Below are 112,147 nucleotides of genomic sequence, written 5' to 3'. Positions count from 1 at the left end.
AGACCGAGGTGATCGACACCGCGTTGCGCCGCGTCGGCCATGTCGACGATCCGCACGCGCTGCTCGCCGCACTCGGGTCGGCCGATATCGCGGCGTCCGCCGGCTTCATGGCCGCTGCGGCGGAGTCGGGTGTGCCGGTGGTCGTGGACGGACTCATCGCCGTCGCCGCCGGCCTGCTCGCCGATCGTCTCAGCCCCGGCGCGAGCGCGTGGTTCGTCGCCGGCCACCGGTCGACCGAGCCCGCGCAGTCGCTCGCGCTGGACAAGCTCGGTCTCGTGCCCGTCCTCGACCTCGGGCTGCGGCTCGGCGAGGGCAGTGGCGCGGTGGCAGCCGTGCCGCTGCTGCGCTCGGCGGCCCTGCTGATGAACGAGGTCGCCCGCCTCGATGAGCTCTGACCTTCCCCGCCCCGACGCAAGATGTGACTCCATGGTCGTCCCCGCGACCCTAGAGTCACCTCGTCGGTCCGGTCAGGACGGAGGATGTGACTCGACGGTCGCCATGGCAACCGCGGAGTCACATCCTGCGTCCGCCCCACCCGCCGCCGACGCAAGATGTGACTCCATGGCTGCTCCAGCGACCCTAGAGTCACATTGTCGGTCCGGGCACGACACAGGATGTGACTCGACGGCCGCCATGGCAACCGCGGAGTCACATCCTGCGTCCCCGGCGAGTCAGAGGGTCAGGGTGCGGCCGGAGATCACGAGGGTGACGTCATCGCAGATCGCGGCGAAGCGCTGGTTGGTCCAGCCGAGCGCATCGCGGAAGACCCGACCGGATCGATGCTCGGGCACCACCCCCAGGCCGACCTCGTTGGTCACCAGCACGAGGTCGCCGAGATGACGCTCCGCTGCCGCGACCGCCGCGTCCAGCGCCTCTCCGAAGGGCTGCTGCCAGTCGCGGCGCTCCCACAGCTCGAGATCGTCGAATCTCGCCGTCAGCCAGGTGCCCAGGCAGTCGACGAGCGCGGCGCCGGACACCCCGGCGAGAGCGCGCGGCAGGTCGGTGTCCTCGATCGTGGTCCAGCTCGCAGGCCGGCGGCTCCGATGCTCGGCGATGCGGTCGGCCCAGTCGGCATCGTCGTAACGCGGCCCGGGAGCGATGTAGGCGACCTCCGGCGCATCGACGAGCAGCGATTCGGCGTGCGCCGACTTGCCCGAGCGCACGCCACCGGTCACGAGGGTCCTCATGGATCGTCAGCGTACTGGCGGTGGGTGCGATGATCGCGCGGGCGGCCGGCCTGCTCACCGGCTACGCGCTCGACCGGTTGCTCGGCGACCCACGTCGCTGGCACCCGGTGGCGGGCTTCGGGCGCACGGCAGCCGCTCTCGAACGTCGCCTCTACGCCGACTCCGTGCCCCGGGGCACGGCCCATGTCGCCGTGCTCGTGGGCGGCGCGGCCCTCGTCGGCGCGCTGGGCGAACGCGGCAACCGATTCCTCACCACGACGATCGCGACGTGGGCCGTGCTCGGCGGTCGATCGCTCGATCACGAGGCATCGGTCATCGCCAGACTCCTCGCCGACGACGACCTCCCCGGTGCCCGGCAGCGCCTCACGCACCTCGTCGGGCGCGACCCGTCGACCCTCGACGAGGGGGAGGTGGCGCGCGCCGTGGTCGAGTCGGTCGCCGAGAACACCTCCGATGCTGTCGTCGCACCGTTGTTCTGGGGTGCCGTGGCCGGAGTCCCCGGGCTCCTCGGCTACCGTGCCGCCAACACCCTCGACGCCATGGTGGGGCACCGCAACCCCCGGTACGAGCGCTTCGGCAAGCCCGCGGCGCGGCTGGACGACGCCGCCAACCTGCTTCCCGCGCGGCTCGCGGCAGCGCTCGCGGTGGCCGCCGGACCCGATCGGCGCGGGGCGCGTCGTGCCTGGCGAGACGACGCCGCGGGCCATCCGAGTCCCAACGCGGGGCCGGTCGAGTCGGCCTTCGCCGGTGCGCTGGGGGTTCGGCTCGGCGGCACCAATGTGTATGGAGAACGGGTCGAGAGCCGCCCGGTCATGGGCGACGGACGCCCGGTCACGCCGGCCGACATCGGTCCCGCTCGCCGGCTCGCCGCTCACGTCGGTCTCGGCGCGGCACTCACCGCCGCCGCGGTCGCCCTGCTGCCGCACCGGCACCGGCGATCCTCACCCGTGGGCGGTGCCTAGGCGTCCGTTCGCCATCGGCAGTCGGACGCTGACTCACCGCCCTGTCGGTCGGAACGGACGCCTACTCACCGCTCGGCGGGTCAGTCATCGTCATCGTCATCGTCATCGTCGAATTGGTCCATGACGACGCCGAGGATCACCCCGAAGGCCGGCCCCACGGCGATCCAGAAGGCATCGCCGGTGATGGCGAAGATCGTCGTACCGATTCCGGCACCGATGGCGATCCCCACTCCGAGCATGCCGCGACGATAACAGTCCTCAGCATGGGTCGAAGGCGGAGACGAGACGCTGACCAGCGGGCCCTGGGAGCCGTCCTGCGCCTCGGAACTCGAGGAGGCTCGCTCAGACGAGGTCGTCGATGACGACGGTCCGCCGGAGGTCGTCGCTGCGAACCACGGCATCGAGCACACCTTGCACGCGCAGCCCGTCCGCGAAGGACGGAGACGGGTCACGCCGCTCGGCGATCGCCTGCACGAACTCGGCCGCCTGGATTGTGAAGGTCGTGTCCCAGCCGAGCACGTGCCCCGGAGGCCACCAGGCAAAGAGATAGGGATGATCGGCCTCCGTGACGAGCGTGCGCCGCGGCCCCTTCCCCTCGTCGACCCACAGCTCGTTGAGGCGTTCGAGATCGAAGGACAGCGCGCCCCGGGATCCGTAGATCTCCAGCGACTGTCCGTTCTTGCGACCGAATGCCATCCGGCTGACCTCGATACTCGCCTCGGCGCCATCGCTCAATCCGAGCCACGCCCACGCGACATCGTCGACCGTCACCTCCTCGGGACCGTCCTCGCCGAGTCTCGATGCGACGAAGGTCCGCAATTGGCCGGTCACGCGCTGCACCTCTTGACCCAGGAGGAAACGCAGGAGATCGACGAGGTGGGAGCCGAGATCGCCCAGAACCCCTGACCCGGCCTGCTCCTGGCGCAGACGCCAGGTCATCGGGGCCCGCTCGTCGGCGAGCCAGTCCTGCAGATAGGCCGCGCGAACCTCCCGCACCTCTCCGATGGCCCCCTCGGCGATGAGTTCGCGAGCGAGCGCGAGCGCCGGGACCCGACGGTAGTTGAAGGCGACCATGGAGCGCACGCAGTCACGCTGCGCCGTGGCAGCGGCGGCGGCGAGGCCGCGTGCCTCATCGAGGGTGTTGGCGAGGGGCTTCTCCAGCAGCACATGCTTGCCGGCGGCGAGGGCAGCGAGGGCGATCTCCTCGTGGAGATGGCCGGGCGTGCAGATATCGACGATGTCCACGTCATCGCGTTCGAGGATCGCACGCCAGTCGGTGGCCGACTCCTGCCAGCCGTACTGGCGAGCTGCGGCATCCACCCGCTCGCGATCGCGCCCGACGATCACCCGCTGGGAGACCGCCGGCCCTCCCGGGTAGAAGGCGCCGACATTGCGCCAGCCATTCGAGTGGGCCTTGCCCATGAAGGAGTAGCCGATGACGGCGATGCCGAGTTCAGGTGATGCGGAGTCCATCGAGTCCCCCGATGCGTGAGAGGTGGTGTCGCGCGGGCTCCAATCCGACGTGGAGGTACGCCAGCAACCCTATCGGCGACTCGTGAGGTTGCTCGGCTACCGCCAGTCCTGGGGTGAGGTTGACCAGGTACCGCCGCCTGCGGGGTGTGGTCGATGGTGCACCGTCACTGGGTGATCGAGCTGCCGGGCAGTCGCCGCGCCGCTAGCGTGGGAGCATGACCTCCCCCCAGGCACTGCGTGAGTCCCTCGACGGCAAATGGCGCCATGTGCGTGAGCAGAGCCGCACCGAGCTCGCCGCGATGGACCTCGCCTATGACCACTCGCTCTCCCTGCACGAGGCTCGCGAACGGGTGCTCGGTCAGCTGAAGCAGCTCGTCGACACCGGCACCCCCGCCGCCGGCTTCCGTACCGAGAACGGGGGCACCGGGGACCCCGGCGGAGCAGTCACCGGCATCGAGATGCTCGCGCAGTTCGACCTCTCGCTCATGGTGAAGGCCGGAGTTCAGTGGGGCCTGTTCGGTGGAGCGATCGAGAACCTCGGCACCGAGCGCCACCACGCGATGATCCCGGGCATCATCGACCTCTCCCTGCTCGGCTGCTTCGCCATGACCGAGACCGGCCACGGCAGCGACGTGCAGAGTCTCGAGACCACCGCCACCTACGACCCGTCGACCGACGAGTTCGTGGTCCACTCCCCCACGCCGGGGTCTCGCAAGGACTACATCGGCGGGGCTGCCGAGCACGCGCGGGTCGCGGCGGTCTTCGCCCGCCTCATCACCCTCGGTGAGGATCATGGCGTGCACTGCTTCGTGGTGCCGATCCGCGACCAGAACGGCGACGACCTGACCGGCGTCACCACCTCGGACTGCGGCCACAAGGGCGGTCTCGGCGGGGTCGACAACGGCCGGATCATGTTCGACCAGGTCCGCATCCCGCGGGAGAACCTGCTCGACCGCTACGCCCAGGTCGACGACCAAGGCACGTACTCCTCGCTCATCGAGAGCCAGGGAGCGCGGTTCTTCACGATGATCGGCACGCTCGTGCGCGGCCGGGTCAGCGTCGGCGGCTCGGCGAGCGCGGCGACCGAGGTCGCGCTCAGCATCGCCGGTCGCTACGCGCTGCTGCGCCGGCAGTTCTCCGGGCCGTCCGGCGAAGTCGTCCTGATGGACTACCGCGTGCACCAGCGTCGGCTGCTTCCGCTGATCGCCCGGTCGTACGCCTTCCGCTTCGCGCAGAACCAGCTGGTCGCGCGCATGCACCGTATCCAGACCGAGAGCGATCCCGATCCGATCGCCCAGCGCGAGCTGGAGAGTCGCGCCGCCGGTCTCAAAGCGATGCAGACCGAGCACGCCACGCGCGCGATCCAGGAGGCTCGCGAGGCCTGCGGCGGAGCGGGCTACCTCGCGGAGAACCGGCTCACGACGCTCAAGGCTGACACCGACGTCTTCACGACCTTCGAGGGCGATAACCACGTGCTGCTGCAGCTGGTCGCCAAGGAGATGCTCACCTCCTATGCCAAGGAGGTCGACGGCCTCGATCCCCTCGGCATGGTGCGCTTCGCCGCCGCCTCGATGGCCGACATCGTCAAGGAGCGCACCGCGGCGGGCAATCTCATCCAACGGCTCATCGACGCCCGTCCGGGAGCTGACGAGGAGCACGACCTGCTCGACCGGGGCACCCAGCTCAGCCTGTTCGAGGATCGTGAGCAGCACGTCATCGAGACCGCAGCGCGCCGGCTCCAGAATGCTGACAACGCCGACCCGGCCGAGGCCTTCGAGATGTTCAACAATGCCCAGGACCATGTGCTGAAGATCGGCCGCGTGCACATCGAACGCGTGGTGCTGGAGGCCTTCACCGCCGGCATCGCCCGCTGCGAGGACGAGGAGATCGCCGACCTGCTCCGCGACATGTGCTCGCTCTACGCGCTGAGCGTCATCGAGGACGACAAGGCCTGGTTCATGGAGCACAACCGGCTCAGCGACGATCGCGCCAAGGCCGTGACGGCGGAGATCAACCATCTACTCACCAAACTGCGTCCGCACACCGAGCTGCTCATCGAGGGCTTCGGCGTCCCGGAGGACACGCTCGACGCCGCCATGCTCGACTGACCCGGGGCTCGTCTCCCCGCGGGCACGACGACACCGCTCGCGGGGCGGTCGAACCCGGTGCGAATCACCTCGCCTTCGGGTAATGTCCGCATCCATGAGCCAGGGACCGGATGAGCTCGCTCGCAGGGTGGACCGTCTCGAACGATGGCTGTTACGCCTGATAGCGGCCGGGGCGCTCACCGGACTCGTCGCCGGTTCCTTCCTGCCGTGGTTCCGAGCAGAGCGGAATGGAGAGGAGAGCATCGGTCGCCTGGGGCTCGTGCTCTTCCAAGGGCTGTCGCACCCGGGCGATCTCGCGGCCGAGGGACTGCTGTTCTTCGTCTACTTCCTGGTCTTCGACGTCACGACGATCCTCGCCGCGTGCCTGGTCGTCCACGCGACGACCAGATCGCGAGGACCGACGTGGATCGACACGGGCTGCGTCGTTCTTCTGGGAGGCTGCCTGCTGGGGGCATGGGTGCTGACCATCGGCGCCCAGAGTCAGACGGCCGACCCGGATGCCGATCTGACGGCGATGCACTGGAGCGCTCTGTTCGTGTGGAGCGCCGGGGCCTGCGCGACGACGTGGGTTCTCCGGCGGACGGCAGCTGGGACTCTCCCTCCTCCCGGGCCACCTGGGGAGCGGAGATCCTCCGGCGAGCCCGACTGAGCAAGGGCGCGTCAGGCCGCGTGGGTGGCGCAGGCGAGGTCGAGGTCCGCACAGGTGTCGCAGCGGGCGAACTGCGCGACACAGGCGATATCCGAGCAGTCGCGGGCGGTATTGGTCGGTTGGTCGCAGCGATCGCAGCGGCCGACCAGGGCCGTGTGATCGGAGAAGTCGGTGGCACCCCGCCCGTCAAAGACGTACATCGAGCCCTCCCACAGACCGTCGTCGCCGAAGGTCTCGCCATAGCGGGCGATGCCGCCGTCGAGCTGATAGACCTCGCGGAAACCGCGCTTCCTCATCAAGGGCGTCAGCACCTCACAGCGGATGCCTCCGGTGCAGTAGGTGACGACGGGCTTGTCTTTGAGGTGGTCGTAGGCTCCCGAGTCCAGCAGCCCGAGGAACTCGCGTGTGGTGTCGACCGGCGGGCGCACGGCATCGCGGAACCGCCCGATCTCGGACTCGATCCGGTTGCGACCGTCGAAGAAGACGACCTCCTCGCGTTCCACGAGCTCGTGCAGCTGCTCGGGCGTGAGCTTGGTACCGCCGTCGACCACTCCCTCACCGTCGACCTCGACCTCATCGGGAGCGCCGAAGGCGACGAGCTCGTCGCGGACCTTGACGCTGAGCTTGGGGAACAGGGCCGTGGTGCCGTCGGGCAGCGCCTCCCCCGCGCTCCACTTGATATCGGCATCCTTGAACGGTGCGTAGGAGCGCAGGCCGCGCGCATACTTCTTGAGCTCCACGACGTCTCCGCCGAGCGTCCCGTTGATGCCGTGCGACGAGACGATGACCCGCCCACGCAGACCGAGCGACTCCGCGAGCGTGTGCTGCCACAGGCGCACGGCCTCGGGATCGGCGAGCGGCGCGAAGGCGTAGTAGAGGATCACTTTCGGGGTGGCCACCGCACGATTGTAGGACGCGCGCCCTCGGCGGAGTCTCTCGCGGATCCGAGCATGCGAGCATGGAGTGATGTCCGAGGAGCAGGCGGCGTCCGTCGCACCCGAGCGCATCCCCTGGAGCATCCTCGTCGCCGTGGTCCTGGCGTGGTTCGGACTCTGGTACCTGACTCCCGGTCTACTCAGCGACGGCGCAGGCCGTCTCGTCACCGATGACGCGGCCCTCTCGACGCTGTTCGAGACAGTACTCGCGCTGATGCTCGCCATCGGCCTGGTCTTGGCCCACCGCGGCTATAGCCGCGAGCTCTTCGCTCGCTCGCGGACGTGTTGGTTCTACGCCCTCCCGATCGCGACGGCGATCGCACTGCCGTTCCACTATGGACTGGAGCTTCCGGTCGCGCTGTACCTGTTCTGGATGACCGTCTCGGTGTTCTGGCAGGACTATCTCACCTTCGGTCTGCTGCAGAAGTACCTCGCGGAGAGGCTCACGACCTCGATGGTGCTGATCGCCAGCGCGGTGATCTTCTGGGCAGGACATGCGATCTTCCTGCCCGACGCCTTCGCCCCGACACGAGGTCTCCCGAGCCTGGCGATCCTCGCGCTCGGACTGGTGCTGGCCTCGCTCCGCATCTGGCTCACGACCCTGCACGTCATCCTGGCCCTGCACCTCACGTTCTACTTCGTCTTCGCCTGAGGTGGCCGCGGCAGGGCCGGCTACTGCCTACCCTGGGAGCATGACGGAGCTGCACGACCTGGACGCCCACGAGCAAGCGGCCCTGCTGCGCGACCGGGAGATCACGAGCGCCGAACTCGTGCGACATCACCTCGACCGCATCGACGCGCAGAACGACGAGCTCGGCGCGTTCATCACCGTGACGGCGGACCAGGCGATCGAGGCCGCGGGCCGCGCCGACACGCTTCTGGCGGCCGGCGACGCCCCGCCCTTCTGCGGAGTTCCGACGGCGATCAAGGACCTCACCGCCACCGCCGGCATCCGCACGACGCTAGGGTCCCGGCTTCTCGCCGAGCAGATCCCCGAGACCGATGCCCACGTCGTCACCCGCGCGCGCGACGCCGGGTTCATCAGCCTCGGCAAGACCAACACCCCCGAGTTCGGGTTGTCGTCCTTCACCGACAACGATCTGATCGGTCCTGCCCTCACGCCCTGGGACACCACCCGGAACGCCGGCGGCTCGAGCGGGGGCGCGGCCGCGGCGGTCAGCGCCCGGATGGTGCCGCTGGCCCTCGGCAGCGACGGCGGCGGCTCGATCCGCATTCCCGCCAGCAGTTGCGGCATCTTCGGCTTCAAGCCGAGCCGCGGCGTGGTCGGTGTGGGGCCCGACGGGGTGCAGTGGAACGGACTGGCCATCGACGGTGCCCTCAGCCGCACGGTCCGCGACGCCGCGGCGCTGCTCGACATCATCGCGGGACCGATGCCGGGCGACTCGCGCGTCGCTCCCCCACCGGCCGAGCCGTATCGCGAACAGGCTCGGCGTGATCCGGGTCGTCTGCGCATCGCGCGGTGGAGCTCGCCGTACCTGGACTTCGCCGGGTCGTCGCCCGAGGCGATCGCCGCATGGGAGCGGGCCGGCGCGCTGCTCTCGGCGGCGGGGCACGAGATCGTCGATATCGACAACCCCTGGACGCCGGAGCTCGAGCCGCAGTTCAACATCGTGTGGTCTGCCGGCATGGCCGCTGCTCCGATCCCCGCGGAGGCCGACCCGCTCCTACGTCCGACGACCCGCTACTGGCGCGAACGCGGGGGCCGGGCGAGTGCTCCCGAGTTGGCGGCCGCGCTCGGCTTCCTGGAGCTCACCACCCGGGCCACGCTGGCATCGTTGGAGCAGTTCGATCTCTTCCTCACCCCGACGCTCGCGCTGCCGCCGCAACCGACCGAGTGGTTCACCGGACCCGAGGATCCCGTGGAGATCCATCGCCGCGAGCTGCTCTACACGCCGTTCACCGCGCTCATGAACATGAGCGGGCAGCCCGCGGCGAGCCTTCCGGTCCATGTCTCGGACGAAGGACTGCCGATCGGCGCGATGCTCGCGGCGCACCCCGGACGCGACGGCCTCCTGCTCGCGGTCTGCGCTCAGCTCGAGCAGGCCTTCCGCACCGACCCGGGGCGGTAGACCATCAACCTCGTCCCCGCGTGGGCGGTAGACCATCAACCTCATCCCCGCGTGAGCGGTAGACCATCAACCTCATCGAGTGGGCATAACGTTCGTGACGTACCGCCAGGTGAGGCCGGGGCCGCGAAGGGTTGATGGCGTACCGCTCGTGGTGGGGTGTGGCGGCGGTACGTCAGCAACGTTATCGAGCGGACATCAGGTTGAAGGCCTACCGCCACCGGACGCGAGAGGTTGAAGGCCTACCGCCACCGCGGCGAGGGATCAGTCGCGGGCGGTCATGATGATGGGGTCGCCATCGGTGATGGCGATGGTGTGCTCCGAATGCGCGCCGCGCGAGCCGTCGGCACTGCGGATCGTCCAGCCGTCCGGATCCATGACGATCTCATCGGTGCTCGTCAGCAGCCAGGGCTCGATCGCGATGACGAGGCCGGGCTTGAGCGGGAAGCCACGCCCGGGCCGAGCGTCATTGGGCACGTGAGGGTCGCCGTGCATCGTGCGTCCGACGCCGTGCCCACCGAACTGCGTGTTGACGGTGTACCCCGCCTCTCGGGCGATCTGGCCGATAGCGTGCCCGATATCACCGATCTTCTTACCCGGACGCGCGATCTCGATCGCAGCGGCGAGCGCTCGCTGCGTGGTGTCGATGAGCCGCAGATCGTCATCGGTGGGCGTGCCGACGACGACGCTGACGGCCGAGTCGCTCACCCAGCCGTCGACGCTCACGGCGAAGTCGAGGCTGAGGAGGTCGCCGTCCTTGAGCTTGTACGGGTGGGGCAGCCCGTGCAGGACGGCATCGTTCACCGAGGTGCAGAGCACCTTGCCGAAGGGGCCCCGGCCGAAGGACGGGGCGTAGTCGATGTAGCAGGACTCCGCGCCGCGATCCTTGATCATCTGATGCGCGAGGTCGTTCAGGTCGAGCAGGTCGACCCCGACATCCGCGGCCTCGGTGAGCGCGGTCAGCACCTCGCCGACGAAGCGACCGGCGGGCCGCATCTCGTCCAGCTGGGCAGGGGTCAACAACTCGATCGCCATGACCCCACCCTAGTACCGCCCCAGAACCCGTTGAGTGTGACGTTCGGACAGCAGTTTCGATGATTCTGCCGTCCGAACGTCACACTCAACGGGTATCCGCCCCGGGTTGGAGGTCAGGACTCGAGGGAGGTGCGATACCGCTGCATGCCGGCGAGCCAGCGGTCGGGGTCGGCCGCCTTCCGCGCGTACATCGTGGCGACATCGGCGTGCGGCAGCGCCAGGAAGCGCTTGGCATCGATCGCATCGAGCAGCACCTGCGCGACATCATCGGCCTCCATCACCTCGCCCGCCGTCGCGACGGCCTTGTGCCCCAGGCGGGCATCGCCGTCGTCGTGGGTCTGTCCACCCTCGACCATCGGCGTACGCACCCCCATCGGGCACAGGCAGCACACCTGAACGCCCCGATCGCCGTACGTGGCAGCGAGCCATTCGGCGAAGCCGACCGCAGCGTGCTTGCTCACCGAATAGGTCGGCGAGCCGAGCTGCGTCAACAGGCCCGCCGCCGACGCGGTCACCGCGAAGATCCCACCGTCGCCATCGACCCATCGCGGCACGAGGGCTCGCGCGGCGCGCACGTGCGCCATGGTGTTGACCTGCAGGGACGTCGCCCAGTCGTCCTCGGAGGACTCGAGGCCGAAGCCGCGGAAGACACCCGCATTGGCGACGTACATGTCGACCCCGCCCATCTCGAGATCGGCGAGTGCCACGAGGGCCTCGATGCCGTCATCCGTGGCCACATCCGCGGCCAGGTGCGGCTGACCGAGGTCGGCGGCCGCCTCGGCGAGCCGCCGCTCGTCGCGGTCGGCGAGCACGACCCGGTCGCCGCGAGCCACGAGGGCCCGAGCGACGGCCAGTCCGATCCCGCCGGCAGCGCCCGTGACGATCGCCCTGCGCGCCCCGCTCATGCCGGCACCTGCCGGAAGAACGCACGATAGGCCGATGCCGACATGAGATGCTCCTTCGTTCGCTCGCTCCGCTCGCTCATCGGTACTTCTTCAGCTCGGCGCGGGCGAGGGAGTTCTTGTGCACCTCGTCGGGTCCGTCGGCGAAGCGCAGCGTGCGGATGCCGGCGAACATCTCCGCGAGCGGGAAGTCCTGGCTGAGACCGCCGGCTCCGTGCACCTGGATCGCCTTGTCGAGGATCCACTCGACGGTCTGCGGCGTGGCGATCTTGATCGCCTGGATCTCGGTGTGCGCGCCCTTGTTGCCCACGGTGTCCATGAGCCACGCGGTCTTGAGCGTCAGCAGACGCAGCTGCTCCAGCTTGACCCGCGACTCGGCGATCCAGTCACGCACCACGCCCTGGTCGGCGATCGGCTTGCCGAAGGCGACCCGCTCGCTGGCGCGCTCGCACATCATCTGCACGGCGCGTTCGGCCACGCCGATCGAACGCATGCAGTGATGGATGCGACCCGGTCCGAGGCGGGCCTGCGCGACGGCGAAGCCCTCGCCCTCGTTGCCGATGAGGTTGCTCGCCGGCACCCGGACATCGGTGAAGCGCAGCTCGGCGTGACCACCGTGGTCGCGGTCGTGGAAGCCCATGACGTGCATGCCGCGCACGACCTCGAGCCCGGGGGTGTCACGAGGCACGAGGATCATCGACTGCTGGCGGTGGCGCTCGGCGGTCGGGTCCGTCTTGCCCATGACGATGAAGACCTTGCAGTTCGGGTTCATCGCCCCGGTGATCCACCACTTGCGGCCGTTGATGACGTACTCGTCACCGTCACGGACGATCGACAGCTCGATATTGGTGGCGTCCGACGAGGCGACATCGGGCTCGGTCATCGCGAAGGCCGAGCGGATCTCACCCGCGAGCAGCGGCTCGAGCCACTGCTTCTTCTGCTCGTCGGTGCCGAACATGCTCAGCACCTCCATGTTGCCGGTGTCCGGCGCGGCGCAGTTGATCGCCGGGGGCGCGAGCTGGATGCTGCGTCCGGAGATCTCGGCGAGCGGGGCGTACTGCAGGTTGGTCAGGCCGCCCTGCTCGGGATGTCCGGCGAGGAAGAAGTTCCAGAGGCCGCGCTTCTTCGCCTCGGCCTTGAGGTCCTCGATGACCGGCGGGATCTCCCAGCTGTCCTCGGCATAGTTGCGCTGGATCTGCTCGTGCGCGGTGGGCTCGGCCGGGTAGACGACCTCGTCCATGAACGCGTTCATGCGCTCCATGAGGTCGCGGGTGGTGGCGTCGAAGGCGAATTCCATGGTCTTAGTTCCCTTCCGCGGCCATGACGTAGACGACCTCGGCGATACAGGCCGGCTTGTCGACGCCCTCGATCTCGATGACGAAGGTGATGACGGCCTGGGTGCCGATCGCGATATCGGAGGTCTCCTTGAGCGTTCCGGTCGCCCGCACGCGCGAGTCGACCGGGACGGGGTGCGGGAAGCGCACCTTGTTGGTGCCGTAGTTGACGCCCATCGCCAGGCCCTTGACGTCGTAGATCTGGCTGGCGAGAGCGGGCAGCAGCGAGAGGGTGAGGTAGCCGTGCGCGATCGGGGTGCCGAACGGGCCCTTCGCGGCACGCTCGGGGTCGACGTGGATCCACTGGTGATCGCCTGTTGCGTCGGCGAAGGTGTTGATCTGCTGCTGGCTCACGGTGAGCCAGTCGCTGGTGCCGAGCTCCTCGCCGGCAACCGCCTTGAACTCGTCGAGACTCTCGAACACGCGGGGCATGGTGACTCCTTCGCCACGGATTAACTAAGCGCTTGCTTAGGACGAACGCTAGCCGATCCCCGGTGTCGCTGGCTACCCCGCGCCGCCCTACCGCCTCGTGGACGGCGGTCGGCACCGGCGCGGTGTCAGGGCCGGTGCCGGTGAGTAGGCGTCCTTTCCGGACGACGTTCGGGCGCTCACGCACCGACACGTCTGGAAAAGGGGCGCCTACTCACCGCCCACGGAGCGGAGGGGTGGGTCAGGGGGCGAAGGGGCCGACGGCGGTGACGGCGAGCACGGCCTCCCCGGCCTCATCGCTGGCCGCGAGATCGACCTCGGCCGAGAAGCCCCAGTCGTGATCGCCCTCGGGATCATCGAAGGTCTGACGCACGAGCCATCGCCCCGGCTCGGTCTGCACCCGGAAGTACACCGGTCCGCGGGCGCCGGGTCCGGTGCCGAGGTCGTCGTACTCGGCGAAGTAGTCCCCCATCGCGTCCTCCCAGCCCACGTCCGGGTCGAGGTCGGCGAGCGCGTCCCAGCGGCGCAGCGCCGCGAGCTCCACCCGGCGGAAGGCCGCATTGCGGACGAGCACCCGGAAGGCGCGCTCGTTGCGGGTGACCGGTCTGGGCATCTCCGCGCCCTCGGCCTGCGATCGCACGGCCTCGGGATCCTCCCCGCCGGCCACCAGTGCCTCCCACTCGTCGAGCAGGCTGGAGTCGGTCTGTCGCACCAGCTCACCGAGCCAGGCCACGAGATCGGCGAGCTCCTCGTCGACGACACCGGGGGGCACCGTGCGCACGAGCGCGCGATAGGCATCCGACAGGTAACGCAGAACGACCCCCTCCGAACGCGCGAGACCGTAGTCGGCGATCAGCTCGGCGAAGGTCATGGCGCGCTCGGCCATCTCGCGCACGACCGACTTGGGACGCAGCTCGTGCTCGCCCACCCACGGATGCCCGCCGCGGTAGGTCTCATAGGCGGGGTCCAGCAGATCGCGCAGCGGCTGCGGGTGCTCGACCTCCTCCAGCAGCTCCATCCGCTCCTCGTACTCGACCCCGTCGGCCTTGAGCTCGGCCACCGCCTCACCGCGAGCACGAAATCGCTGCGCCGAGATGATCGGCCGCGGATCCTCGAGCGTTGCCTCGATGATCGAGACGACATCGAGCGCATAGGTGGGCGACGTGCGGTCCAGCAGCTCGAAGCAGGCGACGGCGAAGGGCGAGAGCGGCTGGTTGAGCGCGAAGTTGTCCGGCAGCTCGACGGTCAGCGCGAGCCCGCCCTCGACGCGTTCCACGACGCCCCCGGCGAGCAGCGCCTCGATGATGCCGGCGGCCTCGCGGCGCAGCTTCTCCTTGCCGTCCTCGGACTCGTCGCTCTCGGCGATCAGGCTCTCGACGGCCTCCTCGGTGTCGCCGGGCCGGGCCAGCAGATCCAGCACCATCGAGTGCGTCATGCGCATCCGGGAGACCAGCGGCTCGGGGGTGCCGTGCACGAGCCGCTCGAACGTGCTGTCGTTCCAGGAGACGAAGCCCTCGGGGGCCTTCTTGCGCTGCACCTTGCGGCGCTTCTTGGGATCGTCGCCCGCCTTGGCGAGGGCCTTGAGGTTCTCGATCTCGTGCTCGGGGGCCTCGACGACGACATAGCCGACGGTGTCGTATCCCGCCCGGCCCGCGCGCCCGGCGATCTGCTGGAACTCGCGCACCTGCAAGGTGCGCTGGCGGACGCCGTCGAACTTGCTCAGCCCGCTGAACAGGACGGTGCGGATCGGCACGTTGATGCCCACGCCGAGGGTGTCGGTGCCGCAGACGACCTTGAGCAGACCGCGCTGCGCGAGTGTCTCCACGAGACGTCGATAGCGAGGCAGCATGCCCGCGTGGTGCACGCCGATGCCCATGCGCACGAGACGCGACAGGGTCTTGCCGAAGCCGGAGCGGAAGCGGAAGTCGCCGATCGCCTCGGCGATCTCGTCGCGTTCCTCGCGCGATGCGACCTTGACGCTCGTCAGCGCCTGGGCGCGTTCGAGTGCCGCCGCCTGGGTGAAGTGCACGACGTAGACGGGCGCCTGGCCCGAGGACACGAGCTCTTCGATGGTCTCCTGGATCGGCGTCGTCACGTACTCGCTGACCAACGGCACCGGACGTTCGGCCGCCGAGACGACGGCGGTCGCGCGGCCGGTGCGGCGGGCGAGCTCGGCCTCCAGCCGAGTCGTGTCGCCGAGCGTGGCCGACATGAGCAGGAACTGCGCGCGCGGCAGCTCCAGCAGCGGCACCTGCCACGCCCAACCGCGGTCGGGGTCGGCGTAGTAGTGGAACTCGTCCATGATGACGACGCCGATATCGGCATCGGCGCCGTCGCGCAGCGCCATATTGGCGAGCACCTCGGCAGTGGCGCAGATGATCGGCGCGTCGGCGTTGACCGCGGCGTCGCCGGTGACCATGCCGACATCGTCGGCGCCGAAGATCTCGCACAGATCGAAGAACTTCTCGCTGACGAGCGCCTTGATCGGCGCGGTGTAGACGGCGCACTCGTCGCGCGCGAGGGCCGCGGCCATCGCGGCGGTGGCGACGAGGCTCTTACCCGATCCGGTCGGGGTGGTGAGGACGACATTCGAGCCGCTGACCAGTTCCAGGATCGCCTCGTCCTGCGCCGGATAGAGCGCGATGCCGCGACTCTCGACCCAGGTGCCGAAGGCCTCGTAGACGGCGTCCTCGTCGAAGGTGCGGGGCAGGACGTCGGACAGGCGCATGCACCCAGTCTTCCAGGCGTCGTTCAGGCCACGTCGCGGTGGCGCAGGGCCGCGGCGCCCGTGCCGAGCAGCACGGCGGCGATCGCGGCGAGGACGACGACCGGGGTCCACGCGAAGGGCTCGGCTGGCAGCAGCGGAATGTGCTGATAGGGCGAGACCCCCAGGAGCCAGCCGGGCAGCTGGAGGGTACGGCCGACGATCATCGCGAACACGCAGAAACCGAGCGCGGCCCAGCCCAGCGGCGCCCAGCGGCGGCCGAGACCGTACAGGGTCCATGTCACAGCGAGCAGCACCAGCACCGGCAGCGCGTAGATGCCGACCGCGCCGGTGAACCGCGGGATCTGAGACGCGTCGCCGGTCACCAGCAGGTAGCCCAGCCCCATACCGAACCCACCGATGAGGGCACCGGCCACCCCTGCTGCCATCGCGATGGCCAGATGCCCCAGCGCCCAGCGCCCACGCGGCAGCGCCGTCGAGAGCACGAGCTCGGCTCGGCCGGCGTCTTCCTCGGCTCTAGCGTGGAGGGCCGCGGCGATCGCCGGACCGGCCGCGCCGAGCCCGACCATGAGCGCGACGGTGCCGTAGAGCTGATCGGTGAAGGCACCCGATCCGCCGGCCACGAGCAGGTCGCGCGCGAGCCCCTCGTCACCCACGAGTCCCTCGACATCGTCGCCGATGGTTCCCATCGCGAGGCCGACGAGCGCGAGGGCACCGAGCCAGCCGAGGACACCGGGGCGCTGGAGCCGCCAGGCAAGCCCCCAGCCACCGGCGCCGAGCGACCGCGAGGCACTCGACGGCCCGGGCCTGGCAGCACGAAGACCCGAACCGATGTCGCGGCGGCCGAGGAGAGCGAATGCGACGACCCCCAGCGCAGCGGCCGACCCGACGAGGAGCGCCGCAGGCCACCAGCGCTCGCCGGAGAACGCGCGCATCGCCTGGCCCCAGCCGAGCGGCGACGCCCACGACAGTCCGTTGCCGGCGACATCGCCGATCGCCCGCAGCACATAGGAGCCGCCCAGCGCGATCCCGACCGCGCCGTAGACCGCCCGTGTCGACGAGGTGATCTGAGCGGCCACCAGGGTGAGCGCGCCGAAGAACAGCCCGGCACCGGCCGCGCCCACGCCGAGGGCGACCGACCCCTTCCACGGCAGCATCGTCGACAGTGTCGCCGCGACGACCGCACCTGCCGCCACGCAGGCGAGGACCGCGACGAGACCGGCGGCGAGCAGCGGTGTCCGCCGGCCGATCGCACTCGCCCGGATGAGCTCGTCCCGGCCGCTCTCCTCCTCCGCGCGCGTGTGGCGACCGATGAGGAACATCGCCATGAGACCGGTCAGGATCATGCCGAAGGCGCCCGCCTGCCACGCCGTCTGACCACCGATCGTGTCGAGGGCGCGCGCCGGTCCCGCCATCGCGATGAAGGCGGCGTTCCCCTGCATCGCGGCGGCGGCCTCGTCCAGCTCGCCTTGCGTGGGATAGCTCGCCTCCGTCCCCCAGGCCTGCGACCAGTAGAAGACGGCGATGCCCGCGACCCACCACAGCAGCATCCACCGGTCACGACGCAGATGCAGCCGCAGCAGCGCTCCTCCACCGGTCATCTCGCGACCTCGGGATCGTCGCCATAGTGCCGCAGGAACAGTTCTTCGAGGGTCGGCGGCGTGCTCGTGAGCGTGCGGATACCGCCGCGGCCGAGCACCTCGACGACCGCGCCGATGCGGTCGCTGTCGGCCTGCAGACGCACCCGGTCTCCCTCGATGTCGAGATCGTGGACGCCGGGCAGCCCTCGCAGGTCGTCGGGGACGCGATCGAGCTCGGCGTGGATCGAGGTCCGGGTCAGGTGCCGCAGCTCGGCGAGCGTGCCCGACTCGACCGTCCGTCCCGCTCGCACGATGCTGACCCGGTCGCACAGGCGCTCGACCTCGGCGAGGATGTGACTGCTCAGCAGCACGGCTCCGCCGCCGGCACGGAACTCCTCGACGAGGTCGCCGAAGTGCGCCTCCATGAGCGGGTCGAGACCGGAGGTCGGCTCGTCGAGCAGCAGGAGCTCCACCGGACTCGCGAAGGCCGCGACGAGGGCGACCTTCTGCCGATTGCCCTTGGAATAGGTGCGCGCCTTCTTGGCCGGGTCGAGCTCGAGCCTCTCGATGAGCTCGGCGCGGCGGCCCGCGGCGAGGCCGCCGCGCAGCCGGCCGAGCTGATCGATGATCTCCCCGCCCGTGAGATTGGGCCACAGCGAGACATCGCCGGGCACGTAGGCGAGCCGGCGGTGCAGTCGTGCCGCGTCCTTCCAGGGGTCACCGTCCAACAGGCGCACCGTCCCGGTGTCCGCACGCAACAGTCCGAGGAGGACACGCAGCGTGGTGGACTTGCCGGCTCCGTTGGGGCCGAGGAAACCGTGCACCTCACCCCTCGCCACCTGCAGATCGAGGCCGTCGAGCGCGCGGACGGAGCCGAAGGTCTTGACGAGACCGTCGATCTGCACCGCCGGGGAGGTATCGGTCATGGTGGGAGCTCCTGTCACTCAGCGGGAGACCGGTCGGGGACCGTGAGCAGGTAGTCGTCGAGCAACCGGCTCGTCGTGAACACCCCTTGGGTGTAGAGCTCGAGCATGGGCAGGTAACTGGTGCTCATGAACTCGCGCACGAGCGCGGAGAGGTCGGCGGGATCGGCCGGTGGGCGCAGCTGGATCTCCAGGAGCAGCGCGCCCATCGCGGACAGGGTCAGGTAGCGAGCCCGCGCCGGCTCGTCGCGGCTCGGGTGCAGCAGGCCGGCCCGGACACCGTCGGCGCAGTAGGCGACGGCATCGGCGACCAGGTGCTCGATGAACGTGGCCGCGACGGGCCCGCCGTCCTGCAGCGAACGCACGATATAGCCGAGCAATGGCCCCTGTTCGTCAGCCGCGGCGAACCGATGCAGCAGGCTCTTTCCCGCGGTCACCTCGCGAATCGACTGCTGCTTGGTCTCCCGGATGATCGCCAGGACCTGGCTGTCGCAGGCCTCGCGCAGCGCCTGTTTGGAGCCGAAGTGATGGATGATCAGTCCAGCGCTCACGCCCGCCTCGGTCGCGATGGACCGCACCGAGGCGCCGAACCCGTCGCGAGCGAAGCACAGGATCGCGGCATCGCGCAGACGGGCGCGACTCGTCTTGTCGGCATCCTCCACGGGCCCTGTTGAACGCATGGTCAATAGACTAAACACACGTTCAGTCGATGGCAAGGGAGTCCGGCGGGCCTGGATGCCAGACTCCCCTGCCGATCGGAATCGTCAGCGTCTGCGGTGCTTGTGATGCGAATCCGGCGGCGCCTCGTGATCCTCGAGCTCGTCATCGGATCCGGACTCGATGCCCTCGACGACGAGCGCGAACTCGCCGTCATGACGCTCCTCGCCGGCGATGACCGCGGACTCCATCACCTCCTGCGCGGTACGGCGACGACGGATGAGCGTGTCCCGTTGCAGGTCCTTCACGAGGGAGAAGCACAACAGCACCATCACCAGCACGAACGGCACCGAGGCGACGATCGTGATGTTCTGCAAGCCGGTCAGGGCATCGTCGCCGCCGATCACCAGCATGATCGCCGCGACCGCCCCGGTGAGCGCGCCCCAGAAGATGACCGTCCGCCGGCTCGGCTCGATGTCGCCACGCTCGCTCAGCGTGCCCATGACGAGCGAGGCGGCGTCGGCGCCGGAGACGAAGAAGATGGCCACCAGGACCATGACCAGCACCGCCATGACCGAGGCCAGCGGGTAGTGGTGCAGCAGGTCGAAGAGCGCCTCGTCGGAGTTCACGATGCCGCTGCCCGGCACCATGTCGCCGTCGACGCGCTGCCGGTCGATCGCCGCCCCGCCGAAGATCGCGAACCACACGAGACTGACGAGCGATGGCACCAGCAGCACACCGGTGACGAACTGGCGGATCGTGCGGCCCCGGCTGATTCGGGCGATGAACATGCCGACGAACGGCGTCCAGGAGATCCACCAGGCCCAATAGAAGATGGTCCACGCCGACAGCCACTCCTGCATGGCCTCATCGCCGCTCGCGTCGGTCCGGGCGGCCATGTCGACGAACTGCGAGAGGTAGTCGCCGAGGGAGGTCGGCAGCAGGTTCAGGATGAAGAGCGTCGGGCCGACCACGAAGATGAAGACCGCCAGGATGACGGCGAGGACCATGTTGGTGTTCGCCAGCCACTGGATACCGCGCGCGACACCCGACACTGCGGAGATGATGAAGCAGATCGTCAGGACGACGATGATGAGCACGAGGGTGACCTTGCCGACCGAGTCGACCCAGCCGTTGAAGCGCAGGCCGGCCCCGATCTGCAGGGCGCCGAGTCCCAGCGACGCCGCCGAGCCGAAGAGGGTCGCGAAGATCGCGAGGATGTCGATGACGCGCCCCGCCGGCCCCGCGGCCGCCCGCTTGCCGAACAGCGGAATGAACGCCGCGCTCACGAGCTGTCGACGTTTACGACGGAAGGTGCCATAGGCGATGGCCAGCCCGACGACCGCGTAGATCGCCCAGGGATGGAGCGCCCAGTGGAACATGGTGGTGGCCATCGCGACCTGCAGGGCTTCGGCCGACTCGGCCTCCGCGGTGCCCGGGGGCGGATCGGCGTAGTGCGAGAGCGGTTCGGCGACCGCGAAGAACATCAGTCCGATGCCCATGCCGGCGCTGAACATCATCGCGATCCACGAGATGGTGCGGAACTCCGGCTCCTCGTCGTCGTCACCGAGCGGGATCTTGCCGAACTTGCCGGCCGCGAGCCAGAGCACGAAGACGACGAAGAAGCTCGCCGCCAGCACGAAGAACCATCCGCCGTGGGAGATGACCCAGGCCTCGGCGCTGCCTGATGCCGATGCCAGGCCGGGCGTACTGACGAGGCCCCAGATCACGAAACCCAACGCGAAGGCGCCGGTGACCGTGAAGACCACGGGATCGATGCGTTGCCGCCACGTACGCGGCTTTTCAGTTTTCACGAAGACAAGGTAGACCCGTTCGGCGTCCTCCGCCCGCCGACTTCACGGCTGCACCAGGGAACCGATGGTGATGCGTCATGGCTGTTCACGCCGCCGCAATGCATCATCATCGGGGCGAACCCGCTCGAAACACGATGCATTCAGGTCGCCATGGCAACCCCTACGCATCATCATCCGTCCGCCCCTGCCGCGCGTTGCCGTCACTAGACTGCCCCGCATGAGCGCCTGGGATGAGATCGTCGAGCGGGTGGAGCGGCACATCGCGGGCGAACCGACCCCGCACGAGCACTGGGTCGGCCTCTGTGAGGCAGGTATCGCCGAGCGATCGATCGACCCGGAGCTGCGTCCGGCCGACACCGCCCGGTGGATCGCGGGCCTGCTCGCTGCGTATCAATCGATCCGTGTCGCCAGCGATGCCCCGCGCGACACCGATATCGCCGACCTGCTCATGATCCTCACGCGCTGGCTGCATCCAGCGAGACCCCGCGGTATCGCGACACACTAGTGTTCGATTGACGATAGTGTGCAGCACACACTATCGTGTGGGGCATGGGCACCGATGAGACCGCTGTCGCGGGACACCTCCAGGAGCTGCGGCGCGGGACCGTCGTCCTCGCGTCACTCGCCGCGCTCCGCACGCCCGGTTACGGCTACGCACTGCTCGAGAGCCTCAACACCGCCGGGATCCACGTGGACGCCAATACCCTCTACCCGCTGCTGCGCCGCCTCGAGAAGCAGGGGCTGCTGACGAGCGAATGGAACACCGACGAGCCACGACCACGGAAGTTCTACCGCACGAGCGCCGACGGCGAGCAGCTCGCCGCGACCCTGACGGCCGAATGGCACCGGCTCGACGCGAGCCTGCGCGATCTCACCGAGGAGAGCTGACATGACCGAACTGACCGACCGTTACGTCTTCGCCGCGACCCGATTCGTGGCGGACCAGGACGAGCGCGAGCAGCTCGATCGCGAGTTGCGCGAACGTATCGCCGACACCGTCGACGATCATCGCTCCGCGGGCCTGGGCCCCGACGAGGCCGAGGTCCGCGCCCTCACCGAGCTGGGCGATCCGCTACGACTCTCCGCCGCCTATCGCGAACGCCCGATGTACCTGATCGGTCCGCGCTACTACTTCGCGTGGCAGCGGGTCATGGTGATCGTGCTGGCGACGGCACCGTGGGTCGTCGGCGTCATCGACCTCATCGTCGCGCTCAGCGAAGGCGAGCCCATCGGGACCGTCATCGCCGGCACGATCAGCACCATCGTGATCGTCGCCCTACACGTCGCCTTCTGGACCACCCTCGGTTTCGCGATAGCGGAGCGGGCGACGTCGCCCGACGACAGCCCCCACCTCTGGACCCCGGATCGCCTGCCACAGCTTCCCGAGAGCAACGGCCGCGGCAAGCTCGGCGATCTGATCGCGAGCCTCGTCTTCCTGGTGATCGTCGCGGGGCTGCTGGTCTGGCAGCAGTTCGGCTCGCTGGTGGTCGTCGATGGCGAGCGGATTCCGGTACTGGAACCCGCACTGTGGCGCTCGTGGATCCCGGTGATGTTCCTGCTGCTCGCCCTCGAAGCGGTTCATGCGGTCTGGGTCTACCGCACCGGATGGACCTGGCCCGCCGCGATCGTGAATCTTCCGATCTCCCTCGTCTGGGGTGCGTTGCTCGGCTGGCTCTTCGCCTCCGGTCGGCTACTCAATCCCGACTTCCTCGACCGCGTCGGCCTGACCCCGGATATCGTCGACCACTCGAAGCCCTATGTGCTGGCCGTCCTGGCGATCGTCATCGCCTGGGAGATCGGGGACGGGCTCTACAAGGCGTATCGACAGAGGCCGGGCGCACCGGATCAGCGGCGGACCGACCGCAGCTGAGCCAGATACACCAGCGCGGCGACCGTGCCGGCGAGGTTGAGGAGGCCGAGCGGCGACCCGGAGAAGAACACGAACTGGGCCACGACGGCGAGGGCGAGGATGATCAGCCAGGCGTTCTTCTGCAGGCTCCCGGCGATCTCGAAGTCGACCTGGGGACGCCGCAGGCAGTCGATCAGCGCGAAGACCTTCACCGCGAACAGCACGACGGCCAGGGCGAGCTGGACATAGCCGAAGGCATCGAGCATGCGGCCCAGCGTACCGACCGGACCGAGAACGACGACGCCGGCACGATCCCCTGGAGGATCGTGCCGGCGTCGTCGTGACGGCTCAGGAGAGCTGCGAGTCCTGGGCCTCCGCCGGGGACGACGGGGTCGCCGGAGTCGACGCGGGCGTGGTCGTGCTCGCCGAGGTCTTCTTGGCCGGAGCCGGAGTCGCCTTGCGTGGGGTGGTGTTCTGTCCGGCGGTCGTGGTCGACAAGGTCGACGAGGCCGCCTTCTTCGCGGTCGTCTTCTTCGCCGGAGCCTTCTTGGCGGTCGCCTTCTTGGCCGCCGGGGCGCTCTTCTTAGCCGGAGCGGACGTCTTCTTGGCGGCCGAGCCGGTGTTCGACGTCTTCGCCGGAGCCTTCTTGGCGGTCTTCTTCGCCGCCGTCGACGTGCTCGTGGACGAGGCCTTCTTCGCGGCGGTCTTCTTGGTCGCCGACGTCGTGGACGAGGCCTTCTTGGCCGTCGACTTCTTGGGGGCGGTCGCCGCACGGGTCGCCGCGCTCGCGGACGTGGCGGCGGCAGGAGCCTCCTCCTTGACCTCCTCGACGACCTCGGCAGCCTTGCCGGTCAGGGCATCGGCCTTCTCCTGCAGCTCCTCGATGAGATCCTCGGCGCGGTCCTTGAGATCCTCGACGAGGTCCTCCGCACGGTCGCGGAAGTCGTCGACCGCTCCGCGCAGGTCCTCGACCGTCACATCGTCGACCTTGCCGCGCACGGCGGTCACCAGATCGTCGGCGCGCTCGCTCAGGTCGTCGACAGCGGCCTTGAGGTCGTCGACGGTCAGCCCCTTGGCCTTCGTGGCGAGGTCATCGCTCTTCTTGACCAGGTCCGCGTAGACGGCCGTGGCCGAGCCGACCGCGGCCTGAGCGAGACCCTCGGCCTTCTTCTGCAGGTCGGCGACGTCGAATCCCTTGAGGGTGGTGGGCAGGTTCTTGATGTCCTCGACGAGGGACTTCAACTGGGCGTTCAGGGCGTCAGCGATACTCATACGTCCTCCTTGGCGTGGGTGAGCTTCTCGGTCAGTTCGTCGCTCGTCGTGTCGGCGACCCCGACGAACGAACGGTAGATGTCCAGCAGGGCGGACCTCTGCCGCTCGGTCAGACGAGGGTCGAGGGCGATCGCGTCCTCGACCATCCGCGGCCCGATGTCCTCGGTATCGAGGATCCCGGCCCGTACGTAGAGCGACTCGGCCGAGATGCGCAGCGCCTTCGCGATCTGCTGCAGCACATCCGCCGATGGCTTGCGCAGGCCCCGCTCGATCTGGCTGAGATACGGGTTCGAGACGTCCGCCAGCTCGGCGAGCTGACGCAAGGACATCTGGGCCTGCTGGCGCTGGGCACGCACGTAGTCGCCGAGAGAGTTCACGGCATCGGACATGCTCAGCTTCGCCATGTCTCCATGGTGCTAACAAAAGTTAGCGTTTGCAAGCTGACAGCTAAGTGACCTCGGCCACGCCTCCCGGATGTGGCCGGTTGCGGCCCGTTTCGCCGTCCCGGAACGGGCCACAGGTGGCCACAACCGGGACCGCGGAGGTCAGTGCTCGGGGGACTCGGTCGACGGGGCCTTCTTAGGCGCCTTCTTGGCGGCCTTCTTCACCGCCTTCTTCGTGGCACCCTGCGGCGTGGCCTCGATGACCCGCGGCTCGTGCGAGATCACATACGGGGTCTCGCCGACGATCGCATTGTGACTGCGCCACAGCAGGTACTTCAGGCTCAGATTGGTCATCGTGGCGAAACGGTTGCGGTTGCCGAGCAGCTGCTGCACGTGGATGGCCACCCAGATCAGCCACGCGATCCAGCCCTTGAGCCGGGGCAGCCCCTTGACCTGCGCGATCGCCGAGGCGCGGCCGATGGTGGCCATCGTGCCCTTGTCGAAATAGGAGAAGGGCTTCGGATCGTCCTTGCCGTCCACCTCGCGGCGGATCAGCTTGGCGACGTACTTGCCCTCCTGCAGGGCCGGCTGGGCCAGCTGCGGCAGCGGCTCATCGGGGTTGACCGCGATATCGCCGACCGCGAAGACATGGTGGAAGCCGCGCACCCGCTGTCGGTCGTCGACCTCGATGCGGCCACCACGCCCCTGCGGAACCCCCCACTCTCCGATCATCGAATGGGCCGTGATGCCCGATGCCCACACCACGATGCCGGCCTCGATGAACTCCTCGGTGCCATTGGTCTCCACCAGGACGCCGTCGGTGCGCACCTCCTTGACCGCGGTGCCGAGGCGCAGGTCGACCCCGCGCTTCTCCAGTGACTTCTTGGCATAGTCGCGCAGATTCGGGTGGAACGGCCCGAGGACGTGCGGCGCCATCTCCACCAGCGTGATGTGGATACGACTCTGATCCAGTTCCGGATAGGTCGTCGGCATGTCCTGATTGCGCATCTCGGCGAGAGCGCCGGCCGTCTCCACGCCCGTGGCGCCGCCGCCGACCACCACGACCCGCAGATCGCGGTCCTGGCCGTTGATCGCGGCATCCTCGAGATTGGCGAAGATCCGGTCGCGTAGGGCGAGCGCCTGCGACCGGCGGTACAGCGGCATCGAGAACTCCTCGGCCCCCGGAATGCCGAAGAAATTAGCTGTGACACCGACCGCGATGATCAGATAGTCGTACTTGACCGTGATGTTGCCGTCGAGCAGCATCGACTGCGCATCGTGATCCATCGCCACGACGGTGCCCTTCACGAAACGCACATTGTCCTGCTTGGCGCGCACAGCGCGCAGGAACCAGGTAATGTCGCCGGGATTCAGCGAGGCCGTGGCGACCTGGTACAGCAGCGGCTGGAAGGTGTTGTAGGTGTGCCGGTCGATGAGCGTGATGTCGACATCGGCGTCCTTGAGCTTCCGCACCGCCGCCAGGCCTCCGAATCCACCGCCGACGATGACGACATGAGGACGCTTCGAGGACGAAACCGGAGCCGAGGAGGACATGAGCCCAGACTAGTCCGGGACGGTAGGTGTCCGCCGGTCAGCGTGGGGGCCTGTGAGCCGCGCTACACGCCTCGGTACCAGGCTCGGGCCTCCTGGCGATGGGCCAGGACGATGACGACCACCGCGGCGGCCGTCCACGGCAGGCCGACGGGGAAGAACACGATGGACGCGGCGATCGTCAGCACGCAGACGACGACGAGCGCGATCCGCGCCACCGGCGAACGGTGCGCGAACGCCCACGCGGTGACGGCCATGCCCACCAGCGAGAGCAGCAGCCACCCGGCGGCACTCACCAGCATCAGCCGCATCAGGTCGTCGACCGTGAAACCGCTCTCGGCGATCATGTCGCTGAGCATCCCCTGGTCCTGCCAGGCGCGCTCCACCTCCGCGCGGCCGCCGACGAAGACGGTCAGGAGCAGCAGGGCGGCCACACCGGCGACCATCGCCGAGCCGATGCCGGTCACCAGCAGGGCCGCCGTCACCGGCTTCGGACGAGCCGCCCGCGCGGACGGCGCGGGTGCCACGGATTGCGCGTAGCCCTGCTGCGCGGAAGGGCGCTGCTCCTGGACCGGCGGCGGAGTCTGGGACTGGGGTGCGGTCACGCTCGGGGCAGCGCCCAGCTCGACGGGAGGCTCCTCCCCGGCGAAGTACCGCCGGGACTCGCGCTGCCAGAGCATCCCGACGCACATCGCGGCCAGGAGCGCCGGGAGGATGCCCACCAGCCCCATGGTCACGAAGAGCAGAGCCGCCAGGCTGCACAGCACCGTCAGCCCGATCCGTGAGCCACGATCGCCCCGGAACGCGAAGATGGCGAACACCATGGTCGCGATGGTGCCGACGACCCCGACGAGCACCATCCAGCGCAGCCATTCCATCGTCGTGTCGACGCTCAGCGAGGTGGCCGACAGCGGCGGCTCCGCGAGCAACTGCTCGATCTGCTCCTGCATCTGGATCGAGCCCCAGCTGCCGAGCTGGCTGACCAGGATGATGAAGGCGAAGGCCGCGCCGCACCCCGCATACAGACAGGCGAGGGTCACGGAACGGGGACGAGGCGCGGCCATGCCCTCTATCGAACCAGATCACCCCAGGGCAGCCCGCGTCCCCCGGTGAGCGGTGCCTCACGCACCCCTCACCGTCGCGGGCGGTGAGCGACGCACCCCTCAGCGGTGTCGAGAGGTGCGTAGGTCACCGCCCCGGGCGAGGATAGGTGCGTAGGTCACCGCCCCCGGTGCGATCGACTCAGCCCCGGACCGGGGCGACGCGGAGCTCGTCGGCGTCCTCGTCGCGGTCGACGGTGACCGTGTCGCCGTCGCGCACCTCGCCCGAGAGCAGCTCGCGCGCGAGCCGGTCGCCGATCGCCTGCTGCACCAGCCGCCGCAACGGGCGGGCACCGTACGCCGGATCCCAGCCAGTGAGCGCCAGCCACTCCTTGGCGGCATCGGACACCTCGAGGCTGATGCGGCGCGACTCCAGCCGCCGGGCCAGCGAATCCAACTGCAGATCGACGATCCGCGTGAGCTCCTCGGTGCCGAGCGCCTCGAACATGACCACTTCGTCGAGCCGGTTGAGGAACTCGGGCTTGAAGGACGCGCGCACGACGTTCATCACCGCATCGTTCTTGGCCTGATCGTCCAGCGACGGGTCCACGAGGAACTGCGAACCCAGATTCGACGTCAGGATCAGGATCACGTTGCGGAAGTCGACCGTGCGGCCCTGGCCATCGGTCAGACGGCCGTCGTCGAGCACCTGCAGGAGGATGTCGAAGACCTCCGGATGCGCCTTCTCGACCTCGTCGAGCAGCACGACCGAGTAGGGGCGCCGGCGTACGGCCTCGGTGAGCTGGCCGCCCTCGTCGTACCCGACATAGCCCGGAGGGGCGCCGACGAGCCGCGAGACGCTGTGCTTCTCGCCGTACTCGCTCATGTCGATGCGGATGATGGCGCGCTCGTCGTCGAACAGGAAGTCCGCGAGGCTCTTGGCGAGCTCGGTCTTGCCGACACCCGTGGGGCCGAGGAACAGGAACGATCCGGTCGGCCGGTCCGGATCGGAGATCCCGGCCCGGGCTCGCCGCACCGCATCGGACACGGCGCGGACGGCAGCCTTCTGGCCGATGAGCCGCTTGCCGAGCTCGTCCTCCATGTGCAGGAGCTTCTCGGTCTCACCCTCCAGCAGGCGCCCGGTGGGGATGCCCGTCCAGGACGCCACCACCTCGGCAATGTCGTCCGGCCCGACCTCCTCGTGCACCATCCGGTCGGCGGAAGCCGATGCCTCGGCCTGCTGGGCCGCGGCGAGCTGCTCCTCCATCTTGGGGAGCTCGCCGTAGGCCAGCCGCGCCGCGGTCTCGAAGTCGCCCTCGCGCTGGGCGCGGTCGGCGGCCGTGCGGACCTCGTCGATGCGCTCCTTGATCTCGCCGACGGCATTGAGGCTCTGCTTCTCGGACTCCCAGCGCTGCTCCAGGGCGCGCAGCTGCTCGGACTTGTCGGCCTTCTCGGCACGCAGCTTCGCGAGGCGCTCGACGCTGGCCTCGTCGGTCTCGTGCTCGAGGTGCAGCTCTTCCATCGTGAGCCGGTCGACGGCACGACGCAGCTCATCGATCTCGACCGGGCTGGAGTCGATCTCCATCCGCAGCCGGCTCGATGCCTCGTCAATGAGGTCGATGGCCTTGTCCGGCAGCTGACGGCCCGGAATGTAGCGATGCGAGAGGGTCGCGGCGGCTACGAGCGCAGCATCGGAGATCTCGACCTTGTGGTGCGCCTCGTACTTCTCCTTCAGGCCACGCAGGATCGCGATCGTGTCCTCGACGCTCGGCTCGCCGACGAAGACCTGCTGGAAGCGACGCTCGAGAGCCGGGTCCTTCTCGATCGACTCGCGGTACTCGTCGAGGGTCGTGGCACCGATCATGCGCAGCTCGCCGCGGGCCAGCATCGGCTTGAGCATGTTGCCGGCGTCCATCGCGCCCTCGCCGGTCGCGCCGGCGCCGACGACGGTGTGCAGCTCGTCGATGAACGTGACGATCTGCCCGTTCGACTCCTTGATCTCGTTCAGGACGCCCTTCAGGCGCTCCTCGAACTCACCGCGGTACTTCGCTCCGGCGACCATCGCGCCGAGGTCGAGGCTGACGAGCGTACGGCCACGCAGCGACTCGGGCACGTCGCCGTCGATGATGCGCTGGGCGAGACCCTCGACGACGGCCGTCTTGCCGACGCCGGGCTCGCCGATGAGGACGGGGTTGTTCTTGGTGCGGCGGCTGAGCACCTGCACGACACGACGGATCTCGGCATCGCGGCCGATGACGGGATCGAGCTTGCCGTCACGGGCCAGCGCCGTCAGATCGATGCCGTACTTCTCCAGCGCCTGGTAGGCGTCCTCGGCATCCTGACTGGTGACTTTCGCGCTGCCGCGGACCGCGGAGAAGGCGTCCTTCAACGCCTCGGGGGTGACACCGTGGCGTGCGAGAACGGCCTGCGCCGGAGACTGCACGGTGGCGATGCCCACGACGATCGGCTCGGTCGAGATGAACTCGTCCCCGAGTGCATCGGCCTCGTCGATGGCGCGCTGCAGCACCTCATGGGTGGAGCGCGCGAGATTCGGATTCTGGACACTCGAACCGCTGGCCGAAGGCAGTAGCTCGATGCTCTGCTTCGTCTCAGCGAGAACGGTGCGCGGGTCGGCCCCCGCGGCCGCGACGAGCGGCCCGGCGGTGCCACCTTCCTGCTCGAGCAGCGCCGCGAGCAGATGTGCCGGTTCCACCGCGGGATTGCCCGCAGCGGCTGCCGACGACATGGCCGCAGCGAGCGCCTGCTGGCTGCGGGTCGTGAGTTTCGAAAGGTCCATCGACGACTCCCCTGGTGATAACGATGTCTACACCTAGAACAACCTTGCCAAAGTTGAGTCCATTCCGCTCAACTTTAACCGGCGACGTGGCATTCGTCACGCGTCCCGCCAGTCGCCACTTGACGCAAACGACTTTGCCATGCAAACTGACTTTGCACGACAAACTAGTTGGCGATATCGGAGGTAGCCATGGGTGAGGACGAGAAGTCACCGACCCCGGCGGAGAGCTGGGCCATCATCGACGCGCAACGCCGTCAGGTGCGCGAGAGTCTCAGCTCCGACGACCGGATGCTCTACGGCATCTGGGGCCTCGCCTGGGGAATCGGCTATGTCGCGATGTTCTTCACCGTCGGCCCCGAGGGCGAGCCCCATCTCCTCGGCGGCAGCATCTTCGGCGGCCTGATCGTCGCCGCCCTGGTCTTCACCGTGGTGCACTCCGAGCGCCGGGCCAGCGGGCTCGGCGGCGCCGGCGGCCGGATGAACGCCCGCCTCGGCACCGCCTGGGGTGCCTCCTTCGGCGCCTCCTTCTTCATCTACGGCGGGATGTTCTCCGCCGGCCTCGAGGGCGAAGGTGTCGGCGTGGTCGCCAACGGCCTGCCCTGCCTCGTCGTCGCCTGCCTGTTCATGGCCAGCGGTGCCGCCTGGAACGACACGCGTCAGTACCGGCTCGGCATCTGGATCGCGGTCGTCGTGGCCATCGCCTCGGTGACCGGGGTCCCCTATCTGTACCTGGTGATGGCCGGCCTGGGCGGTGGCGGATTCCTCGTCGCGGCCCTCGCCGACTACCTCGACCGGCGGCGAGCATGAGCACCTCGACCGGGACCGAGATGTGCTCCCCATTCGTCAACCGGGAGCACATCTCGGTCCAGGGCGGGGGTCGCCATGAGTGAGCTGGATCCGGTCATCCATGCCCAGGCTCGGCTGCGGGTGGTGGCCTCCCTCGCCGCGATGCCGAACAACGCCAGCATCACCTTCCCGCGGCTGCAGAAGCTGCTCGAGATGACCGCGGGCAATCTCTCGACCCATCTGCGCAAGCTCGAGGACGCCGGCTACGTGCGGCAGTCCAAGACCATCGAGGGCCGAACCCCGGTGACCTATGTCGAGATCACCCCCACCGGGCTCGCCGCCTTCGAGCGCTACACCGCACAGATCCGATCCCTCATCGACCCGACAGGAGAGAGCTCATGACCGTCACACCCCTCGTCGTCGCCGAGGACGTGAGCCGCTCATTCGGCGACGTGCTCGCCGTCGACCATGTCTCTGTGACCATCCGGCCCGGAGAGCTGGTCGGACTGCTCGGCCCGAACGGTGCCGGCAAGTCGGTGCTGATCTCCCTGCTGACCGGCCTGCGCAAGCCATCGAGCGGCACTGTGCGGATCGCCGGCGGCGATCCCCGGCAGCCCGCCACACGCGTCGCGATCGGGGCGACCCCGCAGGAGACCGGTCTCCCCGCGACGATCAAGGTCAAGGAGGTGATCGAGTTCGTGTCGCGGCACTACCCCGACCCCCTCCCGGCCGAGAAGCTGCTGGATCGCTTCGGTCTCACCGACCTCGCCGGACGTCAGTGCGGTGCGCTGTCCGGGGGCCAGCAGCGCCGTCTCGCCGTGGCGCTCGCCATGGTGGGTCGGCCCGCGCTCGTCCTGCTGGACGAGCCCACCACCGGTCTCGACATCGAGGCCCGGCACAGCCTGTGGAATGCCATCGAGGACTACCAGGCCGATGGCGGCACCGTGGTGATCACCAGCCACTACCTCGAGGAGATCCAGCGCCTCGCCCGACGGGTCATCGTGATCGACCACGGCCGCGTCCTCGTCGATGACACGACCCAGTCGGTCATCGACCGCGTCGATGTCGATCGGGTGAGCCTCCACAGCACCGATACCCGCCTCGACGATCTGCCCGGCGTCGTCAGCCTGGAACGCGACGGCGACCAGGTCACATTGCTGACGCGCGATGCCGACGCCCTGGTGCACCGGCTGTGCGCCGACGACGTCGACTTCTCGCGACTCCGCGTCGCCGGCGCCTCACTGGAGGACGCCTTCGCCCAACTCACCCGTTCCGACGCCAGGAGGACAGCATGAGCACGCCGTCGTCGTTGAGCATCACCCGCGCGCACGCGAAACTGAACCTGCTGGAGGTCCTCCGCGAGCCGATCGCGATCATCGGCACCACGGTGTTCCCCTCGCTGGCACTCCTGTTCTTCGTCGTGCCGCAACGAGAGATCGCCGACGAACGCATCGCCGCGACCGGTGCCGCCGCCCAGCTCGCCGCGCTCGGGGTGATGTCGGTCTGCCTGTTCACCTTCGGCGCCGGCATCGCCGAGGACCGCGCGCGCCCCTTCGACACCTACGTGCGCACGCTGGCCGCCGGGCCCTTCCCGCAGGTGATCGGCCGGCTGCGCACCGGCATCATCCTGTCGGTGCTCGGTCTCATCCCGATCTGCGTCATCGCGTTCTTCCTCACCGAGGCCCGGCTTGCCCCGGACCGGCTGCTGCTCACCCTCGGAGCGCTGCTCGCCGGAGCGGTGCCGATGCTCCTGATCGGCTTCGCCATCGGCTACTGGCTACGACAGAAGTCCGCGATCGCCGTCGCCCAGCTGCTGTTCTTCGGGCTCGCCTTCGGCGGAGGCATGTTCATCCCACCCGATGTCTTCCCGTCCTGGCTGGACACCATCTCCGGGCTGCTGCCGAGTCGCGCCGAGCGCGATCTCGTCGTCTGGGCGGTCGGCAGCGGCGATGTGGCGGTCCGCACGGTGCTCGTGCTCATCGGCTGGAGCGTCCTCGGCGCCGCCTTCACCCTGTGGGGCTTCCGCCGCGACGAGGGCCGGCGCTTCCGCTGACCCTCAGGGTCCGACTTTTGCCGGGTTCTGGCCCTCGACACGCCGACGAGAAGGGCCAGAACCCGGCAAAAGTCGCGCGGGACTACTCGGGTGGGGGCGGGGGCGCGGGGGCTCCTGCCGGTGGGGCGATCTTGGGGTACTCCCCCGCCGTGCCCGTCGCTCCGGCAGCTGCCTCCTCGTCTCCCTTACCCGGTCCTTCCCTGCCCGCGGCCGGGTCCCAGCCGGTCTCGACCAGCTTCTTCTGCATGAGGATCGCGCCGCCGAGGATCAGCAAGCCGATCACCGCGATGACGACGACACCACCGACCGAGCCGAGCTTGGCGCCGTAGCCGATCAGGATGCCGAACCAGCCGAAGTCCGTATCGCCGAAGGTCGTGTTCGCGGTACCGAAGGTGCCGAGCACCTGCAACAGCAGCGCGGGAAGGAAGGTGATGAGCAGGCCGTTGACGAAGCCGCCCGCCACTGCCCCGCGGCGTCCGCCCGTCGCATTGCCGTACACGCCCGCGGCACCGCCGGTGAAGAAGTGCGGCACCAGGCCCGGCAGGATGAGCGCCAGCCCGAAGGCGGGGTTGAGCCAGACCGAGAGCACCGCCAGACCGAGCAGGCCGCCGACGAAGCTCGACAGGAAGCCGACGAGCACGGCGTTCTGCGCATAGGGGAAGACGATCGGCGCATCGAGCGCGGGGATCGCGCCAGGCACCACCTTGGCGGCGATGCCCTGGAAAGCCGGTACCAGCTCACCGAGGATCGTGCGGACGCCGAAGAGGATGACCGCCACCGCCACGCCGAACTGCAGCCCCTGCGTGACACCGAGCATGAGGAAATTGCCGATATCGCTCGCGCCGCCGAAGGCATCGAAGGCCTCTTCCTGGCCGACGCGCGCCAGGGCGAGGAGCGAGACGACGACGTACATGAGCACCATCGACAGCGCGGTCGCGACCATCGAGTCGCGCAGGAAGCGCAGCGACTCGGGGAGCTTCATGTCCTCGGTGGACTTGCTGCTCTTGCCGACGAGCCGTCCCGTCGCCCCCGCCGCGATGTAGCCGGCGGTGCCGAAGTGACCGATCGCGATGCTGTCGTCGCCGGTGATGCGTCGAGTCCACGGATGCGCGAAAGCCGGCAGCGACACCATCAGGATGCCGAGCAGGGCGCCTCCGAGGATCACCACGAGCGGCCCGGTGTAGTCGGCCGATGCCAGCACGATGGTGATGAGCGTGGCCATGAAGAGGATGTGATGGCCGGTCAGGAAGACATAGCTGAGCGGCGTGAACCGCGCCAGCAGGAGACTCACCGCGAAGCCGAGGATCATCAGCCAGGCCACCTGCGCCCCGTATTCGGCCTGGGCGATGCCGGCGATGGCCTCATTGGTGGGGATGACGCCCTGCGCACCCGCGGCGCTCTGAATGAGCGCGCCGAGCGGATCGAGGGACGCCACCACGAGCGTGGCGCCGGCGCCGATCAGCAGGAAGCCGAGCGTCGCCTTCATCGCCCCGCCGACCACCTGACCGGTGGACTTGCGCAACGCGACGAGGCCGACGGCGGTGATGATGCCGATGAGGAATGCGGGAACGCTGAGGATCTCGTTGACGAGGAACTCCGCGATGGCGACCAGCCAGTCCATGGGTCTCTCCTGATCAGACGTCGTACAGCTCGCGCATCGCCGCGTCGAGCTCGGTGGTGCTGGTGAAGTTGTCGATGACCTTGACCGGGATGCCGACATCGCCGAGGGTCCGGGCGATCTCCCCGGAGGTGAGGATGAGGTCGGCGTCCTTGGCCTTGCCGCGCGCCGAGATCGTGTCAGTGGCCTCGACCGTCAGGTACGGCGACCAGCCCCAGCGGTCCAAGACCTGCTCGAGGGTGTTCTTGAGGAACAGGCTCGTACCGAGGCCGTTGCCGCAGACCGTCAGGATGAGATTGCGCGACGATGCCGCGTCCGAGTGCTCGGCGTGGGCCGGCGCCTCCTCGGTGTCGCCGGCGATCGCCGCCTTCACCTCGGCGGGCGTGGCCGCGGCATCGAGGGCGGCCTTGGTGGACGGATCGCCGATGACCTTGGCGAGCTGCGCCATCGCCTGGGTGTGGGCATCGTCGTCCTTGGCGGCGAGCGCCACGACGAGGGTGACGGGATCGTTGCTGGGATGGCCGAACTCGACGGGCTCGGCGAGCCGCACCCACGACAGACCCGTGCGGTGCACCGCCTCGGACGGACGCGCGTGGGCGAAGGCGAAGCCCGGAGCGATGACGATGTACGGTCCGTTCTCCGTGACATTGTCGATCATCGACTGTGTATAGGGAGCATCGGCGACGCCCGTGTGTTCCAGCAGTCGTCCGGCGGCCGTGACGGCCTCCTGCCAGTCGGCGGCGCGGACGTCGAGGCCGATGGCCTCGTCACTCAGCAGTTCGACGAGAGCGGACATGCTCCGACGGTACCCCGCCACGAACCGGAGCGTCTCGGCGCGAGAGCCGGAATCGGCTCGGTCTCACTGACGGGTGAGGACGCGCAGGCTGCCGGTGACCGAGGACTCGACGAAGCCGTCCTCGAGCGCCCGCAGGTAGATGCGGTAGGGAGCCTGGCCGCCGTCGGCGGGATCGGGGAAGACGTCGTGGATCACGAGGGCACCGCCCGGACGCACCTGCGGCGCCCAGCCCGCGTAGTCGGCCTGAGCGGCCTCATCGGTGTGGCCACCATCGATGAATACGACGTCGACGGGAGTTCGCCAGAAGGCGCTCACTGTCGACGAGCGACCCACGATCGGCACGACCACGTCCTCCAATCCCGCCTCGAACAGCGCCCGGCGCAGGCTCGGCAGGGTGTCGAAGGCCCCGGTGGCGGGGTCGACGAGATCGGTGTCGTGGTACTCCCACCCGACCTGGTGCTCCTCGGAACCTCGGTGGTGGTCGACGGTGACGAGGGTTGCCCCCGCCTCACGAGCGACGTGCCCGAGATGGATCGTGGACTTGCCGCAGTAGGTGCCGATCTCGACGAGCACGCCGCCGGGAGTGGCGTGCTCGGAAGCGGCCCGACGCAGGGCCGCGGCTTCGTCATCGGGCAGGAATCCCTTGACCTCGGCGGCGATCCTGGCCAGCTCGACGGGGAGATCGGTCATCGGACGGACTCCTGACAGGAACACGAGACCAGCCAGTCGGTGCGCACATGACGCAGCGGATGGAACAGGTCGTGGGCGGGGGTGACGGCCGACAGCGCATCGGCGGCCAGGATGACGGTGGCACTCGTCCAGGTGGTGCGCTCGACGGGCCAGCGCACGCCATCGGAGTAGACCAGGCCCGTCCAGTAGGAGCCGTCGTCATCGCGCAGATGCTGCATCTCGCTGAAGACCCGCAGAGCGGCATCGCGCCGGCCCATCGCCTCCAGCGCGAGCACCAGCTCACACGACTCGCCGCCGGTCACCCAGGGATTGACGGTGACGCAACGGGCACCGAGGCCCGGCACCACGAACTCGTCCCACCGCTCGTCGATCCGCTCCTGGGCGGCCTCGTGCATGAGCGAGCCGCCGAGCACCGGGTAGTACCAGTCCATCGAGTGCCGGGGCTTGGGGGTGAACCAGTCGGGGTGGACCCGCAGCGCGTGGTCGATGCGAGCGACCGCGAGCTCCCAGTCCGGGCGCTGATGACCCCATACGCGCGCGAGGTCGAGGGCGCACCGCAGGCTGAAGGCGATCGAGGCGTTGCCCGTCACCAGGGCTTGGTCGGACAGATCGCCGTCCTCACCGCGGGACCAGGCCACGAGGCCCGACGGCAGGCGCATCGACAGGACGCACTCCATCGCCCGGTCGATCACGGCCCAGAACCGCTCCAGGTCGCCGGTCGGATCCATCGCCCAGAGATGCCTGACCCCCGCCGCGATATAGGCGCAGAAGTTGGCATCGGTGGCGGCGTCCTCGATGGTGTCGTCGACATATCGCGTCGCCCACGAGCCATCGGGACGCTGGGCGCCTGCCAGCCAGTCGAAGGCCGCGACGGCCTCACGGCGACGTCCCGCCGCGGACAGCCCCATCGCCGCCTGGACGTGATCCCATGGATCGGTATGGCCGCCGGGGTACCAGGCGATCTGGCCCGAGGCGTGTTGCGCCTCGATGATCGTGCCCGCCGTCTGCCGGACCTGCTCGGCCGACAGCACGCCGGGGACGTGCGGCAGCGGCATCGTCACAGCGGCTTGGTGAAGTAGAGGGCGACGCTCTTGCCGATGAGCGGGTTCAGCGCCTTCTCCGCGATCCGAGTGGCGGCCGGAGCCTTCATCATGTCCCACACCAGCAGCTGGTGGTACCCGCGTACGAGGGGGTGCTGATCGCGCTGAACCCCGACGGCGCACTTGATCCACCAGAACGGCGAGTGCAGGGCGTGCGCGTGGTGCTGGTGGGTGAAGACGAGACCCGCGGCCTCGAGCTTGGCACGCAGCTCGTCGGCCTTGTAGATCCGGATGTGGCCGCCCTCGTTGGCGTGATACTCGTCCGACAGCGCCCAGCAGACCCGCTCGGGCAGCCACCGCGGGACGGTGACCGCGAGCGTGCCGCCGGGGGCGAGGATGCGGACGAGCTCGCTGATCGCCTGGACGTCCTCCGGGACATGCTCGAGGATCTCCGAGGCGAGGACGGTGTCGAACGAGGCATCGTCGTACGGCAGGTCCAGGATGGAGGCCACGACGGTCTCGCCGGTGCCGCCCGCGGGGACCTCGCCCTCGGCGGCCATCGCCTCGAACATGTCCTGCACGCCCTTGAGCTCGACCTCGTCGAGGTCGAGGGCCGTGACCCGCGCACCCCGGCGCAGCGCCTCGAAGGAGTGCCGACCGGCACCGGCACCCGCATCGATGAAACGGGTGCCGCGCCCGACGCGCAGGCGATCGAAGTCAACGGTCAGCATCGGTCTCCACCTCTGTATCGGACAGTCTCTCGACTCGCGCGATCTCGCGCTCGTAGGCCTCTACGGTGGCACGGGCCACCGACACCCAGCTGAAACGCTCCACAGCCCGCTCGCGCCCGGCGCGCGAGTAGTGCTCGCGGCGCTCGGGAGAGTCGAACAGGGCGCCGATCTGCTCGACGAGCGCCTCGACATCGCCGAGCTCGACGAGCACGCCGGCGTCGCCGACCACCTCGGGCAGCGCGCCAGCTCGGCTGGCGACCACCGGAGTGCCGCAGGACATCGCCTCGACCGTCGGCAGGGAGAACCCCTCGTACAACGACGGCACCGCCATGACCTCGGCCGAGGCCATGAGCTCGGCGAGCTGCTCGTCGGAGATGCCGCTGTGGATGGTCACGGCGTGCTCGATCCCCAACTCACGCAGCCGCGCGACGGTGGAGCGCTCGACCGGGGAGACCAGATGCAGGGTCACGTGCTCGTGCTCGGTGCGCAGCTTGGCGATCGCGTCGAGCAGGTGCGGCACGCCCTTGAGCGGCTTGTCCGCGCTCGCGACCGCGACGACACGGCCGGGGATGCGGGCTCCGCGCGGCGCGAAGAGATCGGTGTCGACGCCCAGCGGGATGACCGTCATGCGATCCGGGTCGATGCCGAAGTCGTGGGCGGTGTCCGCGGCGGAGATGCTCGAGACGCCGAGGATCGACGGCAGGCGGCGGGCCACACGCGCCTGCATCCGCACGAAGCGGTACCAGCGACGGGTCGTGATCTGCTTGCGCAGGGGCGCGGCCGCGATGTCCAGTCGTCGATCCTTGCTGATGGGGTGATGGATCGTGGTGACCAGCGGGACCCCGCGGCGCACCAGCGACAGCAGCCCGTAGCCGAGGCTCTGGTTGTCGTGGACGATGTCGAAGTCGGCGGCACGGGGGCCGAAGAGGCGGCGGATCCGCAGGCTGAACGTCAGGGGCTCGGGGAAGGCCGCGGTGATCATCTGCGCGTATTCGAGCCCGTCGATCCAGTCGCGGAACTCCCGGGGGTGGGGTGTGCGGAAGGGGTCGTCCTCGCGGTAGAGGTCGAGGCTCGGCACCTTCTCGAGCCGGACCCGCGGATCGAGCTGTTCGGGATAGGGCTGCCCGGAGAAGACCGTGACCTCGTGGCCGAGCTCGGCGAGCCCCCAGCTGAGGTGGCGGACGTAGACGCCTTGGCCGCCGCTGTGGGTCTTGGTGCGGTAGGACAGCAGAGCGATCCGCATGTGGTCCCTCCTCACACCTCGCGTACCGAACGGTAACCCATAGTGACAGGTCCACTGTCACGGTCGAGCCGCACCTCCCCGGCCGGGGCGGTGCGTGAGCGTCCATCGGCGGCGTGGGGCGGTGGATCAGCGTCCATCCATAGAGGAGCGATGGACGCCTACTCACCGGGCCGCCCTCACGAATGGACGCCTACTCACCGCCCCAATCGGCGGGATCAGTAACCGAGGAAGCGGTCGGTGCGGATACGGCGTACCCGTCCGCGCAGCTCCCGACGCACCGCGTCGACAGAGGCCGGAGATCCCGAGACATAGACGACCCGCTCCGCGAGATCGGGCACCAGGGCGACCAACTCGTCCCATCCCGGCAGGTCCCCGCTGACCACGTGCGACTCCAGACCCAGCGCGGCGATCTCCTCGGCATAGGGCTGCACCTCCCCCGCACGCACGTGATGGACCAGCCGCACATCGCGGTCCGATCCATCGGCCCGCAACTGACTCATGAACGGCGTGACCCCGATGCCACTGGCGATCAGCAGCACTCCCTCGCCCGGATCGCGAGGCAGCAGGAAGTCGCCGCTCACCCCGGTGGCGGCGAGGCGCGTCCCCGCCGGCAGCGCCGCCAAGGTCTTCTTGAAACTCGAGGCGTCCTCCGGTTCTCGTATCGCGACACAGACCTCGGGCCCTGGGGGCGACGCGATGCTCAACGCCCTCCGCGCTCCGCGCGAGTCCGCGCGACCGTGCGGCACATGCAGCTCCAGGTACTGGCCGGGGGTGAAACGCACGGGCCGGTCGGCATCGAAGCGATACTCGTAGACGCCGCTGCCGAGGGGGCGGCGCTCACGCAAGGTGAGGCCGACGCGGCCGCGTTGACCGAGCGCGAAGGCCGCCAGCCCGGTCACCACGAGGGTCAGCTCGTAGGTGCTCTCGAAGGGGCCGACGGAGATGGTCGACCCGAAGGCGGCGAAGGACCACATCGGATAGGAGAAGACGACACCGGCCGCCGCTGCCACCGCCCACTGCTGCGCGCGACGAGGCGGCAGTGTCAGCGGCTCGCTCAGCATGAAACCGGCGAAGAAGACCAGCGGGTAGGCCGAGAACGCCTGCCGTACCGCGGTACCGAGATCCGTGCCGAAGGCCGTCAGGCCCCACACCGTCAGCGGCGCGGCCACGAGCACGAAGATCAGACCGATGTCCAGCCGGCCGGTGCGATAGAGCACCAGCAGCGCGCCGACGACGGCGACGGGCAGCAGGGTCTCGCTCGCGGCCCACCACGTCGTATAGGGGATGGTGCCGATCCCGGTCGCCCAGGCCAGCAGCATCGCCAGCACCACGCCCGCGGCGGCCGGGTTGACGAGGTGTCGGCGACGCACCGCGATGAGGTACTTCGAGGCCTGTGCCAGTACCGCGATCAGCGCGAGCCACCCGAGCGTGGCCGGCTCAGTGCTGGGCCAGTACAGGAACCACAGCAGCAAGGCCGTGATGATCGCGGAGTCGGCGTGCGGCGCGGCGCCGGCCAGGCGGCCGATCGCCTCATTGGCGACCACCGAGGACGCGACGAGCACGACGAGGGTCAGCAGCATCGCCGACAGGCCGAAGATCCCCGGGTCGAGCCAGCCGGCGGCCGCCGCGACCAGAGCCCAGGCGGCGAGGATGCCCAGGACGCCGATCATCAATCGGTACATCGTGAAGCGGCCGAGCAGGCCTTCGAGTGCGGTCATCGAAAGATCTCCCCGGGCAGTCGGACGGCACGGATGCGCTGGGATCGGTCGATCACCGCGCACCCCACGCCCGGGAACTCCTCGACGACGCGTTCGGGAGCCGCGAAGAAGAGGGCGGTCGCGAGGCCGTCGGCCAGCGCTGCGGAGGGCGCGACCGCCCAGGTGGCGATGATCCCGGACTCGGGCCGGCCGGTGCGGGCATCGAGGACATGGTGCAGATCCTCGCCCCAGGCCCGACGGTTGGTGGCCGAGGCGGCGACCCCGTGCCCCGGCGGCAGCTCGATGATGCCGACGGCTCGGGACGGGTCGGCCGGGTGCTCCATCGCTACGCGCAACGGACCCGGGCCGCGGTGCACGATGTCGCCGCTCGCGTCGACCGTCACGGGCGCTCCGATGAGATCGGCGACGAGATCGGCCAGATACCCCTTGCCGACGGCGCCGATGTCGAGGACGACCGGCTGTCTGGTCTCCACCGTCGATCCGTCGCGGCTCGCCTCCGACCAGCGGAACGCGGGAATCGCCTCACCGCTCGCTGTCAGCGTGTAGTCGGCGTCGTAGCCGAGCCGCTCCAGGCTCGCGCCGACCGCGGGACTGACCGCCCCCTCGGTGAGCGCGTAGAGCTGGTCGTAGAGGTCGAGGATGGCGGGCGCGTGCTCCCCCAGGTCGGCGCGGCCGTCCGAACGGAGCCGGGCCACCTGGGAGTCCTCGCGAAATCGCGACCAGGTGCGGTCGAAGTCGTCGACGAGGGCCGATACCGCGGCTCGATCGATATCGGCAGCCGCGTCGACCCGCCACCGGGTGCCGATCGCGTCGAAGGCCCAGGTGTGCACCGGTCAGGCCCGGGCGTCGTCGGTGATCTGCGCGATCGCGTCGTTGAAGCCGCCGCTGGTGAGCGATGACCCGGAGACCTTGGAGACGTCGAGCTCGGTGATCTTCTTGCCGACGACCTCGGCGTCGATGCCGCTCTCGAACTTGCCCTGGAACTGCTCGGAGTTGCCGCCCTCGGCGTTGCCCTCGACATCGAGGTCCGTGATGGTGCCATCGGCCTCGAGGGTCAGGTCCACGTCGACCGACTGCGTACCACCCGGGGTCTGATAGCTGCCGGTGGCCTCATAGTCGCCCGGGGTGAAGCTGCCGGACTCGGCGCCATCGGCGCTGTCGGCGGGTGACGAGGGGGCCGTGGTGGGCTCAACGCGCTCCGCTTCGGAGCCGCAGGCGGCGGTGAAGAGGGCAGCGGATGCCGCCGCGGTGAGGACGGCTGTTCGGGCGGTGCGGCGCATGGTGACTCCTCGTGAGACTGATTGCGTCGTCAATCAGAACGGTAGGCAGGCCCCTCAAGACGCCGCTGGTGATCTGCTGAGCTTTCGCTGTGAGGACCGACGGCCGCGGCAGCGTCGGAGGGGCGGTGACCTACGCACCCCTCGAGGTCGGCGAGAGGTGCGTATCCCACCGGCGACGTCCCTCGGGCCCGCTGCTCACGGAGGATGTGCTGTCGAGGTTGCTATAGCGACCTCGACAGCACATCCTCCGTCTAGGCTTTCGGCATGAGCGCGACGCACCCGGGCGAGCCCCACGACTCCGGCCGACGCGCACAGCGACTCAACTGGCTGAGGGCGGGAGTCCTCGGCGCCAACGACGGCATCGTCTCCGTGGCTGCCGTGGTGGTCGGCGTGGCGAGCGCCACCACCGGCACGGGGGCGATCGTCACGGCGGGAACCGCGGCCGTCGTCGGCGGTGCCCTGTCGATGGCCCTCGGCGAGTACGTCTCCGTCAGCAGTCAGCGCGACAGCGAGCGCGCCATGATCGTCAAGGAGACATCGGAGCTGGCCGACTTCCCCGACGAGGAGCTCGACGAGCTGACCGAGCTCCTGTCCCGCCGAGGCTTGCAGCCCCAGACCGCCGCGCAGGTCGCCCGCGAGCTGACGGAGCACGATGCGCTCGAGGCGCATCTGGCCGTGGAGCTCGGCATCGACGCCGACGACCTGGTCAACCCCTGGCACGCGGCGATCTCCTCGGCGATCGCCTTCACCCTCGGCGCGGCGCTGCCGATGGCGGCCATCGTGCTGCCGCCCGAGCCCTGGCGCGTCCCGGCGACCTTCATCGCCGTGCTGATCGCCCTCGCGCTGACGGGAGTCACCAGCGCGACGATCGGCGGGGCACCGCGTGCGCGAGCCGCGCTGCGACTGGTCATCGGCGGTGCGCTCGCGCTGACGGCCACGTCGCTGATCGGCAACCTCCTGGGCACCACCGTCGGCTGAGCTCCCGGAAACCCGTTGAGCGTGGGGGCACCTCCCACACTCAACGAGGACGGGGAGGCGGTCACTCGGTGGGGAACGGCGAACGGCGGCGACGGATTTCACATCGCGGACAGGTTCTGGAGGTTGTGGTCACCGCGTTAGGCTGGCCTAAGGCCCACTGGGCAGTTTTGTCGTGTATTCCAGGAGTGACATGAGCAGGAAGTTGCGGGTCGCCGTCGTCGGCGCCGGTCCGGCCGGCGTCTACGCCGCCGACATCCTCACCAAGAACGAGGACGTCGACGCGACGGTGGACCTCATCGACCGCGATCCCACCCCCTTCGGCCTGATCCGCTACGGCGTCGCGCCGGACCACCCGCGGATCAAGGAGATCGTCAAGGCGCTCAAGCGCGTCATGGCCAATCCCGATATCCGCTTCTTCGGCAATGTGGCCTTCGGCGATGACATCAAGCTGGAGGATCTGCGTCAGTTCTACGACGCCGTCGTCTTCGCGACCGGCGCCCGCCGCGACCGCGAGCTCGACATCCCCGGCATCGACCTCGACGGCTCCTACGGCGCCGCGGACTTCGTCTACTGGTACGACGGGCACCCCGATGTGGCGCGCGACTGGGACTTCCAGCCGCACGCCAAGGAGGTCGCGGTGCTCGGCGTCGGCAATGTCGGCCTCGACGTCAGCCGCATCCTGGCCAAGACGGCCGAGGAGCTGCTCGTCACCGAGATCCCCGAGAACGTCTACGAGGGCCTGAAGAAGAACGCCACCACCGATGTCCACGTGTTCGCGCGGCGCGGCCCGGCGCAGGTCAAGTTCACGCCGATGGAGCTGCGCGAGCTGAGCCACAGCCCGAATATCGATGTCATCGTGCACCCGGAGGGCTTCGAGTTCGACGAGGGCTCGATGGAGGCGCTCAAGGCCGCCAAGAGCCAGAAGCTCGTCGTCGACGTGCTGACCAAGTACCTGGCCACCGAGCCCAGCGGGGCGCCGCACCGCATCCACATCCACTTCTGCCAGAGCCCCGTCGAGGTACTCGGCGAGGACGGCAGGGTCGTGGGTCTGCGCACCGAGATCACCGAGCTCGACGGCACCGGCAATGTCCGCGGCACGGGCGAGTTCAAGGACTGGCCGATCCAGGCGGTCTACCGGGCGATCGGGTACTACTCCGATGTGCTCGCGGGCCTGCCCTTCGACGCGGCGGCCGGCGTGGTGCCCAATGACGGCGGCCACGCCATCGACCTCGACGGCTCCCCGATCCCCGGGGTCTACGTCACCGGGTGGATCAAGCGCGGGCCGGTGGGCCTCATCGGACACACCAAGTCCGATGCGGCGCAGACCATCGGCATGCTGGTCGACGATATCGACGCCCTCGAGGCTCCCGAGCACGCCGAGCCCGAGGCCTTCGACCGCTACCTCGACTCGCGCGGCCTGGAGTACACGACGTGGGAGGGCTGGGAGAAGCTCGACGCCCACGAGCTCGGACTCGGCGACGCCCACGAGACCGAGCGCGAGCGCGTCAAGGTCGTGCCTCGCGAGGACATGGTCCGCATCGCCCGCGCCTGACCGTCGCGCACACGCAACGGCCCGCCTCCCCTCCGGGAGGCGGGCCGTTCTGTGTCTTGTCCCTGCGCCGTCGGCGGTAGACCATCAACGTTATCGAGGCCCGATTCGGTTGATGACCTACCGCCGACGAATGGGAAGAGTTGATGGCCTACCGCCACCGAGGTGAGCGCCGGGACCGGGGCGGGGACGCGTCAGCCGCGGAGGGCAGCGACCACGTTCTCGACGGTCAGCCCGACCTCGGCCTGCACGTCCTCGGCATCGCCGGAGGCGCCGAAGCGGTCCACCGTGACGAATCCGGCGCCGCGGCCCACCACCTCGGCCCAGCCGAAGGACGACGCCGCCTCCACGACCACCGCGCGGATGCCCGGAGGGAGAAGGGCATCGCGCTCGGCGGCCGGACGCGCCAGGAACCACTCCCGGCACGGCATCGACACCACGCGCACGGCGATCTCGTCCGAGATCGAGCGGGCCGCCTCCACCGCGAGCGCCACCTCGCTGCCGGTCGCCACGACGACCACCTCGGGCTCGGCCTCCGGCTCGAGGACGGCGTAGGCACCGGCGCGGACCCCGGCCTCCACCACGACATCGTCGGCGTCCAGCACCGGCACGTTCTGACGCGCCAGGACCAGGCCCATCGGCCTCGTCCGGCGCTCGGCGGCCAGGCGCCAGGCGACCGCGGTCTCCTTGGCATCGGCCGGGCGCACGACATCGAGCCCCGGCATCGCCCGCAAGGACGCGAGGTGCTCGATCGGCTGATGGGTCGGCCCGTCAGCCCCGAGGGCGACGGAGTCGTGGGTCCAGACATAGGTCACCGGCAACCCCATGAGCGCCGCCAGGCGGATCGCGCCGCGCATGTAGTCGCTGAACACCAGGAAGGTGCCGACATAGGGCAGCGAGCCGCCCGCGAGGGCGATGCCGTTGGCGATCGCGGCCATCGCGTGCTCGCGGACGCCGAAGTGCACGATGCGGCCGTCACGGCTCTCGGGGAGGAACGACACCTCGCCGGGGATCGTGGTCTTGTTGCTGTCGCCGAGGTCGGCCGAGCCACCCCACAGCTGCGGCAGTTGCGGGGCCAGGGCGGCGAGGCAGGCACCGGACGCGGAACGCGTCGCCACGGACGTCCCGGCCTCGAAGGCCGGCACCTCGACGGTCCCCGGGTCGCCGATGACGGCATCCCACCGACTCGCGCGCTCGGGCTCACGCTCGCGCCAGCGCGCGTCGAGCTCGTCCCAGGCGCGATGTATCCGCGCGCCCTCCTCGCGGCGGTCGGCCCGCGCGCGGACCTCGTCGCTGACCACGAAGGTGGCCGCGGGATCGAGGCCGAGGGCGATCTTGGTGGCGGCCGCCTCGTCGCCGCCGAGGGGTGAGCCATGGGCGCCGGGGGTGTTGATGGCATTCGGCGCCGGCCAGGCGATCTGCGATCGCAGCACGATGATGGAGGGTCGCGCCGTCTCATCGCGCGCCGCGGTCATGGCCGCGTCCAGTGCGGCGACGTCGATATCGCCGTCCTCGGCGAGGCCGACGTGCTGGACGTGCCAGCCCTGGGCCTCGAAGCGCGCAGCGATGTCCTCACCGGTGGTCAGCGAGGTCTCGCCCTCGATCTGGATGCGATTGTCGTCGAAGACGACGTTCAGCGCGCCCAGCTCATGGCGTCCGGCGAGCGCTCCGGCCTCATAGGAGATGCCCTCCTGCAGATCGCCGTCACTGCACAGCACCCAGACGGCACGGTCGAAGGGAGACTCTCCCGCCGGCGCCTCCGGATCGAAGAGCGCCCGCTGTCGGGCGAATCCCATGGCCATCCCCACGGAGGAGGCGAGACCCTGTCCGAGCGGTCCGGTGGTCATCTCGACGCCCACCGTGTGCCCGTACTCGGGGTGCCCGGCCGTCCGGCTGCCGATCCTGCGGAAGCTGCGCAGGTCGTCGAGGGTCAGGTCGTAGCCGCTCAGGTACAGCTGCACGTACTGCAGGATGCTGGCGTGTCCACAGGACAGCACGAAGCGGTCCCGTCCGGCCCACTGCGGGTCGGCCGGGTCGTGGCGCAGGTGCCGCCCGTACAGCAGCTGCGCCACCGGGGTGAGCGCCAGCGCGGTGCCCGGGTGGCCGGAGCCGGCCCGTTCGACGGCGTCGATGCTCAGGCCGCGCGCGGTCGTGACGACCTCCGTGTCGAGCACCGGCGAGGTCGTGGACGTGATGGTCATCGAGCAGTTCCTCCAACGGATGGTGTGGACAGCCACGCGTCGATCCGCGCGGCGACGGCGTCGGGCGTCAAGCCGAAGGCCTCACGCATCTCATCGCCGGTGGCGGACATGCCGAACACATCGGGGGTGCCGATGCGTTCGACGCGAGCACCCTGGGGGCCGACGACACCGCAGACGGCGTCCCCGAGCCCCCCGATGACGCTGTGGTTCTCAACGGTGACGACGAGCTCGCAGCCGGACGCCGCCGCACGGATCCCGTCTGCGTCGAGCGGCTTGAGCGACGGGAGGTGGACGACGCGCGCGCCGATCCCACGGTCGGCCAGGGCATCGGCGGCATCGCGACCGAGCGATGCGGTCGATCCCTCCGTCACGATCAGCGCCCGGCCGCCATGGTCGGCGATCACCTCGTGCCCGCCCGGAGCGAACTCGGCGTCGGGGTCGTAGAGCTGAGCGACAGGGTGCCGGCCCACCCGGATGTAGACCGGGTGCTCGCGCTGACGCACCGCCCAGGCGATCGCGTTCGCGGTCTGGGCCGAGTCGGCCGGGGTCAGGACGACGAGCTCGGGGATCGCGCGCGCCAGCGCGAGATCCTCCAGGCACTGGTGGGTGCCGCCGTCCGGCCCCATGTCGACGCCCGGGTGCGTGCCGATCACGACCACCGGCGCACCGGCATAGGCCGCTTGCCGCAACTGGGTCCACGGCAGTGCGAGCGCGAACATCGCCATCGACACGAACACCGGCCGGACGCCCGTGTACGAGAGTCCGGTGGCGACCCCCATCGCGTTCTGTTCAGCCACGCCGAGCTGCACCAGGCGGTCCGGATGCGCGTCCTCGACGGGACCCAAACGGGTCGACAGGCCGAGATCGCCATCGAGGACGACGACGTCCTCACCCGCCTCGATGAGCTCGACCAGGGTCGATCCGATCATCTCGCGTGGAGCCCGCAGGTCTCCGTATACATCGGTCTTCGCCGCCATGTCGCCTACCCTTCGCCGATCTCGTCGAGTGCCCGGCGCAGTTCGTCGTCGTCGAGGCCGCGCGAGTGCCATTCGCGGACGTTCTCCATGAAGGAGACGCCGTGTCCCTTGACCGTGCGCGCGACGACCGCGCCGGGTCGCGAGTCGGCGCGCACCTCGTCAAGCGCCGCGCCGAAGGCGATCGGATCGTGGCCTTCGGCCTCGACCGTCGCCCAGCCGAAGCTCTCGAGCTTCGCGGCCAGCGGCTCCAGCCCCATGATCCGGCCGACCGGGCCGTGCTGGGTGAGGCCGTTGGCGTCGACCACCACGGTCAGATCGCCGATGCCGTGGTGCGCGGCGGCCATGAGCGCCTCCCACGACTGGCCCTCGTGCAGATCGCCTTCGCCGGCCACGGCCCAGACGTGACGTCCCGAGTCGCGTCGGCGCTCACCCATGGCGATGCCGAGCGCGACGGAGAGGCCCTGCCCCAGGTGCCCGGTCGAGACCTGCACACCGGGGGTCTTACGACGATCCGGGTGTCCCTGCAGGCTCGAGCCCAGGTGCCGATAGCTGGCGAGCTCGGACTCGTCCAGATCGCCCAGCTCGACGAGCATCGCGTAGAGCGCCGGGACCGCGTGGCCCTTGGCGAGCACCAGCCAGTCGCGGAGGTCGGCGTCGCCGGTGAAGCGACCCTTGTCGAGCATGATCACGGCCAGCAGGTCGATGACCGAGAGCGAGCCCCCCGGGTGTCCGGCCTGCGCGTCGTGGATCATTCGCAGGATGCGGCCACGCAGCGCAGGTAGTCGCGCGGAGGCCTCGCTGCTCAGTACTGTCACTGCTCGGCCCCCTCGGTGGCCACCGCGCGACGCGACTTCTCACGACGGTCGATGCCGAAGACGACCGCCGCGATCGCGGCGACGACCGCGAACGTGATGGCGATGCCGACGCCGGTGCCGAGCTGCAGGACCTGGTAGAGCGGCCAGCCCACGGCGGTGAAGTCGGTCTCGGGGAAGGACGAGCCCTGCAGGCCGACGCTGTCCATGATCGGGTAGATCAGCTGGGGGCCGAGCGAGATGAGCACGCCGACGATCGCCGAGCCCGTCACGGCACCCTTCCAGCCGCCGGTCGCGTTGCCGAAGACCGCTGCCGTGCCACCGATGAAGAAGTACGGGATGGCGACGGGGATGATGACGGTCCAGCCGAGGCCGATGTAGAGGCCCATCATGACCAGGCCGGCCGCGTACGAGGTGAGGAAGCCGACGATGACGGCGGTCGGGGCGTAGGGGAAGACTGCCGGGCAGTCGAGTGCCGGGCGCACCCCGGGGACGACCTTCTCGGAGATGCCGAGGAAGGCCGGGACGATCTCGCCGAGGAACATCCGCACACCGGTGATGATGATGTAGACGGCGGCCGCGAAGGTGAGCGCCTGGATGAGCGGGAAGACCAGCCAGTTGGTGCCGCCGGCCAGCTCATCGGTCACGCCCTTGCCGGCCGCGACGGTCGCGATGTAGAAGAACACCACCATGGTCAGCGCGATCGAGGCCACGTAGTCGCGGAAGAAGCCGAGGCTCTTCGGCAGCTTGATGTTCTCGGTGCTCTTGGCCGGGTCGCCGACCTTGCCGCCGAGCCAGGAGCTGAAGGCGTAGCCGATCGTGACGTAGTGGCCGATGCCGATGTCGTCGGTCCCGGTCACCTTCGGCATCGCATTGCGGCAGAGCCACGGGAAGAAGGCGGCGAAGAAGCCGAGCAGCAGACCGCCCACGACGACGGTGACCAGATCGGATGCGCCCGAGGCGGACAGCACGATCGCCAGGATCGCGGAGAAGAAGAGATTGTGCTGACCCGTGAGGAAGACGTACTTCATCGGGGTGAGACGGGCGACCAGCAGGTTGGCCAGCAGGCCGATCACCATGATGATCGCGGTCTGCGTGCCGAAGCTGGTCAGCGCGAGGGCGGTGACGCCCTCGGAGATCGGCAGCACGCCGTCGATGCCGAAGCCCTCGGAGAAGAGGGTCTGGAAGTTGCCGAGCGTGGCCACCGCGGCCGCCGCACCGACACCGAAGATCAAGAACCCGACGATGGTCTTGACCGTGCCTGCGAAGACGTCGGGGAACGCCTTCTTCTGCAATACCAGGCCGACCAGCGCGAACAGGCCGACCAGGAACGCCGCGTCACCGAGGATATCGGTGACGATCACCTTGAGGATGTCCATCCTTCTGCCTTTCTACGACTCCCGCAGCGGTGGGAGTGCTCAGTCCTCGCCGTCGCTCTTGGACGCGAGGTAGTCCTCGAGGGCGGAGGCGATCTCGGCCTTGTCGAGGATGTTCTTGATGCCGATGACGGTCGCCGGCACATTGGTGAGGGTGGGGGCCAGATCGAGGCCGGCCACGATGACGTCGGCGCCGGAGGAGCGCGCGCTCGAGGCGAGGTCCGAGCTGACGTCGAAGGGAAGCTTCTGCGCGCCGACCACCTGGTCGACCATCATCTTGAGGATCATCGAGCTCCCCATGCCCGTGCCGCAGACGACCAGCAGTTTCTCGTTCATGTCAGTTCTCCTCGGTGAGATGGGCGACGACGTCACGCAGCTCGGCGCTGGTGCGCGCGGCGGCGATCCGATCGACGGCGTCGGGGTGGGTGAAGATGGCGCCGATGGCGCCGAGCAGGTCGAGATGGCCGGTCGCGTCGACCGCGGTCAGGCCGAGGGCGACCCGGACGGGGTCATTGGTGGAGTGGCCGAACTCGATCGGTGTCCGTGGGGTGACCAGGACGAGGCCGGGGGCGCGAGCCCCCTCCTCGGGGCGCGCGTGGAGCAACGCCAGTCCGGGGGCGATGACGAGGTAGGGGCCGTTGGTCTCGACATTGCGGATCATCGCGCCGGTGTAGGACGGTTCGGCGACATCGGCGTCGACCAGAAGCTCGCCGACGGTCTCGGTGAGCTCTCGCCAGTCCTTCGCGGCGGCGCCCAGGACGATGCCGTCCTCGGGGAGGAGATCGAGCAACTCAGTCATGACGGCACCCGCCAGAGAACAACCACACGATACGCGGGCGCCGCCATGACGCCCCCGTCGTTCCCTCGCTCCGCTCGGTCATGACAGCTCCTTGCCGCTCTGGGAGACCACTTCGAACTCCACCTGGTTGACATCGGGACGAAGACGCGAGAAACCGAACAGCAGCGGATCACCGCCCGGATCGAAGACGGTCGACTCGACGACCAGCAGCGGCGAGTCGGCGGGCACGTCGAGCCGCTCGGCCTCGTCGGCGTCCGCCTCCCCGATCGAGACCGCGAGCCGGGCCCGGGCGAGCTCGATGCCGAGCTCGCGGCGCAGGAACTCATAGAGCGAGCCCGTGTTGAAGTCGTTATCGGCGACCGCCGCGAAGCGCTCGGCCGGCAGGAAGGTGTGCACGATGTGGTTCGGGGCGCCGTCGACAGTGCGGAGCCGCACGAGCTCGACGAGGGACGATGCGGGAGGCAGGTCCAGCAACTCGGCGATGCGGGGCGGGGCCGCGATGACGCGCTGGGTCAGGACCTCGCTGCCGACCTCGTGCCCCCGCTCGGCCATCTCGCTGTAGAAGCCGCCGATGCGGTGGTTGAAGCTCTCGCTGTAGCGGTGCGGATGCATCGGCTGCGAGACGAAGGTGCCGCGTCCCTGCTCGCGTACCAGCAGGTCCTGGTCGACCAGGCCGTCGATCGCCTTGCGCAGGGTGATGCGGCTGGCACCGTATTCCTCGCACAGGACGTGCTCGGGGGGCAGCGGATCACCGACGCTCATGGACTCGATGCGCCGGCGCAAGTGGTCCCGGATCTCCAGGTACTTGATGGCCAATGTAATACCAATCTAAGACATCATAACGACATGACATCTGGAGGGTAGCATCAGCGTGTCCCCCGTCACAAGGGTGAGTCGGGGTGACCTTCGATCAGCGATGCAACTCGCGATGAGGGCAGCGGTGACCGTAGCGCAGCCGAAGGGGGCTCCCCCGAGCTCCTGCTCCTCGACGAGACCGCGGATCCGGAAACCGTGCTGCCCTTCAGCAACGGCGGATCCGTACCCTTGTCCTGCACCGTGACCGTCGACAGCCTCAGCCCGACGGATGACGCGGCGGTCGTGGTGGCCGTCGGCCTCGACGGCGACGCCGATGACAACGCCCAGGAACGCGAGACGCCGCGGCCCCGCTCAGCCCAGATGCCGCGCGAAGAAGCGCGCCGCGTCGTCTCCCGCGAACCGGGGGACGCCCGTATGTCCGCCCAGATTGGCGTACAGCGTCTTCTCCCTGGAGCCGAAGGCATCGAACAGGTCCAGCGCGGCCTGTCGGTCGTTCCCCTCGTCGTCCCACTGCAGCAGGACATGCAGGGGGATGGTGACCCGACGAGCCTCCTCGATGATGGAACGGGGCACGAAGCTCCCGGCGAACAGGCCCGCGGCCGCGATACGCGGCTCGACGACCGCCAGACGAGTGGCGATGGCGATCACCCCGCCGGAGAATCCGACGGGTCCCCTGAGCTCGGGCAGGTTCAACAGGTCGTCCAAGGCGGACCGCCATTCCGGGACCGCCTGTTCGACCAACGGGAGGATCAGGCGATCGACGACCTCCTCGCTCGGCCGCTCGCCTTCAGCGAGGGCCTCCCGCAGATCGGCGCGTGCCTGGGTCGTCGACGCCGAGGCAGGGCGCTCACCGCTGCCGGGAAGCTCGATCGTCGCGGCGGCGAACCCCTCCGCGACCGAGCCTCGAGCCCGGTCCACCAGTCGTGGGTACAGCTGCCTCAGCCCACCGGGATGGCCCACCAGGATGAGCGGGACCGGCTCCGAGACCGAAGCCCCCGGAGGCGTCCAGAGGATTCCCGGGATCTCACCCAGGGAGAAGGTCCGTTCGATGATGCCGGCGTCGAGGCGCCGTTCGGAGGTGATGCGCATGGTCGTGCCTTTCGGGAGTGCGTCTGAGCGGCGCTCCCGGACGACCTATCGTCCGACCGTGACCTCCACGAGGAGCGCCCACGTCGATCCGTGCATGGGTATCCCTCCTCGTGGTGTGGTTCGGAGTTGAAAGTCTACCGGCGGCCGCGGCGGCGGACCATCGTGATCAGCTCGCCCCGGTCGCGATCCGGATGACGGTGACCCGGCAGGTCGGTTCCTCGCCGTTCGGCGGTATCTCCGCGATCTCGAAGGTCGCCGACTCCCCCGGCTGCACCTGGTCGAGCAGCGTCGACTTCGCGTTGCCGGCGTCGCTGTCCGCGACGAGCACCGTGACCTGGTAGCTCTCCGACGTCTCCTCGCCGTTGGCGATCACACCGGTCGCCGACCACTGACCCTCCTCGTCGGCCTGGCAGGTGAAGCTGGTCAGCGCTCCCATGTCGGGCTCGCCCTCGGCGAGCCCGGACTCGGCACTCTCGGTGGGCTCACTGGGCTGGGGTTGCGGGTCCTCGCCGCTGCATCCGGCGAGCACGACCGCCACCATCAGACCAGCCGTCATCGCCCTCACACGTCGCACCGTCCCATCCCATCACGAGGCCCTCTGCCGGCCGGTCATCCCGCGCCGTAGAATCGAACATGAGGATTCCCTCATCTAAGGAGTGGCATGACGATCGAACGTATGGGTGTCATCGGCGGCGGGCTGATGGGCTCGGGCATCGCCGAGGTGAACGCGCGAGCAGGACTCGATGTCGTGCTCGTGGAGATCTCCGACGAGGCGGCCAACGCTGCCCGTGGACGCATCGAGGGCTCGCTGCGCAAGGCCGAGCAGCGGGGCAAGATCACCGCCGACGACCTCGCCGCGACCCTGGACCGTATCCATCCGACGTCCGACCTGGGAGCTCTCGCGGACCGTCAGCTCGTCGTCGAGGCCGCCAGCGAGAACGAGCAGGTCAAGCTCGACCTCTTCACCAAGGTCGGCTCGATCCTCGACGACGACGATGCGATCCTCGCGTCCAACACCTCGTCGATCCCGATCGTCAAGCTTGGAGCCGTCTCCGGCCGCGCCAACCACGTCATGGGCGTGCACTTCTTCAACCCCGCGCCGGTCATGAAGCTCGTCGAGCTGATCCCCTCGCTCACCACGGCGCCCGCGACGCTGGACCGGATGCGCTCCTACGTCACCGACAGCCTCGGCAAGCGCCCGATCGACGCGACCGACCGCGCGGGCTTCATCGTCAACTCGCTGCTCGTGCCCTATCTGCTCTCGGCGATCCGCATGTACGAGGCGGGATACGCCTCGGCCGAGGACATCGACCAGGGCATGGTGCTGGGCTGCGGTCACCCGATGGGGCCCCTGGCGCTGAGCGATCTCATCGGCCTCGACACGATCCAGGCGATCGGCGAGTCGATGTACGAGGAGTTCAAGGAGCCCCTCTACTCCCCGCCGCCGCTGCTGGACCGGATGGTCGACGCCGGCCTGCTGGGCAAGAAGTCGGGCCAGGGCTTCTACCCCTACGACTCGTGACGGTGACCGGCCTGGCCGGTCCGCACAGCGCGACGGGTGGTTCACCACCCACCGCCATCTGCCACCACACGATCGCGGTGACCCATCAACCAGCGCGGTCACAGCCGTGGTTGGCTACTCACCGACTCCGGTCGAGGTCCCATCGCGGTGAGTGGTCAACCACCGCCCGCGGCCGAGGTTGACCACTCACCGCCCCGACGCGAACCGCGCCAGGAGCCGGCGCAGGCCACGGACCAGCGGTGTCCAGCGGACCGGCGCCGCTCCGCCGCCGACCTCGGCGAGCGCCTTGGCGAGACTGTCCTCGATGAGCGCATCGTGGAGCGGACGGAACAACAGCGGCCAGGACACCCGGGCCATCGCGTGGGTGCGCATCGCCAGCGTGTGCCGCAGGACGCTGCCGCCGGTGTCGCCCCGGACGGTGAACTCATGGAAGCCCTCGAAACCGGCCGGCGCGGTGAAGACGAACCGGACCCACTGACCGGGAACATGGTGCGCCACCTCGTACCGGATCGGACCGTGGCCGCCGGCCGCCCCCGGGGCGAGACCGCGATCGAGACGCATCGCCGGCCAACTCTCATCGGGCCACAGCCGATCGTCCTCGCTCGCGAGGGTGTCGAGAAGGGCACCGACGACCGACGGAGGCACGGGCAGCCGACGCTCATGGACATTGAGCACGGCCATCGTCAGCTCCTCGTCCTCGACATCGGCGAGATCGCGGTCACGCTATCACCGAGGGCAGGACACGGAACGGAACCCGACTGCGGATGTGGTGCTACCGCACGAGTGCTTCAATGCAGTGAGACCCGTCACACGACCCGTCGTCGCCAAAGGAGCACTCATGAAGGTCCCGTTCAGTGTCCGCGACTTCCTCGATCGCGCGTACACGGTCTACCCCGACCGGGTCGCGGTCGTCGACGAGCCGAACCAGACCGCACCCTCGTGGGGCGAGCTGACGTATCGCGATGTGATGCGGCTGGCGCGCTCGCAGGCCGCGACCCTCGACGAGCTCGGCATCGAGCGGGGCGCCCGGGTCGCCTGTGTGTCCCACAACGCGGCCCGCCTGCTCGTCTCGTTCTTCGGCGTCTCGGCGTGGGGCCGCATCCTCGTGCCGGTCAACTTCCGCCTCGCCCCCGCGGAGGTCCAGTACATCGTCGAGCACAGCGGTGCCGAGGTCGTGATGCTCGACCCCGACCTCGCGCACCTGGCCGAGGCGATCGACGCACCGCACATCTTCGTGCTGGGCGAGGACGACGAGAAGATCTGGTCGAGCACCGCCGAACCCGAGCCGTGGGCGCCCGACGAGGACGCGACGGCCACGATCAACTACACCTCGGGCACCACGGCCCGGCCCAAGGGCGTGCAGTTGACCCATCGCGCGCTGTGGACGAATGCCACCGTCTTCGGGTGGCAGTCCTCCGTGAACGATCGCGATGTCTACCTGCACACGCTGCCGATGTTCCACTGCAACGGCTGGGGCCAGGTCTACGCGGTCACCGGCATGGGCGGGCGTCACATCGTGCTCCGCCAGATCGACGGTGCGGAGATCCTGAGGCGGATCGAGCAGCACGGCGTGACCTTCCTGTGCTGCGCGCCGGCGGTGCTCTCGGCGGTCCTCGATGCGCTGAAGGACTGGGACGGCCCGACCGGACGAGACCGTGTCCGCTGCGTCGTGGCCGGCGCGCCGCCGCCCACCCGCACGATCGAGCGGGTCCGCGAGGAGCTCGGGTGGGAGTTCATCCAGATCTACGGGCTCACCGAGACCGCTCCCCTGCTGACCATGAGCCGGATGCGCGAGGAATGGGAGGACGAAGAGCCCACCGAACAAGCTCGCCTCCTCGGGCGTGCCGGGGCCCCCGCCCTCTCCACGCAGATCATGGTGAACGACTCCGGCGAGATCCTCGCCCGCTCCAATACCGTGCTCGAGGGGTACTGGGACAACCCCGAGGCGAGTGCCGAGTCGCTCGCGGACGGCTGGTTCCATACGGGCGACGGTGGCACCTATGAGGACGGCCAGGTGACGATCCTCGACCGCAAGAAGGACGTCATCGTCTCCGGTGGCGAGAACGTATCGTCGATCGAGGTCGAGGATGCTCTCGCCTCGCACCCGGCCGTCCGCGAGGTCGCCGTCATCGGCATCCCCGATGACAAGTGGGGTGAGCTCGTCACCGCGCTCGTGGTGATCGAGGGCGAGGTCACCGATGATGAGCTGAAGGCCCATGCCCGCGAGCGGCTGGCCGGCTACAAGGTGCCGAAACGCGTCGAGTTCCGCGAGGAGCTGGCCCGCACAGCGACCGGCAAGCTGCAGAAGTTCAAGCTGCGCCAGGAGTTCTGGTCCGGTCGCGACCGCACCGTCAACTGATCTGGCACACTGCCGGTGATGAGCACTGACGGCGTTCGCCACCTGATCGAGCGAACGAGGACCGAGCAGACGCTGCCCGGTGCGGTGTGGGTGACGATCCGCGACGGCCGCGCGACCGTGGACTCCGTCGGCCACGAGCCCGACAGCGTCTTCCGCATCGCCTCGCTCACCAAGCCGCTCGTCGCGATGCTGACACTGTGCCTGGCCGATCGAGGCGTTCTCGCGCTGGACGACCGGATCGATCGCTGGTTGCCCGAGCTGTCCGGACGACGGGTGCTGCGGGCCCTGGGCTCCGACCTAGACGACACGGTGCCCGTCCGCCGGGCTCTCACGGTGCACGACCTGCTGACGATGGGGATGGGCTTCGGCTGGCATCCGGCCTTCGACGGCAGCCAGCCGCTCCAGCGGGCGATCACCGATCATGGCCTCGGGCCGAGCGCCTTCGCCCCGGCGATGGACCCCGCCACCTGGCTCGAGCAGGTCGGAGCACTGCCGATGATCCATCAGCCCGGCGAGGGGTGGCTCTACGACTCGTCCCACACGGCGCTCGGCATCTTGCTGGAGCGTACCGGTGGCGCCGACCTCGATGCGCTGCTCGCCGAGCACGTCACGGGGCCGCTAGGCATGGGCGAGACGACCTACACCCTGGACGAGCGGACGCTGCCGCGACTCCCGGCGCTCCTCACCGGCGACCCGCCCACGATCGAGCGTCCGGCCGGCGACCCGGAGGCGAACATCACGCCGGCGATCCGCGGCGGAGCGACCGGCCTCTTCTCGACCGCCGCTGATCTGACCCGACTGGCCCTCGCGTTCCTCGGAGAGGACACCGGACTGCCCGGAGGGGTGATCGACGCGATGCGCCAGGACCACCGCGCACCGGGTCAACGCGCGATGAGCGAGCTCTTCCTCGAGCCCGGCACCGGATGGGGCTATGGCGTGAGCGTCGACGTGCGGCCGCGGTACGGATCGACCGATCGCTTCGGCTGGTCCGGCGGCACGGGCACGACCCTGTTCGCCGATCCGCGCCGCCGCACGGCGGGCATCCTGCTCACCCAGGTGGGCTTCGACGCCGAGTTCATGTCGCCGCTCCTCAAACGCTTCTGGCAGCTCACCGCCTGAGAACGGGTCCTCAGGGGTGACGGGTCGCGGCGGCGTCGCTCGCGGCGAGATACGACAGACCGAAGGCCGAGAGCAGGCCATTGCCGGCGAGATAGCCGCCCGCTCCGTGGCCGGAGATCCCCACAGCCGCACCCCCGGCGGCGTAGAGGCCGGGGATCGACGTGCCATCGGCCTTCGTCACCCGCGCCTGCTCGTCCACCCGCAAGCCTCCCTGCGTGTGGAAGAGCGCCGGCTTCACGAACACCGCCCCGAAGGGCGGGGTGAGAGGCGTGGACCAGGTCCGTCGACCGAAGGGATCCTCCGCGCCGTCCGCGCCGGCCCGCGCCTCCTCCACGGTCTCGCCCAGACCCAGCCGGTCGACGCCGATCGCGTCCGCGAGCTCGTCGACGGTCGAGGCCCAGCGCACGCCGCCCGATGACACCACATCGCGGTAATCCTGGAACTCCAGGCACGCCTCATGGATGCGCTCGTCCAGCACGATCCACGCCTCGCCGTCCTGCGCATTCTCCAGCACCTGCGCGGCATACTCCGAATACCCCGTGGTCTCGTCGCCGAAGCGGCGGCCGGTGCGGTCGACGAGGAAGCCTCCGTGCATGACAGTGGCCCAGCCCGCGAGGGTCGCGGCGGGCATCGCCAAGGCGGCGTGGCCTTGATACGCGTCCAGGAATCCCGTCGCGGCGCCCAGCCGCTCGCCGATCCGCAGCGCATCACCCGTGGAGCCTTCGCTGCCGTGGTAGATCGCCTCGCTGATCTCGGGAATGTGGCGGCCGACGAGACCGGCATCCGCCCCGAATCCATTCGTCGCCAGCAGCACGGCCCGCGTCGGGATCCGCTCGGAACCGCCGGGACCCTCGATCGTGACCGCCTCGACTCCGTCGGGGCCGACCGCGACATCGGTCAGCCGCGCCGGGACCAGCAGGTCGATCAGCTCGGACTCGCGCACCCGCCGCAGCAGGTGCTGCAACAAGGCCCGTCCCGCACGTCCCTCGATGGAATGACAGCGCTGCACCGAGTGACCCGGGTAGTGGAAATCGGTCACCAGGGTCAGCGGCACCCGCAGGCTGTCGGCCATCCACTCCACCAGCGGTGCGCTCACCTCCGCCAACGCCCGGGTGACGACCGGATCGGCCTCGCCGCGAGTCTTGGCCTGCACATCGCCGATGAACGTGTCGACAGAGTCCTCGATGCCCTCCTCACGCTGCCAGCGGCTCCCAGCTCCCGGGATCATGGCCGTCGACATCGACGTGTTGTTGCCCGCGGCGAAGTGCTCGTTGCGCTCGACGACGAGGACCGACAGTCCCAGCTCCGCCGCACGGAGCGCTGCCACCAGACCGCCGCCGGCCCCCGCGACGACGAGGTCAGGGCCTTCGGCCTCCATGGTCATGCGGCGACCTCCGGCAGCATCGCGATCATGCGCAGCGCCACCGCGGTCGGGTCGACCAGCACGGCCGACTGGCCGGTGGTCGTCACATCGACCGCCGAGCACGCGTTGATGACCGCCTGGACTCCCAGGGAGCCCATCGTCTTCTCGACCGCCGCCGCCCAGATCTCGTCCTTCGCGATGTCCTCGACCGACAGGTGCATCACCGCGGTCGGCGTCGCCGGGACGCCGTAGACCCCGAGGCGGCGATCCAGTTCCGTGGCGATCGCGGCGGTGCGCGCCACCGCGCCCACGGTCAGCCCCAGCCCGCGCAGGTAGTGCGCGGTCGCCCGGCCGATGCCGTAGACCGGCAGCGGCAGGGCATCGGCGTGGTCGATCACCGGATCCAGGACGCAGTCGGGAAGGAATCCGTCGAATCCGGCCGGATCGACCGCGGCGAAGTAGCGGACCATCGCCTCCTCGGATGCCGTGATCGCCGCAGCGTCCTCCAAAGCCGTCGGCGCCGCGGCACCGACATTCCGCAGCTCGATCGACAGACCCGGCGGACACAGCCGGTCGTAGCGCGCCTGTCGGCGACCTACTTCCTCGTCACTCACATCGATAGGTGTGACCGCCAGCAGGCGCATCATCGTGCTCCTCTCACGTGTCCCGGCCCTAAAGGCCGAGATAGGCGTCGCGGACCCGAGAGTCCTCCAGCAGATCCCCTCCGGTGCCCTCCAGGACGATCGACCCGTTCTCGATCACATACGCGCGATCGGAGATGCCGAGGGCCTGCTTGGCGTTCTGCTCCACCACGAGCACCGACACCCCGGTCTCCCGGATCGCGCTGATCGCGGCAAGCACCTGATTGGCCAGATTCGGGGCAAGACCCACCGAGGGCTCGTCCAGCGTCAGGCAACGCGGCCGGGCCATCATGGCGCGGCCGATCGCCAGCATCTGCTGCTGACCGCCGGACATCGTGTCCGCCCGCTGGGCTCGGCGCTCGGCCAGGATCGGGAACAGGTCGAAGACCTCGTCCAAGGAGCCCTTGATCGACGCGTGCGGTTGCGTGTACGCGCCCATCTCGAGGTTCTCGGCGACGTTGAGGTTGCCGAAGAGCGCACGGTCCTGCGGCACGTGAACCAGCCCGGCCTTGACGATCTGGTCGGCACGCAGCGACCCCATGTCGCGGCCCTCGAACTGGACCGATCCCTTGGACGGCGACAGGATGCCGGCGAGAGCCCGCAGGGTGGTGGTCTTGCCCGCACCGTTGGCGCCGATCAGCGAGACGATCTCCCCCTCGCCGACGTGCAGGTTCAGGCCGTGGAGGATCTCCAGCTTCCGATAGCCGGCGTGCAGATCGTTGACTGTCAGAATCACGCGTAGTCCTCTCCCAGGTAGGCCTCGACCACGACTGGATCCTCGGTGACCTCGCGCGGATCCCCGAGCGCCAGTTGGGCGCCCTCGTGCATCACCAGCAGCCGTTCGGAGAGGGCCAGGACCGCCGCCATGATGTGCTCGATGAACATCACGGTCAGTCCCTCGCCGTGCAGTGTCCGCAGCAGTTCGATCATCGGGGCACGCTCGGCCGGCACCAGCCCGGCCAGCACCTCGTCGAGCAGGATCACCTGCGGGTCGAGGGCGAGCGCTCGGGCCAGCTCGAGTCGCTTCAAGGCTGCGGTCGGCAGGCTCGCCGGCATGGCGGTGGCATAGCGTCCGAGCTGCACGCGCTCGATCACGTCGAGGGCCTTGTGCCGGGCGGCATGCGGGGCGGGCGTGTGCTGGTGGGTCGCGATCATGACGTTCTCGAGCACGTTCATGCTCTCGAAGGGGCGCATGAGCTGGAAGGTTCTGACCAGCCCGGCCTTCGCCACCCGGTCCGCCGGCCACCCGGTGATGTCGGTGCCGTCGAAGACGATCCGGCCCTCCGTCGGCCGCTGCTCCCCCGCGATGAGCGAAAAGAGCGTCGTCTTGCCGGCCCCGTTCGGCCCCACGATCCCCAGGAACTCGTGTTCGGCGACCTCGATGCCGATGTCGTCCACCGCGGTCAGTCCGGCGAATCGCTTGGTCAGGCCCTCGATCGACAACAGGCTCGCGCCTCGCTCGCTCACTGGTTCTTCCTCTCGGTGATCTTGTCCTTGAGAGTCCCGTAGATGCCCTTGCGCATGAAGAGCACGATGACGATGAGCAGGACGGCGTAGACCGCGACATCCAGTCCCGAGACTCCCTGGAGGAACTCCAGATAGGACGGCGGGTCGCGCAGCAGCTCCTTGATGTACTCCGCGAGCGGGCCCACGATCAGCGCACCGACGAGCGGACCCCAGATGGTGCCGATGCCGCCGAGCACCGCGGGGACGATCGCCTGCACCGAGACGTGGGTGCCGAAGGCCTGCTCGGGACCCACGAAGAAGTAGTACTGCGCGTAGTAGGCGCCGGCGATGGCGGTCACGGCACAGCTGAGCATCACGGCCACCAGGCGCGTGCGCATGACATTGATGCCCAGCGAGGCGGCCGCCACCTCGTCATCACGTGCCGCCTGGACGTACCGCCCCGGCCGCGAGCGGGCATAGAGAATGGTGATGCCCAGGGCGATCACCAGGAGGGCACTCGGGATCCAGACGTACCAGTCGTTGCCCTGCCGGAACTGCATGTGCCAGAAGGACTCCTCACCCAGGATGGGCAGGCTCAGTCCGTCGGTCTTGTTGAGGAACTCCAGGTTCTGCGCCAGGAGCAGGAACATCTGCGCGAAGGCGAAGGTGGCCAGCGCGAAGTAGGCTCCCGCCAGCTTGTACCGCAGGCAGAGGAAGGCGATGAAGGTGCCGATCGCCGCCGCGAACACCGCGCCGATGATCATCGCGATCCACGGGGACAGCTCGTACTCGATCACCAGATAGGCATTGGTGTAGGCACCGACGCCGAAGAAGGCGGCGTGGCCGAAGCTGAACAGCCCGCCGAATCCGCTCATCAGGTTCCAGCCGACGCCCATGATCGCGAAGATCAGGGTGAGCACGAGGATGGACTCGATCCGCTCGTTGACGACCAGCGGGAGCACGGCGAGCACGACCGTCAGGACGCCCAGCGTGATGAGCGAGTTGCGCAGGTCCGTGTCCCGCAGCCGGGGATCGTCGGCCGCCACGCGGGACGGCTCGGTCTCTGTCTGCTTCATGGACGCACTCCGAACAATCCTTGAGGACGGAACAACAGCACCAGCACGAAGACCACGAAGACGAGCAGCAGCGCCCCGGTCCCCGGGAGGTACAGCGCGCCGATGGTCTGCACCAGCCCGATGATCAGACCGCCGGTGATCGCCCCCACCACCGAGCCGAGGCCGCCGAGCACGACGATGACGAAGGCGAGCACGGTGAAGCTCTCCCCGACCGTCGGGGTCAGGCTCGTGAACGGAGCAGTCAGACCGCCCGCGACGGCGACACAGGCAGCACCGATGCCGAAGGTCATGGCGTACACCCGACCCACGTTGACGCCGACCAGCGCGGCGCCCTGAGCGTTGGAGGCGACGGAGCGGATCGACATGCCGAAGGAGGTCCGTCGCAGTAGTAGCGTCAGGAGGACGGCGACGAGGAGCGCCCCGAAGAACGCGATCAGCCGCTCATAGGTCGCTACCGCGCCGAACACGCGCAGCGATCCGTCGACCGATCCGGGGACCGACACCGGGCGTCCGCCGAAGACCATCAGCAGCGTGTTGACGATCAGCAGCTGCAGCCCGAGCGTGATCAGCAACGGTCCCTCATGGCTGCCCTCCGTGGTGAGCTTGTTCAGCAGCAGCCGTTGGACGAGGAAGCCGAAGCCGAACATGAGCGGCACCGCGATGAGCGTGGAGAGGTACACCGGGATGCCGGCGCTCGTCGTCAGCGCGTACACGAAGTACAGGGCCAGCGTCAGCATCGCGCCGTGGGCGAAGTTCACCACGCCCAGGACGCCGAAGATCAGCGTCAGGCCGATCGAGACGAGCGCGTACACACCTCCCAGCAGCAGTCCGCTGACGATCGACTGCGTCACGAGGCCGGAGTCTCGGTTGCCGAAGAGATAGATCGCGGCCAGCGCGAGGATCACGATCCCCGCTGCCAGGAGCGGCGATCGAGCCTGCTGTCGCCAGGGACTCGCGGCCGAGGTCGATTCGGCCGCGTTCGCGTGCTGCGGCATGGGTGGTGGCCCTTTCGAAGTGGTGGGGGACGGACGGCGGATCAGCGCGTCGGGAAGGTCAGATCGGCCGTCTTGAACTCCTCGGGGAAGACCTGCTGGATCTGGCCGTCGGCGATCTGGGTGACGATGACGGTGGCGTTCTCGTTCTCCCCGTTCTCACCGAAGGTGATCGGTCCGTCGAAGGCGAGCAGCGGATCGTCGACCTCGATATCGGCGATCGCGTCGCGGACGGCGCCCGGGTCGGTGTCGCAGCTCTCCTGCAAGGCCTCGGCGATGACCTCGACGGCCTGGTAGGACAGCACGGCGGCCGTCTCCATGGGCTCGCCGGCCTCTTCCTCGAAGCGCGACCGGATGTCCTCGACCCGCTCGTTCTGCATGTTGTAGTGGTAGTTCGCGCTGAGGATGCCGTCGCCCGCGGTGCCCGCGTCACCCGGGAACGAGGTGTTGTCGAAGGCGCCGTTGGCGATGCCGTAGACATCGACCTCCGAGCCCAGCTGCTGGAGCGCCGAGGCGATCAGGAGGCTGTCGGGGTAGTACCCGGTGACCACGACGATGTCGGGATCGCTGGACAGCGCACGCGAGACGACCTGGGTGGCGTCGGAGAAGTTGGCGGCGGCGTAGGTGACCTCGTTGACGTCGATGCCGTCCGCGGCCGCCTTCTCCTCGAAGGCGCTGAACACGCTTTCGCCGAAGGCCCCCTCGATGTGGATGTAGGAGACCGTCGACAGTTCCTCGCCGGCCTCCTCGAAGATGCCCTCGAGGGCCGTGGCGCCGTCCTCGCCCATGCTCGAGGCATTGGGCTGGATGCGGAAGGAGTTCTGGTAGCCCTGTTCGAGGATCGCGTCGTCGACGGCGACATCGATCACCAGCGGCACACCGGCGCGCTCGGCGACCGAGGCGACATTCTGGGTCACATCGCTCTGGTAGGTGCCGATGAGGGCGACGGCTCCGCTGTCGACGAGGCGCTGCGCCTCGGTCTGACCCGTCGCGGCCGTGCCCTGGCTGTCACCGGTCGAGAGGGAGAGCTGCGCTCCGTCGAGGCATTCGATGCCACCGGCCTCGTTGATGTCCTCGACGGCCAGCTTGGCTCCCGCGCTCATCAAGGCACCTTCGCCGGCGAGGGCACCCGTCAGCGGGTGGACGGCGCCGATGACGATCTCCTCGTCTCCGCCACCGCCACCGCCGCCCGAGCAGGCGGCGAGGACGACGCAACTGGCCACCGCGGCTGATGCGAGGCTGAGCTTCTTCTGCATGGTTGTGCCTTTCCAGCCCGGGGAGACCGGGTTTCTCCTAGCGAAACAACGATTGCGCTTGGCTGACGGCTCTGGCGTGTTGACGATCACACCCGACGTCACGCGAGACAGTATTACACGTTCTTCGTGGAGCTATCCAGAGCCCTTGCGAACCTTTTACACGTTCGATACAGTTTCTCTCAGCGGAACACACCGACGAAGGAGCTCGCATGTCAGCACGTTCGAGGACCTCATCAGGTACCTCAGGGGGTACCGAATCGGCCGACCGCGTCGCCGACGTGCTTCTGCTCTTCGCCCAGCGCGATCGACCCCTCGGCGTCACCGAGATCGCCCAGAACCTCGATCTGAGCAAGGCCGTGGTCCACCGCATCCTGCAATCGCTGACCTCGCGCTCCCTCACCTGGGTGGTCCCCGGCGAGTCGACCTATGTACTGGGCCCCGCCGCGACCACACTCAGCACCCGCGCGTGGAGTCAGATCGACCTGCGATCCCTGGCCGCGCCCATGTTGCGACGCCTGCGCGACGACACCCAGGAGACCACCACCCTGTCGGTGCTCATCGGCATGCAGAGGCTCTACCTCGACCAATATGAGAGCCCTCGGGAGATCAAGATGGTCGTGCAGCTGGGGTCCCAGCACGCGCTGCATTCGGGGGCGTCGAGCCGTGCGATCCTCGCCTTCCTCCCCGATGCCGTCATCGACCGCGTCATCGCCCAGCTGGTCGAGGCGCGCCCCGAAGTCGACGAGCAGGAGTTCCGGAAGAACCTCGCCCAGGTACGCGAGCAGGGATTCGCCGCATCGGTCAACGAGCGCGGCACCGGGTCGGCCTCCATCGCCGCTCCCTTCTTCGACATGAGCGGCCATGTGCTCGGCTCCATCAGCGCCTCGGGGCCCGCGACCCATTACGGCGTCGAGTCGCACCCCGAGGACGTGCCCCGCGTGCTCGCGGCGGCCCGCGCGATCAGCTCCAAACTCGCCGGACGGGGTCGCTGACCGGTGTCCGATCCCCTTCGCTCTTCCCCGCTCGCCCGGTCCTTCCTCTACGTCCCGGCGGACCAGCCCGCACTCTTCGACAAAGCCAGCCGCGGTCCCGCCGATGCGATCATCCTCGACCTCGAGGATGCCGTGCCCCTTCCCGCCAAGGACGAGGCTCGCACCGCGCTCAGCGCCTGGCTGTCCGAACCGTCCGCCCCGTCGGCGGCCGAGACCTGGGTCCGGGTCGATCCGGAGAACGCGTCGGCCGACCTGGAAGCAGCCGTGCACCCGGGCCTCAGCGGGATCTTCGTGGCCAAGTGCACCGCCGAGACCGTGCGGGAGATCGGCGACCAGCTCAGCGAACGGGAACGTCGGCTGGGACTCGCCGCCGGGCGGATCCGCATGATCGGTCTCATCGAGAGTGCCGCGGCCCTGCGCGATCTGACCACGATCGCGCAATCGCCCCGCGTGACCACGTTCGCCGTCGGGGAGGTCGACCTGCTGGCGGACCTGCGCATCGAGCGACGCCCCGACACGGCACCAGTGATCGACGGACTGCGGACCAGCATCGTCGTGGCCTGCGCAGCCGCCGGACTCACCGCGCCCGTAGCCCCCACCTCGACGGACTATCGCGATCTGGACACCTTCCGGGCCACCACCCACGCGCTCTCGGGAATCGGCTTCCGCTCCAGGACCGCCATCCACCCCGCCCAGGTGCCGGTCATCCACGACGTCCTGACCCCGTCGCCGGAGGCCGTGGAGAGCGCCCGGGCCGTCGTGGACCGCTTCGAGCGGGCCAGCGGCGGAGTCACCACCGACGACCGGGGTCGGCTGATCGACGCCGCAGTGGTGCGCGGAGCCCGCGAGATCCTGGCTCGATCGGCCCGCGCAACCTCGCACTGACGCCATGGAAACGTCGGCGGGGAACCGGACCACCGGTCCCCGCCGACGTCTTCGTTCAGGACGAGGCCGCGGTCCGGCGCACGTACTGCCCCTGCGGCTCGCCGACGATGTGCTCGTCGCGCAGCACCGCCTGCCCGCGCAGGAAGGTGTCGGTCACCTTGGCGGTGAGACCGAATCCCTCGAAGGGCGTGTACTCCTGCGTGGACAGCGAGTCGTCCGCGCGCACCGTGTACTCGACATCGTCGTCGACCAGCACGAAGTCGGCGTCCAGTCCGACCTGCAGGTCTCCCTTGCCGGTCAGGCCGAAACGCTCGGCCGGGACCTGGGCGGTGAGCTCGGCGATCCGGTTGTAGCTGAGACCTCGCTTGCGTCCCTCGCTGATCAGCCCGGGCAGCAGGTACTCCGCGCCGCCGAAACCGGACTTGGCCACGAAGACATCGTCGCGGGGCTCGCCGAACTTGGCCTCCTCGCGGCAGCAGGCGTGGTCCGAGCAGACCCAGGACACATGGCCGGCCAGCAGGTGCTCCCAGAGCGCCTCGACATCATCGGCCGACCGCAGCGGCGGATTGACCTTGCCGCCGAGGTTCGCCGTCTCATAGGTCGCCAGCAGGTGGCCGATCGTGACCTCACGGCGGAAGTTGATGTGCGGGAAGGTCTGCTGCATCATCATCGCCGCCTCGATGGCCTTGCGCGAGGTGAGATGGAGCAGATTGATATTCGGCAGCTCGGTCTCGTGCGCCAGGTACGAGGCGATCGTGATCGCCAGACCCTCCGAGTGCGGCGGCCGCGACGCGCTGTACGCCTCGAGACCGCTCAGCTTGCCCTCCTGCTCGACCAGCTTGGTGTAGGCCGACATGATCTCGGGCGTCTCGCAGTGCAGGGACAGCGACAGCCGATCCTTGTCCTGCGGGAACTGCTCACGCGCCTTCTGCAGCCCGCGCATGATGAACTCGAAGTGGGCGATGTTGTAGGTCTGATCCTCCGGGATCATCAGGAAGTCACGCTGGCTCGATGAGCGCCCGTGCAGCCCGTGACTGCCGTAGAACATGAAGATCTTGAACGAGGCGACACCGTGCTCCTCGATCAGCTCGGGGATCTCGTCGATGTGCTCGGCCAGGATCGGCGCCAGGTGGAAGGCGTAGTCGATGTACGCCCGCCCCTCGGTCTTCTCCAGCACCTCAGGGAAGACCTCGCGATAGGGGCCGGTGCGGTTCAGGTAATAGGCGCCGGTGCGGATGTAGCTCAGGCTGGTGGTCACGCCGCCCTGGGCCGAGGCACGGCTCTCGCTCCCGGCGTCCTCGCCGAGCTCGTTGTAGATGCCCCAGTGCTGGTGCGCGTCGACGACACCCGGGAAGACGTACCTGCCGGAGCCGTCGACGGTCTCCGCGGCGCGCTCGGGCGCGATGTTCTCCTCGAAGGCGGCGAACACACCGTCCTTCACCGCGATGTCGAGACGTTCGGGAGCCGGCTGTCCGGCACGCACGACGAGGGCATTCTTGACGACCACATCAAACTCGGTCATGGAGGGGGTTCCTTTCGCAGATCTGTCGGTTGGCGATTCGGGTCATGTCGCATCCACGCGCGTGAGCGGCTCGAGGAGGACGCCGAGATCGGCATGGGTATCGAGGGTCTGTGCCGCGGCGGCGAGCGCATCGACCGCCGCCTCGTCCAGGCCACGGGACGCGTTGTCGCGAAACTTGCGGGTGAGCTCCTCGAAACTGAGCGGACGCTGCGGCCCGCCTCGGGTGGTCAGCACCTCCTCGACCACGCTGCCACCATCCCGCAGACGGGCGGTGAGGACAGCCGGGAACTGACGCGGGAAGATCTCCGTGCAACGCGCATCGGCGACGACCTTCACCTTGGCCATGATCGCCCGGCGCGCGTCGTCGCGGGCCAGCTCATCGGTGTAGTCGTCGAGTCCGGCGCCCAGGCCTCCGCCGCCGAGCAGACCGACCGCGACCGCGTACGGCCCGCTGAACTGCGCCATATAGCCGGTCTCGGGATTCTGCTTGACCTCCAGCGGCTCGCCGATCGTGCGCAGGTTCGGCGCGGGGACGCCGAGCTCGAAGGAGGCGACATCGTCGGGGACGATGCCCCGGTTCCGCAGGGCCATCGCGGCGTCGACGGCCGCGTGCGTGAAGTGATTGGCGGGATAGGGCTTGAAGAAGATGCCGGGCACCGCCCACTCGCTGCCCAGGCCCGCGACGACGGCCTTCTCGTCGACCGAGCCATGTAGCCACGCCTGGAAGAAGCCGAAGCGTCCCTCCAGCACCGTCGGGGGCCCGGTGAGCCCGTGCCGGACGAGATCGGCCGCCGAGACCGCCGCATGCGCCGCCCACCCGCAGTGGATGCGCTTGACGGTTCCGCCGGTGCGATTCGCCTCGATGATCCCGGAGGACATCGACGCCGCGACTCCGAGGGCATTGCGCACGGCACCGGCATCGCCGTCGAGCAGGGCCGCGGCGACCGCACCGCCCATGGCGCCGCAGATCGAGGTCGCGTGCTGACCGTGCTCGAAGAAGATCGAGTTGCCCGCCTCCTCGTCGTAGCCCGCCATGCCGAGGCGTACGCACACCTCCAGCCCGACGGCGATCGCGCGGATCACCTCGGCCCCGGTGGCGCCGACGCGCTCGCCCGCGGCGAGCGCTGCGGGCACCACCGCCGCACTCGGATGGAGCACGGAAGGCAGGTGGGTGTCGTCATAGTCGAGCGAGTGCGCGAGCACGCCGTTGACGAAGGCCGCCAGCGGCGCCGGCAGACGGGTGGGCACGCCCACCGCTGCCGCCACGGGCGAACCTCCCTGCTCGATCGCCCAGGCGCGCGAGGCCCGGCTGGTGTCCAAGGGGGCCGCGGCGACGGCGATGCCGAGTGTGTCGAGGATGCGCATCTTGACGCTCTCCACGACCTCGGCCGGGAGATCCTCGAAGCGTGTCCCGTGGGCGAACTCGGCCAGCTCCTCAGCCAGGGTCAGCTCGCTCATGTCGCCACCGCCTGAAAGAAAAGCACGATAGGCCGACGGCGACATGAGATGAACCCGATCGTTCGCTCGCTACGCTCGCTCATGTCGCCACCGCCTGAAAGAAAAGCACGATAGGCCGACGGCGACATGAGATGAACCCGATCGTTCGCTCGCTACGCTCGCTCATGTCGCCACCGACGTCAGCGCGAGCGGACGCACGGGCGAACCCGTCGCCCCGAAGATGTTGAGCGGCGCCAGCACGAAGGTGAAGACATACGCGGAGGCGTCCCGCAGCGGCTCCAGGTCCATGGCCTCGATGATGTAGATCCCCGACTCGACCAACAGGACCCGATGAGCGGGGAGCAGCGCGTGGCCGCCCTGGGGCGCGAGCCGCTCGAAGGCGATGGTGTCGGCGCCGACGGCATGCGGAGCCCGGTCGGCCAGCCACCGTCCACCCGCCTCGCCGACACCGGGGACTCCCGTCTCCTTGCCGACATAGGCCGCGCCCTCGCTGAAGCGACGCCCCCAGCCGCTGCGGACCAGGATCACGTCGCCGGGCTCGGGGCTCACGCCCTGCCGCGCCGCTGTCGCCTCGAGATCCTCGACGGTGATCTCGTAGCCACCGTCGAGGATGTCGACCCCGTGATACGAGGCCACGTCCAGCATCAGCCCCCGGCGCACCATCGGCGCGATCGTGTGGACACCGTGCTCGACGTACTTGCCGTCGACCAGGGCATCCTCGACGGCGAGCCCGCCGTGCAGCTTGCCCTCATGGGACACGTGCGCCAGCGCGTCGATGTGCGTGCCGACATGCGTGCCCATGCTCAACATGTCGTTGGCGGCGCTTCCGCCGTCGCTGCGCCGCATATCGCCATGGCGACGCGGGAACGAGTGCCAGAAGTGGGGATGGTTGGGTGATTGCGGCATGCCCACCGTGAGCTGGCGTCCGAGATCGAGGACCTCGACTCCTTCACGGACGGCGGCGAGCAATGCGTCGGTCATCGAATGGCCCTTTCCTCGCGGAGCGCGTTGATCTCATCGTTGCTGTAGCCGAGCTCGGCCAGGACGGCGTCGGTATCGTGGCCGATCTCGCGGCCGGTGAAGCGGATGCCACCGGGGGTCTCGCTCATGCGCCACAGCAGGTTGTGCTGCAGCACCGTGCCGAGGTCCTCGTCGGGGACCTCGGTCAACATCTGGGTCTCGCGGACATGGGGGTCCTCGACCAGGTCCCGCGCGTCGTAGACCGCCGCGATGGCCGCGCCGGCCTCGGTGAAGGCCTCGATCACGTCGTCGCGACTGCGCTGCGCGATCCACGATCCGACATAGTCGTCGAGCAGGTCGACATGGCGGGCGCGACCGTCGCCGCTGGCGAACCAGGGCTCGTCGATGACCTCGGGATGGCCGACGAGCGTGAGTACCCGCTCGGCGATCTTCTGCGCACTGGTCGAGATGGCCACCCAGTCGCCGTCGGCGGTCTGGTAGGTGTTGCGCGGGGCGTTATTGGTCGACCGGTTGCCGTGACGCTGCTCGATGATCCCGAGCTGCTCGTAGACGGTGGGAGCGGGGCCGACGGCCGTCATGATCGGTTCGAGGATGTTGATGTCGATGACCTGGCCGCGGCCGGTGCGCTCGCGATGCCACAGGGCCATCATCGCCGCCGAGGACGCGCTGATCCCGCAGATGCTGTCCGCCAGCCCGAAGGCCGGAAGGGTCGGCGGGCCGTCGGCCGCGCCCGTCAGGTGCGCGAAGCCGCTCATCGCCTCGGCCAAGGTGCCGAACCCCGCGCGTCGCGAGTACGGCCCGGTCTGGCCGAAGCCGGTGATCCGCACGATGACGAGCCGCGGGTTGATCTCATGGAGCTCCTCCGGTCCGATGCCCCACTTCTCCAGCGTGCCCGGACGGAAGTTCTCGATCAGCACGTCCGCGGTGGCGGCGAGCTCGCGGAAGACATCGCCTCGACGCGAGAGGTCGAGAGTGATCGTGCGCTTGTTGCGGCTGATCTCCTTCCACCACAGCGGGATGCCGTCCTTGCTCTTCCCGTGCCCGCGCATGCTGTCCCCGCGTTCGGGATGCTCGACCTTGACGACCTCCGCACCGTGATCACCCAGGATCTGCGCACAGAGAGGACCCGCGAGAATCGTCGCGGCGTCGATCACTCGCAGCCCCTCAAGAGCACCTGACGTTTCTCTCAACGAAACACTACTCACTCGGGCGACCTTACCGTGACCTGCGTCGCAACGGAAGAGGCGGTTCGCCGTAGTCCCTTATTTGCTCACTAAGCACAGAGATATCCGCGACAGAGATGTTGACCACCGAGAATCAGAGTGCGACCATCAGGGCCATGGACGCCTCTCAATCGTTTCTCTCAGCGGAACACACGAAGAGCGCCGTGAGTGCCGTGGCGGAGATGGCCGTCGCCCTGCGCCGCACCGGACCAGAGCCGGCCCTCACCGACCGTGTTCGGCTCCTGCTGACCGATCTCGTCGGCGTCACAGTGGCCGGACTGCGGACCCGGGAGATCACCGCGCTGCGAGAGACCGCCACCTCCACTCACCGCGATATCGGCGACGACCTGCTCGTGTCGGCGATCGCCGCCTGCATGCTCGAGCTCGACGAAGGCAACAAGTACGCCACCGGACACCCTGCGGCGCACGTCGTCTTCGCGGCACTCGCCTCGTGCGGCCCGGAGACGACCGGAGACGAGCTCGTCACCGCGATCATCGCCGGATACGAGATCGCCGCGCGCTTCGGCTACGCGACCCGGCGCGATCCGCGCTGGCACACCCACGGCCACTGGGGGGCCACCGGAGCCGCCGCGGCAGCGACACTGCTGCGCGGCGGCGACGCATCCCAGGTGGCAGCGGCCATCGATGCGGTCGGAGGACTTCTGCAGGTAACCCCGTGGTCCACCGTGCTGGCGGGAGACTTCACGCGCAATCTGTGGATCGCGCGGGCCAACAGCGCGGGCCTCGACGCGGCGCGGCTGGCCATGGCGGGACTGGTCGAGAACCAGGGGTCCATCCGCCACTCCCTGGGGGAGATCGTCGGCGAGCTCCATCCCGCCTTCCTGACCGAGGATCTCGGACGCCGCTGGCTGGTTCACGAGGGCTATCTCAAGCTGCATTCCTGTTGTTCCTATACCCACGCCGCCGTCGACCTCGCCCTCGCCCTCCGCGAGCACTGGGAGGACCCCGCCGACATCGCCGAGGTACACGTCGCCATCCACTCGCTCGCCGCACCGCTCTTCCAGCGGCACCCGCACAATCGACTGTCGGCGATGTTCTCACTGCCCTTCGTCGTCAGCACCGCGGTGGTCAGCGGGCGGGTCACCCCCGATGTCATGGACCCGGCGTCGCCGGCCTTCGCCAGTGCCGAGGCCTTCAGCGAGCGCGTCACGGTCGAGGCCCGCAGCGACCTCGACGCCGAGTTGCCGCATCGACGCATCGCGGAGGTCGAGCTGATCGGCGTCGACGGGACCGTCGTGTCGGCCGCGCAGTCCAATCCCGTCGGGGACACGGCCCACCTGCCGCTCGATACCGATGCCGTCCTCGAGAAGCTGGGCGGCCTCATCGGCCCGACGGACGCGCAGCTCGTGCGCCGTGTCATCGATCAGCTGCCCGGCGCCACGCCGGCATGCGCGACCCTGGAGCAGCTGCGACCGGTGTGGGGCTGCCTGCCGATCGGCTGATCTCAGCTCACCCCTCTGAAGCGAGGTTCAGGACAGGCCGGTGCCTGCGGCGAGTACCTCCATCTGCGCCTCGAACAAGGCTGAGGGCGCCGCGAAGGTGTCGGTGCCGTACTGGCCGAAGACCTCGAAGCTGACGGCGCCGAAGATGCCCGTCCAGGCGATCGTCGCCGCCACGAGCTGAGCGTCCTCCAGCGGCGAGCCGTACTCCTCTCGGATGCGCGAGAGATCGGCGCCGAGATCCGGGTCGATCGTGAGCGCGGCGGCCGCGAACCGGCCCGTGCGCGCCGCGTCGTCGAAGAGCCTCAACAACGCGACGATCACCCGCGTGCCCGGCCCGGTGGTGCGCTCCCCGGGTGCCTCGTAGCCGGGGACGGGCGTGCCGAAGACGAGCGCATAACGGGACGGCTCGGCGATGGCCCAGGACCGCACGGCGCGTGCCGCGGCCATGAATCTCTCGCGTGGGTCCTCGCCGGACGCCGCGACCCCCGCCTCGACCGCATCGCCCAGCTCGTCGTAGGCGTCGACGATCAACAGCGTCAACAGCTCGTCGCGACTCGCGACGTAGCGGTAGACCGCCGACGACACGACCCCGAGGTCGCGGGCGATCGCCCGTAGCGAGAGTGCGGTGGGACCCGCCGCCGCGAGGTGCTCGCGGCCGATGCGGACGATATCGCGCATCGTCTGCTCACGGGCCCGCTGCCGTGGTGTGCTCATGGCCTCATCGTAGGGCACCAGACGTTTTTGTGAGCAGTGCTCTTGATTTCCCCGAAGCTATTCGCGATGATCAAACAGAGAGCACTGCTCACAGTTTGGAGATCATGATGACCACCCACCTCGTCGTCGGCGCCGGACCCATCGGCTCGACCCTCGCCCTCTATCTCGCCGAACGCGGCGATCACGTCCGCCTCCTCACACGCTCGGGATCGGGTCCCGCGCATCCCGGCATCGAACGGCGGGCCGGTGACGCGAGCGCCGCGGCCGAGCTGCGGTCCGCGATCGACGGCGCGGCGGCCGTCCACTGGTGCCTGCACGCCTCGCGTTATCGCGCGGACACCTGGAGGGCCGAGCTGCCGGCGCTGGAGTCGGGCGTACTCCGCGCGGCGTCATCCGCGGACATCCCGGTGATCTTCGCTGAGAGCCTCTACGCACTCGACGCCGGAGAGCAGCCGTTCACCTCCGCCTCGCCCTTCGTGCCGGGCTCGGCCAAGGGCGAGGTGCGCGTCGAGTTGTTGCGCGCCCGCGAGCACGCGATGGCCAGGACGGTCAGCGTCGCCGCCTCGGACTACTTCGGGCCGTTCGCTCGTGCCAATGCCCACGCCGGAGAGCGGATGATCGTGCCGATCCTGCGCGGCCGGACAGTGCGTCCCCTCGGAGCCGTCGACCAGCCGCATTCCTTCACCTACCTGCCCGATCTCGCCACGGCGATGGCACGCGCGGCGGACGACACCGCGGTCGACGGGCTGGTCATGGCCCCCACCGCTCCCCCGATCACGCAGCGCGACCTGATCGCGGAGTACGCGCGGGCCGCGGACGTGCATGCGCCGAGAGTCCGCCCGATTCCCGGAGGACTGTTGCGATGGGCCGGTCGGGTCCATCGCGACAGTGCCGAACTCGCCGAGATGCTGCACCAGTGGGAGCAGCCCTATGTCATGGACAGCCGCTCCGACGGGACGCGGCTGGGCGTCACACCGACCCCGCTGGAGGAAGCCGCCGCCGCGACCATCGCCTGGTGGCGCGCGGCGGCCGACACCCCGTCGCGGTAGCGGTACCTGGTCAACCTCATCGGCCGCTCACCCCGGGACGAGCGGTACTCCATCAACCTCACCGGACACCCATAACGTTGACCAGCTACCGCCACTCGGGAGGTGAGGTTGACCAGCTACCGCCGCCCACCGAGCCGGCGTGAGGGTCAGCCGGTGTTGCGGAGGCCGCCGGCGATGCCGTTGATGGTCTGCAGGAGGGCCAGACGCATGTCGTCGTCGAGGGAGTCGGGGTCTTCCCGGACGCGGGCGAGCAGACCCACCTGGGCGAAGGAGATCGGCTGCAGGTAGGCGTCGCGCACGTCGAGGGTGCGCCGCAGCTCCGGCTGGTGTTCGAGCAGCGCGTCCTCGCCGGTCACCCGCAACACCTCTGCCAGCGTGCTCTCGTGCTCGGCGCGGACGAGGTCGAAGACATGCGTGAGCTCGTCGGGCACCAGCGCCTCGACATAGCGCTCGGCGATCCGCAGGTCCGTCTTGGTCAGCGTCATCTCGACATTGGAGATGAAGGTGCGGAAGAACTGCCACTCGCGGTACATCTCGTCGAGCACCTCGCCGCGCCCGGCCTCGCGAGCCGCGCGCAATCCACTGCCGACACCGAACCAGCCCGGCACAATCTGGCGGGTCTGCGTCCAGCCGAAGACCCAGGGGATCGCCCGCAGACCCGAGATGTCGCCACCGGAGTCCGGCCGACGCGCGGGACGCGAGCCGATGTTCAGCTCGCCGAGCTGGTCGACCGGTGTCGCGGCGAGGAAATAGTCGAACAGCCCCGGATCCTCGACGAGGCCGCGGTAGGACGTGTACGCCGCGTCGCTGACGAGGGTCATCACCTCGTCCCACGCCTCCAGCTGGCCGGGACGATGCCGCGACTCCAGGTGCAGGGTCGAGGCCTCGAGGACCGCCGCGAGGGAGAGCTCCAGGTTCTCGTGCGCGAGCTTGGGCAGCGCGTACTTGTCGCTGATGACCTCGCCCTGCTCCGTGAACTTGATGTCGCCGGTGAGCACGCCCCACGGCTGGGCGAGGATCGCGTCGTACGTAGGGCCTCCACCTCGACCGACCGTGCCCCCGCGTCCGTGGAAGAGCCGCAGCCGCACCCCGTGCTTCTGCGCGACATCGCGCAGACTGCGCTGCGCCCGGTGCAGTTCCCACTGCGAGGTGGTGACACCGCCCTCCTTGTTGGAGTCCGAGTAGCCGAGCATGACCTCCTGGACATCGCCACGCAGGCGCACGATCTCGCGGTAGGCCTCGTCGCTGAGGAGATCGTCGAGCACATCGCCCGCCCGCCGGATCTCCTCGATGGTCTCCAGCAGCGGCACGAAGTCCAGCCGCGAGAACGGCTCGACACCCGGGCCGCCGACGAGGTCGACGAGTCCGGCCTGCCGGGCGAGCACCGCAGGAGCGAGCACGTCATCGGCGCCGCGGGCCATCGAGACGATGTACGACTCGACGACCTCCTCGCCGAAGGTCGCCTTGAGGTCGCGGACCGCGTCGAAGACGCCGAAGGTCCGTGCTCCCCACTCGTCGAGCGCCGGCGGTGTCGGGCTGAGGGGCCGGCGCGCGAGCAGCTCGGTGGACAGCAGAGCCGTGCGCTCGGGACGGTCGAGGTCCTCGTAGTCCCGGTCCTGCTCCCCCAGCCGGTCGACCATGAGGCCGATCGCGTGATGATGCGCGTCGGCGTGCTCGCGGATATCGAGCGTGGCCAGGTGCAGGCCGACCAGCGAGATCTGGCGGATCGCATCGGCGAGCATCCGATCGGCGATGAGCTCGCCGCCATGGGCGCGCAGCGACCGGTCCACGATGAACAGGTCGTCGAGCAGCTCGTCGCGATTCGCGTAGTCCCAGCCGGGCCGGCGGTGTTGCGCCTGCGCGATCCGCGACGCCGTGTTCTGCATCTTGAGGCGCATACACGACAGTTTCAGGCGGTACGGCTCGGCCGCGTTGACCACCAGCAGCCGCGGGTCGAGATCGGGCAGGTGCTCGCGGTCGGCCTCCAGCGATTCCAGCAGCTCGTCGCTGACGCCGGCGAGCTCGTCGGACGGGGAGAGCTCGCGGATCAGCACGTCCAGCTGTTCGATGACGATGCGCGAGGCGATGCGGTGATGCAGGTCGAGCACGTCGCGGGTCACCTGCGGCGTGACATTCGGATTGCCGTCACGGTCGCCGCCGATCCACGAGCCGAAGCTGAACGGGGCTCGCGTGGGTGCGAGCTCGACCCCGTGCTCACGCAGCATGTCGTCGAGCTCGCGGCTGAGGGCGGGCATCGCCTCGTCGAGGATCTGCTGCAGATAGAAGACCATGTGCCGGGCCTCGTCGAGCGGCGTCGGGCGGGTCCGGCGCACGGCATCGGTCTGCCAGACGAGGTCGATGAGCTGCGCGAGGTCGGCGTCCTGACGCCTCCGCTTGCGGCTCTCCGGGTCGGAGGGGTCGGACAGGATGTCGGCGATGCGGCGCAGCTTGGTCAGCACGGTGCGACGGCTGACCTCGGTCGGGTGCGCGGTGAAGACCGTGCGCGCGTGCAGTCGGTCGATGCCGTCGCGCAGCCCCTCGGGCCCTTGCTCGTCGACGATGTCGGTGATCGCGCGGGCCAGCCAGCCGTCGTCCTCGGGCCGCGAGGCGAAGCCACGGACGCGCGCCACCTGCTCGGCGACATTGGCGAGACTGAAGTAGACGCTGAACGCCCGCACGAGCTGGCCGAGCGTCGCCGGCGGGGCATCTCGCAGCAGTTCGCGGATGGTCTGTGCCGATGCGTCACGCTCGGTGTCGTCCTCGCTCTCCTCGACCACCTTCGCATGGGCCCGCACCTGCTCGACCAGGTCGAAGAGCTCCTCGCCCTCGAGGCGTTTGAGCGTCTCACCGAGCAGGTCGACGACCCGCCGGACATCGTGGCGCATCGCATCGTCGATGGAACTGGCGATCGCGTCGAACTCACTGGCGGTCATGTCATCGAGCCTAGGACGCGGCACGTGGGTGCGCGCCCTCGGAGCGCCCGGTCCGCGGTGAAGTGCCCCACACACCCCGAAACGGCACACATGGTCCAGATCCATGGCATGGTGGAGGCTCGACCCGAGGAGAGCACATGCGACGACGTCTTCACGCCGTGGCCGTCGGCCTGCTCGCGATCACCGTTCTCGGCGCGTGCGGGGGCGAGTCGTCATCCTGCGCGCTGCCGGAGGTCGCCGAGCGAGAGACCGATGTCCTGGCCGAGCTTCCTGAGAGCGCCCAGGGCTCGATGCGGGACGCCTATCTGCTGCACGAGCAGGACGGCTACGCGTTCTACCTCGGCAGACCGGTGGAGGACGACCGCACGGAGGTGTGTCTCACGATCATCCAGGGTGACGAGCTCCTGAGTGCGGCCTGCAGCGTCTCCTGGGTCGACTCGATGGTGGATACCCAGGTGAGAGCGGCCTACGACACCTCCGGCGATGTCGCCGCCGTCGTCGAAGGACTCGACACCGTCGACGGGTGCCTCGCCGTCCGCACCTCGTGACCTGACCGGGTCATGCGAACCCTCCCGCCCTGGGCGGTGAGTAGGCGGCCGTTCTCGATCGTGGGCGGTGGCTCAGCGGCCATTCGCCACCGCACGACGGACGCTTACCCACCGCCCTACCGCAAGGATGGGCAGTCGGCGGTTCCGAGCACCTCGTGCGAGAGTCGGAGCATGAGCAGTGTCCTCGGCTTGAAGGTCGCGTTGTTCGCCACGTGCTTCAACGATCTGATGTGGCCCGAGACGCCCAAGGCCGTGGTGCGGCTGCTGCGCCGGCTGGGCGTCGAGGTCGAGTTCCCCGTAGAGCAGACCTGCTGCGGGCAGATGTTCACCAACACGGGCTATCTCGACGAGGCGGAGCCGGCCGTGCGGACCTTCGTGCGGGCTTTCGGCTCCTACGACGCGATCATCGCTCCGTCGGGCTCGTGCGTCGGGTCGGTCCGGCATCAGCATCGGGACATCGCCCGGCGCGCGGGCGATGATCGGCTCGTGGACCGCGTCGAGGCGCTCGCCCCGCGCACCTACGAGCTGAGCGAGTTCATCGTCGACGTGCTCGGCATCACCGATGTGGGCGCGTACTTCCCGCACCGGGTCACCTACCACCCGACCTGCCACTCGCTGCGCATGCTGCGGGTCGGCGACAAGCCGCTGTCGCTGCTGCGAGCCGTCAAGGGCATCGACCTCGTGGAGCTGCCCGCGGCCGACCAGTGCTGCGGCTTCGGCGGCACCTTCGCGATGAAGAATGCCGACACGTCCATCGCGATGGGTGCCGACAAGTCACGGCACGTCCGCGACACCGGTGCCGAGGTGCTCGCGGCGGGCGACAACTCGTGCCTCGCCCACATCGGCGGCCTGCTCTCACGGGAGCGGTCGGGCGTCCGGGTCATGCACCTCGCGGAGATCCTGGCATCGACCGAGGAGGACCCGTCATGAGTGAGCGAACCATGGGCACTACCTCACGTCCTCATGTCGGCGTCACCGACACGTTCCTGGGCATGCCGACCTTCCCGCAGGCGGCCAGGGAGTCCCTCGACGATCCCGTGCAGCGCCGCAACCTCGCCCACGCGACCGGCGTGATCCGGGCGAAGCGGGCGTCCGTCGTCGGCGAGCTCGACAACTGGGAGCAACTGCGCGAGGCGGCCGAGGCGATCAAGAACCGCGCCTTGTTCTCACTCGACGAGTACCTGGTGGAGTTCGAGGAGCGGGCGACCGCCGCCGGCGCCACGGTGCATTGGGCCCGTGACGCGGCCGAGGCGAATCGCATCGTCGTCGACCTCGCGCGGGCGAAGCAGGCGCGCGAGGTCGTCAAGGTCAAATCGATGGCCACGCAGGAGATCGAGCTCAACGAGGCGCTGGAGGCCGCGGGCATCGACGCGTGGGAGACCGATCTGGCCGAGCTCATCGTGCAGCTCGGCGACGACTGGCCGAGCCACATCCTGGTGCCGGCGATCCACCGCAACCGCTCCGAGGTGCGCGAGATCTTCCTGCGCGAGATGAAGAAGGTGGGCCGGCCCGCCCCCGAGGACCTCACCGACGACCCGCCGCGGCTCGCGGAAGCGGCCCGGCTGCACCTGCGTGAGAAGTTCCTGCGCGCGGACTTCGCGGTCTCGGGCGCCAATTTCGCGATCGCCGAGACCGGCAGCCTCGTGGTGGTGGAGTCCGAGGGCAACGGCCGGATGTGCCTGTCGCTGCCGAGGACGCTGGTCTCGGTCGTCGGCATCGAGAAGATCGTGCCGTCCTGGCGCGACCTGGAGGTGCTGCTGCAGGTTCTGCCCCGCAGCAGCACCGGGGAGCGGGAGAATCCCTACACCTCGATCTGGACCGGCGGCGCGGAGGGCGACGGCCCCCAGGACGTGCATATCGTGCTGCTCGACAACGGCCGCACGAATGTCCTCGCCGACCAGGTCGGCCGCGCGGCACTGCGCTGCATCCGCTGCTCGGCATGCCTCAACGTGTGCCCGGTCTACGAGCGCGCGGGCGGGCACGCCTACGGCTCGATCTATCCCGGCCCGATCGGGGCCGTCCTCACCCCGCAGCTGCGCGGCACCTCCAGCGAGATCGACCAGTCGCTGCCGTATGCGTCCAGCCTGTGCGGGGCGTGCTTCGACGCGTGCCCGGTGCGCATCGACATCCCGGCGCTGCTCGTACACCTGCGCACCCGCGTCGTCGACGAGCACCGCGGCGGGGTGCCGAAGCCGGAGGCCCTGGCCATGAAGGCGGCCGGCTGGATGTTCGCGGACCACCGACGCTACGAGGCGGCCGAGAAGATCGCGTCGACGGGCGGGAAGGCACTGCGCAGCCCACTGCTCGGGCGCAAGGAGGTGCTGCGCCAGCTTCCGCCGCCGTTGAATGCCTGGAGCGGCGCCCGCGACGCCCCCGTCCCGCCGTCCGAGTCCTTCCGGTCCTGGTGGAAGCGCACCGATGGCGGCCGGCCTGGGCCGAGCGAGGAGAGAGAATGAGCGCGCGCGACGAGATCCTGGGCCGGGTCCGCTCGGCGCTGGCCGATCGGCCCGAGCTAGCCGAGGTGCCGTGGGAGTACGGCCGGCCCGTGAGCACCGGCGGCCTCGACCTCGTCGACCGCTTCGTCGAGCGGGTCACCGACTACCGGGCTCGTGTCGATGTCGTCGATCGCGACGAGGCTGGTGACGCGATCGCCACCGCCCTCGGCGACGCGCGGCATGTCGTCGGCGACCGGACGCTGCGCGAATCGTGGCCCAGCGACGCTGAGGTCGAGTGGCTCGACGCCGCGGACCTCACCTCCACCGAGCTGGACCAGGTCGATGCCGTCGTCACCACCGCGACGATCGGCATCGCGAACACCGGCACGCTCGTGCTCGACCACGGGCGCGGACAGGGACGCCGCGCGGCCTCCCTCGTTCCGGACGTCCACGTGTGCCTCGTCTCCGCCGACCAGATCGTCAGCGACGTGCCCGAGGCGGTCGCCAGGATCACCGAGCTCGGCGCTCAGACCCACCCGCTCACCTGGATCAGCGGCCCGAGCGCCACGAGCGATATCGAGCTGAGCCGTGTCGAGGGCGTCCACGGGCCCCGCACCCTCCGCGTCATCGTCGTGCGTTGAGCCGACCCGCTGCCTGAACCGAGGGCGGAGTATCCCCCCTCGAAGGTCGGTCCGGGACCAGTCTCGGTCAGTGAGCAGAGCCCGCGGACCGCGATCGCAGACGCACCCTGAGGGGAGGCAACGATCGGAGGCAGCATGACCATCACGGCACCGACCCGAGGGGTCACCTACCGGCATCTGGACGTGCGCCGCGTCGGCGAGCACATCGGGGCCGTCGTCGAGGGCGTCGACCTGACCAGTCCCCTGCCGGCGACGATCGCCGCCGAGTTCCGGCGGGCCGTGCTCGAGCACAAGGTCGTCTTCGTGCGCGGTCAACCCGGACTCGACGATCTCGCGCACTACGAGTTCGCGGCCGGCCTCGGGACCCCGACCGCCCCTCACCCGACCGTCCGCGGTGACGCGAACGCCGTGTTGCCGATCGACTCCTCCCACGGCAAGGCGAACGCGTGGCACACCGACGTCACCTTCGTGGATCGGGTGCCGGCCATCAGCGTGCTCCGGGCCGTGACCCTCCCCTCGTTCGGTGGCACCACGGCCTGGGCCAACACCGCGCACGCCTACGTGACATTGCATCCGGCGGTGCAGGCGATGGCCGAACGGCTGTGGGCGGTGCACACCAATCTCTACGACTATGCCGCCGACCACGACGAGCGGCGTATCGGCGGCATCGACGTCAAAGAGCAGGCGTATCGCGACGAGTTCGGCTCCGATGTGTTCGAGACCGAGCACCCCGTCGTCCGCGTCCATCCCGAGACCGGCGAGCGCGCGCTACTGCTCGGTCAGTTCGTCAAGCGGATCGTGGGTCTGAGCACCCGCGACTCCAGTGCCCTGTTCGAGCTGCTGCAACGCCAGGTCACCACGCTCGAGAACACGGTGCGGTGGGATTGGCGACCCGGCGATGTCGCCGTCTGGGACAACCGGGCGACGCAGCACTACGCGGTCGCCGACTATGCCGGGGAGCGCCGCGTCATGCACCGCATCACGGTCGCCGGCGATGTGCCGGTGAGCGTGGACGGGGTGACGTCCACGGTGCGGCGAGGTGACGCGACGGGGTATTCCCCGGCCGCCTGAACCGGGCCTCAGCCGCGGCGCGGGCGAGACAGCCTGGGACGTCGAGACCGAGCATCCTCCTCGTGGTCGTCGACCACCTCGTCGACGAGCCAGAGCGTCTGCGGGCCGGCGAAGCCCTTGAGCGTAGCCTCCCGGGGTTCGGAGAAGACGAACTCGGTCGAGTCGAGCAGAGCCTCACGCAGCTCATCGGAGACCAAGGTCTCGCCGCCACCGGCCTGAGCGGCCACCCGCGCCGCCAGGGCGACGTTGCGGCCGAAGAAGTCGCCGTCTCGGGCGACCACCACACCACGGTGCACCCCGATGCGCACGGAGATCGGGGTCGATCGCAGCCGGCCCCGCGCGGAGGCCAGCCCGCGATGGATCTCCCAGCCGGCCCGCAGGGCATCCGCCGGATGGCGGAAGACGACCATGAAGCCGTCGCCCTGACTCTTGACCACGCGGCCGCGGCGCCGGGCAATGACGGCCCGTGCCAGCTTGTCGTGCTCGGCGAGCAGACCGACCCAGGCGCGGTCCCCGAGCCGCACGTTGAGCTCGGTCGATCCTTCGATATCGGAGAAGAGGACGGTGACGGTGCCATCGGGCGCGGTGACCTCGGCGATCGCAGCACGGCTCTCGGCCGCCCATCGGGTCAGATCCTCGATCGAGCTGGTGACCAGCGACGTCACACCGTGCTCGCGCACATGAGCCGCCGACTGCGCCACGACCCGCGCGGCCCGGCCCGCGACGCGGAGGGCCTTCGGTGATCGCGGCGCGGTCCGCTGCTGCGTTGCCTCCAGGCGAACCACCTGCGCACGTGAGCGGCGAAGCGCGAGCAGGCACCCACCGAGGGCGGCCGTCAGGAGGACGACGGTCGTCGCCAGCACCATCTCCAGAACGCTCACGGAGGCATCGTCGCACGAGAACCCGCCAGCGCGGGTGCCGATGTCGATACACGTGCGCCCATCCGATCGTCCCTGTGGACAACCGTCCGCATCTCGTCTCGGACGACTACGGTGCGGCTATGTGCCACGGGAGGTCTGAAAACAGCTAGACCCCCTGCTCCACAATGCTGTGGGGGGTCTGCATGGCAAGTATCGCACCACGCGCCCACTCTCACAAACGGCCTGTCCCCAGTGGTGCACGGACGACCACCATGGCGGCGTTCAGCGGCCGAGGCGCTGGCGTGCGGTGGCGGTACCGGGTCCGACCGGCACGTGGTCGGTGGCGCCGGCGAGCCCGAAGCGGGGCATGCCGTTGTAGACGACCTCGAGGCTCGACGTCGGGACCTGATAGGTCTCGTGCCAGACACCGATATCGCCGGTCCCGCTCACCCGGCGCATGAAGTCCCGCCAGGGTCCGAGGTGCGGCGCTCCGGTGTCCGCGGCGAAGCGCTGGAGGTGCTCGGGGCTCTCCCAATAGCTCAGCAGCATCGTCGTACGCCCGAACCATTGGTGGTAGCCGAGCAGGCCAGCCTCGGGGTGTCGTTCGAGGTGGATGAGCATGCGCGGCATCGCCACGGCAGTGCGCATCACCGCGGGGAGCTTCCACCACCGGTTGGCCCGCATGCCGATGAGGAAGACCGTGACCGTCTCGGTCTGGGGAGCTGCCGTGTAGCGCCCGGGGAATACCTGGTTCATGGAGGGACTCACCTTTCGTAACGTCGTTATAAAACGACGTTACGGCTAACCTGTCCCCATGGCAAGACCTGTGCTCCATGATGACGCCTTACGAGGACGACTCCTGGAAGTGACCGCGGAGGTGGTCGACCGAGTCGGACCGGCGGCGCTCTCGCTGAGATCCGTCGCTCGCGAGGCGGACACCTCGACCACCGCGATCTACGCACTGTTCGGCAGCAAGGCACAGCTCCTGGCTGCCCTGCTCAATGAATCCTTCGCCTCGTTCGGCGCCGCCCAGGCCGAGGCCGCCGAGGAGGGGCTCACTGCCCTCGGCGTGGCCTATCGTCGGTGGGCCCTCGACCACCCGGCACGTTATCGCCTCATGTTCGGCGGCGCGCTGATGATGAGCGAGGAGTGCACCCCCGATCCGGAGTTGGCTCCCGCCTCGATGGCGCCGCTGCGCGAGGCCGTCGAACGCCTCCAGCGAGAGGGCACCTTCCGCCCGGAGGATCCGGCGATCGTCGCGGCGGTGATCTGGGCGCAGGTGCACGGCATGGTGAGCATCGAGCTCGCCGGCGCGCTCCCCCACACCGCCGATGCTGACGCGCTCTACGCCGCGACCCTCGACGCCGCCAAACGCGCCTGGTCCACCTGACAGAGAGAAGCCAGAACCCGTTGAGTGTGGGGGCACCGCCCTGCACTCAACGGGTTCTCAGCGACGGCGTTGCCAGAGAGCGATCTGGTGGTGCGCGACCACGGCCGGGAGGTTCTGGGGCTGTTGGGCCGTCGCCAGCTCGGCCTGCAGCTCGGCCACCCGCTCTTGTAGCGCCGCGACCTGATTCTCCAGCTCGATCACGCGCTTGACGCCCTCGAGCCCGAGGCCCTCGGCGGTGAGCCGCGCGACCTCGCGCAGCTGCTCGACATCGCGCAGCGAGTACCGACGACCGCCACCGGTGGTGCGGCCCGCGGCCACGATCCCGAGCCGGTCGTAGGTGCGCAGGGTCTGCGGATGCAGGCCCGAGAGCTCGGCTGCGACCGAGATGACGAAGACCTTGGCCTCAGGCCCCGGCGGTACGAACTCGTTCATCGCCGATCATCCCTTCACCGCGTCGAACAGCTTCGCACGCGGATCCTCGCTGCCACGAGCCGCGCGATAGGACTCGACCGCGGCCCGCTGCTCCTCGCTGAGCTCACGCGGCACCTGGACCTCGATGGTCACCAGCAGGTCACCGCGTTCACCAGACTTCGTGGTGCCGCCCTTGCCGCGGGCCCGGAAGGTACGTCCGGTGGGAGTGCCCGCCGGCACCTTGATCTTGACCGGCGGACCGTCCAAGGTCGGCACGCTGATCTGCGCCCCCAAGGCCGCTTCGTCGAAGGCGACCGGGACGGTGATCGTGAGGTCGCTGCCCTTGCGCCCGAACAGCGGGTGCTGCTCGACATGCACGACGAGGAACAGATCGCCATTGGGTGCTCCGGCGTCGCCCTTGCCGCCCTTGCCCTTGAGCTTGATCCGCTGGCCGTCCTTGACCCCGGCCGGGACCTTGACCTGGATCGTTCGACTCGACGGGGCCCGTCCGCTGCCGCTGCAGGTCGCGCACGGATGCTCGACGATCAGCCCGCGGCCACGGCACTGCGAACAGGGCTCCGTCATCGCGAAGACGCCGCCGGACGTCCCCGTCTGCATGCCGCTGCCCTGGCACTTCGGGCAGACCTTGGGCACCGTGCCCGGCTCGGCACCGGTGCCGTGACACGTCGGGCAGGCCTCGTCGCTCGTGAGCCGCAGCGGCAGGGTGGCTCCGTCGACCGACTGCTGGAACGTGATCGTGGCCTCGGACTCCAGGTCCTCACCGCGGCGCGGCTGCGGCTGGCGACGACGTCCGCCGCGACCTCCGCCGCCCCCGAAGATACCGCCGAGCAGATCGGACAGGTCGAAGTCGTTCATGGTGGTGCCGCCACCACCACCGCCCGGGAAACCACCTCCCCCGCCGGGGAATCCGCCCTTGAACTGGCCGAACAACGAGCGCTGCTCGTCGTACTCCTTGCGCTTCTCGGCCGACCCCAGGACGCTGTACGCCTCGGAGACCTCCTTGAAGCGCTCCTCGGCGGCGGTGTCACCCGGGTGGGAGTCGGGGTGATTGTCGCGCGCCAGCTTGCGGTAGGCCTTCTTGATATCAGCTGCCGAGGCATCCTTCTTGACGCCCAGCGTCTTGTAGTAATCCTTGGTCGCCCAGTCACTGGGGTTGCTCACGACTCACCCCTCCTCTCCATCCGTATCGATTACTGCTCGTCGTTCTCGTCGTTCTCGTCGTCGTCGGCCTCGGCGGGCTGGTCGCCGGCCGGATCGACGACTCCGACGGTGGCCGCACGCACGACCCGGTCACCGACCTTGTAGCCGATGCGCATGACCTGCGCGACGCTCGTGGTGTCCACATCGGCCGATTCGCCGGCATGGAACACCGCCTCGTGCAGGGCCGGGTCGAAGGGCTCGCCCGGGGCGCCGAAGGCCTCGAGCTCGTACTTGGCCACGGCGGCCTGCAGCGCGTCCGCGACGGCCTTGAAGCCACCGGTCAGCTCGCCGTGCTCCTCGGCTCGCCCGATATCGTCGAGCACCGTCAACAGCGCGGTGAGGACGTCCTCGCGGCCCTGCTTGCGCATGAGCTCGCGATCACGGTCCACCCGGCGCTTGTAGTTGACGTACTCGGCCTGCAGTCGCTGGAGGTCGAGCGTCCGCTCGGCGAGCTGACGCTCGACCGAGTCGTCCGCCCCGGCGGCCGGGGCCTCCCCCTCGGGAGAGGCCTCCGGCTCACCGGCCGCCGCGACCTCGGGCTCGTCGACCGAGGGGTCGGACTGTCCGTGGTCGGGCTGTTCGGTCACTTCTGCTCACCCTCGTCTTCGTCGACAATCTCGGCCTCGACGACATCGTCGTCATCGCCCTCGGCGGTCGGGGCGTCGCCCGCGGCCTGCTGCTCGGCGGCAGCGGCAGCGTACATCGCCTCGCCCATCTTGGAGCTGGAGGTGCCGAGCTTGGTCACCGCCGCCGAGATGGCGTCGTTGTCCTCACCCTTCAGCGCCTCCTTGAGCGCCTCCAGGTCGGCGTTGACCTCGGTCTTGACGTCGTCGCCGACCTTGTCGCCGTTCTCCTCGAGGAACTTCTCGGTGGAGTGGACGAGGGCCTCGGCCTGGTTGCGGGTCTCGACGGCCTCGCGGCGCTGACGATCCTCCTCGGCGTACTGCTCGGCGTCCTTGACCATCTTGTCGATGTCGTCCTTGGACAGCGCCGAGCCGCCCGTGATGGTCATCGACTGCTCCTTGCCGGTGCCGCGGTCCTTGGCCGACACGTTGACGATGCCGTTGGCGTCGATATCGAAGGTGACCTCGATCTGCGGGACACCGCGCGGCGCCGGGGGCAGCCCGGTGAGCTCGAAGGTGGCCAGCAGCTGGTTGCCGGCGGCCATCTCGCGCTCGCCCTGGTAGACCTGGATCGCCACTGACGGCTGATTGTCGTCGGCCGTGGTGAAGACCTCGCTGCGCTTGGTCGGGATCGTGGTGTTGCGCTCGATGAGCTTGGTCATCACGCCGCCCTTGGTCTCGATACCGAGGCTCAGCGGGGTGACGTCGAGCAGCAGCACGTCCTTGACCTCGCCCTTGAGGACGCCGGCCTGCAGGCTCGCGCCGATGGCGACGACCTCGTCGGGGTTGACGCCCTTGTTGGGCTCCTTGCCGTTGGTCATCTTCTTGACGAGCTCGCTGACGGCGGGCATACGGGTCGAGCCGCCGACGAGCACGACGCTGTCGATGTCGTCGACCTTGATCCCGGCATCGCGGATGACGTTGTTGAACGGCGCCTTGGTGCGCTCGAGCAGATCGGACGTGATCTTCTCGAACTCCGCCCGGGTCAGCGTCTCGTCGAGGAACAGCGGGTTCTTGTCCGCGTCGACCGTGATGTACGGCAGGTTGATCGAGCTGCTCGACGAGCTCGAGAGCTCGATCTTGGCGCGCTCGGCGGCCTCGCGGATACGCGGCATGGCCATCTTGTCCTTGGACAGGTCGATGCCATTGCTGTTCTTGAACTTGGTGACGATCCAGTCGACGACCGCGTTGTCCCAGTCGTCGCCACCGAGGTGGTTGTCGCCGCTGGTGGCCTTGACCTCGATGACGCCGTCGCCGATCTCCAGCAGCGAGACGTCGAAGGTGCCGCCGCCGAGGTCGAAGACGAGGATCGTCTGGTCGTCGGCCTTGTCCAGGCCGTAGGCGAGGGCCGCCGCGGTGGGCTCGTTGATGATGCGCGAGACGTTGAGGCCCGCGATCTCACCGGCTTCCTTGGTGGCCTGGCGCTGGTGGTCGTTGAAGTAGGCGGGCACCGTGATGACGGCGTCCGTGACGGGTTCTCCGAGGTAGGCCTCGGCATCCCTCTTGAGCTTCTGCAGCACGAAGGCGCTGATCTGCTGGGCGTTGAAGGTCTTGTCATCGATCTTCGTCGACCAGTCCGTGCCCATGTGGCGCTTGACCGACCGGATGGTGCGGTCGACATTGGTCACACCCTGACGCTTGGCGACCTCGCCGACCAGGACCTCGCCGTCCTTGGCGAAGGCGACGACCGACGGGGTGGTGCGGGCGCCCTCGGCGTTCGCGATGACGGTGGGTTCGCCACCTTCCAGCACGGCGACGACGGAGTTCGTCGTGCCGAGGTCGATACCGACTGCGCGAGCCATGTGATCTCCTCCTGAATGAGTCGTGGAATGCTTGAAAAACTGTGGGTCAACCGACTTGAGTCTAATCTTATCAACTTTGCTCAAGCGACCGTTGTTCCCCCTGGCACCCGGGGCTGCGCGTGACTCCGCTCACAGGTCACCACCGCCTCGAGGGGCGGTGACTTACGCACCTCTCAAGACCGCCGAGACGTGCGTAAGCCACCGCCCACGCGAGTGAGACGTGCGTAGGTCACCGCCCACTCGGGTGGGCGCAGGCAGGGCCGGGCTCAGCCGTCCTCGTGATCGCGCAGCTCCAGACCGATCTGTTCGGCATCGAGGCGGTTCAGCTGCTCCTCGATGACCTGGGAGCTGAAGGTGCCCAGCTCGCTCAATCGCAGCAGCTCGGCCCGATCGGAGTCGATGAGCGCGAGCCGCATCCGACGGACCTGGGCGATGTCGAAGGCGGGCTCAGCGCTCTCCTGCGCCTCCATCATCCGGCGCAGGCGCTCGATCATCGCATCATCGAGGACGCTGTCGTCGAGTCTCTCCTGTTCGTCCAGCCATGCGCGAGACGTGGTGCGCAGATGCGCTCGGAGCTCATCACGCTCGCGCTCGGTCGCACCGGGATCGCCGCCGCTCAGGCCCAGCCTGCCGACGAGCCACGGCAACGTACCACCCTGGATGATCAGCGTCCCGACGGCTACGACGAAGGCGATGAGGACCAGCAGCGAGCGCTGCGGGGTATCGGCCGGGAGGGTCTGCGCGGCAGCCAGGGTCACCGCACCGCGCATGCCGGCCCAGACGAGCACGACGGCCGCGCGACGACCGAACTGCGCCTCGGTGAAGTAGTCGATATCCGCGAGCTTCTGGTTCAGCACCCATCCCATCCGCTTCGAGCGCGGGTGGTCCGGTGCAGCGGCGACCCGACCCTGGGCCTCGTTGATCCGCTCGCGCAGCTCGGGGAAACGTCGCTGGCGGCGACTCATCCACCAGATCAGCGGGCCGACGAAGCCCGACCGGAGCACCAGGACCAGGGCCACCACGACCGAGGCGTAGACGAGCGCCTGCCAGGGATTGCCGTGGTGGTCTTGCACGTCGCGCACGATCGCCTCGAGCTCGAGGCCGATCAACAGGAACACGGCGCTCTCCAGCACGAACTCGAGCGTGCCCCAGACCGCCCGTTCGGTCGCTCGGTCCTGTGCGGTGAGCCGGCGCGGCGTCCCGTGCCCGGCCACCAGGCCGGCGACCACCGCGGCGACGAGCCCCGAGGCGTGCAGATGCTCGGCCGGGAGATAGGCCGCGAAGGGCGCCACGATGGTGATCGCGACACCGGCCGTGGGGTCACCGAGCTTGGCACGCACGGCGAGGTTGAGGTGGCCGACGACGAAGCCGATGACGACGGCGACCGCCACGGCGTAGAGGAAGTCGCCCACGACGCCCCAGAGCGACACGCTGGCTCCCGTCGCGGCGATGGCCGACCGCAGCAGGACCAGCGCCGAGGCGTCGTTCAGCATGCTCTCGCCCTCGAGCACGGTCACGATGCGCGGCGAGACTCGGGCCTTGCGGACGATCGAGGTCGCCACCGCATCGGTGGGGCTGACGATGGCGCCGAGGGCGATGCCGGTCGCCAGGCCGATACCGGGAATCAGCATCGAGATCACCCAGCCGATGACCACCGAGGAGATCACCACCAGCACCACGGAGAGGCCGGAGATCACCTTGAAGTCGCGGCGGAAGTCCATCGTGGGCACCCGCACTGCCGCCGCGTAGAGCAGCGGCGGGAGCACCACTCCGAGGATCCACTCCGGCTCGATCTCGATATCGGGCACTGCCGGGAGGAGGCTCACACCGATGCCGACCAACACCAGCACCAGGGGGGCCGCGACCCCGACACGTCCGGCGACCGCATGGACGGCCACGATCACCAGCAGCGCGACGACGACGATCAGCGTGAGTTCCACACCCCGACGCTACTCGCACCGCCTCTCTCCCGTCCGCTTTTCGCCACCCCTTGGCGGTGAGCTATCACGCACCCGAGGCCTGAAAGTGCGGGACAGCTCACCGCCCAGGCGAGCCGATCGTGGAAGTGCGGGACAGCTCACCGCCCAGGGGGTCGCGAGGGAGCGGGCCCAGAGCTATTCTTAGAACGTGCATTCCATGAAAGCGCGTACGCTCTGGCCGATCCTCGGCCTGCTCGTGCTCGCACCGATCTCGGCGGAGTACCTGAGCGGCTACCTCGGTCAGCGACTCGCCGATCTCCCGGGCATCGTGGTCAGCCTGGTGATCCTCGCGCCGCTCTACGGCGTGCCCGCACTGCTGATCCGCGAGTTCGCCCGGCGGACGGGTCGCGGCTGGCCGAGCATGATCGCCCTGGCGGCCGCCTTCGGCGTGGTCCAGGCAGCTGTGATCGATCGCTCCCTGTTCGACCCGGGCTACTTCGACGACTCGGACTTCTGGCAGGAACTGCCGACACCGTTCCTCGGCATCGACATCAGCCAGCTGCTCGCCTTCGTCGTCGGACACGTCATCTGGAGCTTCTGCGCTCCGATCGCCATCGTCGAGTCCGCCAGCCCCCGCACCCGTGACCGTCCGTGGCTGACCTGGTGGGGAGCGGCGCTCGGCATCGTCGCCTACCTGCTGGCAGCCGCCGCTATCGCCACCGAGAGCTCCTATCTCCCGACACCCCTGGAGGCCGGCGCCGTCGCCATCGCGCTGATCGCCTGCGTCGCACTCGCCTGGCTCGCGCCTCGTCCCGGGCGGGAGCGATCCGGGGCTTCTCCGAGTCTCACCGTCACGGCGCTGACGGCACTGGCGCTCCTCTCTGTCTACTCCACCGCGTCGGCGCCCGAGCCAGGACCGTGGGCATGGCCGAGTGTCGGCGTCGCCGTGATCGTGCTCCTGCTGATCGCCTGGCTGGCCAGCCGGTGGTCGTCACGGGCCGGATGGGATCAGCGCCATGTGGCCGTCGTCGCCAGCGCGCCGCTCATCGTCTACTCGCTACAGGCCTTCCTCCTGCCGCCCGCGGACGACCCGACCGCCAAGTACGCCACCAATGCCGTCCAGCTGATCGCCGTGATCGCACTCGCGGCATGGGGTATCCGTCGCGCCGAGCGCGGGGTGGCGGTATGAGCATCTGGACCCTGCGCGATCGCCGTCGTGACCTCGGTGCTGAGGACCTCGGGGGCGGTACCGTGCGCGTGACCTGTGACGGCGAGCTCGTCGAGGAGCGCAGCGCCGGAGCCTTCGATGACATCAAGGTCGGGCTCGGCACGGTCGACGACGAGATCGAACAGACCGTGCTCGTCGGCTTGAACGCACGTCGCGGCATCCGGCGGGTACGCCTCGTCGAACGCGCCGAGGGCACCCGTCCGGTGCGGACCGACTTCGTCCCGCCGGCGGGCACTCGCGCGCGGCGTCGCTACGACTGGCGTGAGACCCATCCGCGCCTCTTCGCCGCCCGCCATGTCGTGACGACCGGTCTCGGCATGCTCATCGGCCTACTGGGGATCGGTGCCGTCGTGAGCGCCTTCTTCCGTGGTCTTCTGCCGCGTATCGACTGGTCGTGGTTGCCCGATCTGCCCGATATCTCGCCGCCGGACTGGCTGCGCTACGTCGATCCGGTCTACTGGGTCTCGCGGCTACTGCCGGACTGGGACTGGTTCGGCTGGCTGCCCGACCTGGATCTGTCCTGGTTGCAGTACGTCGTGCCCTTCGTCGTCGCGGTGGTCGTCGGCCTGAGCGAGCTGGAGCGACGACGGAAGCGCAAGGACCGCGAGCGAGAGGACGAGGATGGCCCGTCGAGCTGACCCCGCCCTGCATGCACGACGGCGCGAGCAGATCGTCGCCGGCGCGGCACACGCCTTCGCCGAGAAGGGCTACGACGGGGCGACGGTCAAGGACATCTGCCGGGCCAGCGGACTCGGGTCCGGCACGATCTTCCACTACTTCGCCGACAAGCGCGCGATCCTCCACGGCATGCTGGAGATCGACCGCGACCAGACCATCGCCGACCTCCGGGCCATCGAGGACGATGATGCCCTGGCCGCCTTCTGGCGGGTGATCGACCGCGTCACCGAGGACCTGCGCGATCCTTTCGCCGGCCCGTTGGCGGTCGCTCTGCTCGGCCAGCTCTTGGTGGACCCCGTCGTCGGACAGCTGCTCGGTGCCATCGACACCGTGGCGCATACCCTGCTGTCCGATCTGATCGCGCGCCTGCAGGCCGAGGGTCGCGCCGACCCGGGCTGGGCGCCCGCCCACGCGGCCACGTGGATGCAGTCGATCAGCGACAGTCTCTACCTGCGCTGCGGCGACGACGGGTTCGACGCGGACGCGGAACTCGATCGACTGCGGATCGTCCTGGCACGCGCACTCGCCCTCTCCGACACCGGGACCTGAGCGTCGACAGCCGGCTGGTGCCGCCCTGTGAGAGGCTACGGCGATGACGACCCTCTACTCCGCCACGATGTCCCTCGACGGCTTCATCGCGGGACCCGACGGCGACATGGGATGGCTGACCCCCTATCTCGATGAGGACCTGAGCCCGGAAGCCGACACGCTCGTGACCGAGGTCGGCTGCCTGCTGGTGGGCGGCCGGACACATCGAGGCGACGACCCGAATGCCGGCACGGACAGCGAAGGCGCGTTCGGCGGATCCTACGGCGGCCCCGCCGTCGTGCTGAGCCGGACGCTCGTCGATCCCGAGCCCGGCGTCGACCTCGTCACCGATGACGTGCGGACAGCGGTCGAACGGGCGACGGAGCTCGCCTCGGGTCGCTATGTGAACATCCTCGGCGCGGAGGCGGCGCGTAGCTGCCACGAGGCCGGCCTGCTCGACGAGATCCTCGTCTTCATCGCGCCGGTCCTCCTCGGCGACGGCACCCGCCTCTTCGAGCATCCCGGCGGGCGGGAGGTGCGTCTCGAGCGCAAGCCGGGCACCGCGGCGCACTGGTACCGCGTGCTGCACTGAACCTCGTCATCGCGGGCGTGAGCCGGGCGGTGAGACAGCGTCCGTTCCCTAACGCCGAACGGACGCTGTCGCACCGCCCACTCCCGGGAACGGACGCCTACTCACCGATCGTCACCTCGAGACCGTCAGCCGAGGCCGATGATGATCATCCAGTGCCAGCGCGCCCAGGGAAGACGGTCCATGCGGGCCGGGACCGTGGTCTCGATGCGCCCGAGTTCGACATCAGAACGAGCCATGACCTCCGGTCTACGCCTGTCCGGTCAGCTGCGCATGCCGAGGCGGCGAGTCAGGTCCAGTCCGTCGAGCGCAGCACCCGGAGCACGTCATAGGCCTGATGCTGCTGACCCGACGTCAGCCCGTCGACGCCGAAGTCGATGGCGACGAGCGCCTCGGTGGCGTCGCGGAGCACAGCACGCCCCTCCGGCGTCAAGGCGGCGAGCACCCGCCGGCGGTCGCTCTCGTCGACGGCCCGCGTCACGAGACCTTGTGCCACCAGCCGATCGATGGCATTGGTCACCGAGGTGGGATGCACCATGAGCCGTTCGCCGATCTTGTTCAGCGGCAGCGAGCCTGCGCGGCTGAAGGAGAGGAGCCGGAGCACCTCGTAGCGCGCGAAGGTGATGCCGAGCGGCTTCAGAACGGCCTCGAGCCGCGCGAGCACCAGCTGCTGGGCCCGCATGAGCGAGGTGACCAGGCGCATGGCCGTCGCATCGCCGACATGCTCCTCCCAGAGCTCACCGGCTCGCTCGATCGGGTCGAACTCCAGCGGCGCCATGCGCAGAAGCCTAACCGACCCGCCCCCTGACTTTCATTTAGTAGGAAGTCCGACTATTTTATGACCTAGGAACTAGCCAGCGAGGTCAGCATGCACGTCCCCACCCATCCGGTTCGCTTCGTCACCGCCTCCGCCCTGTTCGACGGGCACGACGCGAGCATCAACATCATGCGCCGCATCCTGCAGAGCCAGGGCGCCGAAGTGATCCACCTCGGGCACAACCGCTCGGTCGCCGAGATCGTCGACGCGGCCGTCGAGGAGGACGTACAGGGCGTGGCCGTCAGCTCGTATCAGGGCGGACATGTCGAGTTCTTCGAGTATCTCGTGGAATCGCTGGCCGAACGAGGCGCGAGCGATGTGAGGGTCTACGGCGGGGGCGGGGGCGTCATCGTGCCCGAGGAGATCACCCGGCTGCGAGACGCCGGTGTGCACATCTTCTCCCCCGAGGACGGTCAGCGGCTCGGCCTCGCCGGCATGATCAACGAGCTCATCGCCGAATGCGATGTCGACCTGTGGGACCGCCACCGACCGGACCCCGCCGCCGTCATGGCGGGCGAACGGTCCGCCGTCGCGCGGGCCGTCTCCGGTGCCGAGGCCGGTCGCCTCGAGGGCGACCTCGGCACCCGACTCCGGACCGCCGCGGCCGCCTCCTCGGCACCCGTCCTGGGCATCACGGGCACCGGCGGGTCCGGCAAGAGCTCGCTCACCGACGAGCTGGTCCGCCGGTTCCGCGTCGACCAGCAGGACAAGCTGCGGATCGGCGTCATCGCGGTCGACCCGACGCGGCGCAAGGGCGGCGGCGCTCTGCTGGGCGATCGCATCCGGATGAACGCGCTCGACGGTGACCGCGTCTACTTCCGCTCGCTCGCCACCCGCGGGGCACACGAGATCCCCGAAGGACTCGCCGACGCGATCGCGGTGCTGAAGGCCGCCGGGAACGACCTGGTCATCGTCGAGACTCCCGGTATCGGTCAAGGCGATGCGGGCATCCTGCCCTTCGTCGACCACTCGCTGTACGTCATGACTCCGGAGTTCGGGGCGGCCTCGCAGCTGGAGAAGATCGACATGCTCGACTTCACCGACGTGGTCGCGATCAACAAGTTCGAGCGTCGTGGCGCCAAGGATGCGCTGCGCGACGTCGGTCGTCAGCTCGTGCGCAACCGCGAGGCCTTCGGGTCCAGGCCCGAGGACATGCCGGTGTTCGGCACCTCGGCGGCGACCTTCAACGACGACGGCGTCACCGCGCTCTATCAGGCCGTGCGCGATCTCGTCGGCATCGAGCCCGGGGTACTGCCCCCTGTCTCGGTGCGTCATTCCGGCGACGAGGACCACGTCATGCCGCCCGACCGCGTGCGGTATCTGGCCGAGATCGCCGAGACCGTGCGCGGCTACCACGCGCGGACCGCGGAGCTCGCCCGGCAGGCCGCCCGCGCCCAGCGCTTCCGCGAGGTCGCCGACGAGCTGGGTGAGACCTCGGTCGCCGCCGCAGCCGATCGCGCGGAGACCGAGCTCCCGGTCGAGGTCCGGGACCAGATCGCCACGTGGCCCGCCGTCGTCGAGTCGTACTCCGGCGACGAGCAGGTCGTGGTGGTCCGGGACAAGGAGATCCATACCCAGCTCACCCGTGAGTCGCTGTCGGGTTCGAGCATCCCGCGGGTCGCGCTCCCCCGCTTCACCGATCACGGGGAGCTGGTGCGGTTCTGGCGGGGTGAGAACCTGCCCGGCTTCTTCCCGTTCACCGCGGGGGTCTTCAAGTTCAAGCGCGACAACGAGGACCCCGCGCGCATGTTCGCCGGCGAGGGCGATCCGTTCCGCACCAACCGGCGCTTCAAGCTGTTGAGCGAGGGCCAGCCCGCCACCCGCCTGTCGACCGCCTTCGACTCGGTCACCTTGTACGGCCGGGACCCCGATCTGCGCCCGGACATCTACGGCAAGGTGGGCACCTCCGGCGTCTCGGTGGCCACCCTCGAGGACATGAAGGTGCTCTACGACGGCTTCGATCTGACGGCTCCGACCACCAGCGTCTCGATGACCATCAACGGCCCCGCTCCCACGGTCCTCGCGTTCTTCCTCAACACCGTCATCGACCAGCAGATCGACGCCTTCCGCGAGCGCGAGGGCCGTGATCCCGACAGCGTCGAGCGTGAGGAGCTGCGCCGGGGTGCGTTGCAGACCGTCCGCGGCACCGTGCAGGCCGACATCCTCAAGGAGGACCAGGGCCAGAACACCTGCCTGTTCTCCACGGAGTTCAGCCTCAAGATGATGGGCGACATCCAGCAGTGGTTCATCGACGAGGGAGTGCGGAACTTCTACTCGGTGTCGATCTCCGGCTATCACATCGCCGAGGCCGGAGCGAACCCCATCAGCCAGCTCGCGTTCACCCTCGCCAACGGCTTCACCTATGTCGAGTCCTATCTCGCGCGGGGTATGGACATCGACGACTTCGCCCCCAATCTGTCGTTCTTCTTCAGCAACGGCATGGATCCCGAGTACTCGGTGCTCGGACGCGTCGCACGGCGCATCTGGGCGGTGACGATGCGCGACAAGTACGGTGCCGCCGAGCGCAGCCAGAAGCTCAAGTACCACGTGCAGACCTCGGGCCGCTCGCTGCACGCGCAGGAGATGCACTTCAACGACATCCGCACCACGCTCCAGGCGCTCACCGCGATCTACGACAACGCCAACAGCCTGCACACCAATGCTTACGACGAGGCCGTCACGACCCCGAGTGCCGAATCGGTGCGCCGCGCCCTGGCGATCCAGCTCATCATCAACCGCGAATGGGGGTTGGCGATGAACGAGAACCCGTTGCAAGGATCGTTCATCATCGACGAGCTCACCGACCTGGTCGAGGAGGCGGTGCTGCGCGAGTTCGACGCGATCAGCGAACGCGGCGGCGTGCTCGGGGCGATGGAGACCGGCTACCAGCGCGGCCGCATCCAGGACGAGTCGATGCTGTACGAGCAGCGCAAACACGACGGCAGCCTGCCGATCATCGGCGTCAACACGTTCCGTCCGCAGGTCACCGACGAGGAGCCGCCCACCGTGGAGCTCGCCCGCGCGACCGAGACCGAGAAGCAGTCCCAGCTCGAACGCCTCGAGAGCTTCCACCACGCCCACCGCACCGACGCCGAGGCGGCGCTGGTCCGGCTGAAGGAGGCGGCGACGGGCGGGGAGAACGTGTTCGCGGCGCTGATGGATGCGGCACGCGCATGTTCCCTACAGCAGATCACCGATGCCTTCTTCGAGGTCGGCGGACAGTACCGGCGCAACGCCTGACCCGTCTTTCTCACCGAGCGGAGCGGCCACGAGTGCGGTACGAAGGTGCGGAGGGTGAGAGCGGATCCACCCGTTGAAGGGAGCACCGCATGAACACCATGATCTGGGTCGCGATCGCGATCGTCGCCGTCCTCGTCATCATCGCGATCGTCGCCTTCGTGCTGCGCAACAGCACCCAGGCGAAGCAGCGTCGCGAGCAGGAGCAGCGTGAGCAGCGCCGCGTGCAGGCCGCCGACCTGCGCGAGAACGCACGCGAGGGCCATGTCGAGGCGCACCGTGCGGAGGCGGAGGCCACGACGGCGCAGGCGGATGCCGAGCAGGCGCAGTTGGAGGCCGACCGCCTCGCCGCGCAGGCCGAGACCCTCGAGGCGGAGGCGTCGTCGACGCGCACGGCCGCCGACGACCAGCTGCGACAGGCCGACGAGCTCGACCCCGACGGCCCGGTGGGCCCCGACCACGAGACTCAGCGGGCGCAGGATCGGGGCATGGGCGACCCGCGGCATGCTCGTCGCGACACCCCGCCCCCTGCCTAGAGACCGCATCGAGGCGGGTGGGTGAGTCCGTCGTGGCCACCCATCCGTCGCCTCGCCCCAGCGGGCCGCACGAGGACACCGCGAGCTCGGGTTTCACCTCTGGGTGGCGCATGAGCCGGTAGGGTCTTGCCGTGCCCTCCGCCACCTATGAGCAGATCTCTCTCCTGCCGTTGACCGCCGAGCACGTGGTCGGCCCGGAGCATCTCGATGTCAACGGGCATATGAACATCGGCCACTACTTCGCCTTCGGCGGACACGCGATGTGGGATCGCAACCGCCAGGACCTCGGGATGCCCGACTCCTACATCGCCGAGCGCGGACTCAGCACGTTCACTGCCGAGCAGCATCTGCGCTATCTGGCCGAGGCAGTCGAGGGAGACGAGATCGGCGTGCACGCGGTCGCCGTCGACGCCGGTGCCAAGGCCATCCACATGGCCGCTCTCATCACCAACCGAACACGCGGCCAGCTCGCCTGCGTCATGGAGAGCATCGCCGTCCACGTCGATTTCGGCACCCGGCGTCCCGTGCCCTTCCCCGACGATGTCGCCGCCCTCATCGCGGCAGCGATCGAAGGCGACTGTGTCGACATCGAGCTGCCGTTGAGCGGCGCGATCGCCATCCGCCGCTGAGCCGTCTAGCACAGATCCGGGACCGGCGGGCCACCTGACCACAGGGTGAGCAGCGCTCCGGCGAGGAGTCGAGCGGAGCACTGTTGCAGGCATGGCAACGACCGCTCCCCTCAACGGCGCCGTCCCCGCGAGCATCTCCGCCCTCCTCGGCTACGAAGGGGGTGTGGGGTCGTGACCGTGACCCGCACCGACCCCGCCTTGCAGACCGCCCTGCGGCGCGCCATGGCGAACATGACGACCGGCCTGTGCGTCGTGACGACCTCCTCGGGCGGAGGTCGCCCGCACGGCACGACGCTGAGCGGAGTGATGTCGCTGTCCATGGACCCACCGATGGTGCTGCTGTCCTTGTCGCGCACCTCGAGCCTGCTGGCCCGGTTGAGTCGGGGCGGACAGTTCGGGGTCAATGTGCTGGCAGCCCATCACGATCAGATCGCACTGCGTTTCAGCAAGGACGTGCACGATCGGTTCGCCGATATCGCATGGGAGGACGCCGGAGCCCCGCGACTGCACGATGTCCACGCCTGGGTACTCGCGGACGTGGCGAGCCTCGTGCCCGCGGGCGACCACACGCTGGTGCTCGGCGATGTCGTGGAGGCCGAGGCCGCCGGCGGTCGGCCGCTCGCCTACTGGCAACGGACCTTCGGCACCCACCAGGCCTTCTGAGACCCTCCGGGTCCAGCTTTTGCCGGGTTGTTGCCCTCGGGAGGCTCCCCGAAGGGCCACAACCCGGCGAAAGTCGGGCGGCAGCCGGGCTCAGCTCACGCAGGCAGGTGACGGGCGAGGAACTCGCGCGTCCGGGCTTCCCGGGGCGCGGTGAAGATCTGCTCGGGTGTGCCCTCCTCGACGATGCGGCCATCGGCCAGGAAGACGATCCGGTCGGCCGACTCACGCGCGAAGGACATCTCGTGCGTCGCCATGACGATGGTGTGCCCGTCGGCGGCGAGGTCCTTCACGACATCGAGCACGTCGCCCACGAGCATCGGATCGAGCGCGGCGGTGACCTCGTCCAACAACAGCAGCTTCGGCTGCATCGCGACCGCGCGGATCAACGCGACCCGCTGCTGCTGACCGCCCGACAGCGCATCGGGATAGGCCTTCGCCTTGCCGTCCAGACCGATGCGGTCCAGCAACTCGTGCGCGCGTCGCTCGGCCTCCGCCCGCTTCTGGCCCAGGACACGGCGTGGCCCGAGGGTCACATTGTCGAGCACCGACAGATGCGGGAAGAGGTTGTAGGACTGGAAGACGATGCCGATCGAGCGCCGGATCTCGTCGGGATCGATCGAGGGATCGGTGATCTCCCGGTCCTCCAGCCAGATATCGCCGTCATCGGTGATCTCCAGCAGGTCCAGGCACCGCAACAGCGTCGACTTGCCCGATCCCGAGGCCCCGATGAGGCACACGACCTCGCCGCGCGCGACGGACAGATCGATCCCGTCGAGTACGACGTGCTCGCCGTAGGCCTTGGTCACGTCCTGGATGCGCAGCATGTCAGATCCCGTTCTCGCGTCGCAGCGATCGGATGGTCAGCCAGTCGGTGAACCGCGCGAGCGGGATCGTCACGACGATGAAGAAGACCGCCGCGACGCACAGCGACGTGAAGTTGAAGGTCGATGCCGAGTACACCTGAGCCGCGCGCAACGCCTCGACCAGTCCGATCGTCGACAGCAGCGCCGTGTCCTTCTGCAAGGAGACGAAGTCGTTGATGAGGGGAGGCGACACCCGGCGTACCGCCTGCGGCAGCACGATGTGCCGCAGCGTCTGGCGATAGCTCATGCCGAGCGCCCGGCCGCTGGCCCACTGCGTCGGGTGGATCGACAGCAGGCCGGCCCGCAGCACCTCGGCCACGTACGCCCCATAGCTCAGGGTCAGGGCGATGACGCCGAGCCAGAACAGGCTGGTCGGCATGCCGTTGAGATTCAGCGCCGGGACGCCGAATCCGACCAGCAGCACGATCAACAGCGTCGGGATGCCGCGGAAGATGTCCGTGTAGAGCGCCGCGATGATCTTCAGCGGCATGAGCGCCGGCGAGGGGATGATCCGGATGACGGCCACCAACAGCGCGACGGCGAGCACGAGAAGCTCGATCGTCAGGAAGAGCCGGATGTTGAGCCAGAAGGCGTCCAGGATCTTGGGGAACGACTCTTTGGCGTGCCCCCAGTCGAAGTAGGTGACGCGCACCCGCTCCCACCCCGGGGCGTTGACCACGACCAGCGCCAACAGGCCGAGCACCACGATCGTCGACACCGCGGCGATCGTCGCCCTCCGGCGCGACTGGCGCGTGCGGTAGGCATTGCGTTCGAGCTGGCGGGCGCTGAGGACGCGGTCCGCCCCGGGTGGGGGCGAGGTCACTGCAGTTCAGGGACGTCGGCGGACTCCGAAAGCCACTGCGTCTCGATGTCGTCGAGGGTGCCGTTGTCCTTGAGCTCGGAGACGGCCGCGTCGAGGCACGGCTTCAGCTCGCTGTCCTTCTCCATCAGCAGGCCGAACTCCTCGGAGTCGCCGGTCTCGGGCTGGAACTGGCCGGCGATGGTCGAGCCCTCGATCTCCGCGGCGGTCAGGTAGAAGGCGCTCGGCAGGTCGGCCACGATGGCGTCGACCTGACCATTCTCGAGAGCCTGCGCCGCCTTGACGGTGTCGTCGTAGACGAGCGGGTCGGTGGACGGATCGATCTGGTCGATCGCGGTGAGCGAGGTGGTGCCGATCTGGGCGCCGAGCCGGGCGTCGGCGAACTCCTCGAGGCTGGTGGCACCGGCGAAGTCGGAGTCCTCGAGCGTGAGGATCGCCTGGGCGGCGGAATAGTAGGGCTCGGAGAAGTCGACGGCCTGCTCGCGGTCCTCGCTGATCGAGATCTGGTTGATGTCGAAGTCGAAGTCCTTGGCGCCGGGCTGGTACGAGGAGTTGAAGGGGACGACGATCCACTCGACGTCCTCGGCCGCGAAGCCGAGCTCCTCGGCGACCGCATAGGCCACCGCGGACTCGTATCCCTCGCCGTTGCTCGGGTCGTTGTCGGCGAACCACGGCTCGAAGGCGGGGTCGTCGGTGGCGATGGTCAGGGTGCCGTCGTTCTTGACGGGCAGGCTGTCGACCGAGCACTCGCCCTCTCCGGGCGTGGCTGAGGCGGAGTCGTTGTCGTTGTCGTCGGCGGGCGAGCAGGCAGAGGCGAGCACGAGCACGCCCGCGGCAGCCGACAGACCGAGGATTCGGGGGGAACGCATGGGCAATATTCTAGGGAAGACGTGCCTGTCGCCGACGCGTGGCCACATCAGCTCGGAGAACTGGCCCGAACGGACTAGCCGTGCGCGGGCCGGCGGTACACCATCAACCTCACCCTCGCGGCAGAGGTAGACCGTCAACCCCACCACGCCCCGATACGGTTGACCAGCTACCGCCACGACGCGGGTGAGGTTGATGGTCTACCGCCACCACGTGCGGCTCAGGGGCGGCGCGGGAACTGCGAGAAGTCCGGCGTGCGCTTCTCCTTGTAGGCGTCACGACCCTCCTGCGCCTCCGGCTGGCCGTAGAACAACAGATTGGCGTCATGCGCGAGCTGCTGGATGCCGGCGTAACCGTCCTCGGAAGCGTGGAAGCTCATCTTGGACAGTCGGATGGCCCACGGCGAGCGCTGCAGCATCTCGCGGCACCACTCCACGGCCGTCGCCTCGAGCTCGGCGAGGGGCACGACCGTGTTGATCAGCCCCATCTCGAGAGCCTCCTGCGCGTCGTATTGACGGCACAGGAACCAGATCTCCTTGGCCTTCTTCGGTCCGACGAGGTCGGAGAGGACGCTCGCGCCGTAGCCGCCGTCGAAGGAGCCGACCTTGGGACCCACCTGACCGAAGCGGGCGTTGTCGGCCGCGATGGTCAGATCGCAGACGAGGTGCAGCACGTGCCCGCCGCCGATCGCCCAGCCGGCGACCGCCGCCAAGATCGGCTTGGGGGTGCGGCGCATCTGCACGTGCAAGTCGGTGACGTCGAAGCGGCCGGTCGCCCCCTCATCGGTCTTGTAACCGGAGTCTCCACGTACCCGCTGGTCGCCGCCGGAGCAGAAGGCCTTGTCGCCCTCGCCGGTGAGGATGATGGCGCCGATCGTCTCGTCCTCGCGCGCAACATTCAGCGCGTGGGAGATCTGCCGGATGGTCTGCGGCCGGAACGCATTGTGCACCTCGGGACGGCAGATCGTGATCTTGGCGATGCCGTCGCTCGTGGTCTCGTAGCGGATATCGGAGTAGTCCCCCGAGACGTTCCAGGTGGTCGCAGCACTCATGCCGCTCAGACTAGTCCGGCCGGACACCCTCGACGCCGCGGGGCGCGGCCATCGCCCCGGCCGAGCGGCCCACCAGTCGCTCGAGCGGTCCCCGTCCCCAGAGGAGCGCCCACACGGTCGTGGCAATGAGCAGCCCGAGCGTGCTCCACCCCCACGTCGCATTGCTGTTGACGAATCCCATGGGCCCGCCACCGACCACGAGGATGATGACGACGTGCGCCGCATACGCGGTCAGTGGCATCGATCCGAGCGCGGCCAGCGGGATCAGCAGCCAGCGTCCGGGGCGGGCGAGCAGCAGGCACCCGCCCAACGCCGCGAGCGCGAAGCCGCCCGAGCCCACGATCTCCGGTATGCCTCCCGAATGCGGTTGCACCGAGATCGTGGACCAGAGGAGCGACTTCCACGGATCGGAGTCGCGCAGCTGCTCCCAGTACGAGAGCTCCTCCCACATCTCCTCGTCGACCGAGGACGAGCCGGTCTCCTCGGGATAGCAGCCGACCCACTCCTCCTCCACGTCGCAGACGTAACCGTCGAGATCGACCTCGTCCGCGGGAACGCCCCAGGTCCCGTCATCCAGGGAGGCGAAGCTCGAGGATGATGACCACGCGGAGTCTCCGGGCTCCCCGTCGACGATGTGCTCGGCGGCCGCCCCGAGTCCGTATCCGAGCGCGGCGAGGACCACACCGGCCAGGAGGCTGACCACCGCGACGCGCATCCGGTCGACCCCCAGCCGTCCCAGGCCGAGGCCGACGAGCACGAAGACGAGCCAGACGGTGATCGGGTAGACGCCCGACACGACGAGGTCGGTTCCCGGGCCGGTGGCGTAGAGCGACAGGAGCTGGATGGCGGCGAGGACGGGCGGACCGAGGAGCGCGAGCCCGGCTGCGGCGAGGAACAGCCGCCGTGGCGACCAGCGCAGCACCGGGATGGCCGCCACATAGAGCACGCCGTAGAACGTGAGGATGACGGCGACGCCGGTCCCGAGCAGCTCCAGGGCTACGCCGATGGCGAAGATCGCGGCACCGCGGCCGATGAGCCGGAGACGGACCGCGGGAAGCTCCTCGGGTGCCGGCGGGACCGTGCGACCGGTGACGAGTGCGATCGAGACCCCGGCGAGCACGGCGAAGAGGATCGCCGAGCGGCCGTGCACCACACCCGCCCACGTCTGAGGGTCGGACCACACCAGATCGGGGGTGCTGCCCATATGCGCCCCGATCATGCCGATCACGGCCAGCCCGCGGGCGATATCGAGTCCCATGACGCGGGGCGGACGGCCGAAGGAGATGAGCCGACCGACGAGGCGAGAACGCTGGGACGAGGCGATGGTCACCGCAGAAGGGTAGTGGATGACGGGACCGTCGAGATCAGCGCGTTCGCCGCCATCGGCGCCGATCTCCTCAACCGAGTAACGGCATCGCCATCCACACTGCGACCGCGCCGAGAACCGAGGCGAACAGGTAGTTCAGTCGTCGGGCGGCGCGCGGACTCCGAAACAGCGCTGCCAACCCGCGCCCGGCCATCGCCCAGACGACGAACGCGACGAGATTGTTCACAGTGAAGATGGTCGTGATGACCAAGGCCGTCGCCACATCGCCGCCGGGTGGCGACCACAGGAACCGGGTGAACATCACCACGACGATGTAGTACGCCTTCGGGTTGAGAAGCAGTACCGCAGCTCCTGTCCAGAAGCCGAGGCGCGGCGCGGCGAGCGACCCAGCTCGCAACGCCGCCGGGGACCGCGCGGCGAGGAGGAAGGTCCAGGACAGCCACGCCACGTACATGCTGCCGAGGAGGACGAGCACGTCCACGACGATCGGATGTCGCACGAGCGCGACGCCCATGCCGACACCGATCAGCGCGGTCATCAGGAAGGTCGCGACGTGATATCCGGCGAGCGCCGGGAGCGCGGCCCTCACACCTCGCATGGCTCCGATGGCGGCGAAGATCGCATTGCCCGGGCCGGGGCTGTATGCCAAGGGGAAGAGGAAGAGCACCAGCGCGGTGACATCGTCCGCACTCATGTCGACTCGATCGTCGTCCGGGATGCCATAGGGGTGAGTCTTCGTGAAAGCCACCGCCGAAGCTGGCGGGATTCAGACCTCGTGACGCCTCCGAGTCGTCCGCTGGGCCACGCATTCTAGGCTGGAGTCATGCGTGACGACCTCGGAGCCGAGCTGATCACCCGCCGACCCGTGCGCCGTGTGGTCAGTCTGGTTCCGTCGCTCACCGAGGCCATGGCTGTGACCGAACCGGACGCGGTGGTCGGCGCGACGGACTGGTGCACGCACCCCGCCGGACTGGACGTCACGCGAGTCCGCGGCACCAAGAACCCCAACCTGGACCTGATCTCCTCGCTGCGTCCCGACCTCGTCGTCGCCAATCAGGAGGAGAACCGCGAACTCGATGTCCAACGCCTGCGCGCCGAGGGGATCCCGGTCTGGGTCACGCACATCGAGACCCTCGACGAGGCCTTCTCCTCGATGCGTCGGCTGTTCACCGACGGGCTGTCCTGGGGTGTGCCCGACTGGCTCACCACTGCCGAGGAAGCGTGGGCCACGCCGGCGTCCGCGCCGCGAGGGAGAGCTGCCGTCGCCGTGTGGCGCGATCCGTGGATGGTGGTCGGATCATCCACATTCACCGGCGATGTCATGCAGCGACTCGGCCTGGAGAATGTCTTCGAGAAGCACGAGGACCGCTACCCGCACGTCGAGTTGAGCGAGATCGACCGCGACGACATCGACCTCGTGCTGCTGCCCGACGAGCCCTATGTCTTCACCGCCGACGACGGCCCCGAGGCCTTCTCGAACGTGCGTACGGTGCTGTGCTCGGGCCGGTCCCTCACCTGGTACGGCCCCAGCCTGCTTACCGCCCGCGAGGAACTCGAGTCCCTCCTGAACTGACGAGCCCGTTGAGTGGGACGTTTGGACGGTGATTCTTGCGAAATCACCGTCCAAACGTTCCCCCTACTCGCTGCGCTCGTGGGAGAGACCCCCACTCAACGGGTTAGGAACCAGGTTCGCGATCAGAAGTTGATCATGTGGCCGACGAGACCGTGGAAGGACTCCTGCAGGGCCTCGCTGAGTGTCGGGTGCGTATGCACGTTGCGGGCCAGCTCGAGGGCACCCAGGTCCCACTTCTGCGCGAGCGTGAGCTCGGGCAGAAGCTCGGAGACGTCAGGCCCGATGAGGTGGCCGCCGAGCAGCTCGTAGTGCTCCTTGTCGGCGATCAGCTTGACGAAACCGGTGGCGTCGCCGAGCCCGTGCGCCTTGCCATTGGCCGTGAAGGGGAACTTGGCGACGACGATGTCGTGGCCCTCCTCCTTGGCCTGCTCCTCGGTGAGGCCGAAGGAGGCGACCTGCGGCGTGGTGAAGGTGGCGCGCGGCATCATCCGGTAGTCGCCGAGCTCCATCGTCTCGGCCTCGCCGATCGTCTCGGCCGCCACGACCCCCTGCGCTTCCGCGACGTGGGCCAGCATGAGCTTGGAGGTGACGTCGCCGATCGCGTAGATGTGCGGCACATTGGTGCGCATCCGCTCGTCGATCGCGATGGCGCCGCGGTCGGTGAGCTCGACGCCGGCGGCGTCGAGGCCGACACCCTCGACATTGGGCTGGAAGCCGATCGAGACCAGGACACGGTCGACCGTGATGGTCTCCTCGCCCTTCTTGCCCGAGTAGCGGACCGTCACGTCGTCGCCGTTGTCGGTGACCTCCTCGACCTTGGTGGAGGCGAGGATCGGGATACCGAGCTTCTTGTAGGCCTTGGTGATCTCCTTGGAGACCTCGGGATCCTCGTTGGGCAGCGCGCGATCGAGGAACTCGATGATGGTGACGTCGACGCCGTAGGCGCGCAGCACGTAGGCGAACTCCATGCCGATCGCACCCGCGCCGACGATCGCGATGGATCCGGGGAGATCCTCGCGCATGATCTGCTCTTCGTAGGTGAGCACGTTGTCGGACTTCTCGACACCGGGGAGCATCCGCACGCGCGAGCCGGTGGCGACGATCGCGTTGTCGAACTCGATGGTCTCGGTGCCGCCGTCGTTGAGGGCGACCTCGATCGAGTTGGGGCCGGTGAACGTGCCGCGACCGTCGAACTCGGTGATCTTGTTCTTCTTCATCAGGAAGTGCACGCCCTTGACGCGCCCCTCCGCGACCTCGCGGCTGCGGCTGAAGGCCTTGCCGAAGTCGAAGGAGACGTCGCCGCTGATGCCGAAGACGTCTGCCTCATGGTTGACGATATTGGCGAGCTCGGCGTTGCGAAGGAGCGCCTTGGACGGGATGCAGCCGACATTGAGGCACACGCCGCCCCAGTACTTGCTCTCGATGATCGCGACGGACTTGCCGAGCTGGGCGGCGCGGATCGCGGCCACGTAGCCGCCGGGGCCGGCACCGAGCACCACGACGTCAAAGCGGTTGGACATGGACTCCCCTTCGAAGATTCGGTCGCCCTCCAACCTAGCAAGCGCCGCGGTGTCGCGACGCCCCGGTAGCCCGGCGAAACAGTGTGCGCGAGGACCCTTTCAGTCGACCGTCGCGGACGAGGCGACAGGCGTGCTGGGACGCACCATCCACCGCTCGGGATCGGGCAGCGCGCCGAACCCGTGCCGGGCGTAGAGTCCCTGTGCGTCGGCGGTGGCGAGCAGGACCCGGCGCAACCGCAGCGGTTCGAGCACGGCCAGCACCTCGGCGACGAGCCGTTGACCCAGACCCGCTCCACGCCGGTCGGGATCGACGAACACATCGGCGAGCCAGGCGAAGGTCGCGCCATCGGTGACCACACGACAGAACGCGGCCTGCTCACCGGTACCGACCTCATAGAGACCGAAGAGCCGGGATCCGTCGAAGGCCGCGTCGGTGACGGCACGGTCACGCCCCTTGGCCCAGTAGGAGAGCTCGGTCAGCCAGCCGTGCACACGGGCACGATCGACACGACCGGGGTCGGCCGAAAACTCATAGTCGGACACCGTCTTCCTCCTCCTCGGGGAGATGGTCGCTTCACTGTCCGCGACGATAACGGCTCGGGCCGACAGTCTCGTGGGCCGAGCGGGACAGTGAGACATGTCGGCGATTTCTAGTAGGGTCACGTCCGCTATGACTGATGTGCCTTCCGAAGACCCGCGGCCCGAGTCCGCGCCGGTCTCACAGCCCTCCCAGAGTTCCGCTGTGCTGAGTCCCGAGAGCGCGGCGAGCCTGGCCACGCTGGTGCCGTGGCTGCGTTCCCCCGCCGGCCTCACCCGTCTCGGTCTCGTGACCGCCGCGGTCCTCGTCACGGCCATCTTCTCGGGAGTCCTCTACACGGTCGCGCTCGTCGCCCCGGCCGGCGACCTCGCCTCGGCCGGCACGGTCTTCGGCGGTGTGCTGACCTTCGCCGGCATGGCCCTCGGGGCCGGCGTGTCGGCGGGGATCCTCGGATCCACGATCAGCGTCACGGTGTTCTCGCTCGGAACCCTGCTCGCCACCTGGGGTGCCGTGCACGCGCTCACCCGGCGCGGCACGGCGGAGGAACACGGGCTCGCGGCGATCGGGCGCGTCGCCCGCACCGTCGTCGAGGCGGTCACGGCCGCCACGGCACTGACGATCCTGACCGCATTCGCCTCGGTCGGCGCCGCCGAGTTCGACTTCTTCGGACAGTTCTCGGCGCGTCCGCGCTGGTTCACGACGTGGCTCGTGACCGCCCTGGTCGTCGCCATCGGCGCCGCCACCGGCCGGCGCGCGGCCGTCGGTGCCGCACCCCACCCGGTGACCACCGCACTGCGCGAGACCGTGCGCCTCCACGCGCTGTGGCTCAGCGTGTTCGGACCCGTCGCCGTGGTCGCGGTGGCGATCGCCCTCGTCCGTGATGACAACGCGATCACGCTGCTCGCGATCCCACCCATGCTCGGCAACCTGGTCGCCGCGGTCATCGCACTGGCGCATCTGGGCGCGATGACCCTCTCGGAGACCGGCGCCTCCACCGAGATCGGCTGGGCGTGGGACATCGCCGACGGGCACGGAGCGTGGTGCATTCTGCTGGCGGTGATTCTGCTCGCCGTCGGCGCGGTACGGCTGGGCATACATCGCGAGCGGTCGTCCGTGCCCGTGTGGTCGCGGACCTGGCAGCTGCCCGCGATCACCCTGCTCGTCTGGGTCCTGCTGGCCGCGCTGGCGACGGGTATCCGGATGTCGGCCGGCGGATTCGGCCACATCGGCATCGGCCTGGCCTGGTGGACGCCCTTCACCGTCGCGATCGCGGCCGCACTGGTCTCAGCCGGCGCCGAGTTCGCCCCCGCCGTCGCCTACGCTCTCTCCCCTCGCCTGACGGCCCTGATCGCCGGATCGGCCGCCACGTCGCGCTGGCTGCACGGTCCACCACCGGCCGGCTCGTCGGACGAGGCTCCGCTCGATGACGGCACCGAGGCCACCGCGGTGCTGCCCCTCGGCACCGACGAGGCCGATGACGCCGAGGCCACCATCGTCCTCTCGGACGGCGCCACCCCCGATCCGGTACCGGTCACGGGGCCCGCACCGATGGATCCGCGCACCAAGCGGCGCGTGGTCATAGCGGGCAGTGTGATCGCCGGGCTCGTGCTGCTCGTCGGCGGTTTCTTCGTCGCGTTGTCGATCGTCAACGCTCAGCGCAGTCCGGCCGGCACCGTCGAGGACTACCTCGCGCTGCTGGCCGATGGCCAGGCCGAGGCCGCCGGCGAGCTGGTCGATCCGGGCATCGCCTCCGACGAGCGCGTGCTGTTGAGCGACGCGGCGATGAGCGGTGCGGCCCTGCTGGAGGTCGGCGAGGTGCGCGTCGACGACCGTGGGAGCGACTCGGCCACGGTGACCGCCTCGCTGTCCCTCGACGGTGAACGGTTCGAGCACACCTTCGAGGTGCGAGGCGGCGAGAAGCGTTTCGGCGTGCTCGATACCTGGACGCTCGATGACCCGTTGCTCGTTCCGGTCACGCTGGGCAGCGACGCCCAGGACTCTCTTCTCGTGGGCGACGCCGAGGTGACACTGGACGAGAGCTCCGGCTTCTTCGGATCGAGCGAGTACGGCGCCGAGCTGTATGCCTACCCGGGCATCTACGAGGTCAGCGCGCCGGAGTCCGATTACGTCAGCACCGAGGCTGTCACGCTGCGGGCGACTCCCGGCGGCGCCGGTGCCGACGCCATGCTGGAGTCCGAGCCGAGTGACGGTCTCCGGGAGGCGGTGCTCGAACAGGTCCGCGCGAGGGTCGAGCAGTGTGCCACGCCGCCCACCAATATGGACGATGTCTGCCCGTCCGCCGTGCGCGACGACGACCTTGCCGAGCTGACGGTCACCACGCAGCCGGAGGACTTCGAGAGGCTGGAGCTCGACGGCTTCCGCGCCGAGGACGCCGTCATCACGATCCGCCCCAATCCGGGCCTCTTCAACGACGACCCCGATCCCGAGGAGATCGAGTTCGCGCTCGACGGCTCGATCTCGATCGAGGGTGGCGAGGTGGTCGTCGACTTCGACGACACCTGGTGGTGACGATGGGGCTCAGTGCTCGCCGCGGTCGTGATCGTCCGGCGACCAGGTCAGCGCGAGGCTGAGTCCGACGCCGGCCGCGAGACCGCCGAACAGGAAGATCGCCATATCGGTGGCGACCCACAGCGGAAGACCGACGGCGAGTCCGATCACCACGCCGAAGAACACGGTGCGCAGGTCCATGTGATGCACCGTACCGGCCGGGGGGCGCGACTCCCCCTGCGTTCACTCAGGGATGGGGCCGTCGTAGTCGTCGGGCTTGCCGTTGACCTCGCCGCGGCCGTCGGGGACATCCATACGCTGGGCGGTCAGATCCCGTGGGGTCATCGAGAAGCCCTGCCAGTGGAGTTCCATAGGGGACTGATCCTCGTCTCGGGGCACGTGGTGATAGCCGACGGCAACCCAGGCGACCACATCCTCGAGAGCCTTATCGTGCGACTGGGCGACATAGTCGAGCACGCCGGAACCGCACGCACCCCGGTTCTTGCTGGCGAAGACCTGGCACTCGTCGTAGTTGGTGAACGCGATGTCATACCCGGCGTCGTGTCCGTGCTCCTGCTCATCGGGGGTGAAGGTGAAGGAATCGGTGCTGCCGACGTCGATTTGATAGGAGACGGGGTGGCCGTCGTCGTTGGTCTCGGCCGGATTGCTCACCCGCCACCAGCGGCGATCCGCCTGAACCGCCGTCGCCGGTCGCTCGATCGGAGCGAGCTGCGCGTCCAGGATCGGCGCCTCGGGGCCGATCTGGCCGGTGCGCTCGGCATCGAACTGCTCGACGGCGACGTCACCACCGCCCGCCAGTGCCCAGTGCATCTTCCAGACGACATTGTGAGAGTGATTGGCAGCGTGTTCTGACTCGTGTTCCTCTCCGACATCCCAGCCGTGACGCTCATCGCTGTAGTCGACGGGTGAGAGATCGCCGGTCGCGCCGAGAGAGGGTGTGATGGAACCGTCGGCACCGAAGGTGTACTGGGTGATGTACTCGTACCAGCCGACCTTCGAGATCGTCCATATGCGCCAGTCGTTCTTGCGATCAGCCGTGAGTCGGGCACCGTCGTGTGAGCGATAGGCGAGCCCAGCCTCCGCTACCTCCGAGCACAGAACCTCCCGCTCGGGCGACTTGCCGTAGGAACCGTCCCCGATATCGGGGACGGCGACAGCGATGTGGTCTCCGGTGCACTCTGCTTCGGTGAGCGTGTGCATCTTGCGGCCTCCGAAGCCAGCGCTGGTGATATCGAAGGTGCTGCGCTCGCCTGTGTCATAGGGCACCTCGAGCTGGGCGATCGCCATCGACTCCATGACCTGGATGGGCTCGCCGTCCGGTGGGGACACGTGGATATCGGTGAGTACCAGCCCTTGTTGGGGATCGACGGCCCAGCACATGGCCCAGGTGACCCCGCTCGATAACGTCCTGGAGATGGCGTGTGCGGTGTCGCCGCAGCTCACCACGGCCTCGTCCTCCACGGCATCCGCGCTCTCCGAGTCGGAGCCGAGCAGGGTGCACGCAGCCATGGTGAACGCGGTGACGATTCCGGTGAGAGCGAGCGAAGCTCTGTTCTTCATGCGATGTCGCCTTCAGCAGTCGGCGGCGGCTGAGGGCCGGCTCGCACGAGCCGGCCCTCAGTCGCGTGTCGAAATGTTCTCTCGGTCGTCAGCTTTCCATGGAACCTGCCTTCCGCCGCGCGATGACTCCACTGGCGATCAGGGCAGCGGCGAGGAAGGCCAACAGAACTCCCGTCGACGAGCCGGTGGTCGGCAGTGTGCGCTTGCCATCGGAGCCGCCGTTGTCGCCACCGCTGCCGTTGTCGCCACCGCTGCCGTTGTCGCCACCGTCGCCGTTGTCGTCGCCACCACCATCAGTGGCTCCGATGGTGATCGTGTCGGTCACCTCGGCGCCGTTGTCATCAGAACCAACGACCTCATAGTCACCAGGCTCAGTGCCCTCAGGAACCGTGACACACGTATCGGCCGGAACACCACCCTCGTCATCAGCAGTCA

108 protein-coding genes (1 of these 108 cut by a window edge) are annotated in these 112,147 nt (G+C 68.9%); 38 read left to right on the top strand and 70 right to left on the bottom strand.

All coding sequences use genetic code 11. From position 1 onward, the window contains the following. A protein-coding gene (gene cobT, locus JL108_RS17745) for a nicotinate-nucleotide--dimethylbenzimidazole phosphoribosyltransferase (RefSeq protein ID WP_205199454.1) crosses the window boundary here: on the top strand, positions 1 to 395 show its end. Its footprint begins 616 nt before the window's first position; 395 of the gene's 1,011 nt are visible here — the last part of the coding sequence; the start codon falls outside the window, past its left edge; its stop codon occupies positions 393 to 395. 276 nt (positions 396 to 671) lie between these two features. On the opposite strand, the gene JL108_RS17740 is transcribed toward cobT, so the two are convergent. Further along, positions 672 to 1,187: a bifunctional adenosylcobinamide kinase/adenosylcobinamide-phosphate guanylyltransferase gene (locus JL108_RS17740; protein ID WP_205199453.1), complete on the bottom strand. Its 516-nt coding sequence runs from the start codon at positions 1,185 to 1,187 to the stop codon at positions 672 to 674. 29 nt (positions 1,188 to 1,216) lie between these two features. Here JL108_RS17740 and JL108_RS17735 point away from each other — a divergent pair, with 29 nt between their 5' ends. Further along, positions 1,217 to 2,149: a cobalamin biosynthesis protein gene (locus JL108_RS17735; protein ID WP_205199460.1), complete on the top strand. Its 933-nt coding sequence runs from the start codon at positions 1,217 to 1,219 to the stop codon at positions 2,147 to 2,149. Between the two features lie 80 nt (positions 2,150 to 2,229). Here JL108_RS17735 and JL108_RS17730 read toward each other — a convergent pair whose 3' ends face one another. Continuing rightward, positions 2,230 to 2,388, bottom strand: coding sequence for a hypothetical protein (locus tag JL108_RS17730; protein ID WP_205199452.1), 159 nt, complete (start codon positions 2,386 to 2,388; stop codon positions 2,230 to 2,232). A 103-nt stretch (positions 2,389 to 2,491) separates the two neighbouring features. Further along, on the bottom strand, positions 2,492 to 3,622 hold the full coding sequence (locus JL108_RS17725) for a Gfo/Idh/MocA family protein (RefSeq protein WP_205199451.1): 1,131 nt from the start codon (positions 3,620 to 3,622) through the stop codon (positions 2,492 to 2,494). A 215-nt stretch (positions 3,623 to 3,837) separates the two neighbouring features. On the opposite strand from JL108_RS17725, the gene JL108_RS17720 reads away from it, so the two are divergent. Further along, positions 3,838 to 5,730 carry an acyl-CoA dehydrogenase gene (locus JL108_RS17720; RefSeq protein WP_205199450.1) on the top strand — a complete coding sequence of 631 codons (1,893 nt, stop codon included), beginning with the start codon at positions 3,838 to 3,840 and terminating at the stop codon, positions 5,728 to 5,730. Positions 5,731 to 5,824: 94 nt separating this feature from the next. Continuing rightward, complete coding sequence (locus JL108_RS17715; RefSeq protein WP_205199449.1) at positions 5,825 to 6,379, top strand: hypothetical protein; 555 nt, start codon at positions 5,825 to 5,827, stop codon at positions 6,377 to 6,379. 11 nt (positions 6,380 to 6,390) lie between these two features. Here JL108_RS17715 and JL108_RS17710 read toward each other — a convergent pair whose 3' ends face one another. Then, positions 6,391 to 7,278: a rhodanese-related sulfurtransferase gene (locus JL108_RS17710; RefSeq protein WP_205199448.1), complete on the bottom strand. Its 888-nt coding sequence runs from the start codon at positions 7,276 to 7,278 to the stop codon at positions 6,391 to 6,393. A gap of 67 nt (positions 7,279 to 7,345) precedes the next feature. Between JL108_RS17710 and JL108_RS17705 the strand changes: the two genes are divergently transcribed. Next, positions 7,346 to 7,966: a hypothetical protein gene (locus JL108_RS17705; protein ID WP_205199447.1), complete on the top strand. Its 621-nt coding sequence runs from the start codon at positions 7,346 to 7,348 to the stop codon at positions 7,964 to 7,966. Between the two features lie 40 nt (positions 7,967 to 8,006). After that, positions 8,007 to 9,404 carry an amidase gene (locus tag JL108_RS17700; RefSeq protein WP_205199446.1) on the top strand — a complete coding sequence of 466 codons (1,398 nt, stop codon included), beginning with the start codon at positions 8,007 to 8,009 and terminating at the stop codon, positions 9,402 to 9,404. A 261-nt stretch (positions 9,405 to 9,665) separates the two neighbouring features. Here JL108_RS17700 and map read toward each other — a convergent pair whose 3' ends face one another. From map to JL108_RS17655, 9 genes are all read right to left on the bottom strand, one after another. Further along, a complete protein-coding gene (map, locus tag JL108_RS17695) occupies positions 9,666 to 10,436 on the bottom strand; it encodes a type I methionyl aminopeptidase (protein WP_205199445.1) in 771 nt (256 codons plus the stop codon). A 113-nt stretch (positions 10,437 to 10,549) separates the two neighbouring features. Next, complete coding sequence (locus JL108_RS17690) at positions 10,550 to 11,341, bottom strand: SDR family oxidoreductase (protein WP_205199444.1); 792 nt, start codon at positions 11,339 to 11,341, stop codon at positions 10,550 to 10,552. Between the two features lie 76 nt (positions 11,342 to 11,417). Beyond that, on the bottom strand, positions 11,418 to 12,635 hold the full coding sequence (locus JL108_RS17685) for an acyl-CoA dehydrogenase family protein (protein ID WP_205199443.1): 1,218 nt from the start codon (positions 12,633 to 12,635) through the stop codon (positions 11,418 to 11,420). A 4-nt stretch (positions 12,636 to 12,639) separates the two neighbouring features. Continuing rightward, positions 12,640 to 13,104 (bottom strand): MaoC family dehydratase, encoded by a 465-nt coding sequence (locus JL108_RS17680; RefSeq protein ID WP_205199442.1) that lies wholly within the window; start codon positions 13,102 to 13,104, stop codon positions 12,640 to 12,642. Positions 13,105 to 13,342: 238 nt separating this feature from the next. After that, complete coding sequence (locus JL108_RS17675) at positions 13,343 to 15,829, bottom strand: RNA helicase (RefSeq protein WP_205199441.1); 2,487 nt, start codon at positions 15,827 to 15,829, stop codon at positions 13,343 to 13,345. Positions 15,830 to 15,852: 23 nt separating this feature from the next. Next, positions 15,853 to 17,427, bottom strand: coding sequence for an ABC transporter permease (locus tag JL108_RS17670; RefSeq protein WP_205199440.1), 1,575 nt, complete (start codon positions 17,425 to 17,427; stop codon positions 15,853 to 15,855). Further along, on the bottom strand, positions 17,424 to 18,332 hold the full coding sequence (locus JL108_RS17665; protein WP_205199439.1) for an ABC transporter ATP-binding protein: 909 nt from the start codon (positions 18,330 to 18,332) through the stop codon (positions 17,424 to 17,426). The genes JL108_RS17670 and JL108_RS17665 overlap by 4 nt, the downstream gene beginning before the upstream one ends. Positions 18,333 to 18,346: 14 nt before the next feature. Beyond that, positions 18,347 to 19,009, bottom strand: a complete 663-nt coding sequence (locus JL108_RS17660) for a TetR/AcrR family transcriptional regulator (RefSeq protein WP_205199438.1) — start codon at positions 19,007 to 19,009, stop codon at positions 18,347 to 18,349. Positions 19,010 to 19,093: 84 nt separating this feature from the next. Next, positions 19,094 to 20,800, bottom strand: coding sequence for a BCCT family transporter (locus tag JL108_RS17655; RefSeq protein WP_205199437.1), 1,707 nt, complete (start codon positions 20,798 to 20,800; stop codon positions 19,094 to 19,096). 217 nt (positions 20,801 to 21,017) lie between these two features. Between JL108_RS17655 and JL108_RS17650 the strand changes: the two genes are divergently transcribed. Genes JL108_RS17650 through JL108_RS17640 form a run of 3 tightly spaced genes read left to right on the top strand, consistent with a single transcriptional unit; the run spans position 21,018 to position 22,670 of the window. Next, positions 21,018 to 21,305, top strand: a complete 288-nt coding sequence (locus tag JL108_RS17650; RefSeq protein WP_205199436.1) for a hypothetical protein — start codon at positions 21,018 to 21,020, stop codon at positions 21,303 to 21,305. Between the two features lie 44 nt (positions 21,306 to 21,349). Continuing rightward, positions 21,350 to 21,688, top strand: coding sequence for a PadR family transcriptional regulator (locus JL108_RS17645; protein WP_205199435.1), 339 nt, complete (start codon positions 21,350 to 21,352; stop codon positions 21,686 to 21,688). A 1-nt stretch (position 21,689) separates the two neighbouring features. After that, entirely contained in the window at positions 21,690 to 22,670 is a 981-nt protein-coding gene (locus JL108_RS17640; RefSeq protein ID WP_205199434.1) for a permease prefix domain 1-containing protein, read from the top strand. Here the strand turns inward: JL108_RS17640 and JL108_RS17635 are convergent. The 6 genes from JL108_RS17635 to clpB form a co-directional block, all read right to left on the bottom strand. Then, positions 22,646 to 22,915, bottom strand: a complete 270-nt coding sequence (locus JL108_RS17635) for a DUF2516 family protein (protein WP_143913632.1) — start codon at positions 22,913 to 22,915, stop codon at positions 22,646 to 22,648. The genes JL108_RS17640 and JL108_RS17635 overlap by 25 nt on opposite strands. A gap of 82 nt (positions 22,916 to 22,997) precedes the next feature. Further along, positions 22,998 to 23,921 (bottom strand): hypothetical protein, encoded by a 924-nt coding sequence (locus JL108_RS17630; RefSeq protein WP_205199433.1) that lies wholly within the window; start codon positions 23,919 to 23,921, stop codon positions 22,998 to 23,000. Then, positions 23,918 to 24,325 carry a helix-turn-helix domain-containing protein gene (locus JL108_RS17625; protein WP_205199432.1) on the bottom strand — a complete coding sequence of 136 codons (408 nt, stop codon included), beginning with the start codon at positions 24,323 to 24,325 and terminating at the stop codon, positions 23,918 to 23,920. Before JL108_RS17625 ends, JL108_RS17630 begins: the two co-directional genes overlap by 4 nt. 141 nt (positions 24,326 to 24,466) lie before the next feature. Next, the gene (locus JL108_RS17620; protein WP_205199431.1) at positions 24,467 to 25,858 is read right to left on the bottom strand and encodes an NAD(P)/FAD-dependent oxidoreductase; all 1,392 of its coding nucleotides are present in this window, start codon (positions 25,856 to 25,858) and stop codon (positions 24,467 to 24,469) included. Between the two features lie 62 nt (positions 25,859 to 25,920). Continuing rightward, on the bottom strand, positions 25,921 to 26,919 hold the full coding sequence (locus JL108_RS17615; protein ID WP_205199430.1) for a hypothetical protein: 999 nt from the start codon (positions 26,917 to 26,919) through the stop codon (positions 25,921 to 25,923). Between the two features lie 178 nt (positions 26,920 to 27,097). Continuing rightward, positions 27,098 to 29,692 carry an ATP-dependent chaperone ClpB gene (clpB, locus tag JL108_RS17610; RefSeq protein WP_205199429.1) on the bottom strand — a complete coding sequence of 865 codons (2,595 nt, stop codon included), beginning with the start codon at positions 29,690 to 29,692 and terminating at the stop codon, positions 27,098 to 27,100. Between the two features lie 189 nt (positions 29,693 to 29,881). Between clpB and JL108_RS17605 the strand changes: the two genes are divergently transcribed. The 4 genes from JL108_RS17605 to JL108_RS17590 all read left to right on the top strand — a co-directional run bounded on the left by JL108_RS17605 (position 29,882) and on the right by JL108_RS17590 (position 32,531). Then, positions 29,882 to 30,499 (top strand): hypothetical protein, encoded by a 618-nt coding sequence (locus JL108_RS17605; RefSeq protein ID WP_205199428.1) that lies wholly within the window; start codon positions 29,882 to 29,884, stop codon positions 30,497 to 30,499. 75 nt (positions 30,500 to 30,574) lie between these two features. Continuing rightward, positions 30,575 to 30,880: a transcriptional regulator gene (locus tag JL108_RS17600; protein ID WP_143913639.1), complete on the top strand. Its 306-nt coding sequence runs from the start codon at positions 30,575 to 30,577 to the stop codon at positions 30,878 to 30,880. Beyond that, positions 30,877 to 31,773: an ABC transporter ATP-binding protein gene (locus JL108_RS17595; protein ID WP_143913640.1), complete on the top strand. Its 897-nt coding sequence runs from the start codon at positions 30,877 to 30,879 to the stop codon at positions 31,771 to 31,773. Before JL108_RS17600 ends, JL108_RS17595 begins: the two co-directional genes overlap by 4 nt. Next, positions 31,770 to 32,531 (top strand): ABC transporter permease, encoded by a 762-nt coding sequence (locus JL108_RS17590; protein WP_143913641.1) that lies wholly within the window; start codon positions 31,770 to 31,772, stop codon positions 32,529 to 32,531. The genes JL108_RS17595 and JL108_RS17590 overlap by 4 nt, the downstream gene beginning before the upstream one ends. 82 nt (positions 32,532 to 32,613) lie before the next feature. On the opposite strand, the gene JL108_RS17585 is transcribed toward JL108_RS17590, so the two are convergent. From JL108_RS17585 to JL108_RS17545, 9 genes are all read right to left on the bottom strand, one after another. Beyond that, positions 32,614 to 34,152 (bottom strand): PTS ascorbate transporter subunit IIC, encoded by a 1,539-nt coding sequence (locus JL108_RS17585; protein ID WP_205199427.1) that lies wholly within the window; start codon positions 34,150 to 34,152, stop codon positions 32,614 to 32,616. A 13-nt stretch (positions 34,153 to 34,165) separates the two neighbouring features. Then, positions 34,166 to 34,945, bottom strand: a complete 780-nt coding sequence (locus JL108_RS17580) for a PTS sugar transporter subunit IIA (protein ID WP_205199426.1) — start codon at positions 34,943 to 34,945, stop codon at positions 34,166 to 34,168. 63 nt (positions 34,946 to 35,008) lie between these two features. Next, positions 35,009 to 35,635, bottom strand: a complete 627-nt coding sequence (locus JL108_RS17575; RefSeq protein WP_205199425.1) for a class I SAM-dependent methyltransferase — start codon at positions 35,633 to 35,635, stop codon at positions 35,009 to 35,011. Continuing rightward, the gene (locus JL108_RS17570; protein WP_240191464.1) at positions 35,632 to 36,690 is read right to left on the bottom strand and encodes a prenyltransferase; all 1,059 of its coding nucleotides are present in this window, start codon (positions 36,688 to 36,690) and stop codon (positions 35,632 to 35,634) included. Before JL108_RS17570 ends, JL108_RS17575 begins: the two co-directional genes overlap by 4 nt. Positions 36,691 to 36,692: 2 nt before the next feature. Further along, positions 36,693 to 37,406, bottom strand: a complete 714-nt coding sequence (locus JL108_RS17565) for a class I SAM-dependent methyltransferase (RefSeq protein WP_205199423.1) — start codon at positions 37,404 to 37,406, stop codon at positions 36,693 to 36,695. After that, positions 37,393 to 38,649, bottom strand: coding sequence for a glycosyltransferase family 4 protein (locus JL108_RS17560; RefSeq protein WP_205199422.1), 1,257 nt, complete (start codon positions 38,647 to 38,649; stop codon positions 37,393 to 37,395). The genes JL108_RS17565 and JL108_RS17560 overlap by 14 nt, the downstream gene beginning before the upstream one ends. Positions 38,650 to 38,864: 215 nt before the next feature. Then, positions 38,865 to 40,367, bottom strand: coding sequence for a ferredoxin--NADP reductase (locus JL108_RS17555; protein ID WP_205199421.1), 1,503 nt, complete (start codon positions 40,365 to 40,367; stop codon positions 38,865 to 38,867). After that, a complete protein-coding gene (locus tag JL108_RS17550; RefSeq protein ID WP_205199420.1) occupies positions 40,364 to 41,197 on the bottom strand; it encodes an FAD:protein FMN transferase in 834 nt (277 codons plus the stop codon). Before JL108_RS17550 ends, JL108_RS17555 begins: the two co-directional genes overlap by 4 nt. 3 nt (positions 41,198 to 41,200) lie before the next feature. Beyond that, positions 41,201 to 41,647, bottom strand: a complete 447-nt coding sequence (locus tag JL108_RS17545; RefSeq protein WP_205199419.1) for an FMN-binding protein — start codon at positions 41,645 to 41,647, stop codon at positions 41,201 to 41,203. A 264-nt stretch (positions 41,648 to 41,911) separates the two neighbouring features. On the opposite strand from JL108_RS17545, the gene JL108_RS17540 reads away from it, so the two are divergent. Further along, positions 41,912 to 42,625, top strand: a complete 714-nt coding sequence (locus JL108_RS17540; RefSeq protein ID WP_143913655.1) for a VIT family protein — start codon at positions 41,912 to 41,914, stop codon at positions 42,623 to 42,625. Between the two features lie 190 nt (positions 42,626 to 42,815). After that, positions 42,816 to 44,177, top strand: coding sequence for an FAD-dependent oxidoreductase (locus JL108_RS17535; RefSeq protein WP_205199418.1), 1,362 nt, complete (start codon positions 42,816 to 42,818; stop codon positions 44,175 to 44,177). A 191-nt stretch (positions 44,178 to 44,368) separates the two neighbouring features. Here JL108_RS17535 and JL108_RS17530 read toward each other — a convergent pair whose 3' ends face one another. From JL108_RS17530 to JL108_RS17490, 9 genes are all read right to left on the bottom strand, one after another. After that, a complete protein-coding gene (locus tag JL108_RS17530; protein ID WP_205199417.1) occupies positions 44,369 to 46,375 on the bottom strand; it encodes a transketolase in 2,007 nt (668 codons plus the stop codon). Continuing rightward, positions 46,372 to 47,352 (bottom strand): transketolase family protein, encoded by a 981-nt coding sequence (locus JL108_RS17525; protein WP_205199416.1) that lies wholly within the window; start codon positions 47,350 to 47,352, stop codon positions 46,372 to 46,374. The genes JL108_RS17530 and JL108_RS17525 overlap by 4 nt, the downstream gene beginning before the upstream one ends. A 5-nt stretch (positions 47,353 to 47,357) precedes the next feature. Then, positions 47,358 to 48,167 carry a transketolase gene (locus JL108_RS17520; RefSeq protein ID WP_205199415.1) on the bottom strand — a complete coding sequence of 270 codons (810 nt, stop codon included), beginning with the start codon at positions 48,165 to 48,167 and terminating at the stop codon, positions 47,358 to 47,360. Next, positions 48,164 to 49,543: a PTS ascorbate transporter subunit IIC gene (locus tag JL108_RS17515; RefSeq protein ID WP_143913659.1), complete on the bottom strand. Its 1,380-nt coding sequence runs from the start codon at positions 49,541 to 49,543 to the stop codon at positions 48,164 to 48,166. The genes JL108_RS17520 and JL108_RS17515 overlap by 4 nt, the downstream gene beginning before the upstream one ends. A gap of 39 nt (positions 49,544 to 49,582) precedes the next feature. Beyond that, positions 49,583 to 49,876 (bottom strand): PTS sugar transporter subunit IIB, encoded by a 294-nt coding sequence (locus JL108_RS17510; protein WP_205199414.1) that lies wholly within the window; start codon positions 49,874 to 49,876, stop codon positions 49,583 to 49,585. Position 49,877: 1 nt separating this feature from the next. Next, positions 49,878 to 50,339, bottom strand: a complete 462-nt coding sequence (locus JL108_RS17505) for a PTS sugar transporter subunit IIA (RefSeq protein WP_205199413.1) — start codon at positions 50,337 to 50,339, stop codon at positions 49,878 to 49,880. A gap of 78 nt (positions 50,340 to 50,417) precedes the next feature. Next, positions 50,418 to 51,155: a GntR family transcriptional regulator gene (locus JL108_RS17500; RefSeq protein WP_205199412.1), complete on the bottom strand. Its 738-nt coding sequence runs from the start codon at positions 51,153 to 51,155 to the stop codon at positions 50,418 to 50,420. A 351-nt stretch (positions 51,156 to 51,506) separates the two neighbouring features. Then, entirely contained in the window at positions 51,507 to 52,244 is a 738-nt protein-coding gene (locus JL108_RS17495) for a dienelactone hydrolase family protein (protein ID WP_205199411.1), read from the bottom strand. A gap of 166 nt (positions 52,245 to 52,410) precedes the next feature. Continuing rightward, a complete protein-coding gene (locus JL108_RS17490) occupies positions 52,411 to 52,800 on the bottom strand; it encodes a hypothetical protein (RefSeq protein WP_205199410.1) in 390 nt (129 codons plus the stop codon). Between the two features lie 105 nt (positions 52,801 to 52,905). Here JL108_RS17490 and JL108_RS17485 point away from each other — a divergent pair, with 105 nt between their 5' ends. Next, positions 52,906 to 53,766: a 3-hydroxybutyryl-CoA dehydrogenase gene (locus JL108_RS17485; protein ID WP_205199409.1), complete on the top strand. Its 861-nt coding sequence runs from the start codon at positions 52,906 to 52,908 to the stop codon at positions 53,764 to 53,766. A 186-nt stretch (positions 53,767 to 53,952) separates the two neighbouring features. Here the strand turns inward: JL108_RS17485 and JL108_RS17480 are convergent, their stop codons facing one another. Then, positions 53,953 to 54,447, bottom strand: coding sequence for a hypothetical protein (locus JL108_RS17480; protein WP_205199408.1), 495 nt, complete (start codon positions 54,445 to 54,447; stop codon positions 53,953 to 53,955). Between the two features lie 157 nt (positions 54,448 to 54,604). Between JL108_RS17480 and JL108_RS17475 the strand changes: the two genes are divergently transcribed. Together JL108_RS17475 and JL108_RS17470 are read left to right on the top strand one after the other, a co-directional pair. Next, positions 54,605 to 56,125 (top strand): AMP-binding protein, encoded by a 1,521-nt coding sequence (locus tag JL108_RS17475; RefSeq protein WP_205199407.1) that lies wholly within the window; start codon positions 54,605 to 54,607, stop codon positions 56,123 to 56,125. A gap of 18 nt (positions 56,126 to 56,143) precedes the next feature. Next, a complete protein-coding gene (locus JL108_RS17470) occupies positions 56,144 to 57,244 on the top strand; it encodes a serine hydrolase (protein WP_205199406.1) in 1,101 nt (366 codons plus the stop codon). 10 nt (positions 57,245 to 57,254) lie between these two features. Here the strand turns inward: JL108_RS17470 and JL108_RS17465 are convergent, their stop codons facing one another. Genes JL108_RS17465 through JL108_RS17435 form a run of 7 tightly spaced genes read right to left on the bottom strand, consistent with a single transcriptional unit; the run spans position 57,255 to position 64,018 of the window. Beyond that, a complete protein-coding gene (locus JL108_RS17465; RefSeq protein ID WP_240191449.1) occupies positions 57,255 to 58,628 on the bottom strand; it encodes an FAD-binding protein in 1,374 nt (457 codons plus the stop codon). Beyond that, positions 58,625 to 59,254: a hypothetical protein gene (locus tag JL108_RS17460; RefSeq protein ID WP_205199405.1), complete on the bottom strand. Its 630-nt coding sequence runs from the start codon at positions 59,252 to 59,254 to the stop codon at positions 58,625 to 58,627. The genes JL108_RS17465 and JL108_RS17460 overlap by 4 nt, the downstream gene beginning before the upstream one ends. A gap of 25 nt (positions 59,255 to 59,279) precedes the next feature. Further along, a complete protein-coding gene (locus tag JL108_RS17455; RefSeq protein ID WP_307837313.1) occupies positions 59,280 to 59,984 on the bottom strand; it encodes an ABC transporter ATP-binding protein in 705 nt (234 codons plus the stop codon). Next, positions 59,981 to 60,715, bottom strand: a complete 735-nt coding sequence (locus JL108_RS17450; RefSeq protein ID WP_205199404.1) for an ABC transporter ATP-binding protein — start codon at positions 60,713 to 60,715, stop codon at positions 59,981 to 59,983. The genes JL108_RS17455 and JL108_RS17450 overlap by 4 nt, the downstream gene beginning before the upstream one ends. After that, positions 60,712 to 61,770, bottom strand: a complete 1,059-nt coding sequence (locus tag JL108_RS17445) for a branched-chain amino acid ABC transporter permease (RefSeq protein WP_205199403.1) — start codon at positions 61,768 to 61,770, stop codon at positions 60,712 to 60,714. Before JL108_RS17445 ends, JL108_RS17450 begins: the two co-directional genes overlap by 4 nt. After that, positions 61,767 to 62,765 (bottom strand): branched-chain amino acid ABC transporter permease, encoded by a 999-nt coding sequence (locus JL108_RS17440; protein WP_205199402.1) that lies wholly within the window; start codon positions 62,763 to 62,765, stop codon positions 61,767 to 61,769. Before JL108_RS17440 ends, JL108_RS17445 begins: the two co-directional genes overlap by 4 nt. A 41-nt stretch (positions 62,766 to 62,806) precedes the next feature. Then, a complete protein-coding gene (locus JL108_RS17435; protein ID WP_143913675.1) occupies positions 62,807 to 64,018 on the bottom strand; it encodes an ABC transporter substrate-binding protein in 1,212 nt (403 codons plus the stop codon). A 209-nt stretch (positions 64,019 to 64,227) separates the two neighbouring features. On the opposite strand from JL108_RS17435, the gene JL108_RS17430 reads away from it, so the two are divergent. Together JL108_RS17430 and JL108_RS17425 are read left to right on the top strand one after the other, a co-directional pair. Further along, positions 64,228 to 65,010 (top strand): IclR family transcriptional regulator, encoded by a 783-nt coding sequence (locus JL108_RS17430; RefSeq protein ID WP_205199401.1) that lies wholly within the window; start codon positions 64,228 to 64,230, stop codon positions 65,008 to 65,010. 3 nt (positions 65,011 to 65,013) lie between these two features. Beyond that, positions 65,014 to 65,895: a CoA ester lyase gene (locus JL108_RS17425; protein WP_205199400.1), complete on the top strand. Its 882-nt coding sequence runs from the start codon at positions 65,014 to 65,016 to the stop codon at positions 65,893 to 65,895. A gap of 55 nt (positions 65,896 to 65,950) precedes the next feature. Here JL108_RS17425 and JL108_RS17420 read toward each other — a convergent pair whose 3' ends face one another. The 4 genes from JL108_RS17420 to JL108_RS17405 form a co-directional block, all read right to left on the bottom strand. Beyond that, entirely contained in the window at positions 65,951 to 67,417 is a 1,467-nt protein-coding gene (locus tag JL108_RS17420) for a dihydroorotase family protein (RefSeq protein ID WP_205199399.1), read from the bottom strand. A 42-nt stretch (positions 67,418 to 67,459) separates the two neighbouring features. Next, positions 67,460 to 68,875 (bottom strand): MmgE/PrpD family protein, encoded by a 1,416-nt coding sequence (locus JL108_RS17415; RefSeq protein ID WP_205199398.1) that lies wholly within the window; start codon positions 68,873 to 68,875, stop codon positions 67,460 to 67,462. A 162-nt stretch (positions 68,876 to 69,037) separates the two neighbouring features. After that, a complete protein-coding gene (locus JL108_RS17410; RefSeq protein ID WP_205199397.1) occupies positions 69,038 to 69,856 on the bottom strand; it encodes a cyclase family protein in 819 nt (272 codons plus the stop codon). Beyond that, positions 69,853 to 71,061: a CaiB/BaiF CoA-transferase family protein gene (locus tag JL108_RS17405; RefSeq protein WP_205199396.1), complete on the bottom strand. Its 1,209-nt coding sequence runs from the start codon at positions 71,059 to 71,061 to the stop codon at positions 69,853 to 69,855. The genes JL108_RS17410 and JL108_RS17405 overlap by 4 nt, the downstream gene beginning before the upstream one ends. Before the next feature lie 182 nt (positions 71,062 to 71,243). Between JL108_RS17405 and JL108_RS17400 the strand changes: the two genes are divergently transcribed. Further along, on the top strand, positions 71,244 to 72,542 hold the full coding sequence (locus tag JL108_RS17400; protein ID WP_205199395.1) for an MmgE/PrpD family protein: 1,299 nt from the start codon (positions 71,244 to 71,246) through the stop codon (positions 72,540 to 72,542). Positions 72,543 to 72,569: 27 nt separating this feature from the next. On the opposite strand, the gene JL108_RS17395 is transcribed toward JL108_RS17400, so the two are convergent. Then, a complete protein-coding gene (locus tag JL108_RS17395) occupies positions 72,570 to 73,256 on the bottom strand; it encodes a TetR/AcrR family transcriptional regulator (protein WP_205199394.1) in 687 nt (228 codons plus the stop codon). 104 nt (positions 73,257 to 73,360) lie between these two features. Here JL108_RS17395 and JL108_RS17390 point away from each other — a divergent pair, with 104 nt between their 5' ends. Beyond that, positions 73,361 to 74,305, top strand: coding sequence for an NAD-dependent epimerase/dehydratase family protein (locus JL108_RS17390; protein ID WP_240191448.1), 945 nt, complete (start codon positions 73,361 to 73,363; stop codon positions 74,303 to 74,305). Between the two features lie 146 nt (positions 74,306 to 74,451). Here JL108_RS17390 and ppc read toward each other — a convergent pair whose 3' ends face one another. Beyond that, the gene (ppc, locus tag JL108_RS17385) at positions 74,452 to 77,238 is read right to left on the bottom strand and encodes a phosphoenolpyruvate carboxylase (RefSeq protein WP_205199393.1); all 2,787 of its coding nucleotides are present in this window, start codon (positions 77,236 to 77,238) and stop codon (positions 74,452 to 74,454) included. Between the two features lie 137 nt (positions 77,239 to 77,375). On the opposite strand from ppc, the gene JL108_RS17380 reads away from it, so the two are divergent. From JL108_RS17380 to JL108_RS17360, 5 genes are all read left to right on the top strand, one after another. Further along, positions 77,376 to 77,786, top strand: coding sequence for a hypothetical protein (locus tag JL108_RS17380; RefSeq protein WP_205199392.1), 411 nt, complete (start codon positions 77,376 to 77,378; stop codon positions 77,784 to 77,786). Positions 77,787 to 77,957: 171 nt separating this feature from the next. Further along, the gene (locus JL108_RS17375; RefSeq protein ID WP_205199391.1) at positions 77,958 to 78,716 is read left to right on the top strand and encodes a (Fe-S)-binding protein; all 759 of its coding nucleotides are present in this window, start codon (positions 77,958 to 77,960) and stop codon (positions 78,714 to 78,716) included. Next, entirely contained in the window at positions 78,713 to 80,242 is a 1,530-nt protein-coding gene (locus tag JL108_RS17370) for a LutB/LldF family L-lactate oxidation iron-sulfur protein (RefSeq protein ID WP_205199390.1), read from the top strand. The genes JL108_RS17375 and JL108_RS17370 overlap by 4 nt, the downstream gene beginning before the upstream one ends. Continuing rightward, positions 80,239 to 80,862, top strand: a complete 624-nt coding sequence (locus JL108_RS17365; RefSeq protein ID WP_205199389.1) for an LUD domain-containing protein — start codon at positions 80,239 to 80,241, stop codon at positions 80,860 to 80,862. The genes JL108_RS17370 and JL108_RS17365 overlap by 4 nt, the downstream gene beginning before the upstream one ends. A 135-nt stretch (positions 80,863 to 80,997) precedes the next feature. Beyond that, complete coding sequence (locus JL108_RS17360) at positions 80,998 to 81,933, top strand: TauD/TfdA family dioxygenase (protein ID WP_205199388.1); 936 nt, start codon at positions 80,998 to 81,000, stop codon at positions 81,931 to 81,933. 8 nt (positions 81,934 to 81,941) lie between these two features. Here the strand turns inward: JL108_RS17360 and JL108_RS17355 are convergent, their stop codons facing one another. Together JL108_RS17355 and JL108_RS17350 are read right to left on the bottom strand one after the other, a co-directional pair. Next, on the bottom strand, positions 81,942 to 82,814 hold the full coding sequence (locus JL108_RS17355) for an adenylate/guanylate cyclase domain-containing protein (RefSeq protein ID WP_205199387.1): 873 nt from the start codon (positions 82,812 to 82,814) through the stop codon (positions 81,942 to 81,944). Positions 82,815 to 83,075: 261 nt separating this feature from the next. Continuing rightward, entirely contained in the window at positions 83,076 to 83,549 is a 474-nt protein-coding gene (locus tag JL108_RS17350) for a DUF4188 domain-containing protein (RefSeq protein ID WP_205199386.1), read from the bottom strand. Positions 83,550 to 83,607: 58 nt separating this feature from the next. On the opposite strand from JL108_RS17350, the gene JL108_RS17345 reads away from it, so the two are divergent. Beyond that, positions 83,608 to 84,183: a TetR/AcrR family transcriptional regulator gene (locus tag JL108_RS17345; protein ID WP_205199385.1), complete on the top strand. Its 576-nt coding sequence runs from the start codon at positions 83,608 to 83,610 to the stop codon at positions 84,181 to 84,183. Between the two features lie 57 nt (positions 84,184 to 84,240). Here the strand turns inward: JL108_RS17345 and JL108_RS17340 are convergent, their stop codons facing one another. From JL108_RS17340 to JL108_RS17320, 5 genes are all read right to left on the bottom strand, one after another. Next, positions 84,241 to 84,615, bottom strand: coding sequence for a heat shock protein transcriptional repressor HspR (locus JL108_RS17340; RefSeq protein ID WP_205199384.1), 375 nt, complete (start codon positions 84,613 to 84,615; stop codon positions 84,241 to 84,243). 6 nt (positions 84,616 to 84,621) lie between these two features. Further along, positions 84,622 to 85,776: a molecular chaperone DnaJ gene (gene dnaJ / locus JL108_RS17335; RefSeq protein WP_205199383.1), complete on the bottom strand. Its 1,155-nt coding sequence runs from the start codon at positions 85,774 to 85,776 to the stop codon at positions 84,622 to 84,624. A gap of 29 nt (positions 85,777 to 85,805) precedes the next feature. Next, positions 85,806 to 86,402 carry a nucleotide exchange factor GrpE gene (grpE, locus tag JL108_RS17330; protein WP_205199382.1) on the bottom strand — a complete coding sequence of 199 codons (597 nt, stop codon included), beginning with the start codon at positions 86,400 to 86,402 and terminating at the stop codon, positions 85,806 to 85,808. Further along, positions 86,399 to 88,240 carry a molecular chaperone DnaK gene (gene dnaK, locus JL108_RS17325; protein ID WP_205199381.1) on the bottom strand — a complete coding sequence of 614 codons (1,842 nt, stop codon included), beginning with the start codon at positions 88,238 to 88,240 and terminating at the stop codon, positions 86,399 to 86,401. The genes grpE and dnaK overlap by 4 nt, the downstream gene beginning before the upstream one ends. A gap of 266 nt (positions 88,241 to 88,506) precedes the next feature. Beyond that, complete coding sequence (locus tag JL108_RS17320) at positions 88,507 to 90,180, bottom strand: sodium:proton antiporter (RefSeq protein WP_205199380.1); 1,674 nt, start codon at positions 90,178 to 90,180, stop codon at positions 88,507 to 88,509. A gap of 187 nt (positions 90,181 to 90,367) precedes the next feature. Here JL108_RS17320 and JL108_RS17315 point away from each other — a divergent pair, with 187 nt between their 5' ends. From JL108_RS17315 to JL108_RS17300, 4 genes are read left to right on the top strand one after another with little or no spacing between them, the layout of a single operon-like run. Beyond that, positions 90,368 to 91,348: a hypothetical protein gene (locus JL108_RS17315; RefSeq protein WP_205199379.1), complete on the top strand. Its 981-nt coding sequence runs from the start codon at positions 90,368 to 90,370 to the stop codon at positions 91,346 to 91,348. Then, entirely contained in the window at positions 91,345 to 92,025 is a 681-nt protein-coding gene (locus JL108_RS17310; RefSeq protein ID WP_205199378.1) for a hypothetical protein, read from the top strand. Before JL108_RS17315 ends, JL108_RS17310 begins: the two co-directional genes overlap by 4 nt. Then, the gene (locus JL108_RS17305; protein ID WP_205199377.1) at positions 92,009 to 92,614 is read left to right on the top strand and encodes a TetR/AcrR family transcriptional regulator; all 606 of its coding nucleotides are present in this window, start codon (positions 92,009 to 92,011) and stop codon (positions 92,612 to 92,614) included. The genes JL108_RS17310 and JL108_RS17305 overlap by 17 nt, the downstream gene beginning before the upstream one ends. 43 nt (positions 92,615 to 92,657) lie before the next feature. Beyond that, positions 92,658 to 93,185: a dihydrofolate reductase family protein gene (locus JL108_RS17300; protein ID WP_205199376.1), complete on the top strand. Its 528-nt coding sequence runs from the start codon at positions 92,658 to 92,660 to the stop codon at positions 93,183 to 93,185. Positions 93,186 to 93,471: 286 nt separating this feature from the next. Here JL108_RS17300 and JL108_RS20335 read toward each other — a convergent pair whose 3' ends face one another. Beyond that, a complete protein-coding gene (locus JL108_RS20335) occupies positions 93,472 to 93,960 on the bottom strand; it encodes a MarR family winged helix-turn-helix transcriptional regulator (protein WP_275888716.1) in 489 nt (162 codons plus the stop codon). 90 nt (positions 93,961 to 94,050) lie between these two features. Here JL108_RS20335 and icmF point away from each other — a divergent pair, with 90 nt between their 5' ends. From icmF to JL108_RS17275, 4 genes are all read left to right on the top strand, one after another. Next, entirely contained in the window at positions 94,051 to 97,239 is a 3,189-nt protein-coding gene (gene icmF / locus JL108_RS17290; protein WP_205199375.1) for a fused isobutyryl-CoA mutase/GTPase IcmF, read from the top strand. Positions 97,240 to 97,328: 89 nt separating this feature from the next. Further along, positions 97,329 to 97,772 (top strand): hypothetical protein, encoded by a 444-nt coding sequence (locus tag JL108_RS17285; protein WP_205199374.1) that lies wholly within the window; start codon positions 97,329 to 97,331, stop codon positions 97,770 to 97,772. 131 nt (positions 97,773 to 97,903) lie between these two features. Continuing rightward, the gene (locus JL108_RS17280; RefSeq protein ID WP_143913708.1) at positions 97,904 to 98,401 is read left to right on the top strand and encodes a thioesterase family protein; all 498 of its coding nucleotides are present in this window, start codon (positions 97,904 to 97,906) and stop codon (positions 98,399 to 98,401) included. A gap of 171 nt (positions 98,402 to 98,572) precedes the next feature. Beyond that, entirely contained in the window at positions 98,573 to 99,064 is a 492-nt protein-coding gene (locus tag JL108_RS17275) for a flavin reductase family protein (protein ID WP_143913709.1), read from the top strand. 95 nt (positions 99,065 to 99,159) lie between these two features. On the opposite strand, the gene JL108_RS17270 is transcribed toward JL108_RS17275, so the two are convergent. From JL108_RS17270 to JL108_RS17245, 6 genes are all read right to left on the bottom strand, one after another. Beyond that, on the bottom strand, positions 99,160 to 99,888 hold the full coding sequence (locus JL108_RS17270) for an amino acid ABC transporter ATP-binding protein (RefSeq protein WP_205199373.1): 729 nt from the start codon (positions 99,886 to 99,888) through the stop codon (positions 99,160 to 99,162). Between the two features lies 1 nt (position 99,889). Further along, positions 99,890 to 100,750 (bottom strand): amino acid ABC transporter permease, encoded by an 861-nt coding sequence (locus JL108_RS17265; protein WP_143913711.1) that lies wholly within the window; start codon positions 100,748 to 100,750, stop codon positions 99,890 to 99,892. Continuing rightward, the gene (locus tag JL108_RS17260) at positions 100,747 to 101,616 is read right to left on the bottom strand and encodes an ABC transporter substrate-binding protein (protein ID WP_205199372.1); all 870 of its coding nucleotides are present in this window, start codon (positions 101,614 to 101,616) and stop codon (positions 100,747 to 100,749) included. The genes JL108_RS17265 and JL108_RS17260 overlap by 4 nt, the downstream gene beginning before the upstream one ends. A 218-nt stretch (positions 101,617 to 101,834) precedes the next feature. Further along, entirely contained in the window at positions 101,835 to 102,665 is an 831-nt protein-coding gene (gene menB / locus JL108_RS17255) for a 1,4-dihydroxy-2-naphthoyl-CoA synthase (RefSeq protein WP_205199371.1), read from the bottom strand. Positions 102,666 to 102,675: 10 nt separating this feature from the next. Beyond that, positions 102,676 to 103,995: a heparan-alpha-glucosaminide N-acetyltransferase domain-containing protein gene (locus JL108_RS17250; protein WP_205199370.1), complete on the bottom strand. Its 1,320-nt coding sequence runs from the start codon at positions 103,993 to 103,995 to the stop codon at positions 102,676 to 102,678. A 67-nt stretch (positions 103,996 to 104,062) separates the two neighbouring features. After that, positions 104,063 to 104,686 (bottom strand): LysE family translocator, encoded by a 624-nt coding sequence (locus JL108_RS17245; RefSeq protein WP_205199369.1) that lies wholly within the window; start codon positions 104,684 to 104,686, stop codon positions 104,063 to 104,065. A 129-nt stretch (positions 104,687 to 104,815) separates the two neighbouring features. Here JL108_RS17245 and JL108_RS17240 point away from each other — a divergent pair, with 129 nt between their 5' ends. After that, positions 104,816 to 105,565: a helical backbone metal receptor gene (locus JL108_RS17240; RefSeq protein WP_143913715.1), complete on the top strand. Its 750-nt coding sequence runs from the start codon at positions 104,816 to 104,818 to the stop codon at positions 105,563 to 105,565. Between the two features lie 122 nt (positions 105,566 to 105,687). Here the strand turns inward: JL108_RS17240 and lpdA are convergent, their stop codons facing one another. Together lpdA and JL108_RS17230 are read right to left on the bottom strand one after the other, a co-directional pair. Next, positions 105,688 to 107,085 (bottom strand): dihydrolipoyl dehydrogenase, encoded by a 1,398-nt coding sequence (gene lpdA, locus JL108_RS17235; RefSeq protein ID WP_143913716.1) that lies wholly within the window; start codon positions 107,083 to 107,085, stop codon positions 105,688 to 105,690. 99 nt (positions 107,086 to 107,184) lie between these two features. Beyond that, a complete protein-coding gene (locus JL108_RS17230; RefSeq protein ID WP_307837310.1) occupies positions 107,185 to 107,628 on the bottom strand; it encodes a GNAT family N-acetyltransferase in 444 nt (147 codons plus the stop codon). Positions 107,629 to 107,827: 199 nt separating this feature from the next. Between JL108_RS17230 and JL108_RS17225 the strand changes: the two genes are divergently transcribed. Then, positions 107,828 to 110,152, top strand: a complete 2,325-nt coding sequence (locus tag JL108_RS17225) for a hypothetical protein (RefSeq protein ID WP_205199367.1) — start codon at positions 107,828 to 107,830, stop codon at positions 110,150 to 110,152. Between the two features lie 9 nt (positions 110,153 to 110,161). Here the strand turns inward: JL108_RS17225 and JL108_RS17220 are convergent, their stop codons facing one another. The 3 genes from JL108_RS17220 to JL108_RS17210 form a co-directional block, all read right to left on the bottom strand. Next, entirely contained in the window at positions 110,162 to 110,332 is a 171-nt protein-coding gene (locus tag JL108_RS17220) for a hypothetical protein (protein ID WP_185973108.1), read from the bottom strand. Positions 110,333 to 110,374: 42 nt separating this feature from the next. Next, entirely contained in the window at positions 110,375 to 111,712 is a 1,338-nt protein-coding gene (locus JL108_RS17215; RefSeq protein WP_205199366.1) for a hypothetical protein, read from the bottom strand. 88 nt (positions 111,713 to 111,800) lie between these two features. Next, positions 111,801 to 112,147 (bottom strand): LPXTG cell wall anchor domain-containing protein (locus tag JL108_RS17210; protein WP_205199365.1); only part of this gene is annotated, 347 nt, incomplete at its 5' end.

The sequence above is a fragment of the Aeromicrobium sp. YIM 150415 genome, from assembly GCF_016918125.1.
In the GTDB taxonomy this organism is placed as follows: domain Bacteria; phylum Actinomycetota; class Actinomycetes; order Propionibacteriales; family Nocardioidaceae; genus Aeromicrobium; species Aeromicrobium piscarium.
This window is presented reverse-complemented; position numbering and strand designations above follow the sequence as displayed.

What these genes read in the sequence shown, in the direction of transcription:
- JL108_RS17740 (WP_205199453.1), bottom strand. Translation starts at nt 1,187, where the DNA reads ATGAGGACCCTCGTGACCGGTGGCGTGCGCTCGGGCAAGTCGGCGCAC.
- JL108_RS17735 (WP_205199460.1), top strand. Translation starts at nt 1,217, where the DNA reads ATGATCGCGCGGGCGGCCGGCCTGCTCACCGGCTACGCGCTCGACCGG.
- JL108_RS17730 (WP_205199452.1), bottom strand. Translation starts at nt 2,388, where the DNA reads ATGCTCGGAGTGGGGATCGCCATCGGTGCCGGAATCGGTACGACGATC.
- JL108_RS17725 (WP_205199451.1), bottom strand. Translation starts at nt 3,622, where the DNA reads ATGGACTCCGCATCACCTGAACTCGGCATCGCCGTCATCGGCTACTCC.
- JL108_RS17720 (WP_205199450.1), top strand. Translation starts at nt 3,838, where the DNA reads ATGACCTCCCCCCAGGCACTGCGTGAGTCCCTCGACGGCAAATGGCGC.
- JL108_RS17715 (WP_205199449.1), top strand. Translation starts at nt 5,825, where the DNA reads ATGAGCCAGGGACCGGATGAGCTCGCTCGCAGGGTGGACCGTCTCGAA.
- JL108_RS17705 (WP_205199447.1), top strand. Translation starts at nt 7,346, where the DNA reads ATGTCCGAGGAGCAGGCGGCGTCCGTCGCACCCGAGCGCATCCCCTGG.
- JL108_RS17700 (WP_205199446.1), top strand. Translation starts at nt 8,007, where the DNA reads ATGACGGAGCTGCACGACCTGGACGCCCACGAGCAAGCGGCCCTGCTG.
- map (WP_205199445.1), bottom strand. Translation starts at nt 10,436, where the DNA reads ATGGCGATCGAGTTGTTGACCCCTGCCCAGCTGGACGAGATGCGGCCC.
- JL108_RS17690 (WP_205199444.1), bottom strand. Translation starts at nt 11,341, where the DNA reads ATGAGCGGGGCGCGCAGGGCGATCGTCACGGGCGCTGCCGGCGGGATC.
- JL108_RS17685 (WP_205199443.1), bottom strand. Translation starts at nt 12,635, where the DNA reads ATGGAATTCGCCTTCGACGCCACCACCCGCGACCTCATGGAGCGCATG.
- JL108_RS17680 (WP_205199442.1), bottom strand. Translation starts at nt 13,104, where the DNA reads ATGCCCCGCGTGTTCGAGAGTCTCGACGAGTTCAAGGCGGTTGCCGGC.
- JL108_RS17675 (WP_205199441.1), bottom strand. Translation starts at nt 15,829, where the DNA reads ATGCGCCTGTCCGACGTCCTGCCCCGCACCTTCGACGAGGACGCCGTC.
- JL108_RS17670 (WP_205199440.1), bottom strand. Translation starts at nt 17,427, where the DNA reads ATGACCGGTGGAGGAGCGCTGCTGCGGCTGCATCTGCGTCGTGACCGG.
- JL108_RS17665 (WP_205199439.1), bottom strand. Translation starts at nt 18,332, where the DNA reads ATGACCGATACCTCCCCGGCGGTGCAGATCGACGGTCTCGTCAAGACC.
- JL108_RS17660 (WP_205199438.1), bottom strand. Translation starts at nt 19,009, where the DNA reads ATGCGTTCAACAGGGCCCGTGGAGGATGCCGACAAGACGAGTCGCGCC.
- JL108_RS17650 (WP_205199436.1), top strand. Translation starts at nt 21,018, where the DNA reads ATGAGCGCCTGGGATGAGATCGTCGAGCGGGTGGAGCGGCACATCGCG.
- JL108_RS17645 (WP_205199435.1), top strand. Translation starts at nt 21,350, where the DNA reads ATGGGCACCGATGAGACCGCTGTCGCGGGACACCTCCAGGAGCTGCGG.
- JL108_RS17640 (WP_205199434.1), top strand. Translation starts at nt 21,690, where the DNA reads ATGACCGAACTGACCGACCGTTACGTCTTCGCCGCGACCCGATTCGTG.
- JL108_RS17635 (WP_143913632.1), bottom strand. Translation starts at nt 22,915, where the DNA reads ATGCTCGATGCCTTCGGCTATGTCCAGCTCGCCCTGGCCGTCGTGCTG.
- JL108_RS17630 (WP_205199433.1), bottom strand. Translation starts at nt 23,921, where the DNA reads ATGAGTATCGCTGACGCCCTGAACGCCCAGTTGAAGTCCCTCGTCGAG.
- JL108_RS17625 (WP_205199432.1), bottom strand. Translation starts at nt 24,325, where the DNA reads ATGGCGAAGCTGAGCATGTCCGATGCCGTGAACTCTCTCGGCGACTAC.
- JL108_RS17620 (WP_205199431.1), bottom strand. Translation starts at nt 25,858, where the DNA reads ATGTCCTCCTCGGCTCCGGTTTCGTCCTCGAAGCGTCCTCATGTCGTC.
- JL108_RS17615 (WP_205199430.1), bottom strand. Translation starts at nt 26,919, where the DNA reads ATGGCCGCGCCTCGTCCCCGTTCCGTGACCCTCGCCTGTCTGTATGCG.
- clpB (WP_205199429.1), bottom strand. Translation starts at nt 29,692, where the DNA reads ATGGACCTTTCGAAACTCACGACCCGCAGCCAGCAGGCGCTCGCTGCG.
- JL108_RS17605 (WP_205199428.1), top strand. Translation starts at nt 29,882, where the DNA reads ATGGGTGAGGACGAGAAGTCACCGACCCCGGCGGAGAGCTGGGCCATC.
- JL108_RS17600 (WP_143913639.1), top strand. Translation starts at nt 30,575, where the DNA reads ATGAGTGAGCTGGATCCGGTCATCCATGCCCAGGCTCGGCTGCGGGTG.
- JL108_RS17595 (WP_143913640.1), top strand. Translation starts at nt 30,877, where the DNA reads ATGACCGTCACACCCCTCGTCGTCGCCGAGGACGTGAGCCGCTCATTC.
- JL108_RS17590 (WP_143913641.1), top strand. Translation starts at nt 31,770, where the DNA reads ATGAGCACGCCGTCGTCGTTGAGCATCACCCGCGCGCACGCGAAACTG.
- JL108_RS17585 (WP_205199427.1), bottom strand. Translation starts at nt 34,152, where the DNA reads ATGGACTGGCTGGTCGCCATCGCGGAGTTCCTCGTCAACGAGATCCTC.
- JL108_RS17580 (WP_205199426.1), bottom strand. Translation starts at nt 34,945, where the DNA reads ATGTCCGCTCTCGTCGAACTGCTGAGTGACGAGGCCATCGGCCTCGAC.
- JL108_RS17575 (WP_205199425.1), bottom strand. Translation starts at nt 35,635, where the DNA reads ATGACCGATCTCCCCGTCGAGCTGGCCAGGATCGCCGCCGAGGTCAAG.
- JL108_RS17570 (WP_240191464.1), bottom strand. Translation starts at nt 36,690, where the DNA reads ATGCCGCTGCCGCACGTCCCCGGCGTGCTGTCGGCCGAGCAGGTCCGG.
- JL108_RS17565 (WP_205199423.1), bottom strand. Translation starts at nt 37,406, where the DNA reads ATGCTGACCGTTGACTTCGATCGCCTGCGCGTCGGGCGCGGCACCCGT.
- JL108_RS17560 (WP_205199422.1), bottom strand. Translation starts at nt 38,649, where the DNA reads ATGCGGATCGCTCTGCTGTCCTACCGCACCAAGACCCACAGCGGCGGC.
- JL108_RS17555 (WP_205199421.1), bottom strand. Translation starts at nt 40,367, where the DNA reads ATGACCGCACTCGAAGGCCTGCTCGGCCGCTTCACGATGTACCGATTG.
- JL108_RS17545 (WP_205199419.1), bottom strand. Translation starts at nt 41,647, where the DNA reads ATGCGCCGCACCGCCCGAACAGCCGTCCTCACCGCGGCGGCATCCGCT.
- JL108_RS17540 (WP_143913655.1), top strand. Translation starts at nt 41,912, where the DNA reads ATGAGCGCGACGCACCCGGGCGAGCCCCACGACTCCGGCCGACGCGCA.
- JL108_RS17535 (WP_205199418.1), top strand. Translation starts at nt 42,816, where the DNA reads ATGAGCAGGAAGTTGCGGGTCGCCGTCGTCGGCGCCGGTCCGGCCGGC.
- JL108_RS17530 (WP_205199417.1), bottom strand. Translation starts at nt 46,375, where the DNA reads ATGACCATCACGTCCACGACCTCGCCGGTGCTCGACACGGAGGTCGTC.
- JL108_RS17525 (WP_205199416.1), bottom strand. Translation starts at nt 47,352, where the DNA reads ATGGCGGCGAAGACCGATGTATACGGAGACCTGCGGGCTCCACGCGAG.
- JL108_RS17515 (WP_143913659.1), bottom strand. Translation starts at nt 49,543, where the DNA reads ATGGACATCCTCAAGGTGATCGTCACCGATATCCTCGGTGACGCGGCG.
- JL108_RS17510 (WP_205199414.1), bottom strand. Translation starts at nt 49,876, where the DNA reads ATGAACGAGAAACTGCTGGTCGTCTGCGGCACGGGCATGGGGAGCTCG.
- JL108_RS17505 (WP_205199413.1), bottom strand. Translation starts at nt 50,339, where the DNA reads ATGACTGAGTTGCTCGATCTCCTCCCCGAGGACGGCATCGTCCTGGGC.
- JL108_RS17495 (WP_205199411.1), bottom strand. Translation starts at nt 52,244, where the DNA reads ATGCGCATCACCTCCGAACGGCGCCTCGACGCCGGCATCATCGAACGG.
- JL108_RS17490 (WP_205199410.1), bottom strand. Translation starts at nt 52,800, where the DNA reads ATGACGGCTGGTCTGATGGTGGCGGTCGTGCTCGCCGGATGCAGCGGC.
- JL108_RS17485 (WP_205199409.1), top strand. Translation starts at nt 52,906, where the DNA reads ATGACGATCGAACGTATGGGTGTCATCGGCGGCGGGCTGATGGGCTCG.
- JL108_RS17480 (WP_205199408.1), bottom strand. Translation starts at nt 54,447, where the DNA reads ATGGCCGTGCTCAATGTCCATGAGCGTCGGCTGCCCGTGCCTCCGTCG.
- JL108_RS17475 (WP_205199407.1), top strand. Translation starts at nt 54,605, where the DNA reads ATGAAGGTCCCGTTCAGTGTCCGCGACTTCCTCGATCGCGCGTACACG.
- JL108_RS17470 (WP_205199406.1), top strand. Translation starts at nt 56,144, where the DNA reads ATGAGCACTGACGGCGTTCGCCACCTGATCGAGCGAACGAGGACCGAG.
- JL108_RS17465 (WP_240191449.1), bottom strand. Translation starts at nt 58,628, where the DNA reads ATGACCATGGAGGCCGAAGGCCCTGACCTCGTCGTCGCGGGGGCCGGC.
- JL108_RS17460 (WP_205199405.1), bottom strand. Translation starts at nt 59,254, where the DNA reads ATGATGCGCCTGCTGGCGGTCACACCTATCGATGTGAGTGACGAGGAA.
- JL108_RS17445 (WP_205199403.1), bottom strand. Translation starts at nt 61,770, where the DNA reads ATGAAGCAGACAGAGACCGAGCCGTCCCGCGTGGCGGCCGACGATCCC.
- JL108_RS17440 (WP_205199402.1), bottom strand. Translation starts at nt 62,765, where the DNA reads ATGCCGCAGCACGCGAACGCGGCCGAATCGACCTCGGCCGCGAGTCCC.
- JL108_RS17435 (WP_143913675.1), bottom strand. Translation starts at nt 64,018, where the DNA reads ATGCAGAAGAAGCTCAGCCTCGCATCAGCCGCGGTGGCCAGTTGCGTC.
- JL108_RS17430 (WP_205199401.1), top strand. Translation starts at nt 64,228, where the DNA reads ATGTCAGCACGTTCGAGGACCTCATCAGGTACCTCAGGGGGTACCGAA.
- JL108_RS17420 (WP_205199399.1), bottom strand. Translation starts at nt 67,417, where the DNA reads ATGACCGAGTTTGATGTGGTCGTCAAGAATGCCCTCGTCGTGCGTGCC.
- JL108_RS17415 (WP_205199398.1), bottom strand. Translation starts at nt 68,875, where the DNA reads ATGAGCGAGCTGACCCTGGCTGAGGAGCTGGCCGAGTTCGCCCACGGG.
- JL108_RS17410 (WP_205199397.1), bottom strand. Translation starts at nt 69,856, where the DNA reads ATGACCGACGCATTGCTCGCCGCCGTCCGTGAAGGAGTCGAGGTCCTC.
- JL108_RS17395 (WP_205199394.1), bottom strand. Translation starts at nt 73,256, where the DNA reads ATGAGCACACCACGGCAGCGGGCCCGTGAGCAGACGATGCGCGATATC.
- JL108_RS17390 (WP_240191448.1), top strand. Translation starts at nt 73,361, where the DNA reads ATGATGACCACCCACCTCGTCGTCGGCGCCGGACCCATCGGCTCGACC.
- ppc (WP_205199393.1), bottom strand. Translation starts at nt 77,238, where the DNA reads ATGACCGCCAGTGAGTTCGACGCGATCGCCAGTTCCATCGACGATGCG.
- JL108_RS17380 (WP_205199392.1), top strand. Translation starts at nt 77,376, where the DNA reads ATGCGACGACGTCTTCACGCCGTGGCCGTCGGCCTGCTCGCGATCACC.
- JL108_RS17375 (WP_205199391.1), top strand. Translation starts at nt 77,958, where the DNA reads ATGAGCAGTGTCCTCGGCTTGAAGGTCGCGTTGTTCGCCACGTGCTTC.
- JL108_RS17370 (WP_205199390.1), top strand. Translation starts at nt 78,713, where the DNA reads ATGAGTGAGCGAACCATGGGCACTACCTCACGTCCTCATGTCGGCGTC.
- JL108_RS17365 (WP_205199389.1), top strand. Translation starts at nt 80,239, where the DNA reads ATGAGCGCGCGCGACGAGATCCTGGGCCGGGTCCGCTCGGCGCTGGCC.
- JL108_RS17360 (WP_205199388.1), top strand. Translation starts at nt 80,998, where the DNA reads ATGACCATCACGGCACCGACCCGAGGGGTCACCTACCGGCATCTGGAC.
- JL108_RS17350 (WP_205199386.1), bottom strand. Translation starts at nt 83,549, where the DNA reads ATGAACCAGGTATTCCCCGGGCGCTACACGGCAGCTCCCCAGACCGAG.
- JL108_RS17345 (WP_205199385.1), top strand. Translation starts at nt 83,608, where the DNA reads ATGGCAAGACCTGTGCTCCATGATGACGCCTTACGAGGACGACTCCTG.
- JL108_RS17340 (WP_205199384.1), bottom strand. Translation starts at nt 84,615, where the DNA reads ATGAACGAGTTCGTACCGCCGGGGCCTGAGGCCAAGGTCTTCGTCATC.
- dnaK (WP_205199381.1), bottom strand. Translation starts at nt 88,240, where the DNA reads ATGGCTCGCGCAGTCGGTATCGACCTCGGCACGACGAACTCCGTCGTC.
- JL108_RS17310 (WP_205199378.1), top strand. Translation starts at nt 91,345, where the DNA reads ATGAGCATCTGGACCCTGCGCGATCGCCGTCGTGACCTCGGTGCTGAG.
- JL108_RS17305 (WP_205199377.1), top strand. Translation starts at nt 92,009, where the DNA reads ATGGCCCGTCGAGCTGACCCCGCCCTGCATGCACGACGGCGCGAGCAG.
- JL108_RS17300 (WP_205199376.1), top strand. Translation starts at nt 92,658, where the DNA reads ATGACGACCCTCTACTCCGCCACGATGTCCCTCGACGGCTTCATCGCG.
- JL108_RS20335 (WP_275888716.1), bottom strand. Translation starts at nt 93,960, where the DNA reads ATGGCGCCGCTGGAGTTCGACCCGATCGAGCGAGCCGGTGAGCTCTGG.
- icmF (WP_205199375.1), top strand. Translation starts at nt 94,051, where the DNA reads ATGCACGTCCCCACCCATCCGGTTCGCTTCGTCACCGCCTCCGCCCTG.
- JL108_RS17285 (WP_205199374.1), top strand. Translation starts at nt 97,329, where the DNA reads ATGAACACCATGATCTGGGTCGCGATCGCGATCGTCGCCGTCCTCGTC.
- JL108_RS17270 (WP_205199373.1), bottom strand. Translation starts at nt 99,888, where the DNA reads ATGCTGCGCATCCAGGACGTGACCAAGGCCTACGGCGAGCACGTCGTA.
- JL108_RS17260 (WP_205199372.1), bottom strand. Translation starts at nt 101,616, where the DNA reads ATGCGTTCCCCCCGAATCCTCGGTCTGTCGGCTGCCGCGGGCGTGCTC.
- menB (WP_205199371.1), bottom strand. Translation starts at nt 102,665, where the DNA reads ATGAGTGCTGCGACCACCTGGAACGTCTCGGGGGACTACTCCGATATC.
- JL108_RS17245 (WP_205199369.1), bottom strand. Translation starts at nt 104,686, where the DNA reads ATGAGTGCGGACGATGTCACCGCGCTGGTGCTCTTCCTCTTCCCCTTG.
- JL108_RS17240 (WP_143913715.1), top strand. Translation starts at nt 104,816, where the DNA reads ATGCGTGACGACCTCGGAGCCGAGCTGATCACCCGCCGACCCGTGCGC.
- lpdA (WP_143913716.1), bottom strand. Translation starts at nt 107,085, where the DNA reads ATGTCCAACCGCTTTGACGTCGTGGTGCTCGGTGCCGGCCCCGGCGGC.
- JL108_RS17220 (WP_185973108.1), bottom strand. Translation starts at nt 110,332, where the DNA reads ATGGACCTGCGCACCGTGTTCTTCGGCGTGGTGATCGGACTCGCCGTC.
- JL108_RS17215 (WP_205199366.1), bottom strand. Translation starts at nt 111,712, where the DNA reads ATGAAGAACAGAGCTTCGCTCGCTCTCACCGGAATCGTCACCGCGTTC.